Annotated in this window: 113 protein-coding genes, 4 tRNA genes and 1 riboswitch (1 of these 118 only partly in view); of the genes, 102 read left to right on the top strand and 15 right to left on the bottom strand. The window is 69.5% G+C overall.

Annotated elements, in window-relative coordinates:
- The 7 genes from I4J89_RS18280 to I4J89_RS18250 all read left to right on the top strand — a co-directional run.
- A partial coding sequence (locus tag I4J89_RS18280; protein WP_196415163.1) for an integrase core domain-containing protein occupies positions 1-359 on the top strand: 359 nt, incomplete at its 5' end.
- Between the two features lie 361 nt (positions 360-720).
- Positions 721-1,596 carry a zinc metalloprotease HtpX gene (htpX, locus tag I4J89_RS18275; RefSeq protein ID WP_196415162.1) on the top strand — a complete coding sequence of 292 codons (876 nt, stop codon included), beginning with the start codon at positions 721-723 and terminating at the stop codon, positions 1,594-1,596.
- 118 nt (positions 1,597-1,714) lie between these two features.
- Positions 1,715-2,965 carry an MFS transporter gene (locus I4J89_RS18270; RefSeq protein ID WP_196415161.1) on the top strand — a complete coding sequence of 417 codons (1,251 nt, stop codon included), beginning with the start codon at positions 1,715-1,717 and terminating at the stop codon, positions 2,963-2,965.
- Between the two features lie 50 nt (positions 2,966-3,015).
- Positions 3,016-4,020, top strand: coding sequence for an LLM class flavin-dependent oxidoreductase (locus tag I4J89_RS18265; RefSeq protein ID WP_196415160.1), 1,005 nt, complete (start codon positions 3,016-3,018; stop codon positions 4,018-4,020).
- 39 nt (positions 4,021-4,059) lie between these two features.
- On the top strand, positions 4,060-4,899 hold the full coding sequence (locus I4J89_RS18260; protein ID WP_196415159.1) for a GNAT family N-acetyltransferase: 840 nt from the start codon (positions 4,060-4,062) through the stop codon (positions 4,897-4,899).
- Positions 4,899-5,561, top strand: a complete 663-nt coding sequence (locus tag I4J89_RS18255) for an MOSC domain-containing protein (RefSeq protein ID WP_196415158.1) — start codon at positions 4,899-4,901, stop codon at positions 5,559-5,561. The genes I4J89_RS18260 and I4J89_RS18255 overlap by 1 nt, the downstream gene beginning before the upstream one ends.
- 87 nt (positions 5,562-5,648) lie before the next feature.
- A complete protein-coding gene (locus tag I4J89_RS18250) occupies positions 5,649-5,996 on the top strand; it encodes a hypothetical protein (protein ID WP_196415157.1) in 348 nt (115 codons plus the stop codon).
- A gap of 11 nt (positions 5,997-6,007) precedes the next feature.
- On the opposite strand, the gene I4J89_RS18245 is transcribed toward I4J89_RS18250, so the two are convergent.
- Positions 6,008-6,892 (bottom strand): aminoglycoside phosphotransferase family protein, encoded by an 885-nt coding sequence (locus tag I4J89_RS18245; protein WP_309238362.1) that lies wholly within the window; start codon positions 6,890-6,892, stop codon positions 6,008-6,010.
- Positions 6,893-6,928: 36 nt separating this feature from the next.
- Positions 6,929-7,678, bottom strand: a complete 750-nt coding sequence (locus I4J89_RS18240; protein WP_309238361.1) for an ankyrin repeat domain-containing protein — start codon at positions 7,676-7,678, stop codon at positions 6,929-6,931.
- A 37-nt stretch (positions 7,679-7,715) separates the two neighbouring features.
- Between I4J89_RS18240 and I4J89_RS18235 the strand changes: the two genes are divergently transcribed.
- Positions 7,716-8,498, top strand: coding sequence for a Clp protease N-terminal domain-containing protein (locus I4J89_RS18235; RefSeq protein WP_196415155.1), 783 nt, complete (start codon positions 7,716-7,718; stop codon positions 8,496-8,498).
- Positions 8,499-8,531: 33 nt separating this feature from the next.
- Here I4J89_RS18235 and I4J89_RS18230 read toward each other — a convergent pair whose 3' ends face one another.
- A complete protein-coding gene (locus I4J89_RS18230) occupies positions 8,532-8,969 on the bottom strand; it encodes a hypothetical protein (protein WP_196415154.1) in 438 nt (145 codons plus the stop codon).
- A gap of 352 nt (positions 8,970-9,321) precedes the next feature.
- Positions 9,322-9,405 (bottom strand) — tRNA-Tyr (locus I4J89_RS18225).
- A 147-nt stretch (positions 9,406-9,552) separates the two neighbouring features.
- Between I4J89_RS18225 and I4J89_RS18220 the strand changes: the two genes are divergently transcribed.
- From I4J89_RS18220 to I4J89_RS18210, 3 genes are read left to right on the top strand one after another with little or no spacing between them, the layout of a single operon-like run.
- Positions 9,553-10,044, top strand: a complete 492-nt coding sequence (locus I4J89_RS18220; RefSeq protein WP_196415153.1) for a YajQ family cyclic di-GMP-binding protein — start codon at positions 9,553-9,555, stop codon at positions 10,042-10,044.
- A 46-nt stretch (positions 10,045-10,090) separates the two neighbouring features.
- Positions 10,091-10,378, top strand: coding sequence for a hypothetical protein (locus tag I4J89_RS18215; RefSeq protein WP_196415152.1), 288 nt, complete (start codon positions 10,091-10,093; stop codon positions 10,376-10,378).
- Entirely contained in the window at positions 10,375-11,202 is an 828-nt protein-coding gene (locus I4J89_RS18210) for a sulfurtransferase (protein WP_196415151.1), read from the top strand. Before I4J89_RS18215 ends, I4J89_RS18210 begins: the two co-directional genes overlap by 4 nt.
- Here the strand turns inward: I4J89_RS18210 and I4J89_RS18205 are convergent, their stop codons facing one another.
- Positions 11,203-11,538 carry a hypothetical protein gene (locus tag I4J89_RS18205; RefSeq protein ID WP_230859071.1) on the bottom strand — a complete coding sequence of 112 codons (336 nt, stop codon included), beginning with the start codon at positions 11,536-11,538 and terminating at the stop codon, positions 11,203-11,205.
- A 462-nt stretch (positions 11,539-12,000) separates the two neighbouring features.
- Between I4J89_RS18205 and I4J89_RS18200 the strand changes: the two genes are divergently transcribed.
- The 55 genes from I4J89_RS18200 (at position 12,001) to truA (ending at position 53,645) form a co-directional block, all read left to right on the top strand.
- Complete coding sequence (locus I4J89_RS18200; RefSeq protein ID WP_196415150.1) at positions 12,001-14,529, top strand: putative bifunctional diguanylate cyclase/phosphodiesterase; 2,529 nt, start codon at positions 12,001-12,003, stop codon at positions 14,527-14,529.
- A gap of 92 nt (positions 14,530-14,621) precedes the next feature.
- Positions 14,622-14,694: transfer RNA gene (locus I4J89_RS18195), tRNA-Thr, on the top strand.
- A gap of 50 nt (positions 14,695-14,744) precedes the next feature.
- Positions 14,745-14,817: transfer RNA gene (locus tag I4J89_RS18190), tRNA-Met, on the top strand.
- Between the two features lie 104 nt (positions 14,818-14,921).
- On the top strand, positions 14,922-15,089 hold the full coding sequence (gene rpmG / locus I4J89_RS18185; protein ID WP_014440704.1) for a 50S ribosomal protein L33: 168 nt from the start codon (positions 14,922-14,924) through the stop codon (positions 15,087-15,089).
- Positions 15,090-15,160: 71 nt separating this feature from the next.
- Positions 15,161-15,610 carry a MaoC family dehydratase N-terminal domain-containing protein gene (locus tag I4J89_RS18180; protein WP_196415149.1) on the top strand — a complete coding sequence of 150 codons (450 nt, stop codon included), beginning with the start codon at positions 15,161-15,163 and terminating at the stop codon, positions 15,608-15,610.
- Positions 15,610-16,005 carry a MaoC family dehydratase gene (locus I4J89_RS18175; RefSeq protein ID WP_196415148.1) on the top strand — a complete coding sequence of 132 codons (396 nt, stop codon included), beginning with the start codon at positions 15,610-15,612 and terminating at the stop codon, positions 16,003-16,005. The genes I4J89_RS18180 and I4J89_RS18175 overlap by 1 nt, the downstream gene beginning before the upstream one ends.
- A gap of 81 nt (positions 16,006-16,086) precedes the next feature.
- Positions 16,087-16,159: transfer RNA gene (locus I4J89_RS18170), tRNA-Trp, on the top strand.
- Between the two features lie 107 nt (positions 16,160-16,266).
- Complete coding sequence (secE, locus tag I4J89_RS18165) at positions 16,267-16,647, top strand: preprotein translocase subunit SecE (RefSeq protein WP_196415147.1); 381 nt, start codon at positions 16,267-16,269, stop codon at positions 16,645-16,647.
- A gap of 46 nt (positions 16,648-16,693) precedes the next feature.
- Entirely contained in the window at positions 16,694-17,407 is a 714-nt protein-coding gene (nusG, locus tag I4J89_RS18160) for a transcription termination/antitermination protein NusG (RefSeq protein ID WP_196415146.1), read from the top strand.
- A 77-nt stretch (positions 17,408-17,484) separates the two neighbouring features.
- Positions 17,485-18,204, top strand: coding sequence for a 50S ribosomal protein L1 (rplA, locus tag I4J89_RS18155; protein WP_196415145.1), 720 nt, complete (start codon positions 17,485-17,487; stop codon positions 18,202-18,204).
- 74 nt (positions 18,205-18,278) lie between these two features.
- Positions 18,279-19,025 (top strand): ATP-binding cassette domain-containing protein, encoded by a 747-nt coding sequence (locus tag I4J89_RS18150; protein ID WP_196415144.1) that lies wholly within the window; start codon positions 18,279-18,281, stop codon positions 19,023-19,025.
- Positions 19,022-19,720: a hypothetical protein gene (locus tag I4J89_RS18145; protein WP_196415143.1), complete on the top strand. Its 699-nt coding sequence runs from the start codon at positions 19,022-19,024 to the stop codon at positions 19,718-19,720. The genes I4J89_RS18150 and I4J89_RS18145 overlap by 4 nt, the downstream gene beginning before the upstream one ends.
- Positions 19,721-20,006: 286 nt before the next feature.
- Positions 20,007-20,552 (top strand): 50S ribosomal protein L10, encoded by a 546-nt coding sequence (gene rplJ / locus I4J89_RS18140; protein ID WP_196415142.1) that lies wholly within the window; start codon positions 20,007-20,009, stop codon positions 20,550-20,552.
- A gap of 54 nt (positions 20,553-20,606) precedes the next feature.
- Positions 20,607-20,993, top strand: a complete 387-nt coding sequence (gene rplL / locus I4J89_RS18135; protein ID WP_196415141.1) for a 50S ribosomal protein L7/L12 — start codon at positions 20,607-20,609, stop codon at positions 20,991-20,993.
- 573 nt (positions 20,994-21,566) lie between these two features.
- The gene (gene rpoB, locus I4J89_RS18130; protein WP_196415140.1) at positions 21,567-25,007 is read left to right on the top strand and encodes a DNA-directed RNA polymerase subunit beta; all 3,441 of its coding nucleotides are present in this window, start codon (positions 21,567-21,569) and stop codon (positions 25,005-25,007) included.
- 101 nt (positions 25,008-25,108) lie between these two features.
- On the top strand, positions 25,109-28,999 hold the full coding sequence (locus tag I4J89_RS18125) for a DNA-directed RNA polymerase subunit beta' (protein WP_196415139.1): 3,891 nt from the start codon (positions 25,109-25,111) through the stop codon (positions 28,997-28,999).
- A gap of 121 nt (positions 29,000-29,120) precedes the next feature.
- Entirely contained in the window at positions 29,121-29,435 is a 315-nt protein-coding gene (locus tag I4J89_RS18120) for a hypothetical protein (RefSeq protein ID WP_196415192.1), read from the top strand.
- A 66-nt stretch (positions 29,436-29,501) separates the two neighbouring features.
- Entirely contained in the window at positions 29,502-30,056 is a 555-nt protein-coding gene (locus tag I4J89_RS18115; RefSeq protein ID WP_230859070.1) for a hypothetical protein, read from the top strand.
- A gap of 416 nt (positions 30,057-30,472) precedes the next feature.
- On the top strand, positions 30,473-30,847 hold the full coding sequence (rpsL, locus tag I4J89_RS18110) for a 30S ribosomal protein S12 (protein WP_014440718.1): 375 nt from the start codon (positions 30,473-30,475) through the stop codon (positions 30,845-30,847).
- A gap of 1 nt (position 30,848) precedes the next feature.
- Positions 30,849-31,319 (top strand): 30S ribosomal protein S7, encoded by a 471-nt coding sequence (rpsG, locus tag I4J89_RS18105; protein WP_196415138.1) that lies wholly within the window; start codon positions 30,849-30,851, stop codon positions 31,317-31,319.
- 84 nt (positions 31,320-31,403) lie between these two features.
- Entirely contained in the window at positions 31,404-33,500 is a 2,097-nt protein-coding gene (fusA, locus tag I4J89_RS18100) for an elongation factor G (RefSeq protein WP_196415137.1), read from the top strand.
- 128 nt (positions 33,501-33,628) lie between these two features.
- Positions 33,629-34,822, top strand: coding sequence for an elongation factor Tu (tuf, locus tag I4J89_RS18095; protein ID WP_043531101.1), 1,194 nt, complete (start codon positions 33,629-33,631; stop codon positions 34,820-34,822).
- A gap of 383 nt (positions 34,823-35,205) precedes the next feature.
- Positions 35,206-35,514 carry a 30S ribosomal protein S10 gene (rpsJ, locus tag I4J89_RS18090; RefSeq protein WP_007073037.1) on the top strand — a complete coding sequence of 103 codons (309 nt, stop codon included), beginning with the start codon at positions 35,206-35,208 and terminating at the stop codon, positions 35,512-35,514.
- A gap of 10 nt (positions 35,515-35,524) precedes the next feature.
- Positions 35,525-36,175 carry a 50S ribosomal protein L3 gene (gene rplC, locus I4J89_RS18085; protein ID WP_196415136.1) on the top strand — a complete coding sequence of 217 codons (651 nt, stop codon included), beginning with the start codon at positions 35,525-35,527 and terminating at the stop codon, positions 36,173-36,175.
- Positions 36,172-36,819, top strand: a complete 648-nt coding sequence (gene rplD / locus I4J89_RS18080; RefSeq protein ID WP_196415135.1) for a 50S ribosomal protein L4 — start codon at positions 36,172-36,174, stop codon at positions 36,817-36,819. The genes rplC and rplD overlap by 4 nt, the downstream gene beginning before the upstream one ends.
- Positions 36,816-37,118, top strand: coding sequence for a 50S ribosomal protein L23 (gene rplW, locus I4J89_RS18075; protein WP_196415134.1), 303 nt, complete (start codon positions 36,816-36,818; stop codon positions 37,116-37,118). Before rplD ends, rplW begins: the two co-directional genes overlap by 4 nt.
- A gap of 14 nt (positions 37,119-37,132) precedes the next feature.
- A complete protein-coding gene (gene rplB / locus I4J89_RS18070) occupies positions 37,133-37,972 on the top strand; it encodes a 50S ribosomal protein L2 (RefSeq protein ID WP_196415133.1) in 840 nt (279 codons plus the stop codon).
- A 13-nt stretch (positions 37,973-37,985) separates the two neighbouring features.
- Entirely contained in the window at positions 37,986-38,267 is a 282-nt protein-coding gene (gene rpsS, locus I4J89_RS18065) for a 30S ribosomal protein S19 (RefSeq protein ID WP_014687760.1), read from the top strand.
- A 37-nt stretch (positions 38,268-38,304) separates the two neighbouring features.
- On the top strand, positions 38,305-38,748 hold the full coding sequence (gene rplV / locus I4J89_RS18060) for a 50S ribosomal protein L22 (RefSeq protein WP_196415132.1): 444 nt from the start codon (positions 38,305-38,307) through the stop codon (positions 38,746-38,748).
- Positions 38,748-39,605: a 30S ribosomal protein S3 gene (gene rpsC, locus I4J89_RS18055; RefSeq protein ID WP_196415131.1), complete on the top strand. Its 858-nt coding sequence runs from the start codon at positions 38,748-38,750 to the stop codon at positions 39,603-39,605. Before rplV ends, rpsC begins: the two co-directional genes overlap by 1 nt.
- 3 nt (positions 39,606-39,608) lie before the next feature.
- Positions 39,609-40,034 (top strand): 50S ribosomal protein L16, encoded by a 426-nt coding sequence (rplP, locus tag I4J89_RS18050; RefSeq protein WP_014440729.1) that lies wholly within the window; start codon positions 39,609-39,611, stop codon positions 40,032-40,034.
- Positions 40,034-40,267 carry a 50S ribosomal protein L29 gene (gene rpmC, locus I4J89_RS18045; protein WP_014440730.1) on the top strand — a complete coding sequence of 78 codons (234 nt, stop codon included), beginning with the start codon at positions 40,034-40,036 and terminating at the stop codon, positions 40,265-40,267. The genes rplP and rpmC overlap by 1 nt, the downstream gene beginning before the upstream one ends.
- A complete protein-coding gene (gene rpsQ, locus I4J89_RS18040; protein WP_196415130.1) occupies positions 40,264-40,539 on the top strand; it encodes a 30S ribosomal protein S17 in 276 nt (91 codons plus the stop codon). Before rpmC ends, rpsQ begins: the two co-directional genes overlap by 4 nt.
- Positions 40,540-40,633: 94 nt before the next feature.
- Positions 40,634-41,002 carry a 50S ribosomal protein L14 gene (gene rplN / locus I4J89_RS18035; RefSeq protein ID WP_023358185.1) on the top strand — a complete coding sequence of 123 codons (369 nt, stop codon included), beginning with the start codon at positions 40,634-40,636 and terminating at the stop codon, positions 41,000-41,002.
- On the top strand, positions 40,999-41,319 hold the full coding sequence (rplX, locus tag I4J89_RS18030) for a 50S ribosomal protein L24 (RefSeq protein ID WP_196415190.1): 321 nt from the start codon (positions 40,999-41,001) through the stop codon (positions 41,317-41,319). The genes rplN and rplX overlap by 4 nt, the downstream gene beginning before the upstream one ends.
- Entirely contained in the window at positions 41,319-41,888 is a 570-nt protein-coding gene (gene rplE / locus I4J89_RS18025; protein WP_196415129.1) for a 50S ribosomal protein L5, read from the top strand. Before rplX ends, rplE begins: the two co-directional genes overlap by 1 nt.
- A gap of 2 nt (positions 41,889-41,890) precedes the next feature.
- Complete coding sequence (locus I4J89_RS18020; RefSeq protein ID WP_020513598.1) at positions 41,891-42,076, top strand: type Z 30S ribosomal protein S14; 186 nt, start codon at positions 41,891-41,893, stop codon at positions 42,074-42,076.
- 118 nt (positions 42,077-42,194) lie between these two features.
- Positions 42,195-42,602: a 30S ribosomal protein S8 gene (gene rpsH / locus I4J89_RS18015; RefSeq protein WP_014440735.1), complete on the top strand. Its 408-nt coding sequence runs from the start codon at positions 42,195-42,197 to the stop codon at positions 42,600-42,602.
- 14 nt (positions 42,603-42,616) lie between these two features.
- Positions 42,617-43,156, top strand: coding sequence for a 50S ribosomal protein L6 (gene rplF, locus I4J89_RS18010; RefSeq protein WP_196415128.1), 540 nt, complete (start codon positions 42,617-42,619; stop codon positions 43,154-43,156).
- Positions 43,153-43,548 carry a 50S ribosomal protein L18 gene (gene rplR / locus I4J89_RS18005; protein WP_444876223.1) on the top strand — a complete coding sequence of 132 codons (396 nt, stop codon included), beginning with the start codon at positions 43,153-43,155 and terminating at the stop codon, positions 43,546-43,548. Before rplF ends, rplR begins: the two co-directional genes overlap by 4 nt.
- A gap of 13 nt (positions 43,549-43,561) precedes the next feature.
- The gene (gene rpsE / locus I4J89_RS18000; RefSeq protein WP_196415127.1) at positions 43,562-44,185 is read left to right on the top strand and encodes a 30S ribosomal protein S5; all 624 of its coding nucleotides are present in this window, start codon (positions 43,562-43,564) and stop codon (positions 44,183-44,185) included.
- Positions 44,185-44,367: a 50S ribosomal protein L30 gene (gene rpmD / locus I4J89_RS17995; RefSeq protein ID WP_043531070.1), complete on the top strand. Its 183-nt coding sequence runs from the start codon at positions 44,185-44,187 to the stop codon at positions 44,365-44,367. The genes rpsE and rpmD overlap by 1 nt, the downstream gene beginning before the upstream one ends.
- Positions 44,367-44,816, top strand: a complete 450-nt coding sequence (gene rplO / locus I4J89_RS17990; RefSeq protein WP_196415126.1) for a 50S ribosomal protein L15 — start codon at positions 44,367-44,369, stop codon at positions 44,814-44,816. Before rpmD ends, rplO begins: the two co-directional genes overlap by 1 nt.
- Before the next feature lie 515 nt (positions 44,817-45,331).
- A complete protein-coding gene (gene secY / locus I4J89_RS17985) occupies positions 45,332-46,672 on the top strand; it encodes a preprotein translocase subunit SecY (RefSeq protein WP_196415188.1) in 1,341 nt (446 codons plus the stop codon).
- Positions 46,673-46,746: 74 nt separating this feature from the next.
- Positions 46,747-47,400: an adenylate kinase gene (locus I4J89_RS17980; RefSeq protein WP_196415125.1), complete on the top strand. Its 654-nt coding sequence runs from the start codon at positions 46,747-46,749 to the stop codon at positions 47,398-47,400.
- A gap of 1 nt (position 47,401) precedes the next feature.
- On the top strand, positions 47,402-48,232 hold the full coding sequence (gene map / locus I4J89_RS17975) for a type I methionyl aminopeptidase (RefSeq protein WP_196415124.1): 831 nt from the start codon (positions 47,402-47,404) through the stop codon (positions 48,230-48,232).
- Positions 48,233-48,266: 34 nt separating this feature from the next.
- Positions 48,267-48,698 (top strand): DUF1707 SHOCT-like domain-containing protein, encoded by a 432-nt coding sequence (locus I4J89_RS17970; protein WP_230859068.1) that lies wholly within the window; start codon positions 48,267-48,269, stop codon positions 48,696-48,698.
- Positions 48,699-48,934: 236 nt separating this feature from the next.
- Entirely contained in the window at positions 48,935-49,156 is a 222-nt protein-coding gene (infA, locus tag I4J89_RS17965; protein ID WP_007073013.1) for a translation initiation factor IF-1, read from the top strand.
- Between the two features lie 54 nt (positions 49,157-49,210).
- On the top strand, positions 49,211-49,327 hold the full coding sequence (gene rpmJ / locus I4J89_RS17960) for a 50S ribosomal protein L36 (RefSeq protein ID WP_014440745.1): 117 nt from the start codon (positions 49,211-49,213) through the stop codon (positions 49,325-49,327).
- Positions 49,328-49,488: 161 nt separating this feature from the next.
- The gene (gene rpsM, locus I4J89_RS17955; RefSeq protein ID WP_196415123.1) at positions 49,489-49,869 is read left to right on the top strand and encodes a 30S ribosomal protein S13; all 381 of its coding nucleotides are present in this window, start codon (positions 49,489-49,491) and stop codon (positions 49,867-49,869) included.
- A 17-nt stretch (positions 49,870-49,886) separates the two neighbouring features.
- The gene (gene rpsK, locus I4J89_RS17950) at positions 49,887-50,294 is read left to right on the top strand and encodes a 30S ribosomal protein S11 (RefSeq protein ID WP_014440747.1); all 408 of its coding nucleotides are present in this window, start codon (positions 49,887-49,889) and stop codon (positions 50,292-50,294) included.
- 13 nt (positions 50,295-50,307) lie between these two features.
- Positions 50,308-50,934: a 30S ribosomal protein S4 gene (gene rpsD, locus I4J89_RS17945; protein WP_196415122.1), complete on the top strand. Its 627-nt coding sequence runs from the start codon at positions 50,308-50,310 to the stop codon at positions 50,932-50,934.
- An 84-nt stretch (positions 50,935-51,018) separates the two neighbouring features.
- Positions 51,019-52,041, top strand: a complete 1,023-nt coding sequence (locus tag I4J89_RS17940; protein ID WP_093618743.1) for a DNA-directed RNA polymerase subunit alpha — start codon at positions 51,019-51,021, stop codon at positions 52,039-52,041.
- A 37-nt stretch (positions 52,042-52,078) separates the two neighbouring features.
- Positions 52,079-52,651: a 50S ribosomal protein L17 gene (gene rplQ, locus I4J89_RS17935; RefSeq protein ID WP_196415121.1), complete on the top strand. Its 573-nt coding sequence runs from the start codon at positions 52,079-52,081 to the stop codon at positions 52,649-52,651.
- Positions 52,652-52,829: 178 nt separating this feature from the next.
- A complete protein-coding gene (truA, locus tag I4J89_RS17930) occupies positions 52,830-53,645 on the top strand; it encodes a tRNA pseudouridine(38-40) synthase TruA (protein ID WP_196415120.1) in 816 nt (271 codons plus the stop codon).
- A gap of 8 nt (positions 53,646-53,653) precedes the next feature.
- Here truA and I4J89_RS17925 read toward each other — a convergent pair whose 3' ends face one another.
- Entirely contained in the window at positions 53,654-54,400 is a 747-nt protein-coding gene (locus I4J89_RS17925; RefSeq protein WP_196415119.1) for a hypothetical protein, read from the bottom strand.
- Positions 54,401-54,495: 95 nt separating this feature from the next.
- Here I4J89_RS17925 and I4J89_RS17920 point away from each other — a divergent pair, with 95 nt between their 5' ends.
- The 9 genes from I4J89_RS17920 (at position 54,496) to thiC (ending at position 62,465) form a co-directional block, all read left to right on the top strand.
- Positions 54,496-55,113, top strand: a complete 618-nt coding sequence (locus tag I4J89_RS17920; RefSeq protein WP_196415118.1) for a class I SAM-dependent methyltransferase — start codon at positions 54,496-54,498, stop codon at positions 55,111-55,113.
- Positions 55,114-55,140: 27 nt separating this feature from the next.
- Positions 55,141-56,787 carry an ABC-F family ATP-binding cassette domain-containing protein gene (locus I4J89_RS17915; protein WP_196415117.1) on the top strand — a complete coding sequence of 549 codons (1,647 nt, stop codon included), beginning with the start codon at positions 55,141-55,143 and terminating at the stop codon, positions 56,785-56,787.
- 35 nt (positions 56,788-56,822) lie between these two features.
- Positions 56,823-56,933, top strand: a riboswitch (TPP riboswitch).
- Positions 56,927-57,511, top strand: coding sequence for a thiamine phosphate synthase (locus I4J89_RS17910; protein WP_196415116.1), 585 nt, complete (start codon positions 56,927-56,929; stop codon positions 57,509-57,511). Its footprint overlaps the riboswitch before it by 7 nt.
- Positions 57,508-58,548, top strand: a complete 1,041-nt coding sequence (gene thiO, locus I4J89_RS17905) for a glycine oxidase ThiO (RefSeq protein WP_196415115.1) — start codon at positions 57,508-57,510, stop codon at positions 58,546-58,548. Before I4J89_RS17910 ends, thiO begins: the two co-directional genes overlap by 4 nt.
- On the top strand, positions 58,539-58,739 hold the full coding sequence (gene thiS / locus I4J89_RS17900; protein WP_196415114.1) for a sulfur carrier protein ThiS: 201 nt from the start codon (positions 58,539-58,541) through the stop codon (positions 58,737-58,739). The genes thiO and thiS overlap by 10 nt, the downstream gene beginning before the upstream one ends.
- A 2-nt stretch (positions 58,740-58,741) precedes the next feature.
- Complete coding sequence (locus I4J89_RS17895; RefSeq protein WP_196415113.1) at positions 58,742-59,485, top strand: thiazole synthase; 744 nt, start codon at positions 58,742-58,744, stop codon at positions 59,483-59,485.
- Complete coding sequence (locus I4J89_RS17890) at positions 59,479-60,105, top strand: thiamine phosphate synthase (protein ID WP_196415112.1); 627 nt, start codon at positions 59,479-59,481, stop codon at positions 60,103-60,105. The genes I4J89_RS17895 and I4J89_RS17890 overlap by 7 nt, the downstream gene beginning before the upstream one ends.
- Positions 60,102-60,869, top strand: coding sequence for a bifunctional hydroxymethylpyrimidine kinase/phosphomethylpyrimidine kinase (thiD, locus tag I4J89_RS17885; RefSeq protein ID WP_196415111.1), 768 nt, complete (start codon positions 60,102-60,104; stop codon positions 60,867-60,869). Before I4J89_RS17890 ends, thiD begins: the two co-directional genes overlap by 4 nt.
- A gap of 72 nt (positions 60,870-60,941) precedes the next feature.
- A complete protein-coding gene (gene thiC / locus I4J89_RS17880) occupies positions 60,942-62,465 on the top strand; it encodes a phosphomethylpyrimidine synthase ThiC (RefSeq protein WP_196415110.1) in 1,524 nt (507 codons plus the stop codon).
- 51 nt (positions 62,466-62,516) lie between these two features.
- On the opposite strand, the gene I4J89_RS17875 is transcribed toward thiC, so the two are convergent.
- On the bottom strand, positions 62,517-62,936 hold the full coding sequence (locus I4J89_RS17875) for a ribonuclease domain-containing protein (protein WP_196415109.1): 420 nt from the start codon (positions 62,934-62,936) through the stop codon (positions 62,517-62,519).
- 113 nt (positions 62,937-63,049) lie between these two features.
- The gene (locus I4J89_RS17870; RefSeq protein ID WP_196415108.1) at positions 63,050-64,579 is read right to left on the bottom strand and encodes a hypothetical protein; all 1,530 of its coding nucleotides are present in this window, start codon (positions 64,577-64,579) and stop codon (positions 63,050-63,052) included.
- A gap of 528 nt (positions 64,580-65,107) precedes the next feature.
- On the opposite strand from I4J89_RS17870, the gene I4J89_RS17865 reads away from it, so the two are divergent.
- Genes I4J89_RS17865 through I4J89_RS17850 form a run of 4 tightly spaced genes read left to right on the top strand, consistent with a single transcriptional unit; the run spans position 65,108 to position 69,403 of the window.
- Entirely contained in the window at positions 65,108-67,981 is a 2,874-nt protein-coding gene (locus tag I4J89_RS17865) for a sensor histidine kinase (protein ID WP_196415107.1), read from the top strand.
- Positions 67,978-68,385 carry a roadblock/LC7 domain-containing protein gene (locus tag I4J89_RS17860; protein WP_196415106.1) on the top strand — a complete coding sequence of 136 codons (408 nt, stop codon included), beginning with the start codon at positions 67,978-67,980 and terminating at the stop codon, positions 68,383-68,385. The genes I4J89_RS17865 and I4J89_RS17860 overlap by 4 nt, the downstream gene beginning before the upstream one ends.
- Before the next feature lie 42 nt (positions 68,386-68,427).
- Entirely contained in the window at positions 68,428-68,790 is a 363-nt protein-coding gene (locus I4J89_RS17855) for a DUF742 domain-containing protein (RefSeq protein ID WP_196415105.1), read from the top strand.
- Between the two features lie 10 nt (positions 68,791-68,800).
- Positions 68,801-69,403, top strand: a complete 603-nt coding sequence (locus I4J89_RS17850; RefSeq protein WP_196415104.1) for a GTP-binding protein — start codon at positions 68,801-68,803, stop codon at positions 69,401-69,403.
- Positions 69,404-69,510: 107 nt separating this feature from the next.
- Here the strand turns inward: I4J89_RS17850 and I4J89_RS17845 are convergent, their stop codons facing one another.
- Positions 69,511-70,656: a uroporphyrinogen-III synthase gene (locus I4J89_RS17845; protein WP_196415103.1), complete on the bottom strand. Its 1,146-nt coding sequence runs from the start codon at positions 70,654-70,656 to the stop codon at positions 69,511-69,513.
- Positions 70,657-71,228: 572 nt separating this feature from the next.
- On the opposite strand from I4J89_RS17845, the gene rplM reads away from it, so the two are divergent.
- From rplM to glmM, 3 genes are all read left to right on the top strand, one after another.
- The gene (rplM, locus tag I4J89_RS17840) at positions 71,229-71,672 is read left to right on the top strand and encodes a 50S ribosomal protein L13 (protein ID WP_122976267.1); all 444 of its coding nucleotides are present in this window, start codon (positions 71,229-71,231) and stop codon (positions 71,670-71,672) included.
- Positions 71,673-71,692: 20 nt separating this feature from the next.
- Positions 71,693-72,199, top strand: coding sequence for a 30S ribosomal protein S9 (gene rpsI / locus I4J89_RS17835; protein ID WP_196415102.1), 507 nt, complete (start codon positions 71,693-71,695; stop codon positions 72,197-72,199).
- A gap of 113 nt (positions 72,200-72,312) precedes the next feature.
- A complete protein-coding gene (glmM, locus tag I4J89_RS17830) occupies positions 72,313-73,665 on the top strand; it encodes a phosphoglucosamine mutase (RefSeq protein ID WP_196415101.1) in 1,353 nt (450 codons plus the stop codon).
- Here glmM and I4J89_RS17825 read toward each other — a convergent pair whose 3' ends face one another.
- Positions 73,666-74,838: a pyridoxal phosphate-dependent aminotransferase gene (locus I4J89_RS17825; RefSeq protein ID WP_196415100.1), complete on the bottom strand. Its 1,173-nt coding sequence runs from the start codon at positions 74,836-74,838 to the stop codon at positions 73,666-73,668.
- A 10-nt stretch (positions 74,839-74,848) separates the two neighbouring features.
- Positions 74,849-75,610 carry an MmpS family transport accessory protein gene (locus I4J89_RS17820; RefSeq protein WP_196415099.1) on the bottom strand — a complete coding sequence of 254 codons (762 nt, stop codon included), beginning with the start codon at positions 75,608-75,610 and terminating at the stop codon, positions 74,849-74,851.
- A gap of 210 nt (positions 75,611-75,820) precedes the next feature.
- Between I4J89_RS17820 and glmS the strand changes: the two genes are divergently transcribed.
- A complete protein-coding gene (gene glmS / locus I4J89_RS17815) occupies positions 75,821-77,665 on the top strand; it encodes a glutamine--fructose-6-phosphate transaminase (isomerizing) (protein ID WP_230859066.1) in 1,845 nt (614 codons plus the stop codon).
- Here glmS and I4J89_RS17810 read toward each other — a convergent pair.
- Positions 77,652-79,091 carry an alpha/beta hydrolase gene (locus tag I4J89_RS17810; protein ID WP_196415097.1) on the bottom strand — a complete coding sequence of 480 codons (1,440 nt, stop codon included), beginning with the start codon at positions 79,089-79,091 and terminating at the stop codon, positions 77,652-77,654. The genes glmS and I4J89_RS17810 overlap by 14 nt on opposite strands.
- A complete protein-coding gene (locus tag I4J89_RS17805) occupies positions 79,088-79,375 on the bottom strand; it encodes a type VII secretion target (RefSeq protein WP_196415096.1) in 288 nt (95 codons plus the stop codon). The genes I4J89_RS17810 and I4J89_RS17805 overlap by 4 nt, the downstream gene beginning before the upstream one ends.
- A gap of 191 nt (positions 79,376-79,566) precedes the next feature.
- Between I4J89_RS17805 and I4J89_RS17800 the strand changes: the two genes are divergently transcribed.
- The 12 genes from I4J89_RS17800 to I4J89_RS17745 are packed head-to-tail and all read left to right on the top strand — an operon-like array spanning position 79,567 to position 90,734.
- On the top strand, positions 79,567-79,935 hold the full coding sequence (locus tag I4J89_RS17800; RefSeq protein WP_196415095.1) for a holo-ACP synthase: 369 nt from the start codon (positions 79,567-79,569) through the stop codon (positions 79,933-79,935).
- A 17-nt stretch (positions 79,936-79,952) separates the two neighbouring features.
- Positions 79,953-81,404 carry an NAD(P)H-hydrate dehydratase gene (locus tag I4J89_RS17795; RefSeq protein WP_196415094.1) on the top strand — a complete coding sequence of 484 codons (1,452 nt, stop codon included), beginning with the start codon at positions 79,953-79,955 and terminating at the stop codon, positions 81,402-81,404.
- A 45-nt stretch (positions 81,405-81,449) separates the two neighbouring features.
- Positions 81,450-82,568, top strand: a complete 1,119-nt coding sequence (gene alr, locus I4J89_RS17790) for an alanine racemase (protein ID WP_196415093.1) — start codon at positions 81,450-81,452, stop codon at positions 82,566-82,568.
- Positions 82,565-83,632 carry an alpha/beta fold hydrolase gene (locus I4J89_RS17785; RefSeq protein ID WP_196415092.1) on the top strand — a complete coding sequence of 356 codons (1,068 nt, stop codon included), beginning with the start codon at positions 82,565-82,567 and terminating at the stop codon, positions 83,630-83,632. Before alr ends, I4J89_RS17785 begins: the two co-directional genes overlap by 4 nt.
- Positions 83,629-84,078: a tRNA (adenosine(37)-N6)-threonylcarbamoyltransferase complex ATPase subunit type 1 TsaE gene (gene tsaE / locus I4J89_RS17780; protein ID WP_196415091.1), complete on the top strand. Its 450-nt coding sequence runs from the start codon at positions 83,629-83,631 to the stop codon at positions 84,076-84,078. Before I4J89_RS17785 ends, tsaE begins: the two co-directional genes overlap by 4 nt.
- Positions 84,075-84,758 carry a uracil-DNA glycosylase gene (ung, locus tag I4J89_RS17775; RefSeq protein WP_196415090.1) on the top strand — a complete coding sequence of 228 codons (684 nt, stop codon included), beginning with the start codon at positions 84,075-84,077 and terminating at the stop codon, positions 84,756-84,758. The genes tsaE and ung overlap by 4 nt, the downstream gene beginning before the upstream one ends.
- A 10-nt stretch (positions 84,759-84,768) precedes the next feature.
- The gene (gene tsaB, locus I4J89_RS17770) at positions 84,769-85,473 is read left to right on the top strand and encodes a tRNA (adenosine(37)-N6)-threonylcarbamoyltransferase complex dimerization subunit type 1 TsaB (protein ID WP_196415089.1); all 705 of its coding nucleotides are present in this window, start codon (positions 84,769-84,771) and stop codon (positions 85,471-85,473) included.
- Positions 85,473-85,916 (top strand): ribosomal protein S18-alanine N-acetyltransferase, encoded by a 444-nt coding sequence (gene rimI, locus I4J89_RS17765; protein WP_196415088.1) that lies wholly within the window; start codon positions 85,473-85,475, stop codon positions 85,914-85,916. The genes tsaB and rimI overlap by 1 nt, the downstream gene beginning before the upstream one ends.
- A complete protein-coding gene (tsaD, locus tag I4J89_RS17760) occupies positions 85,909-86,961 on the top strand; it encodes a tRNA (adenosine(37)-N6)-threonylcarbamoyltransferase complex transferase subunit TsaD (RefSeq protein WP_196415087.1) in 1,053 nt (350 codons plus the stop codon). Before rimI ends, tsaD begins: the two co-directional genes overlap by 8 nt.
- 8 nt (positions 86,962-86,969) lie before the next feature.
- Positions 86,970-87,224: a hypothetical protein gene (locus I4J89_RS17755; RefSeq protein ID WP_196415086.1), complete on the top strand. Its 255-nt coding sequence runs from the start codon at positions 86,970-86,972 to the stop codon at positions 87,222-87,224.
- 43 nt (positions 87,225-87,267) lie between these two features.
- Positions 87,268-88,953, top strand: coding sequence for an ABC transporter transmembrane domain-containing protein (locus I4J89_RS17750; RefSeq protein ID WP_196415085.1), 1,686 nt, complete (start codon positions 87,268-87,270; stop codon positions 88,951-88,953).
- Positions 88,950-90,734 carry an ABC transporter ATP-binding protein gene (locus tag I4J89_RS17745; protein ID WP_196415084.1) on the top strand — a complete coding sequence of 595 codons (1,785 nt, stop codon included), beginning with the start codon at positions 88,950-88,952 and terminating at the stop codon, positions 90,732-90,734. Before I4J89_RS17750 ends, I4J89_RS17745 begins: the two co-directional genes overlap by 4 nt.
- 41 nt (positions 90,735-90,775) lie before the next feature.
- On the opposite strand, the gene groL is transcribed toward I4J89_RS17745, so the two are convergent.
- Together groL and groES are read right to left on the bottom strand one after the other, a co-directional pair.
- A complete protein-coding gene (gene groL, locus I4J89_RS17740) occupies positions 90,776-92,431 on the bottom strand; it encodes a chaperonin GroEL (protein WP_196415083.1) in 1,656 nt (551 codons plus the stop codon).
- Positions 92,432-92,504: 73 nt separating this feature from the next.
- Positions 92,505-92,813: a co-chaperone GroES gene (gene groES, locus I4J89_RS17735; protein ID WP_014687825.1), complete on the bottom strand. Its 309-nt coding sequence runs from the start codon at positions 92,811-92,813 to the stop codon at positions 92,505-92,507.
- 221 nt (positions 92,814-93,034) lie between these two features.
- On the opposite strand from groES, the gene I4J89_RS17730 reads away from it, so the two are divergent.
- The 7 genes from I4J89_RS17730 to I4J89_RS17700 form a co-directional block, all read left to right on the top strand.
- Complete coding sequence (locus I4J89_RS17730) at positions 93,035-94,219, top strand: class I SAM-dependent methyltransferase (RefSeq protein WP_196415082.1); 1,185 nt, start codon at positions 93,035-93,037, stop codon at positions 94,217-94,219.
- Between the two features lie 52 nt (positions 94,220-94,271).
- Entirely contained in the window at positions 94,272-94,757 is a 486-nt protein-coding gene (gene ybaK / locus I4J89_RS17725) for a Cys-tRNA(Pro) deacylase (RefSeq protein ID WP_196415081.1), read from the top strand.
- A gap of 329 nt (positions 94,758-95,086) precedes the next feature.
- Entirely contained in the window at positions 95,087-96,193 is a 1,107-nt protein-coding gene (locus I4J89_RS17720; RefSeq protein ID WP_196415080.1) for a sugar ABC transporter substrate-binding protein, read from the top strand.
- Between the two features lie 164 nt (positions 96,194-96,357).
- Positions 96,358-97,161 (top strand): ATP-binding cassette domain-containing protein, encoded by an 804-nt coding sequence (locus I4J89_RS17715; RefSeq protein WP_196415079.1) that lies wholly within the window; start codon positions 96,358-96,360, stop codon positions 97,159-97,161.
- Positions 97,158-98,414 carry a sugar ABC transporter permease gene (locus tag I4J89_RS17710; RefSeq protein WP_196415078.1) on the top strand — a complete coding sequence of 419 codons (1,257 nt, stop codon included), beginning with the start codon at positions 97,158-97,160 and terminating at the stop codon, positions 98,412-98,414. The genes I4J89_RS17715 and I4J89_RS17710 overlap by 4 nt, the downstream gene beginning before the upstream one ends.
- A gap of 34 nt (positions 98,415-98,448) precedes the next feature.
- A complete protein-coding gene (locus I4J89_RS17705; RefSeq protein ID WP_196415077.1) occupies positions 98,449-99,627 on the top strand; it encodes an ROK family transcriptional regulator in 1,179 nt (392 codons plus the stop codon).
- A 54-nt stretch (positions 99,628-99,681) separates the two neighbouring features.
- Positions 99,682-99,764 carry the 5' portion of a peptidase M16 family protein gene (locus I4J89_RS17700; RefSeq protein ID WP_196415076.1) on the top strand. Its footprint extends 1,399 nt past the window's final position, so the window shows 83 of its 1,482 coding nt (coding positions 1-83); it begins with the start codon at positions 99,682-99,684; its stop codon lies off the right edge, out of view.

Below are 99,764 nucleotides of genomic sequence, written 5' to 3'. Positions count from 1 at the left end.
CCAGCGTGCTCCGCCGCGCGGTCGCCTGGTTCACCGAACGCGGCGTCACCACCCGCCGTGTGCTGTCCGACAACGGCTCCGCCTACAAATCCCGGCTCTGGGCCACGACCTGCGCCGAGCTCGGCATAACGGTAAAGAAGACCCGCCCTTACCGGCCGCAGACCAACGGCAAGATCGAACGCTTCCACCGCACCCTGGCCGACGGCTGGGCCTTCGCCAAGCACTACACCAGCGAAAAAACCCGCCGCGCTGCCCTACCCGGCTTCCTGCACGACTACAACCACCACCGGCCCCACACCGCGATCGGCAAGCTGGCACCCATCACCCGGTTGAACAACCTGGCTGGACATCACATCTAGCTAGAAACAGCGGCGGGCCGCGGCGGAATTGCCCGCAACAGCGCCCACCTCGTTGCGCGGGCCGCGGGCGGCTCGACCCTTCGGCGGCCCGGCCGGCACCATCCGCGAACGCGGCCGACGGCGTCCCGGAAGCGGCCGCGGTGTTTCCCGGCGGCCGCGCTGGGGCCGCGAGGGAAAGCCTGGCTCGCGCTGGGAGAGCGGGGACGGGCCGGCTTCGGCGGGACGGCCGCGGCGCGTACCTCAAAGGGTTTTCTTCGAACGTCGCCTCCAGTGAACTCACAGCGAGTTCCCGGATGAACACGCAGGTGATCGATGTTCCTTTGGGTGCGGGTCACAAGCCCGCAAGCCGAAGGAGTGAACGTTGCACAGCCATCACAATGGCCTCAAGACAGCCGCTCTGCTGGGTCTGCTCACGAGCCTGATCCTGGCCGTGGGCTACTGGCTGGGCGGCAGCGGCGGCCTGATCCTCGCCGTGATCATCGCGCTGGCGACGAACGCCGTCAGTTACTTCTACTCCGACAAGATCGCCCTGCGGGCGATGCGCGCCCGACCGGTCAGCGAGGCGGAGTTCCCCGAGCTGTACCAGATCGTCCGCGAGCTGGCGGTCGACGCCGGCCAGCCGATGCCCCGCCTCTACGTCTCCCCGTCGATGCAGCCGAACGCGTTCGCGACCGGGCGCAACCCGCAGCACGCCGCGGTCGCGGTGACCGTCGGCATCACCCGCATCCTCAACCTGCGTGAGCTGCGCGGTGTCATCGGCCACGAGCTGTCCCACGTCTACAACCGCGACATCCTGATCTCCAGCGTCGCGGCCGGCCTGGCCGGCATGGTCACGCTCCTCGCCCAGCTGGCGATCTTCCTGCCGTTCGGTGGTTCGGACGACGAGGACAGCCCGAACCCGGCCGGTGCCCTGCTGATGCTGATCCTCGGCCCGCTCGCCGCCTCGATCATCCAGCTGGCGATCAGCCGGAACCGGGAGTTCCAGGCGGACGCCTCCGGCGCCACGCTCACCCGCGATCCGCTCGCGCTGGCCAGCGCCCTGGAAAAGATCCATTACGGTACGCAGCGCGCGCCCCTGCCGGCCGGCGGACAGCTGACCAGCACGGCGCACCTGATGATCGCCAACCCGTTCCGCGGCGGCGGCCTCTCCGCGCTCTTCTCGACGCACCCGCCGATGGCTGAGCGGATCCGCCGCCTGCACGAGCAGGCCTCGCTGACCGCGCAGCGCCTGAACTGACGTCACGCGGCTAGCGGTGAGCCGTGAGCCGCATGACATCGGAACTGTTACCGGAACCTCCGGCGTTAGCATCGGAAGCTGTTTCACTCGTTACCGATCGCGCGCCGGAGGTTCCCCCTTGACCGCATTGCGTCAGTACCTTGGCGTGTGGCAGATGCCGGGCGGGCGGATCCTCCTCGTGGTCGGCGTCCTGGCCCGCCTCGGCATCGGCATGACCCCGCTCGCCCTGCTCCTGCTGGTCGAACAGGCCACCGGGCGATACGCGGCCGCCGGTCTCGCCGGTGGCGTCTACGCGCTCGCCGGTGCGGCCGTGAGCCCGATCGCCGGCCGGCTCGCGGACCGGATCGGGGCGGCGCCCATCCTGCTCGCGACGGCCGTGCTGCACCCGCTGGCGCTCGGCGCTCTGCTGCTGGCCAGCCGCGGCGGAGCCGGCGCCATCGAGTGGATCTTCGCGGCCTCGGCGGTGGCCGGCGCCACGTACCCTCCGCTGACCGCGGCGATCCGCCGAGCCTGGACCGACATGACCGCGGCGGCCAGCGGCCGGCACGGCCTGCGCCAGGCCGCGATGGCCGCCGAAACCTCCCTGTTCGAGCTGGTCTTCGTGCTCGGGCCGCTGCTCGTCGCGGCGTTCATGGTGGCCACCGGTGAGCCGGGCTCGGCCCTGGTCAGCGCCGCGGTGGCGACCCTGGTCGGTACCGCCTGGGTGGCCCGGCTGCCGGTGATGCGGCATCGCGGGGCGCACCCCGACGAGCACACGGCCCGGGGGCTCGGCCCGCTGCGGGTGGGCGGCTTCCCGACTCTGCTGCTCTGTGTCACCGCCCTCGGCGTCGCGTTCGGCGCGGCCGGCGTGATCGTCCCGGCGTACGCGTCACAGCACGGCGGCGGCGACGCCCTCGGTGGTGTCCTGCTCGGTGTCTGGGGGCTGGGCAGCGCCGTCGGCGGCATCTGGTTCGGCACCCGGCGCCCGGCCATGGCCCTGTCCCGCCAGTTCGCCTGGCTGCTGGCCGCGGTGTCGGTGAGCTTCCTGGTGCCGGCGTTCATGCCGAGCCCGCTCTATCTGGGGATGGCCCTGATCCTCGGTGGCGCCACCATCGCGCCCGCGCTGACCGTGGAGAACAGCCTGGTCGGCCGGATCGCCCCGGCCGCCATGCTGAACGAGGCGTACACCTGGATGGTCACCGTCTCGGTGTCGGGCAGCGCCGCCGGTGGTGCGGTGGCCGGCCTGATCGTCGACCAGCCGGGCGGGGTGCCGTGGGCGTTCGCCTTCGCGGCGGGCGTGCTCATGATCGCGGCCGCGATCGCCGCGTTCCCGGAGGGCTCGATGGCCCGCGCCGACCGGCGAGCCACCCTCGCAGCCGAACTGGTGTGACTGTCGCCACAATCGGGATCCGACCTCAGTGAAGGTGGCTTGTACCGGATATGACCGCTCCGAACCGCGTCCCGCTCTCCGTTCTCGACCTCGCCACGGTCCGTGAGGGATACGGCAGCCCCGACGCGCTGCGCGGCACGATCGAGATCGCCAAGACCGCCGACGAGCTCGGGTACGCCCGGTTCTGGGTCGCCGAGCATCACAACATGCCGGCCGTCGCCTCGACCGCGCCACCGGTCCTGATCGGTGCCGTCGCCGCGAACACCCACCGCATCCGGGTCGGTTCCGGCGGCGTGATGCTGCCGAACCACATGCCGTTCGTGGTCGCCGAGCAGTTCGCGCTGCTGGAGGCGCTCTACCCGGACCGGATCGACCTCGGCATCGGCCGGGCCCCGGGCACCGACCAGGCGACCGCCGCCGCGCTGCGGGGCGTCTCGCCGTACCTGACCGTCGAGCAGTTCCCGGAGCACCTGCAGACCCTGCTCGGCCTGCTCGGGAAGGAGCAGACCACACGTCTGCGAGCCACTCCGGCGCCGGAGACGTTCCCCGAGGTGTGGATGCTCGGCTCCTCGACGTACGGGGCGCAGGTCGCGGCCGCTCTCGGGCTGCCGTTCTGCTACGCGTACCACTTCGCGATGAGCTCGGACGTGGACGGCGCCCTCCGCCTCTACCGGGACGGCTTCCGGCCCTCCCCGCGCTACTCCCGCCCGCATGTCATGGTCAGCGCGTCGGCGATCGCCGCGGAGACGACCGAGGAGGCGCAGTTCCTGGCCGGTCCCAGCCGGGTCATGGCGTTGAGCCTGCGTACCGGCCGGCTCGGCCCGATGGTCTCGCCGGAGAGCGCTGCCCGCGCCGACCTGTCCGATCTGGATCGGGCGATGCTCCAGTCACTGCCCGGCACCCAGTACGCCGGAACCGCCGATGAGGTGGTCGCCGGCCTCGACGCCCTGGTGGAACGGACCGGCGCCGACGAGCTGATCCTGGCCGGCGCGGTCTACGACCCGGCGACCCGCCAGGAGAGCCTGGCCCGGATCGCCAAGGCCTGGGGCCTTTAATCGAATGCGGCCACTGTCGTCGATCGCGAGGATGGGGCGATGGGCTGGCAATTGACCACCGACGTGGAGCGGTTCGCCGAGGTCGCGGGTGATTACCTGCGATCGGAACCGGTCCGGCACACCACGTTTCTCACGGTCCTCGATGGGTTGCGCCAGCACGGACCGCATGCGTACGGGGTGAGCGATCCGATCTTCGGCTGGTGGAGCACCTCCACCGGCGAGGTCGGGGGAGTGCTGTCCGGCACCCCGCCGTACCCGATTATGTTCAGCGCGGTGCCGAACGGCGCCGTTCCCGCCGCGGTCAAGGCGCTCGCCGGCCGCCCGCTGACCGGGGTGAACCTGCTTGCCGATGACGTCGACGCGTTCGTGTCCGGCTGGTGCGAGCTGACCGGCGCCACTCCGGTCCCGGGCATGCGGAGCCGCCTCTACCGGCTGGACCGTCTGATCCCGCCGGAGCCCATGCCGCCCGGCGCCGCGCGGCGCGGGACGGTCGCCGACCGCCCGCTGCTGATCGACTGGTTCCGCGCCTTCCACGACGAGATCGGCGAGGAGCTGCCGAGCGTCGAGCAGTTCGTCGACGACCGCCTGTCGTTCGGCGGGGTCACCCTCTGGGCGGAGAACGGAACGCCGACGGCGATGGCGGTCCGGACCCGGACGCAGGCCGGGATGGCCCGCGTCCAGTACGTCTACACCCCGGCCGAGCACCGCCGCCGCGGCTTCGGCGGCGCGGCGACCACGGCCGCCACACAGGCCGCCCTCGACGACGGAGCCACCGAGGTCGTGCTCTTCACCGACCTGGCCAACCCGACCAGCAATGCCCTCTACCAGCGGCTGGGCTACCGGCCGATCGAAGACCGAGCGGTGGTGCATTTCCCGTGATGAGCAGCGGAATCGTCCTGTCCCTCAACGTCGGGGCGTCCGAGTACAACCCGGCCAAGCCGGTGGGCAAGACCGGGATCGGCAAGCGCCCGGTCGACCATCCGGTCGCCGTACGCCCGCCCGGCCCGAAGACCACCGGCCTGCACAGCGGCCTGGTCGGCGACTACATCGGCGACACCAAGCATCACGGCGGCGACGATCAGGCGGTGTACGCGTACGCCACCGAGGACTACAAGTGGTGGGCCGCCGAGCTGGGCCGTGATCTCGCACCCGGCTTGTTCGGCGAGAACCTGACCACCGAGGGCGTGGAGGTGAACGGCGCGGTGATCGGCGAACGCTGGCACATCGGCTCCGGTCTGGTACTCCAGCCCACGTTCGGCCGCATCCCGTGCGCCACCTTCCAGCACCGGATGGGCGAGCGCCGCTGGATCAAACGCTTCGCCGAGACCAACCGGACCGGCGCCTACCTGCGCATCCTGACTCCCGGCGAGGTCCGCGCCGGCGACCGCATCGAGGTCACCGACCGCCCCGCCCATGGCCTGACCATCGCCGAGGCCTTCGGCATCTACATGCACGACCCGGCCCGCCTTGCCCGCCTCCTCGACGCCGACGAACTGCCGCACGACATGCGCGCCGAAATCGAGAAGCGCCTGGCCCGCTAGGCCATCAGGTATTGCATTCGGTACCCGGGTACGGGCTTACCGTCGAACGGACGGCGCCGACGGCGTCGAAGTTCGAGGAGGCTTGGCATGTCCTTCATGGTTCCGGACGCCTGCACGCTGCCCACGGCGGAGCGACCGCTCCGGCTGGCCGAATTCGACGACCTGTTGGCCACCGCCGTCCGCGGGGTCGAACAGGTCGACGCGACACACGCCCGCCTGCACCTGACCGGCCCGGCCGGCTTGGAGGCCCGGGTGCGGGACCTGACCGTACGGGAAGTCGGGTGCTGCTCGTTCTTCACCTTCACCACCACTGCGGAGCGGGTGGCCGGCGGCGAGGCGGTGGTTCTCGATATCGAGGTCCCGGCGGCATACGCCGGCGTACTGGCTTCCCTGGCCCAGCGCGCGAGCGCGGTCTCGGCCGGAACGACACCGTGACCGCTTGGTTGTCAGGCCGGGGCGAGCCGAGCGGCGACCTCACGGAGGACGGGATGGTCGAGCGATTCCTGTACGCAACGAGCGAACAGCCACTGTGTGAGCCGGCCGGCGTCGAGTTCGAGCAGGTCGGCCATCCTGCTGGCTAGGCCGGCCGGGTCGGCCATCAGGCGCTGTTGGCAGTTGAGCAGGTGTTGCACCGCGTCATAGGTGGGATCGCCGAGGTAGGGCTTGGGGTCGATGGCAAGCCAGGGCTCGCGGTCGGCGGCAAGGATGTTCCCGGCGTGCAGATCGGTGCACAACAGCACGCGCCGGTCGGCGGTGGCCGGCAGCGTGCGTAGAAGCCGGATCCCGGCGCGGGCAAGGCCGGGGTCGAGTCGTCCCGGTGTGTCGGCCAGCCGCTCCTGAAATTCGGTGGCCCAGGCGTCACACATGACCTGCAGCGGCCGGAACTGTGCGGGATCACCCTGCGCTCGCCACAGTCGTCTCAGCACGCCGGCGACGATCGGGTCCTGCTGAACCTCGGGTAGCACCTCCCCGAGCGCAGTGCCGGGGCGGCAGCGTTCCAACAGCAGCACAGAGGTGGTGTCGTCGGTGGCGTGGTCGTACAGCCGTACCGTTCCGTCGCCGTCCCAGGCGCGCAGCCCTTCGGCTTCGTGGAGGGCCTCATCGTGCCGCCACGCCACCTTGAGCACCAGTTCCCGGCCTGCGCCGTCGCTGGCCGGGGCGACCCAGGCGCACTGGCCGCCCGGCTGAAAAGGCGGTCCGATCGCCAGCGACCATCGGTCTGCGAACTCGTCAACCAGACGGGGCAGAGTCGCCAGCCAGGCGTCACGTTGCGGTGACCGGTCCGCGCGCACGCTGTCGACCAGGTTCTCCGGCAGGACGAAGCCCGTCACGTCGCCCATGATGCCCCGCGCCGCCGGTAGGTGGCGTTACCGTCCCAGCTCGACCGCGGTCTTCGCGCCGCACGCGCGCAACCACTCGACGACGTCGGTGGCCTCGCTGCGGGTGGCGGCGTCCAACGGCGTCAGGTTCTCCCAGTCCGGGACCCAGTTGAGACCAGCGCCGTGGTCGAGCAAGAACTGTGCGGCCCGCTGTCGGCCGCCGTGGCACGCTCCCCAGAACGCCCCGCTGACCTCGGCCGGAGCCGGCCGACTCGGGCCGGTGAAATAGGCCTCCAGGCGGTCGAGAATTCCCAGGGTCGCGGCGTGCCACAGGGTGGTACGCGCTCCACGTTCGACCAGGCGGCGAGCGGTCTCCCATTGCGCGAACGCCGTCGCATCGTCCAGCGGCGTGCCACCGCCGATGACCGCACCCAGCGCATCGATCTGGGCGCCGGCGTCCAGCAGCGCGTCGAGCACTGCGACGTCGTTACTGCTGGCCGCCCAGTGCAGTGGCGTCTCGCTGTGCGGCCCGGTAAACCGGGCGTCGACCTCCGCACCAGCCTGGACCAGCGCGGCCACCGTGGCGGCTCCGTTCGGATAGTGACCGGGCCAGTCCGTCACCACATGCAGCAGGGTCCGCGACATCCCACCGTCGTGCTCCACGAGCCGAGCCGTGGCCAGACCCGGCTGCTCATCGAGCAGACGCCGCAACGCCGCGACGTCGCCGGCACGAATGGCCTCGACCGCGGTGACCGCCAGCGGGTCCTCGGTGTCGAGCACGAGCACGTCGGGAGTCACTCGCAAACCCTAGCCCCGCAGTCCCGCATCGGCGTTCTTGTCGCATGGCCCTGACCTGCCGGACCGCTTCGCCGACCTCGTCACCGAGGTCCACCACTTCGCCGGCACCGCCAACCCCGGCGGCCTGTTGGCCGCGGCCGCCGCCATCGGCACCCAGCAATTGCTGGCCGGCCTGCTCACCGAGGGCGTAGCCGCAGCCATCCTCGAACGCCTGAGCGTCCACGCCGAGCAGATCCGGGCCGCGTCGCACCGCCTGTTCGGCCCGTACAGCGAGGCACCCGGCGACGACGTCCCACCGATGTCCACCGAAGCGACCTGCGCCATCGACACCGCCGCGCAGAACGCCGCGGGCACCCTCCCACCCGAGATCCGCACGGAACACCTACTAGCCGTCCTGGCGTTGGACCCCGGAAGCCGCGCTCTCAACGAACTACACGTCGACATAGCGGCCCTCGAACGGGAACTGCATTGCTACATCAGCCCCATTCCCGTACGCCCAGCCCGCTGGTGGAAACGCCGGCTGGCCAGCCGCACCTGTTCCTTCTGCGGCCGGGCAACCGAGCCGGACATGCTCGTCACCGACCTGGCGTCGCCATCTGCCACCCGTGCGTCATCCTCGCCGCCGACAGCCTCGCCACGAGGCCAGCTTGCGAACAGACCGCCCAAGCGATGCCGACGTGAGCACAACTCATCGACGCGGCAGGGGACCGCCGATGCGTGTCGCCGGTCGTCGTACTGCTTTCCGCATAGGGCGCCGCGTAAGCGCGGCGCGGGCCGGTCGCGCTCGGCCTGCCGGCGGCCTCCGGCCGGCTGCTCGTGAGCCGGTTGTCCTCGAAGGCTCGCGCGCTGGTGTTCAGCCAGCGGACGAGCTGCGAAGCTGTCGGTGGAGCTGCCCTGCCGTGTTGACGACGACGGAGAATCGGAATACCTGGATTGCCTCGACGTCGAAACTGCCGGTGACGATGGGCGGCGGTGCGTAGGCGTATACCTCGTCGTCGCCCAAGCTCAGGCCCCGCCGATGGAACGCTGCCATGGCCAGCACACCCAATAGGTACTGATCTTGACCCTCTTCTGTCTCCAGCGCGGCGATCAGTTCGGCGCGACTTGCCCATCCTGATACGAGCTCCCCGCCGAACGTGTCAAGGAACCACCATCCGCCATGTTCGTCCTCCAGGAAGATGTTCCCGAACAGTGAGGCGAAGCGGGGCGTCTTGCCATGCAGGTCCAGCCATGACCATGACTCCAGCGCAACGGCGTATTGATCGTCGCTGAATTGCTTGGTGAGCTCCATGCAGAAAGCTGATCATGGGAACGTGCGCCGGTCCAGGGCGGTCGCCGAGCCGCTTCGTGGCTTGCCCCGAACTGTTGTTCGGTGCTCTTCGGGGCCTGCTGCACCGCGGTGGTCGTCCGATCCTGCGCCGAGCGGAGGAGCATGCCCGCTGGTGTCCGTACCCATCTCTATGGGTTGGTCCGTGGCGGCCGGCTTCCCAGTGGACGCGCCGGCAGCGGACGGGTCCGTGTCGGGAATGGGTCACGAAGATTTGACCTGTCCACAACTGCTCGTCAAGACCCGGACTCCGCTAGATCAAACGAAGAAGGCCCCTCCCTGCCGTTCCGGCTGGTGAGGGGCCTGTCTGTCCCAGTGGTGGCGGGTAGAGGATTCGAACCTCTGTAGCTTTCGCGACGGATTTACAGTCCGCTCCCATTGGCCGCTCGGGCAACCCGCCTGGGCAACCACCACGGTCTCCCGCGGCAGCGGACATCAGAATAGCCGTACCGCGGACCGACTCCACAACCGGGTACGGTCGGCATGTCGCGGGGCTCCACCGCCCCGCCGTTCACATCGATTCGAGCCCAGCCGCAGGAGTCTGATCATGGCAGCCAACCCGTCGTTCGACATCGTCAGCAAGGTCGACCGGCAGGAGGTCGACAACGCTTTCCACCAGGCGGAGAAGGAGCTGAGCACCCGGTTCGACTTCCGGGGTACGGGCACCGCTCTCGCCAAGTCGGGAGAGGCGTTCACCATCACCTCGGAGACCGAGGAGCGAGCCACCGCCGCGCTCGACGTCTTCAAGGAGAAGCTGGTGAAGCGGAACATCTCGCTGAAGGCTCTGGACGCGGGGGAGCCGCGCCAGTCCGGCAAGACCTACAAGATCGACCTGAAGGTCGTCGAGGGCATCGAGACCGACAAGGCCAAGGCGATCAGCAAGAAGATCCGCGACGAGGGCCCGAAGGGCGTGCAGGCGCAGATCCAGGGTGACCAGCTGCGCGTCACCGGCAAGAAGCGGGACGACCTGCAGGCTGTGATCGCCCTGCTGAAGCAGGAGGACTTCGGCGTCGCCCTGCAGTTCACCAACTACCGCTGATCCGGATTGCCTCTCGCCCCGGCAGCGCGCGTCGCAGACTGGGGCGATGGGTACCGCGGTACTGGGCGGCCTGCTGGGGCTTGGGCTGGGGGCGTTCGGCGCCCGGATGTTGATCACCGACCGAGCGCCCGCGATCATCGGCCGGTCGTTCCGGACCGTCCGCGAGGCCGGGTGCTACCACCTGCTCTTCGGGCTGGCCTTGCTGATCTTCGTAATGGGCGCCCGGTTGGCCGGCTCGCGGACCGCGCCGGGCACCGCTCTGTTCGCTCTGGTGCTCGTCGGAGTCGCCGTGTCGCGGTTCCGGCCACGGGGGCGCAGGCGCGACGATGAATGAGACAGGAGGTCTCGGTGATCGACCCGGTGGTGGACGAGCAGTGGGTGCGCGCCCAGGGTGACGCGGTCGTGCTGGCCGACGTCCGGTGGTACCTGGACGGCCGGTCGGGCCGGGCGGCGTACCAGAAGGGGCATCTGCCCGGCGCGGTCTTCATCGACCTGGACACCGCACTGGCCCGGCCGGCATCGCCGGCCGAGGGCCGGCATCCGCTTCCGGATCCGGAGACGTTCGCCGAGGCGATGGCCGAGGCCGGCATCGGAGATCAAGATCCGGTCATCGCGTACGACGACGCGGGCGGAGTAGTCGCCGCAAGGCTGGTCTGGCTGCTCCGGGTCATCGGGCACGACGCCGCGCTGCTCGACGGCGGCCTGCAAGCCTTCTCCGGCGAGTTGACCACCGAGGCGCCGGTACGCCCACCGGCCACCTTCACCGCCCGGAACTGGCCGGCCGACCGTCTGGCGTCGCTGGACGAGGCGGCGAACGGTCCCGGTGTGGTGCTGGACGCCCGTGACCACTCCCGTTTCCGGGGTGACGCCGAGCCGGTCGATCCACGGCCGGGCCACATTCCGGGCGCCCGCAACCTGCCCTGCCGGGAGAACGTGGATGCCGACGGCCGGTTCCTCCCGGTCGAGCGGTTGCGCGAGCGGTTCGCCGCGGTCGGCGCCGACGGTACGACCGACGTCATCTCCTATTGCGGTTCCGGTGTGACCGCCTGCCACAACCTGATCGCGCTGGAGCACGCCGGCCTCGGCACCGGCCGGCTCTTCCCCGGCTCGTGGTCGCAGTACAGCCACACCGACCGCCCGGCCGCCGTCGGTGACTGATCAGTCCGGGGTCTCCGGCCATCCTTGATCGTCGGCCCAGCGCTGGTGTGCTTCCCAGGCGGCCTGCTTGCTGGTGCCCAGCGCGGCCCCGATCTGGGTCCAGGAGGCGCCGGCGGCTCGGGCCGCTCGCACCGTGGCCTGCCGGCCGTATCCCGCCTTGCGCATCAGCACCTCGCTGAGCGCCAGCATCTCCAGCGTCTCGTCCCTGGTCAGGGCCGGTTCTTCAGGGCTGGGCCGGACGGCCGCCAGGGCGTCCCGCATGCGGAGTTCGTCGTAACGCTCGGTAGCGCTCTTGAGTGTGTGAAGCCGCTCCAGCTCGTCCGGCGTCGTCACCATCGCCCGCCTTCCGTCAGGCCGTCTTGACGTCAAGATAGCCTGACGATGAGCTGCGAACTAGTCTCACTTCTCTGCTTAAATCGCCCATAAAGCTGTCAATTCTTCAGCGCTGAGGCCGGTCCACGACTCAACCGTTCGGCCAGGATTTGCCGGACCGCCGCCACGACCCGCCGATGAACACTCCCTGTCGCACAACGGGTGTGGCACCATCATGAGACCGTCGTCGAACCGACTTTCCGTCAAGGGAGCTCAACATGTTTGCGAGAAAGCTCAGTCGTCTCGCGGGCTTGGTTCTCGTGGTCGCCGTGGCTTTGGGTGTCGGGGCCACGGGCGCAAGCGCCGCGGAGGCTCCACGTGAGGCCCACGCCGTGACCGTCAAGAAGCTGACGCACGACTGGACCTGAGCCCTCCGTTCCGCGCCGATCGCACCGAGCGGGGTCGTATCGACTGGAAAGGTACGCGATGGCCAAGCCTGCGCCGGTGCGGCGTAACACCGTGCAGCGGGCTTGGCTGATCACCTATCCGCTGGCGCTCTTCGCGCTCTTCAGCACAGTGGGATTCTGGCTCGCGGATCCCCGGTGGTATGAGGAGTGGGCGCCGGCTCTGCTTCTTTTCGCGGTCTATCTTCTCGCCTACCGCACGAGCTTCACCTTCGCTGTCCGGCGCAGTGCGCTGAACGTCGCGATGACCGACGTCCCGCTGGTGCTGGTCCTGTTCTATCTGCCGCCAGTGGCGGCCATTCTGGTGGTTTGCGGCGCCATACTGTTCAACCAGATCCGGTACACCAGCTCGCCCACCAAACAATGGTTCAACCTCTCCAAGTCGGCCGCGGGAATTTGCGCGGCTCTGTTGGTGATGGTCCCGTTCCGTCCGCTGGACGACGTGAACCCGGCCGCCTGGGCCGTGCTGGCCGCCGCCGTCGGGGTGAGCGCGATGGTCGAGTTGCTCAGCTTCGCCGGTGTGATGAGCCTCGTGCAGGGTGTCTCCTCCGGGCGGGAAGCGGCGGTGCGCGGTCTGTCCGCCATCACCATCACCGGCATCAACACGGTTATCGGGCTGGTGGTCCTGGTCGCTCTCGAAGCCACCCGCTGGTCCGTCTTGCTCCTGCTGATCCTGGTCGGCGCCCTGGTCCTGGTGGTGCGGTCGTACGCGGAGTTCTTTCGCCGGCACCGCACCCTGGCGGACGTCTACGAGTTGACCCAGGCGATGCGGGAACAGAGTGCCGAGAGCGGGCTGCCCGACGTGCTGCTGGGCCGGGTCCGGGAGCTGATGCAGTCGGAGTTCGCCACGCTGTGGCTGGCGCCGCAGGGACGCCACCCCGAGGTCCTGCTGACCGCACAGGTCGAGCACCGCGGCTTGCTTGACGTCTCGCCCATCCCCGACGCCGTGCGTGAGATGGCGATCGAGCGAAAGGCCGCTCTCGGGGTCGGTGCTCTGTTCCCCGGCACCGAGGCTCTCCGCGCCGAGCTGAAGCCGGCGAGGGTCAAGGACGTCATCGTGATCCCGCTGCGATCCGGCAAGGCGACCATCGGCACGCTCGAGGTGGTGAACCGGGTCGGCGACAACCGCACGTTCCGCGAGGCCGACGTGCAGGTCCTGGAGACCATCGCGGCGCACGCCGCGGTCGCCGTCGAGAACTCGAGGCTCGTCGACCGGCTCCGCTACGACGCCTACCATGACCGGCTCACCGGCCTGCCCAACCGCCGCCGGATGATCGACGCCCTCGCCGAGTCGATCGCGGTCGAAGCCGAGGAAGACGTCGTCGCCATCATGTTCTTCGACGTGGACGGTCAGCGGAACGTCAACGAGTCGATGGGCCACGCCGCCGGCGACAAACTGCTCGTCGAGGTGGCCCAGCGGCTGGGCGGGATCGCCGATCCGGGCGCCCTGGTCGGCCGGATCGGCGGCGACGAGTTCGTGGTCACCCTGCGGGCCCAGAACATCGAGGCGACCGTCGACATCGCCACCCGGATGCGCGAGCGGCTGCGCGGTCCGATGGCGGTCGGCTCGCTCACCCTGGACGTGGACACCGCGGTCGGCGTCTCCGTCTACCCGGACCACGGCAGCGACCCCGAGACGCTGCTGCAGCGCGCCGAGCTCGCCGCCAACGCCGCCAAGGTCCTGCCGTACGGGGTGCAGCCGTTCCACCCGGCCCTCGAGTCCCGGGCGGTACGCCGTCTCGGTATCGCCGCGGACCTGCGCCGGGCCCTCGACAACGGACAGCTGGAGGTCTACTTCCAGCCCAAGGTGACGCTGGCCGACCGGCACGTGCTGGGCGTCGAGTGCCTGGCCCGCTGGGTGCACCCGGCGCACGGCGAGGTCGCGCCGGAGGATTTCGTGGCGGTCGCCGAGCACACCGGCCAGCTGGCCCGCCTCACCGAGGTGGTGCTCACCGCCGGCCTGCGCCGCTGCCGGGAGTGGGCGGACGCCGACCGGCCGCTCTCCGTCGCGGTCAACCTCTCCGCCCGGACGCTTCTCGACTCCCGCTTTCCGGACCTGGTCGAGGAACTGCTGACCGAGCATCGGGTGGGGCCCGGCCAGCTCACCTTCGAGATCTCCGAGCCGGGCATGCTCAACGACATCGAGCGCGTGCTGCCCACCCTCTACCGCCTCCGCGACCTCGGTGTCCGGCTCAGTGTGGACGACTTCGGCACCGGAGCGTCGTCGCTGGCGTACCTTCGGCAGTGGCCGGTGCACGAGGTGAAGATCGATGACAGCTTCGTGCAGGGGATGGCGACCGACTCGGGAGATCTCGCGATCGTCCGGGCGGTGATCGGCCTGTCCCGTGAGTTCGGCCTCACCGTGGTCGCCGAAGGCGTGGAGAGCGAGCTCACGCTGGAGCTGCTCGAGGAGATGGGTTGTGAGATCGGCCAGGGTTACCTGTTCAGCCGCCCGCTTCCGTACGAGCGTTTGGAGGCTTGGCTGAGCGCTCAAACGGAGCCTGAGTCCACTCCCACAGGTGAGGTCCGCAGGCTCCGCGCAGTGATCTGACCTGCGGTTCAACGGCAAGGGGGGTACTGATTTCACGCCCACGACCCGGCCGTGTAGTCTTACCCGTGCAGCGAGCGAGAGATCGCAAGCGCGCCCCCTTAGCTCAGTCGGCAGAGCGTCTCCATGGTAAGGAGAAGGTCTACGGTTCGATTCCGTAAGGGGGCTCTACCGGGTTCGTTCCCGCCCCTGCCTGGCGCTGGACTTGAGCCTGGCTCGGCGGTGTAGCTCAGATGGCAGAGCAAGCGGCTCATAATCGCTGTGTCGCCGGTTCAAGTCCGGCCACCGCTACTTTCCGTGGACCCCACCCGGGGCACCACTTTGCAGATTGACGGGTCGAGCGTCTACGCTGGTTCGTCGTCAGTTAGAACTCGTTAGCAGGAAGGCACCCCGCCGTGGCCAAGGCGACCGACGTCCGTCCGAAGATCACCCTGGCGTGCACGGAGTGCAAGGACCGGAACTACATCACCAAGAAGAACCGGCGTAACGACCCGGACCGGATTGAGCTGAAGAAGTTCTGCCCGCGCGACGGGAAGCACACCCTGCACCGCGAGACGCGCTGAGCGTACGCAACTAAAGATCTTTCCTGCGCCGCCCGGATTTCGATCCGGGCGGCGCAGAGTAGTTTGTGGGCATGCCTCTGGACCAGTCTTTCGTGGGCCGCAGCTGGCCGCCCACCGAGCCCTACCTCGTCGGCCGCGAAAAGATCCGTGAGTTCGCCCGGGCGATCGGCGCCACCGACGCCGAGTACCACGACCCAGAAGCTGCCCGAGCCCTCGGTTACACCGATGTGGTGGCCCCGCCCACCTTTCCGGTGGCGATCACCATGGCGGCCAGCCGGCAGATCGTCAACGACCCCGCGCTCGGCCTGGACTACAGCCGCGTCGTGCACGGCGACCAGAAGTTCGCGTACGCCCGACCGGTCGTCGCCGGCGACGCCCTGGTCTGTGTGAACACCGTGGATGACATCACCAGCCGGGGCGGCCACGACTTCCTCACCACCCGCACGGACGTGACGACCGAGGCCGGCGAGCCGGTCGTCACCGTGTGGTCGAAGCTGGTCCAGCGCGGCGAGGAGGCGTAATGGGTGACGTTCTGGAGCCGCAGACCTTCCGGGTGACCCGGGCCGACCTGGTCCGTTACGCGGGCGCCTCGGGAGACTTCAACCCGATCCACTGGAGCGACCGGATCGCCAAGAGTGTCGGACTGCCGGGTGTCATCGCCCACGGCATGTTCACCATGGCGCTGGTGGGCCGGGCCGTCACGGCGTGGGCCGGCGCCCCGGACGCGGTCGTCGAGTTCAGCGTGCGGTTCAGCCGCCCGGTTCCGGTGCCGGACACCGACGAGGGCACCGAGGTCGTCGTCACCGCGACGGTGAAGGACGTCACCGAGGACGGACACACTCGGCTGAGCCTGACTGCGACGTGCAACGGCGACAAGGTACTGTCCTTGGCGCAGGCGCTTGTCAGGAAGCGGTAGCCCGGGTTGGGGGAACGCCGGGCGTACCCGTACACTGGTGCGCCGTGGGGTTCTGAGTCGTAATAGGCGCAGGTCCCGCGAAGGGGTGTAGCTCAATTGGCAGAGCAGCGGTCTCCAAAACCGCAGGCTGCAGGTTCAAGTCCTGTCACCCCTGCGCAATCCTCCTCGACGTGCCCGCCCGGTGCGCGGTTCGCACAAACTCCGCGTCCGGTCGAGCGCTGACGGGAACCTCAACACCACCGACGACGGAAGTAGGGCGAAGTGGCCGAGAAGGACCGGCCCGGTGACGACGTCCCGGGCGACGACGAGGTACTCGCCGACGCCGCCGCCGGCGGTGACGTGCCTGATGACGAGGCCGACGACGCGCTCGTGAGCCGTGGCGGCGGGACCGCTGTCGCCGAGCGTACGAAGGACGAGAGCCCGAAGGCCAAGAAGTCCGGCCGGGGTACTGGGGTCTTCGGCCGGATCGGCGGCTTCTTCCGCGAGGTCGTCAGCGAGCTCCGTAAGGTCATCTGGCCGACGCGCCGTGAGCTGCTGACCTACACCAGCGTCGTGATCGTGTTCGTCGTCGTGGTGACGGCCCTCGTGGTGTCTCTGGACTATGCCTTCGGTAAGGGCATTCTCTGGGCGCTCGGCAGCTAGTCCCGCACCCGTCGAACTGAAGAGACTTATCTGGAAGTGAGCGAGCGTGCCTGAGTACGACGACGAGACCGCGCAGTCTGCTGACGAGCAGTCGTCGCCGGACATCGACGAGTCGGTGGAGGCGGCCGACGTTCCGGCCGTGGCCCAGGCGCCCGAGGCTGACGAGGACTACGACCCCGTCAAGGAGCTGCGTCAGAAGCTGCGGTACGCACCCGGCGACTGGTACGTGGTGCACTCCTACGCGGGGTACGAGAACAAGGTCAAGACCAACCTCGAGACCCGGATCACGAGCCTCGACATGGAGGACTTCATCTTCCAGGTCGAGGTCCCGACCCGCGAAGAGGTCGAGGTCAAGAACGGCAAGCGCAACCAGGTGCAGGCCAAGGTCTTCCCCGGTTACATCCTGGTCCGGATGGATCTGACCCCGGAGTCGTACTCGTGTGTGCGTAACACCCCGGGTGTGACCGGCTTCGTGGGCGCCACCGACCGGGTCGACCGGCCGGCCCCGCTCTCGCTTGACGAGGTGCTGAAGTGGCTGGCCCCGGCCGTGCAGGCCGAGGAGAAGAAGACGAAGCCCGAGGTCAAGGTCCTCGACTTCGAGGTCGGCGACTCGGTCACGGTCACCGACGGCGCGTTCGCCTCGCTGCCGGCCTCGATCAGCGAGATCAACGCCGACCAGCAGAAGCTCAAGGTCCTGGTCTCGATCTTCGGCCGGGAGACTCCGGTCGAGCTGAACTTCAACCAGGTCACCAAGATCTGATCGCCGGACAGCCGGCGATTCACGTGGGAGGGGCCGTATTCGGCGGCCCCGCCAACTACCACAGGAGTAATTGAGAAATGGCACAGCGCAGCAAGGGCTACCGCAAGGCGGCCGAGCAGATCGACGCGTCGAAGCTCTACGAGCCGGCCGAGGCGGTCAAGCTCGCCAAGGAGACCAACCCGGTCAAGTTCGACGCCACCGTCGAGGTCGCGATGCGCCTCGGTGTCGACCCGCGTAAGGCCGACCAGATGGTCCGCGGCACCGTCAACCTGCCGCACGGCACCGGTAAGACCGCCCGCGTGATCGTTTTCGCCCAGGGTGCGAAGGCCGAGGAGGCCGTCGCGGCCGGCGCCGACGAGGTCGGCACCGACGAGCTCGTCGCCCGGATCCAGGGTGGCTGGCTGGACTTCGACGCCGCGATCGCGACGCCGGACCAGATGGCCAAGATCGGCCGGATCGCCCGGATCCTCGGCCCGCGTGGCCTCATGCCGAACCCGAAGACCGGCACCGTCACCATGGACGTGACCAAGGCCGTCAACGAGATCAAGGGCGGCAAGATCACCTTCCGGGTGGACAAGCACTCGAACCTGCACGTGATCATCGGCAAGGCGTCCTTCTCGCCGGAGCAGCTGGTGGACAACTACGCCGCCGTGCTCGACGAGATCCTGCGGGCCAAGCCGTCCGCCGCCAAGGGCAAGTACCTGAAGAAGGTCACCATCGCCACCACGATGGGCCCGGGCGTGCCGGTCGACCCGAACGCACAGAAGAACCTGCGCTCCGAGGGCTCCGACGCCTGACGGTCCGGTTCGCGTCAACGTAGAGAGGCCCCCGGGGACAGCCCCGGGGGCCTTCTTTGTGGCAGGCTTCCGCAGTGCGTTTCGATGCGATCTGGTTCCGGTACGCCCGTCGCGCCGGCTGGACCCTGCGGGCGGTGACCGCGGCCGTCGAGCCCGGCCAGACGGTCGTGGTGCTCGGCCCCAACGGCGCCGGCAAGTCCACGCTGTTGCAGGTGGCCGCCGGCGTGCTGCGTCCCACCCGCGGTGCGGTCCGCGACCGCCCGCCCGTGGTCGGCTGGGTTCCGGAGCGCTTCCCGGCCGCGCAGCCGTTCACCACGCTGGGATACCTGCGGGCGATGTCCGCTCTTCGCCGCCTCCCGGAGACCGCCGCCGACCACTGGATCGATCGGCTCGGTCTCACCGGGCACCTGCACACCCCACTCGGTGATCTCTCCAAGGGCACGGCGCAGAAGGTCGGTCTGGCTCAGGCCCTGCTCACCCCACCCGGCCTGCTCGTCCTCGACGAGCCCTGGGAGGGTCTCGACGCCGCTTCCCGCGTGCTGGTACCGCAGATCGTGGCCGAGGTCACCGAGGCCGGGGGAGCCGTCCTGGTCAGCGACCACCGCGGTGAGATCGCCGGTCTTCCCGGCGCCGTCCACTGGACCGTCCGGACCGGTGAGGTGCACCCGGAGCAGCAGGACGGGCCCGTTGCGGCGGACGACGTGATCGTGGAGGTCGCGGTCCGGCGGCACGAGGCCGCCGAAGCGGTGGTCCGGCTGCGTGCCTCCGGTCACCGTGTTCTTGGGGTACGCGAGAACGCCGCCCCCGAGGAGGCCCGATGACAGCCCTGACCCGCATGCGTCTCGCCGGCTTCCTGCGCAGCGGCCGGGCCCTGGCACCCCTGATCACCGCACTGGTGGTCCTCTCCGTCCTCTACGGCGGCGGTTCGTCCCCGGCCGCCTCCGCGTACGGGTACTCGGCCGTGATGCTCTTCCCGGTCCTGGCCTGGCTCACCAAGCTGGTCCTGGACACCGAACCGGACGTCCAGCGCCACCTGGCCCGCCTGACCGTCGGCCCGGTACGCGAGTCCACCGCCGGCCTGCTCGCCGCCCTGGCGCTCGGCGCTGTCGTCTGCGTGCTCGCCATGCTGGCCCCGGTGCCCTTCGGCGGCATCCGTGGGCCTCTTCCCGGCTCCGGCGAGACTGCCCTCGGCACCGGCATCCTGCTCGGCGTCCTGGCCCACATGCTCGCCCTGCTCGGTGCGGTCTCCCTGGGCGCGTTGGCCGGCCGGGCGGTCACCCGGCGGGTGCTCCCGGGTGTGGCGGTCCTGGTGACCGGCTCGGTGCTGGCGATCGTGCTGGGCCTGCGTGGATCCTTCGCGCCCTGGCTGGTGCCGCCGGTGATGGCCACCGCCCGGGAGCTGAGCGCCCGCACGCCCCCGACGGCAGGTACGTTGTTGCTGCTCGGAGGGTGGACAGTCCTCTGGTGCGGTGCCGCCCTGGGCGTCTACGCGGGGTTCCGCCGCCGCCGGTCGTGACCGGCGGGAGAGAGGACGCCCACGCCGATTTGGTTTTCGCTGGCGCGTACGCGTACTGTTGCTTCTCGAAGTTCCACCCATAGACCGCTGGTCGCCGCAACGACCGTCGTAAGACGGACGTCGCGGCCGAAGGTCCCGTAGTGAGCGGGCGACCTGCGCAGGGAGAACGGTTCGTGATTCTGGGCCGCGTCCGCGTGTGCCTGAGTTCGCCCCGTGCCCTGCGCCGGGGCGTTTTGCTTTGTGCGGACCCTCTCGACCAGTGGCTGAGCACTGAGAGAGGAGGGACATGGCGGACAAGCCGGTCCGGGCCGACAAGGCTTCGGCCGTTGCCGAGCTCACGGATCACTTCCGTGCCTCGACGGCCACCGTGTTGACCGAATACCGCGGCCTCACCGTGAAGGAGCTCACCGAGCTCCGTCGCTCGCTGGGCAGCGAGGCGAAGTACGCGGTCGCGAAGAACACGCTCGCGAAGCGTGCGGCGACCGACGCGGGCATCGAGGGTCTCGACGCGCTGTTCACCGGTCCTACCGCGCTCGCCTTCGTGCGGGGCGATGTGGTCGAGGCGGCCAAGGGCCTTCGTGCCTTCGCCAAGGCCCACCCCGTTCTCGTCATCAAGGGCGGTGTCTTCGAGGGCAAGGCTCTCACGGCGGACGAGGTCAACAAGCTCGCTGACCTCGAGTCCCGTGAGGTGCTGCTGGCCAAGCTGGCCGGCGCCATGAAGGGCAACCTGACCAAGGCGGCCGGTCTGTTCCAGGCCCCGCTCGCGCAGGTGGCTCGCCTCGGGGCGGCCCTGCAGGAGAAGCGCGAAAAGGAAGGTTCCGCCGAGGCCTGATCGGCCGCGGAACCACGCACGTTCTAGTTCAAAAGCTACGAAAGGTTGCCAGACATGGCGAAGCTCAGCACCGACGAGCTGCTCGACGCGTTCAAGGAGATGACGCTGATCGAGCTCTCTGAGTTCGTGAAGCAGTTCGAGGAGACCTTCGAGGTCACCGCCGCGGCTCCGGTTGCGATCGCGACCGGCCCGGTTGCCGGTGGCGGTGCCCCCGAGGCCGAGGCCGAGAAGGACTCGTTCGACGTCGTTCTCGAGGGCGACGGCGGCAAGAAGATCCAGGTCATCAAGGTCGTGCGTGAGCTGACCGGCCTGGGCCTCAAGGAGGCCAAGGACGCCGTCGAGGCCGCCCCCAAGGCGATCCTCGAGGGTGTCAACAAGGAGAAGGCCGAGGCCGCCAAGGCCAAGCTCGAGGGCGAAGGCGCCAAGGTCACCCTCAAGTGATCTAACGCTCTACAGCGTTTCTCGTCGATGGCGGCGATCCGATACGGATCGCCGCCATCGGTGTTCCCGCAGGTCATCCGACCGCCCGTGAGCGGGTCGGCAAAGCCTGCCAAAGCTTGCTTTTCATGCGCTAAGGTCCCTTTGGTGCGCCGGGCGGATGACCGTCTCAGTCCGACCCGCGGCACAGCCCTTGACTGAGTGTCCGCTGACAGGCACGCTGACATCAGCAAGTTTCCGCGCTTGCGACAGCCGCGCCGTGGGTAATCGGTCTAACGCCGATCCCTGCGACCGGCACCCGAGAGAGTTGCCGCGTTTCCGAGCGGCCCCGCCATCGGCGTTGACCACAGATGCGCAGGTCAACAGCGGCGGGGACACGTTCCGCGAGCCATCTCAGGGTGTGGGCTGGACAGCGGTTAGCCGAGCGGCTACACTGCTAGTTTGCGCTGCCTTCTGTCTTGATGCCTGTCGGGATATCCATGTGGATAACTTCCCGGGGGCTCATTGGAGTGCACGCAGACCAGTTGCATCAGCAACTCAGCCGCATAGCAGCACCGGTCCTCGGAAGGACGCATCTTGGCAGCTTCCCGCCCTGCGAAGACCAGCCGTACGTCGAGCGCTTACGCACCCCGCCGGGTCTCTTTCGGCCGGATCACCGAGCAGCTAGAGGTCCCCAACCTCCTCGCCCTCCAGACGGACTCCTTCGACTGGCTGGTTGGCAATGAGGCTTGGCAGGCCCGGACGACGGACGACCCGCACGCCCACTCGGGCCTCGCAGAGATCCTCGAAGAGATCAGTCCCATTGAGGACTTCTCCGGCACCATGTCGCTGTCCTTCTCGGCTCCCCGATTCGACGAGGTCAAGGCCTCGATCGAGGAGTGCAAGGAGAAGGATCTGACCTACTGTGCCCCGCTGTTCGTGACCGCGGAGTTCACCAACAACACGACTGGCGAGATCAAGAGCCAGACCGTGTTCATGGGTGACTTCCCGATGATGACCCCCAAGGGGACGTTCGTCATCAACGGCACCGAGCGGGTCGTGGTGAGTCAGCTCGTCCGCTCGCCGGGCGTGTACTTCACCAAGGAGCCGGACAAGACCTCCGACCGCGACCTCACCAGCGTCAAGGTCATCCCCAGCCGGGGTGCCTGGCTGGAGTTCGACATCGACAAGCGCGACACGGTCGGTGTCCGCATCGACCGCAAGCGCCGGCAGGCCGTCACCGTCCTGCTCAAGGCGATCGGTTGGTCGGCGGACCAGATCCGCGAGCGGTTCGGCTGGTCCGAGCTGCTCATGACGACGCTTGAGAAGGACCACATCGCCGGGCAGGACGAGGCCCTGCTAGACATCTACCGCAAGCTGCGCCCCGGCGAGCCCCCCACCCGGGAGAACGCGCAGACCCTGCTCGACAACCTCTTCTTCAACCCGAAGAGGTACGACGTCGCCAAGGTCGGCCGGTACAAGTTCAACAAGAAGCTCGAGATCGACGTCCCGATCGTTCGCGGCACGCTTTCCGAGGAAGACGTCGTCAAGACCGTGGAGTACCTCTGCCGGCTGCACGCCGGTGAGGAGGGCTACGAGGCCGACGACATCGACCACTTCGGCAACCGCCGTCTGCGTACGGTCGGCGAGCTCATCCAGAACCAGGTCCGCGTGGGCCTGTCCCGGATGGAGCGGGTCGTCCGCGAGCGCATGACGACCCAGGACGTCGAGGCGATCACGCCGCAGACCCTGATCAACATCCGCCCGGTGGTGGCGGCGATCAAGGAGTTCTTCGGTACGTCGCAGCTGTCGCAGTTCATGGACCAGACCAACCCGCTGGCGGGCCTGACCCACCGGCGGCGGCTGAGCGCGCTCGGCCCCGGTGGTCTGAGCCGTGAGCGGGCCGGCTTCGAGGTCCGTGACGTGCACCCGTCCCACTACGGCCGGATGTGCCCGATCGAGACCCCGGAAGGCCCGAACATCGGCCTGATCGGCGCGCTCTCCACGTTCGCGCGGGTCAACCCGTTCGGCTTCATCGAGACGCCGTACCGCAAGGTGGAGAACGGTGTCGTCACCGACGAGGTGCACTACCTCACGGCTGACGAGGAAGACCGGTTCATCAAGGCCCAGGCGAACGCGGCGCTCTCGAGCGACAACACGTTCGCCGAGGACCGCGTCCTGGTCCGCCGGAAGGGCGGTGAGGTCGACTACGTGCCTGGCGCGGAGGTCGACTACATGGACGTCTCGCCGCGTCAGATGACCTCGGTCGCGACCGCGATGATCCCGTTCCTCGAGCACGACGACGCCAACCGTGCCCTCATGGGTGCGAACATGCAGCGTCAGGCCGTTCCGCTGGTCAAGGCCGAGTCGCCGCTGGTCGGCACCGGCATGGAGTACCGCGCCGCGGTCGACGCCGGTGACGTTGTCGTCGCCGAGGTCGGCGGTGTGGTCGAGGACCTGTGCGCCGACTACGTGACGGTGCACCAGGACGACGGCCACCGGCGTACCTACCTGCTGCACAAGTTCCGCCGCTCGAACGCCGGCTCCTGCGTCAACCAGAAGCCGATCGTCTTCGAGGGTGACCGGGTCGAGGCCGGCCAGGTCATCGCGGACGGGCCCTGCACCGACGAGGGCGAGATGGCTCTCGGGCGCAACCTGCTCGTGGCGTTCATGTGCTGGGAGGGTCACAACTACGAGGACGCGATCATCCTGTCGCAGCGCCTCGTCCAGCAGGACGTCCTCACCTCGATCCACATCGAGGAGCACGAGGTCGACGCCCGCGACACCAAGCTGGGCCCGGAGGAGATCACCCGCGACATCCCCAACGTCAGCGAGGAAATGCTCGCCGACCTGGACGAGCGGGGCATCATCCGGATCGGCGCCGAGGTCGTACCGGGCGACATCCTGGTCGGCAAGGTCACGCCCAAGGGCGAGACCGAGCTGACCCCGGAGGAGCGGCTGCTGCGCGCGATCTTCGGTGAGAAGGCCCGGGAGGTCCGGGACACCTCGCTGAAGGTTCCGCACGGCGAGACCGGCACCGTCATCGGTGTCCGCACGTTCTCCCGCGAGGACGGCGACGAGCTGCCCCCGGGCGTGAACGAGCTGGTCCGCGTCTACGTGGCTCAGAAGCGGAAGATCCAGGACGGCGACAAGCTCGCCGGCCGGCACGGCAACAAGGGCGTCATCTCCAAGATCCTGCCGGTCGAGGACATGCCGTTCCTGGAGGACGGCACCCCGGTCGACATCGTGCTCAACCCGCTCGGTGTGCCGTCGCGTATGAACATCGGCCAGGTACTGGAGACCCACCTCGGGTGGATCGCCAAGACCGGATGGTCGGTCGACGGCGAGAACGAGGACTGGAAGCGCCAGCTCCGCGCGATCGACGCCCACGAGTCGCCCGCCGACAGCAACGTCGCGACCCCGGTCTTCGACGGTGCCCAGGAAGACGAGATCAAGGGCCTGCTCGAGTCGACGCTGGTCAACCGCGACGGTAAGCGGCTGGTCAACGGCGACGGCAAGGCGCAGCTCTTCGACGGTCGTTCCGGTGAGCCGCTGCCGGACCCGATCTCGGTCGGCTACGTCTACATCCTCAAGCTGAACCACCTGGTCGACGACAAGATCCACGCTCGGTCGACCGGCCCGTACTCGATGATCACGCAGCAGCCGCTGGGTGGTAAGGCGCAGTTCGGTGGCCAGCGGTTCGGCGAGATGGAGTGCTGGGCCATGCAGGCCTACGGGGCGGCATATGCCCTGCAGGAGCTGCTCACCATCAAGTCCGACGACGTCCTGGGCCGAGTGAAGGTCTACGAGGCCATCGTCAAGGGCGAGAACATCCCGGAGCCGGGAATCCCGGAGTCGTTCAAGGTGCTGCTCAAGGAGCTGCAGTCGCTGTGCCTCAACGTTGAGGTGCTGTCCAGCGACGGTGTGGCCCTGGAGATGCGCGAGACCGACGACGAGGTCTTCCGGGCCGCGGAGGAACTCGGCATCGACCTGTCGCGGCGCCCGAACGAGGGCGTCAGCAGCGTCGAAGAGATCTGACGGAGAGCGTCCCCGGCTGTGTTCAGGCGACTGAGCACGGCCGGGGACGCCCCCGCCGGCCTTGAATTCACCCGAGCAACGAAACACGAGGGATAGTCCAAGTGCTCGACGTCAACTTCTTCGACGAGTTGCGCATCGGCCTTGCTACCGCTGACGATATCCGGCAGTGGTCGCACGGCGAGGTCAAGAAGCCCGAGACGATCAACTACCGCACCCTCAAGCCCGAGAAGGACGGACTCTTCTGCGAGAAGATCTTCGGTCCGCAGCGGGACTGGGAGTGCTACTGCGGCAAGTACAAGCGGGTCCGGTTCAAGGGCATCATCTGTGAGCGCTGCGGCGTCGAGGTGACCCGGTCCAAGGTCCGCCGTGAGCGGATGGGCCACATCGAGCTCGCCGCGTCGGTCACGCACATCTGGTACTTCAAGGGTGTGCCGAGCCGGCTCGGCTACCTGCTCGACCTTGCTCCCAAGGACCTCGAGAAGATCATCTACTTCGCCTCGTACGTGGTCACGAGCGTTGACGCCGAGTCGCGTCACCGCGACATGTCCACCATCGAGAACGAGATCTTCGCCGAGAAGCGCCAGGCCGAGAACGGCCGGGACTCCGAGATCGAGAAGCGTGCCGCCAAGCTGGAGCAGGACCTGGCCGAGCTCGAGGCCGAGGGTGCCAAGGCCGACGTACGTCGCAAGGTCAAGGAAGCCGGCGAGCGCGAGATGCGCCAGATCCGGGACAAGGCCCAGCGCGAGATCGACCGCCTCGACGAGGTGCTCGACACCTTCCGCAAGCTGGACAGCAAGCAGCTGGTCACCGACGAGCTGCTCTACCGCGAGCTGCGCGACCGCTTCGGTGAGTACTTCACCGGTGGCATGGGTGCCGAGGCCATCAAGGCCCTGCTCGAGAACATGGACCTGGACGCCGAGGCGGAGAACCTTCGGGAGATCATCCGCACCGGTAAGGGCCAGCGGAAGATCCGGGCGCTCAAGCGGCTCAAGGTCGTCGCGGCGTTCCTGAACACCCGCAACTCCCCGCTCGGCATGGTCCTGGACTGCGTTCCGGTCATCCCGCCGGACCTGCGCCCGATGGTGCAGCTCGACGGTGGCCGCTTCGCCACCTCCGACCTGAACGACCTGTACCGCCGGGTCATCAACCGGAACAACCGTCTCAAGCGACTGATCGACCTGGGCGCGCCCGAGATCATCGTGAACAACGAGAAGCGGATGCTCCAGGAGGCCGTCGACGCGCTGTTCGACAACGGCCGTCGTGGCCGGCCGGTCACCGGTCCGGGTAACCGCCCGCTGAAGTCGCTCTCCGACATGCTCAAGGGCAAGCAGGGCCGCTTCCGGCAGAACCTGCTCGGCAAGCGGGTCGACTACTCCGGCCGATCCGTCATCGTCGTCGGCCCCCGGCTCAAGCTGCACCAGTGCGGCCTGCCGAAGCAGATGGCGCTGGAGCTGTTCAAGCCGTTCGTGATGAAGCGCCTGGTCGACCTGAACCACGCGCAGAACATCAAGTCCGCCAAGCGGATGGTCGAGCGGCAGCGGCCGGTCGTGTGGGACGTGCTGGAAGAGGTCATCAGCGAGCACCCGGTTCTGCTGAACCGTGCTCCGACCCTGCACCGCCTGGGCATCCAGGCCTTCGAGCCCCAGCTGGTCGAGGGCAAGGCGATCCAGATCCACCCGCTCGTCTGCACCGCGTTCAACGCGGACTTCGACGGTGACCAGATGGCGGTGCACGTGCCGCTGTCGGCCGAGGCGCAGGCCGAGGCCCGGATCCTGATGCTCTCGTCGAACAACATCCTCAAGCCGGCCGACGGCAAGCCGGTCACCATGCCCACCCAGGACATGGTCATCGGTCTGTACTACCTGACCCACATGACGCCCGGTGCCAAGGGCGAGGGACGGGTGTTCAGCTCCGACGCCGAGGCGCGGATGGCGTTCGACAACGGTGAGCTGCACCTCCAGGCGCCGGTGAAGATCCGGCTCCGCGAGGTCGTCGGCGTGGACAACGGCGCCAAGGGCCAGCCCTGGGTCGCGCCGGAGGACTGGACCGAGGGTGACTCGGTTCTGATTGAGACCACGCTGGGCCGCGTCATCTTCAACGAGACGCTCCCGCCGGGGTACCGGTACGTCAACTACGAGATCCGCAAGGGTCAGCTGTCGGCGATCGTCAACGACCTCGCCGAGCGCTTCCCGAAGGTCGCCCTGGCCGCGACCCTGGACGCGCTCAAGGAGGCCGGCTTCCACTGGGCCACCTGGTCCGGTGTGACGATCGGCATGGGCGACGTCATCGGCCCGCCGCGCAAGCCGGAGATCCTGGCTCGCTACCAGGTCGAGGCGGACCGCATCGACAAGCAGTACCAGCGTGGTCTGATGACCGCCGAGGAGCGTCGCGGCGAGCTCATCGAGATCTGGACCAAGGCGACCAACGAGATCTCCAAGGAGATGGAGACCGCGCTGCCGCAGGAGAACCCGCTCTGGGTGATGATCAACTCCGGCGCTCGCGGTAACCTCCTCCAGCTCCGGCAGATCGCCGCGATCCGTGGTCTGGTGGCTAACCCCAAGGGTGAGATCATCCCGCGGCCGATCACCTCGTCGTATCGCGAGGGTCTGACCGTGCTGGAGTACTTCATCTCCACGCACGGTGCCCGTAAGGGTCTGGCGGACACCGCCCTGCGTACCGCCGACTCGGGTTACCTGACCCGGCGTCTGGTGGACGTCTCGCAGGACGTCATCATCCGCGAGGAGGACTGCGGCACCGAGCGCGCGATCCCGATGCAGGTGGGCGAGCGGGAGCCGGACGGCACCCTGGTCGTGCACACGCACGCGGAGACCGGCGTCCACGCCCGGACGCTGGCCGACAACATCGACGACGCCGACGGCAACCGTGTGGTGTCGCGTGGTGACGACCTCAACTCGATCCTGGTCGACAAGCTGGTCGCCGCGGGCGTGGAGAACGTCCGGGTGCGCAGCGTGCTGACCTGTGAGTCGAAGCTGGGTGTCTGCGCGGCCTGCTACGGCCGTTCGCTGCCGACCGGCAAGGCGGTCGACATCGGCGAGGCGGTCGGCATCATCGCCGCCCAGTCGATCGGTGAGCCCGGTACGCAGCTGACGATGCGTACCTTCCACACCGGTGGTGTCGCGGGTGAGGACATCACCCAGGGTCTGCCGCGTGTGCAGGAGATCTTCGAGGCCCGGGTTCCGAAGGGTAAGGCGCCCATCGCCGACACCCCCGGACGCATCCGGATCGAGGACGGCGAGCGCTCGCGCAAGATCGTCGTCATCCCGGACGACGGCAGCGACGAGATCGTGTACGACAAGATCTCGAAGCGGGTCAAGCTCCGCGCCCACGACGGCGACCACGTCAACGTCGGCGAGAAGCTCACCGAGGGCACCATCGACCCGCACGAGCTGCTGCGCATCATGGGTCCGCGTGCGGTCCAGGTCCACCTGACCAGTGAGGTCCAGGAGGTCTACCGCTCGCAGGGTGTGCTCATCCACGACAAGCACATCGAGATCATCATTCGCCAGATGCTCAAGCGGGTGACGGTCATCGACTCCGGCGCGACCGAGTTCCTGCCGGGCGTGCTGGTCGACCGGGCGCTCTTCGAGTCGGAGAACCGCCGGCTCGTGGGCGAGGGTGGCGAGCCCGCCGCCGGTCGTCCGGTGCTGATGGGTATCACCAAGGCCTCGCTGGCGACCGACTCCTGGCTCTCGGCGGCCTCCTTCCAGGAGACCACCCGGGTGCTCACCGACGCTGCGATCAACTCGCGCAGCGACTCGCTGGTGGGCCTCAAGGAGAACGTCATCATCGGTAAGCTCATCCCGGCCGGTACCGGTATCTCCAAGTACCGCAACATCCGGGTCGAGCCGACCGAGGAGGCCAAGGCCAAGGTGTACTCGATGACCGGGTACCCGGAGACCGACTACGGCTTCGGGCCGGCCAGCGGGCAGGCTGTGCCGCTGGACGACTTCGACTTCGGGTCGTACCGCTAAGGGTTGCTCTGATGGGGCGGTCGCGCATCGCGCGGCCGCCCCATCGGCGTCTCCCGGCACCCGCCGGGCGCGCTTCTAGAATGGTCGGGTGACGCTTCCAGCGGTGCCTACGCGCCATCCGATGGACCCGGAGCCGGTGCCGGCCACGAAGGCTCGTGCGGTCTTCGCGCTCGGCCTGGTGGGCCTGCTCACCGGTCCCTTCCTGGGCGGCGTGATTCCCGCCACGGTCGCGCTGGTGCTGGCCCGGCAGAGCCACCGGGAGGCGTATGCCGCGGGTGGCTATCTGACCGGCTCGGCGTGGCTACGCCGCGGCCGCCGGCTCGCCTGGGCGGGCCTGGTGCTGGCGCTGACCTCCCTGGTGGTGGCGGTGATCGCCGGTCTGCTGCATCTGGCCACCGTCCCCGGGGGTCAGGACTTCGCGCCCGGCACGGACTGATCACGACCGCCGAACGGCGGCTCGGGCGGGCTGCGCACCGGCTCGTACGGGTGACATGCTCTCGGTATGACCCAGTACCCAGGGGCCGCCTACCCGCCACCCCCGCACCAGCCGGGCGGTCATCCCGGTCAGGTGCCGCCGCACCCACAGTTCGGCCCCCCGCCGCCGTACGGGGCTCACCAGTACCCGGCGCCGCCGATGGTGCCGCCGCCCACCACGGGCTGGGAACTGGAACGCGTCGACGTCGTGGGCGGGACCGAGTTCGGGTTGGCTCAGCTGCGGGTCGCGCCGATCACATCCGGGCTGGCGATCGGCTCGCTGGTCGCGGGCATCGGCACCATCCTGGTGTCCTTGGTGGCCGGTTGTTTCGGCCTGGCCGGGACCACCGAAGACTGGGCGGCACTGGTGACCGGAGCGTTCACTCTGCTCTGCGTGCTGGCCGGCAGTGGGGCGATCACAGCCGGGGTGATCGCGTTGCGCCAGATCCGTCGCTCGGGGCAGACCGGCCAGGTTCGTTTCACCGGGCGGGGCCTGGGCATCGCTGGGATCGTCTGCGGCGGGATCGGCGCGGGAATCGGTCTGCTGGCGTTGCTGTTGGGACTGGTGTTGCAGACGTCCTGATCGAACCCGCCGGAAGGTGGGCCGACAGTGGGATCCGGCACCGCGGCGATGCCGCGCAGGACTACCCGGTACACTGGTATACGGAGATGTCCATCGTGGGAGCCTGGGCTCATTTTGACCTGGGTGCTTGGGGTGGGTACTCTTTCCCCTCGTGCCCGGGCTCGCCCGGGCAACTCGTGCGTGCACCCGAATCGGTAGGTACGACGGGTATTGCGGCACGACGAGATCAGGGTCAGGCCCTGACACAGAACTAGACCCGGTACGCGTGAAGCTTCACGCGTGGCGGGACCGTGAGCCGGACGACACGCCCGACCGCGGGTGCGGGCACCTCCTCCCTGGAGGTGATCCGCACACAGAGGCAGAAACACACGGTGCGGCCGTAAACAGGAAGCGGCCGAAGGGAGCGGAGAAACCCGGTGCCCACGATCCAGCAGCTGGTCCGTAAGGGCCGCCAGGCGAAGACGAGCAAGACGAAGACGCCGGCGCTGAAGGGAAGTCCTCAGCGGCGCGGCGTGTGCACGCGCGTGTACACCACCACCCCCAAGAAGCCGAACTCTGCGCTGCGCAAGGTCGCTCGTGTGAAGCTCAGCAGCCAGATCGAGGTCACGGCGTACATCCCGGGCGTCGGCCACAACCTGCAGGAGCACTCGATCGTGCTCGTGCGTGGCGGTCGTGTTAAGGACCTCCCGGGCGTCCGCTACAAGATCGTCCGCGGTTCGCTGGACACCCAGGGTGTCCGCAACCGCAAGCAGGCACGCAGCCGTTACGGCGCGAAGAAGGAGAAGAGCTGACATGCCGCGTAAGGGACCCGCTCCGCGCCACCCTGTGGTCGCTGACCCGGTGTACAACTCCCCGCTGGTAACTCAGCTGGTCAACAAGATCCTGATCGGCGGCAAGCGTCAGCTCGCCGAGCGCATCGTGTACGGCGCACTGGAGGGCTGCCGCGAGAAGAGCGGCACCGACCCGGTGGTCATCCTCAAGCGCGCGATGGACAACGTGAAGCCGACCCTCGAGGTTCGCAGCCGCCGCGTCGGTGGCGCGACCTACCAGGTGCCGGTCGAGGTCCGTACCCCGCGGCAGACCACTCTCGGCCTGCGCTGGCTGGTCCAGTACTCGAAGGCCCGCCGTGAGAAGACCATGATCGAGCGTCTCCAGAACGAGTTGCTCGACGCCAGCAACGGTCTGGGTGCCGCCGTCAAGCGGCGCGAGGACACTCACAAGATGGCGGAGTCCAACAAGGCCTTCGCGCACTACCGCTGGTAAGACCCTGCTGACGGCCCGGCATTCGCCGGGCCACGGCAGTCGTACCGGTCCACGAGACGACGACGAAGAAAAGTAGGGATGGAAGTGGCCGCCGCAGACGCGCTCGCCAAGGTACGCAACATCGGCATCATGGCGCATATCGACGCTGGTAAGACCACGACGACTGAGCGGATCCTGTTCTACACCGGCATCACGTACAAGATCGGTGAGGTCCACGAGGGCGCCGCCGTCATGGACTGGATGGAGCAGGAGCAGGAACGCGGTATCACCATCACCTCCGCCGCCACCAAGTGCGAGTGGAAGGGTCACACGATCCAGATCATCGACACGCCCGGCCACGTCGACTTCACGGTCGAGGTCGAGCGGTCGCTGCGTGTGCTCGACGGTGCGGTCGCGGTCTACGACGGTGTTGCCGGCGTGGAGCCGCAGACCGAGAACGTCTGGCGGCAGGCGGACAAGTACGACGTCCCCCGGATGTGCTTCGTCAACAAGCTCGACCGGACCGGTGCCGACTTCTTCCGCTGCGTGCAGATGATGATCGACCGGCTGAACGCCACCCCGCTGGTGTTGCAGATCCCGATCGGCCTCGAGGGCGACCACATCGGCGTCGTCGACCTGATCGAGATGCGCGCCCTCACCTGGCGCGGCGAGACCCAGAAGGGTGAGGACTACGCGATCGAGGCCGTTCCGGCCGACCTCGCGGACTCCGCCGCCGAGTGGCGCGAGAAGCTGATCGAGACCCTCGCCGACGTCGACGACTCGGTGATGGAGAAGTACCTCGAGGGCGAGGAGCTCTCGGTCGAGGAGATCCGGGCCGCCATCCGGCGCGCCACGATCGCCAGCAAGGCCAACCCGGTTCTCTGTGGCTCGGCCTTCAAGAACAAGGGCGTGCAGCCCATGCTCGACGCGGTCGTCGAGTTCCTTCCGTCGCCGCTGGACATCCCGGCGATCGAGGGCACCGCGACCGACGGCGAGACCCCGCTGCTGCGTAAGCCGTCGAACGACGAGCCCTTCTCGGCGCTGGCCTTCAAGATCCAGACCGACAAGCACCTCGGCAAGCTGACGTACGTCCGGGTCTACTCCGGCACGCTCGAGACCGGTACCCAGGTGATCAACTCCACCAAGGACCGTAAAGAGCGAATCGGCAAGATCTACCAGATGCACGCGAACAAGCGTGAGGAGCGCAACACCGCGCAGGCCGGCGACATCATCGCCGTCCAGGGTCTGAAGCAGACCACCACCGGTGACACGCTCTGCGACCCGGCCAAGCCGGTCATCCTGGAGTCGATGACGTTCCCGGAGCCGGTCATCCAGGTCGCCATCGAGCCGAAGACCAAGTCGGACCAGGAGAAGCTGGGCACCGCGATCCAGCGCCTGGCCGAGGAGGACCCGACCTTCCGCGTCTTCAACGACGAGGAGACCGGTCAGACGATCATCGCCGGCATGGGCGAGCTCCACCTGGACATCCTGGTGGACCGCATGCGCCGCGAGTTCAGCGTCGAAGCGAACATCGGCAAGCCGCAGGTGGCGTACCGCGAGACCATCCGCGGCACGGTGGACAAGATCGACTACGTCCACAAGAAGCAGACCGGTGGCTCCGGCCAGTACGCGAAGGTCATCGTCAAGGTCGAGCCGCTGCCGCTCGACGCCGACGGCCCGACCTACGAGTTCGTCAACGCCGTGACCGGTGGCCGTATCCCCAAGGAATTCATCCCCTCGGTGGACGCGGGTGCGCAGGACTCGCTGCAGTACGGCGTGCTTGCCGGCTACCCGCTGGTCGGTGTGAAGTTCACGCTCCTGGACGGGCAGTACCACGAGGTCGACTCGTCCGAGATGGCGTTCAAGATCGCCGGCTCCATGGCGATGAAGGAAGCGGCCCGCAGGGCCGACCCGGCTCTCCTCGAGCCGATGATGGCCGTTGAGGTCACCACCCCTGAGGACAACATGGGTGACGTCATCGGCGACCTCAACTCCCGCCGCGGCATGATCCAGTCGATGGAGGAGCGTCACGGCGCTCGCGTCGTGAAGGCTCTGGTGCCGCTCTCGGAGATGTTCGGCTACGTCGGCGACCTGCGGTCGAAGACTGCCGGCCGGGCTAGCTACAGCATGCAGTTCGACTCCTACGCCGAGGTTCCCGCGAACGTGGCGAAGGAGATCATCGCTAAGGCTACGGGCGCTTAATCCCCGCCGGACGCGTTGAGGCACGTGCGGCCCGTCGAGGGCCGCACGTGCACGAGCAGTCGACAGAGTCCTGAGCGCCTTATCGGCGTGCCGGGCGAAAAGAAGAATCAGTCCACAGGAGGACACCAGTGGCGAAGGCGAAGTTCGAGCGGACTAAGCCGCACGTCAACATCGGCACCATTGGTCACATCGACCACGGTAAGACGACGCTGACTGCGGCCATCACGAAGGTCCTGCACGACGAGTTCCCCGAGCTGAACCCGTACACCCCGTTCGACGAGATCGACAAGGCGCCGGAGGAGAAGGCCCGCGGCATCACGATCTCGATCGCGCACGTCGAGTACCAGACCGCGGCGCGTCACTACGCGCACGTGGACTGCCCCGGCCACGCCGACTACATCAAGAACATGATCACCGGTGCCGCTCAGATGGACGGCGCGATCCTGGTCGTGGCCGCCACCGACGGCCCGATGCCGCAGACCAAGGAGCACGTGCTCCTGGCCCGCCAGGTCGGCGTTCCGTACATCGTCGTCGCCCTGAACAAGAGCGACATGGTCGAGGACGAGGAGCTCCTGGAGCTCGTCGAGCTCGAGGTCCGCGAGCTGCTCAGCACCTACGAGTTCCCGGGCGACGACCTGCCGGTCGTCCGCGTCTCGGCGCTCAAGGCGCTCGAGGGCGACCCGGAGTGGACCGGCAAGCTCCTCGAGCTGATGAACGCGGTCGACACCGCGATCCCGCAGCCCGAGCGTGAGACCGAGAAGCCGTTCCTCATGCCGATCGAGGACGTCTTCACGATCACCGGTCGTGGCACCGTGGTGACCGGTCGCGCCGAGCGTGGCATCCTCAAGCCGAACGAGGAGGTCGAGATCGTCGGTATCCGCGAGAAGTCGACCAAGACCGTTTGCACCGGCATCGAGATGTTCCGCAAGCTGCTCGACGAGGCCCGCGCGGGTGAGAACGTCGGTCTGCTGCTCCGCGGCATCAAGCGCGAGGACGTCGAGCGCGGCATGGTCGTCGTGAAGCCGGGCACCACGACTCCCCACACGGAGTTCGAGGGCCAGGTCTACATCCTCTCGAAGGAGGAGGGTGGCCGGCACACCCCGTTCTTCCAGAACTACCGGCCGCAGTTCTACTTCCGCACCACGGACGTCACCGGCGTCGTCACGCTGCCCGAGGGCACCGAGATGGTCATGCCCGGCGACTCCACCTCCATGTCCGTGAAGCTGATCCAGCCGATCGCCATGGAGCAGGGCCTGAAGTTCGCGATCCGTGAGGGTGGCCGCACCGTCGGCGCCGGAACGGTCACGAAGATCAACAAGTGATTGATGGTCGCTCACGACTGTGTCGTGAGCGACCATCGGTGACCCGATTAGCGTTGCTGGAGACAATCCGGCATACTAGTCAGGTTGCGTCCGCGCGGGGTGGGTAGCTGGCTCGGGTTAAACCGGCTCTGTCAGGTACCCACCCTCGCCGGGTGTCCGGGTGTGTTCCTTTGCCGCCCGGCGCCCCAGATCCTCGCGATCGACTCGCTTCAGGTGCTGAGTTCAAGTGCCGGGAGCGGGATCAGAGTGCCCAGCATTCTGAGACAAGGCGCGACACGCCCGACCGCGGGGGTCGGACAACGCAGGATCAACGGTCCTGCGGGCATGCGGAGGCCACCCGCTTCCGCACGTAGCGGCATCGAGAGAAGGAAACAGAAGCCACCATGGCGGGACAGAAGATCCGCATCCGGCTCAAGGCCTATGACCACGAGGTCGTCGACTCCTCGGCGCGGAAGATCGTCGAGACGGTGACGCGTACCGGGGCGCAGGTCGCGGGCCCGGTGCCGCTGCCCACGGAGATCAACCGTTTCTGCGTGATCCGTTCGCCGCACAAGTACAAGGACTCGCGCGAGCACTTCGAGATGCGCACGCACAAGCGTCTGATCGACATCATCGACCCGACTCCGAAGACGGTCGACTCGCTCATGCGCCTCGACCTGCCGGCTGGCGTCGACATCGAGATCAAGCTGTAGGGACCGGACAATGGACAGGCAAGTAAAGGGGATCCTGGGCGCCAAGCTCGGCATGACCCAGGTCTGGGACAACAACAAGGTCGTCCCGGTAACCGTGGTGCAGGCCGGCCCTTGCGTCGTGACCCAGGTCCGTACCGATGAGAAGGACGGCTACTCCGCGGTCCAGCTGGCGTACGGTGCGATCGACCCGCGCAAGGTGAACAAGCCGGAGAGCGGCCAGTTCGCCAAGGCCGGTGTTTCGCCGCGGCGCCACCTCGTGGAGCTGCGCACCACCGACGCCGGCGAGTACGAGCTCGGCCAGGAAGTCACCGTCGAGGCGTTCGCGGCGGGCACGCCGATCGACGTCACCGGTAAGACCAAGGGCAAGGGCTACGCCGGTGTCATGAAGCGGCACGGCTTCCACGGTCTGCGCGCCAGCCACGGTGTCGAGCGCAAGCACCGCTCGCCCGGTTCGATCGGCGCCTGCGCGACCCCGGGTCGTGTCTTCAAGGGCGTCAAGATGGCCGGTCGCATGGGTGGCAAGCGCTTCACCGTGCAGAACCTGGTCATCCAGGCGGTCGACGCTGAGCGCAACCTGATCCTGGTCAGGGGTGCGGTGCCCGGTCCCAAGGGCGCGCTGATCCTGGTCCGTTCCGCGGCTAAGAAGGGCGGTGCCAAGTGAGCTCGGTTGACGTGATCAACGCCGAGGGCAACAAGGCCGGCTCGGTCGAGCTGCCCGGCAACGTCTTCGACGTCCAGGCGAACATCCCGCTGATGCACCAGGTCGTCGTGGCGCAGCTGGCCGCGGCCCGGCAGGGTACGCACAAGGCGAAGAGCCGCGGCGAGGTCGCCGGCGGCGGCAAGAAGCCGTACAAGCAGAAGGGCACCGGTCGCGCCCGTCAGGGCTCGATCCGCGCGCCGCAGTTCACCGGTGGTGGCGTCGTGCACGGTCCCGTGCCGCGTGACTACAGCCAGCGGACCCCGAAGAAGATGAAGGCCGCCGCGCTGCGTGGCGCCCTCTCCGACCGGGCCCGGGACGGCCGCGTGTTCGTGGTCGAGTCCTTCGTCAGCGGCGAGAAGCCGTCGACCAAGGCCGCCGTCGCGACGCTGCGCAAGGTCGCCCAGACCACCAAGGTTCTCGTCGTTCTGGACAGCCAGGACGAGCTGAACTGGGTGTCGCTGCGTAACGAGCCGACCGTGCACCTCATCGAGGCCGGCCAGCTGAACACCTATGACGTGCTGGTCGCCGACGAGGTGGTCTTCACGAAGGTCGCGCTCGACGAGTTCCTGGGCGGGTCCGAGAAGTCCGAGGAGGGCGACAAGTGAGCACGATCGCCGACCCGCGCGACATCATCGTCGCCCCGGTGGTCTCCGAGAAGAGCTACAGCGTTCTCGACCAGAACTGGTACACGTTCGAGGTCAACCCGGACGCCAACAAGACGCAGATCAAGATCGCGATCCAGCAGATCTTCAACGTCCGCGTGCTGAGCGTGAACACCGCCAACCGCGAGGGCAAGCGCAAGCGCACCCGGAGTGGCTGGGGCCAGCGCAAGGCCACCAAGCGCGCCATGGTGAAGCTGGCCGACGGTGACCGTATCGAGGCCTTCGGCGGCCCGGTCAGCTAAGGGGTTTGTGAATCATGGCAATCCGTAAGTACAAGCCGACCACGCCGGGCCGTCGCGGCTCGAGCGTCGCCGACTTCGCCGAGATCACCCGGTCGACGCCGGAGAAGTCTCTGCTGGTTCCGCTGCCCAAGAAGGGTGGTCGCAACGTCCACGGCCGCATCACCACGCGGCACCAGGGCGGCGGCCACAAGCGGCAGTACCGGCTGATCGACTTCAAGCGCAACGACAAGGACGGCGTGCCGGCCAAGGTCGCTCACATCGAGTACGACCCGAACCGTACGTCCCGTATCGCTCTGCTGCACTACGTCGACGGCGAGAAGCGCTACATCCTCGCGCCGAAGGACCTGAAGCAGGGCGACCGCGTCGAGTCGGGCGTGGGCGCGGACATCAAGCCCGGTAACAACCTGCCCCTGCGCAACATCCCGGTCGGTACGACGATCCACGGTGTGGAGCTTCGTCCCGGTGGCGGGGCCAAGCTGGCCCGCTCGGCAGGCGTGGGTATCCAGCTGCTCGGCCGCGAGGGTGCGTACGCCACGCTGCGTATGCCCTCCGGTGAGATCCGTCGCGTCGACATCCGCTGCCGCGCGACGGTCGGCGAGATCGGCAACGCCGAGCAGTCGAACATCAACTGGGGTAAGGCCGGCCGTATGCGGTGGAAGGGCAAGCGCCCGACCGTCCGTGGTGTCGCCATGAACCCTGTCGACCACCCGCACGGTGGTGGTGAGGGTAAGACCTCCGGTGGTCGTCACCCGGTCAACCCGGCTGGTAAGCCGGAGGGCCGTACCCGCCGCAAGGGCCAGGAGAGCGACAAGCTGATCGTTCGCCGCCGCTACGCCACCCGCAAGCGCGGGTAACGGGAGTTAAAAGATGCCTCGCAGCCTGAAGAAGGGCCCGTTCGTCGACGACCACCTGCTCAAGAAGGTGGAAGTCCAGAACGAGAAGAACTCGAAGAACGTCATCAAGACCTGGTCGCGGCGCTCGACGATCATTCCCGACATGCTCGGGCACACGATCGCCGTGCACGACGGGCGCAAGCACGTCCCGGTGTTCGTCACCGAAGCCATGGTCGGGCACAAGCTCGGCGAGTTCGCTCTGACCCGTACGTTCAAGGGTCACGAGAAGGACGACCGCAAGAGCCGTCGTCGCTAAGCAGATACACGGATTAGAGGATCAAGGAGCTACAGCGATGCCAGTCAAGGGCGACGCTCCGGTGCTTCCGGGCGCGCGGGCGGTTGCGCGGCACGTGCGCATCTCGCCGAGCAAGGCGCGCCGGGTGATCAACCTCGTCCGCGGTCTGCCCGCGAAGGAGGCGCTCACCGTCCTGCAGTTCGCGCCGCAGGCCGCCAGCGAGCAGGTTTACAAGGTGCTCGCCAGCGCCATCGCGAACGCGGAGAACAACGAGCGGCTCGACCCCGACGCCCTCCTCGTCAGCGAGGCGTTCGTCGACGAGGGTCCGACGCTGAAGCGGTTCCGTCCGCGGGCGCAGGGCCGCGCGTACCGGATCCGCAAGCGCACCTGTCACATCACGATTGCGGTCGAGGCGGTCCAGACGGCCCGCCCGGCGAAGAAGGCAGCCGCCAAGAAGGCGGCGCCGAAGGCCGAGTCCCAGAGCACGGAGGGTGCCGAGTAATGGGTCAGAAGGTTCACCCCACCGGGTTCCGTCTCGGCATTTCCACCGACTGGCGGAGCCGCTGGTTCGCGGACAAGCTCTACAAGGACTACATCGGCGAGGACGTCAAGATCCGCCGGATGATGTCCAAGGGCCTCGAGCGTGCCGGCATCTCCAAGGTGGACATCGAGCGGACCCGTGACCGGGTACGCGTCGACATCCACACCGCCCGGCCGGGCATCGTCATCGGTCGTAAGGGTGCGGAGGCGGACCGAATCCGCGGCGAGCTCGAGAAGCTCACCGGCAAGCAGGTTCAGCTGAACATCCTCGAGGTGAAGAGCCCCGAGTCGGACGCGCAGCTGGTGGCGCAGGGCGTCGCCGAGCAGCTGTCCAGCCGGGTCAGCTTCCGTCGTGCGATGCGCAAGGCGATGCAGTCGGCCATGAAGAACCCGATCTGCAAGGGCATCCGGGTGCAGGTCTCCGGCCGTCTCGGCGGCGCGGAGATGAGCCGCACGGAGTTCTACCGTGAGGGTCGCGTTCCGCTGCACACGCTGCGGGCGAACATCGAGTACGGCTTCTTCGAGGCCCGTACCACGTTCGGCCGGATCGGCGTGAAGGTCTGGATCTACAAGGGCGACGCCGTTCCGGGTCGTGAGGCCGTCGCCGAGGCGCCCGCGCGTCCGCGCCGGGACCGGGCTGACCGTCCCGAGCGTCCGCGTCGTGGCCGTTCCGGTTCGTCCGGTACGACCGCGGGTGGCACCGAGGCCGGCCGGGCTGCTGCGCAGTCCCGGGGTGGCGACACTCCGGCCGGCGAGAACCTCAACGACGCCGCGGTCGCCGCGGCTCCGGCTCCGGCCGAAACGCAGCAGGAGGGCTGACACATGCTGATGCCGCGTAAGCCCCCGAAGGGCTTCCGCAAGCCGCACCACCCGGACCGCAGTGGCGCGTCCAAGGGCGGCAACCGGGTTGTCTTCGGTGAGTTCGGTATCCAGGCGTTGGAGCCCGCGTACGTGACCAACCGGCAGATCGAGTCGGCGCGTATCGCGATGACCCGCCACATCAAGCGTGGTGGCAAGGTCTGGATCTCGATCTTCCCGGACCAGGCGCTGACCAAGAAGCCGGCCGAAACCCGCATGGGTTCCGGTAAGGGTTCTCCCGAGTGGTGGGTGGCGAACGTCAAGCCGGGACGCATTCTCTTCGAGATGTCGTTCCCGAACGAGACGGTCGCGCGTGAGGCGATGCGCCGCGCGATCCACAAGCTCCCGATGAAGTGCCGCATCGTGACGCGCGAAGTGGGTGAAAGCTGATGGCAGCGGGCGTTAAGGCAGCCGAGCTCCGCGAACTCTCCGAAGAGGAGCTGGTTTCGCGGCTGCGGGAGGCCAAGGCGGAGCTGTTCAACCTTCGTGTGCAGCGCGCGACCGGGCAGCTCGACAATCACCGTCGACTGCAGGTCGTCCGCAAGGACATCGCGAAGATCTACACGATCATGCGTGAGCGTGAGCTTGGGCTCTCGGTTGCGCCGGATGAGGTGACGGCATGAGTGAGAACACCAGCACCACACCGCGCGCACAGCGCAAGGTGCGTGACGGTCTCGTGGTCAGCGACAAGATGGACAAGACCGTCGTTGTCGAGGTCGAGGACCGCGTCAAGCACGCGCTGTACGGCAAGGTCATCCGTCGTACGCGCAAGCTGAAGGTGCACGACGAGCAGAACGCTGCCGGGGTTGGCGACCGGGTTTCGATCATGGAGACTCGTCCGCTCTCCGCCACCAAGCGGTGGCGCATCGTGGAGATCCTCGAAAAGGCCAAGTGAGTGCGCTGGGCCGGCTTCGGCCGGCCCAGTGGACCATCGTTCCGCCAAGCTTCGGACAGTCTGCCCGGAGAACTGGCAGACATAGGAGACAGACGTGATCCAGCAGGAGTCGCGACTGCGCGTCGCCGACAACACGGGTGCCCGGGAGATCCTGTGCATCCGGGTGCTCGGCGGCTCCGGTCGCCGTTACGCGAGCATCGGCGACGTCATCGTGGCCACGGTCAAGGACGCCATCCCCGGTGCCGGTGTGAAGAAGGGTGACGTCGTCAAGGCGGTCATCGTCCGCACCGCCAAGGAGAGGCGGCGTCCGGACGGCTCGTACATCCGTTTCGACGAGAACGCCGCCGTCATCATCAAGGACGGCGGGGACCCCCGCGGAACCCGCATCTTCGGCCCGGTCGGGCGCGAGCTGCGCGACAAGCGGTTCATGAAGATCATCAGCCTGGCGCCGGAGGTGCTCTGACCGTGAAGATCAAGAAGGGCGACACGGTCGTCGTCATCGCCGGCAAGGACAAGGGTGCCAAGGGCAAGGTCATCGCGGCCTTCCCGCGGCAGGACAAAGTCCTGGTCGAGGGCGTCAACCGCGTCAAGAAGCACGAACGCATCCGCACCACTCAGCGTGGTTCGAAGACCGGCGGCATCGTGACCCAGGAAGCCCCCGTTCACATCTCGAACGTGCAGGTGCTGGACGACCAGGGCAAGCCGACGCGGATCGGCTACCGGATCGACGAGAACGGCAACAAGGTTCGCATCGCGCGTACGACCGGTAAGGAACTCTGATGACTGCCGCCACCGAGACCAAGACGCTGCCGCGCCTCAAGGTCAAGTACCGTTCCGAGGTCATTCCGGCGATCCAGGAGCAGTTCAAGTACGCCAACCCCATGCAGACGCCCGGCCTGGTCAAGGTCGTCGTCAACATGGGTGTCGGCGAGGCTGCCCGTGACGCCAAGCTGATCGACGGCGCGGTCCGCGACCTCACCACGATCACCGGTCAGAAGCCGCTGGTTCGCCGGGCGACCAAGTCGATCGCGCAGTTCAAGCTGCGCGAGGGCATGCCGATCGGCGCGAAGGTCACCCTCCGCGGTGACCGGATGTGGGAGTTCCTGGACCGGCTGCTCTCGATCGCGCTGCCGCGTATCCGTGACTTCCGCGGCCTGGACAGCCGGAAGCTGGACGGCCACGGCAACTACACCTTCGGCCTGACCGAGCAGTCGGTGTTCCACGAGATCGATCAGGACAAGATCGATCGTCCGCGGGGCATGGACATCACGGTGGTCACCACCGCCACGACTGACGACGAGGGCCGGGCGCTGCTTAAGCTCCTGGGCTTCCCGTTCAAGGAGAACTGAGCATGGCGAAGAAGGCCCTGATCCTGAAGGCTGCGGCGAAGCCGAAGTTCGCTGTGCGCGCCTACACCCGCTGCCAGAAGTGCGGTCGCCCGCACTCGGTGTACCGCAAGTTCGGCCTCTGCCGGGTCTGCGTGCGGGACATGGCCCACCGCGGTGAGCTGCCCGGCGTGTCCAAGGCCTCCTGGTAACCCCAATCCAACCGCCCCGCACCGCCCTGGAGCGGATCCGAGGGGCTGGTCTGAAATACCGCTTCGCCGTAGGCCTGGTCCTACCGGGAACCCCGGCGAGAAAGGTTGACGAATACCCATGACGATGACGGACCCGATCGCAGACATGCTGACGCGTCTGCGCAACGCCAACCAGGCGTACCACGACAAGGTGACGATGCCCTACTCGAAGATCAAGGCGAACATCGCCGAGGTCCTCAAGGCTGAGGGTTACATCGCCTCGTGGACGTCTGAGGAGCCCGAGGAGGGCGCGGTCGGCAAGCGTCTGGTCGTTGAGCTCAAGTACGGCCAGAACCGCGAGCGCAGCCTCGCCGGCATCAAGCGCGTGTCGAAGCCGGGCCTGCGGGTTTACGCCAAGTCCGACGAGCTTCCTCGCGTGCTCGGCGGCCTCGGTGTCGCGATCATTTCGACGTCCCAGGGACTGCTGACCGACAAGCAGGCCCGCAAGCGGAGCGTTGGCGGGGAAGTCCTCGCCTTCGTCTGGTAACTGGAGACTTTGACATGTCGCGAATCGGACGTAAGTCGATCCCGGTCCCGGCCGGAGTCGACGTCACCATCACGGGGCAGACCGTCAAGGTCAAGGGCCCCAAGGGCGAACTGTCGCACACCGTCGCTGAGCCGATCACGGTCTCGCAGGACGGTGGCGAACTGGTCGTCAACCGCCCCAACGACGAGCGCCGGGCCAAGGAACTGCACGGCCTCTCTCGTACCCTGGTCGCCAACATGATCATCGGCGTGACCGAGGGCTACAAGAAGGTGCTCGAGATCAACGGCACCGGCTACCGCGTCACCGCGAAGGGCAAGGACCTGGAGTTCGCTCTCGGCTTCTCGCACCCGGTGAACGTCGTGCCGCCGGCGGGCATCACCTTCTCGGTGGAGCGGCCGACCCAGTTCACTGTCACCGGTATCGACAAGCAACTGGTCGGCGAGGTCGCCGCGAACATTCGCAAGATCCGCCCGCCGGAGCCCTACAAGGGCAAGGGCGTGAAGTACCAGGGCGAGGTCATCCGCCGCAAGGCTGGAAAGGCAGGTAAGAAGTGACCGCCACGCTGCTCAAGCGCCGCAACGGCGGCGGCGTCGCCGCCAAGCGTGCCGTCGGCAAGGCGCGTCGGCACTTCCGGGTCCGCAAGAACGTCCGTGGTACGGCCGAGCGTCCGCGCCTGGTCGTCACCCGATCCACGCGGCACATCACCGCGCAGATCATCGACGATCTCAAGGGCCACACCCTGGCTTCGGCCTCCACGCTGGACGCCTCGATCCGGGGCACCGAGGGCGACAAGAGCGCTCTGGCCGGCAAGGTCGGTGCGCTGGTCGCCGAGCGGGCCAAGACCGCGGGCATTTCCAAGGTGGTCTTCGACCGCGGTGGCAACAAGTACGCGGGCCGGATCGCCGCGCTTGCGGACGCCGCCCGCGAAGCCGGACTCGAGTTCTAGGAGGGATTGACCAATGCCTGGTCAGCAGCGCCGAGGCGGCGGGTCCGGCGGTAACACCGAAGGTGGCAACCGCAGGGACAACCGCCGTGAGGGCGGCCGCGGCAACGCGCCCGTCGAGAAGACCCCGCACCTCGAGCGGGTTGTCGCGATCAACCGGGTCGCCAAGGTCGTCAAGGGTGGTCGTCGCTTCAGCTTCACCGCCCTGGTGATCGTCGGCGACGGTGACGGCACCGTCGGCATCGGCTACGGAAAGGCCAAGGAGGTGCCCGCGGCCATCGCCAAGGGCGTCGAGGAGGCCAAGAAGCACTTCTTCAAGGTGCCGCGGATCGGTGCGACCATTCCGCACCCGATCACCGGCGAGGCTGCCGCGGGTGTCGTCCTGCTCAAGCCGGCTTCCGCTGGTACCGGTGTCATCGCCGGTGGCCCGGTGCGTGCCGTGCTGGAGTGCGCCGGTATCCACGACATCCTGTCGAAGAGCCTCGGCTCGTCGAACCCGATCAACATCGTGCACGCGACGGTGGCCGCGCTGAAGGGCCTCGAGTCGCCGGAGGACGTCGCGAAGCGTCGTGGCCTGCCGGTCGAGGACGTGGCGCCGGCGGCCATGCTGGCGGCGCGTGCGGAAGCGGCGGTGCACTGATGGCGCGCTTGAAGGTCACCCAGATCCGGTCCGGTATCGGCCGTAAGCAGAACCAGCGGGACTCCCTGCGGTCGCTCGGCTTGAAGCGGATCAACGATGTGGTGGTCAAGGAGGACCGTCCCGAGATTCGGGGCATGATCTTCGCCGTGAACCACCTCGTCACTGTCGAGGAGGTCGAGTAATGGCGATCAAGGTCCACCACCTGCGCCCGGCGCCGGGCGCCAAGACCGCGAAGACCCGCGTGGGTCGCGGTGAGGGCTCCAAGGGCAAGACCGCCGGTCGCGGTACCAAGGGCACCGGGGCTCGCAAGAACGTCTCGGCGGCGTTCGAGGGTGGGCAGATGCCCCTCCACATGCGCCTGCCGAAGATGAAGGGCCTGCGGAACAAGCCCCGCAACAAGGTCGTCTTCCAGGTGGTCAACCTGGACCGGCTCGCTGATCTGTTCCCGAACGGCGGCGAGGTCGGCCCGGCGGAGCTGGCTGAGGCCGGCGCTGTCCGCAAGGGCCAGCCGGTCAAGGTGCTGGGCTCCGGCGAGCTGGGCGGCGTGTCGCTGACCATCTCGGCGCACGCGTTCAGCGAGTCCGCCAAGGAGAAGATCGCGGCTGCTGGTGGCTCTGTCACCGAGCTGTAAGGCGTAAGCGGTCGAAGGCCGCGGCACCGGGTGATCCCGGGGCCGCGGCCTTCGTCGTACCGGCCGGACGGATGAAAACCGGGACGGGGACACGCAAACGGCCCTGTACGCCGCGTGAGGCCACGATTCCGCCCCGGACTGGGTACACCGGCCGGGCGAAGTCAGCGGCGGCCAGTGGCCCGTACACGGGCTCCCGCGCCGGGTTCGCGAGCGGCCGAATGACATCGAGTGACCGGGGTCTGTCCGCGCGTACCGTATTGTGGGAGCCGGCTCGGACGCGGGGTGACCGGGCTCAGTGGAGCGCGGCTTGCCGATCGTGGCGTAAGCAGACGGTTCAACCACGAAGCCGGACAGTTGTGTTGTACTGGGGCATCGGCCGGTGCGATGCCGGTGGTTGCGCCCTCGGCCTTGCTGATACAGTGCTCCGCTGGCGGCCTATATGGCTGCCCAATGATGTGTGCCCGAACTTCGGGGATACCGCAACCCAGAGTGTGGCGACCACGCAGGAGGATCAGTTGTTGTCCGCCTTCTCGAGCGCGCTTCGGACGCCTGACCTGCGGAAGAAGCTACTCTTCACGGTAGCGATTATTGGCATCTACCGGCTCGGTGCCACCTTGCCGAGCCCGGGTGTGTCCTACTCGAACGTTCAGAACTGTCTGAAGCTCACCGAGTCAGCGGGCAACGGCGTACTGAACCTGTTGAACCTGTTCTCCGGTGGCGCGCTTCTTCAGCTCTCCGTCTTCGCGCTGGGCATCATGCCGTACATCACGGCGTCGATCATCCTGCAGCTGCTGACGGTCGTGATTCCCCGGCTGGAGCAGCTCCGCAAGGAGGGCCAGTCCGGACAGGCCAAGATCACGCAGTACACCCGGTACCTGACGCTCGGCCTCGCCGTTCTGCAGGCGTCCGCGTTCGTCGCGCTGGCCCGTACCGGGCAGCTCTTCGGCAACATGTGCGACCAGGACAACCCGGCCTACCAGATCATCCCGGAGAACACCGGGCTGCCGATGTGGCTGACCCTGACCGTCCTGGTGATGACGATGACCGCCGGCACCGGCGTGGTCATGTGGCTGGGCGAGCTGATCACCGACCGTGGCGTCGGCAACGGCATGTCCGTCCTGATCTTCACCTCGATCGCGGCCCGCCTCCCCGGCGAGGGCTGGAGCATCAAGGAGTCGAGCGGCACCGGCAAGTTCCTGCTCGTCATCGCCCTGGTGCTGGTCATCATCGCGCTGGTCGTCTTCATCGAGCAGGCACAGCGCCGCATCCCGGTGCAGTACGCGAAGCGGATGATCGGCCGGCGGATGTACGGCGGCACGTCCACCTACATCCCGCTGAAGGTGAACCAGGCGGGTGTCGTACCGGTCATCTTCGGTTCCTCGCTGCTCTACCTGCCGCAGCTGTACCTGCAGTTCTTCGACCAGAACAACCTCAAGTCCTACCAGATCTGGATCCAGAACAACCTCGTGGATCCGACCAGCCCGATCTACATCGGCCTGTACTTCCTGCTGATCATCTTCTTCACGTACTTCTACGTGTCGATCACGTTCAACCCGACCGAGGTCGCGGAGAACATGAAGAAGTACGGTGGGTTCGTTCCGGGTATCCGCCCGGGCAAGCCGACCGCCGACTACCTGGACTTCATCCTCAGCCGGATCACCCTGCCGGGTTCGCTGTACCTGGCTCTGATCTCGGTTCTGCCGAACTTCTTCTTCATCTGGCTCAACCAGGACCAGTACATGAACTTCCCGTTCGGTGGTGTCGCCGTGCTGATCATGGTTGGTGTGGGTCTGGAGACGGTGAAGCAGATCGAGAGCCAGCTCATGCAGCGGAACTACGAAGGGTTCCTCCGCTAGTGGGTACGCGGGGCCGGAGGGCTCTGGCGTCGACGGTGGGCGTGGTTTCTCGTGACCGAAGCGAGGAGATGTAGGTGCGGCTGGTACTGGTGGGCCCTCCGGGGGCCGGCAAGGGGACCCAGGCTGAGTTCATCGCCGCCCACCTGGCCGTACCGAAGATCTCGACCGGGGACATCTTCCGGGCCAACGTCTCGCAGGGCACGCCGCTCGGTGTCGAAGCCAAGCGGTACATGGACGCCGGGCAGCTCGTACCGGACGAGGTGACCATCAACATGGTGCGCGACCGGCTCGCCGAGCCGGACGCCAGCGATGGTTTCCTGCTCGACGGGTTCCCGCGTACCGTGCCGCAGGCTTCGGCGCTGGACAAGCTCCTGGCCGACCTGGGCACCGCGTTGGACCTCGTGATGGAGCTGGTGGTCGACGACGACGAGGTGATCCGGCGGCTCTCCGGCCGCCGGACCTGCCGCGGTTGCGGCAAGATCTGGCACGTCGAGTTCGATCCGACCAGCAAAGAGAACATCTGCGACCGCTGCGGCAGTGACCTGTTCCAGCGGGACGACGACAAGGCCGAGACCATCGCGAACCGGCTCGTCGAGTACGCGGACAAGACCGCGCCGCTTGTCGACTTCTACGGCGCTCAGGGCAAGCTGGTGGGCATCGACGCGACCGGCCCGGTGGAGGACGTCACGGTGCGCGCGATCGACGCTCTGCGGTCCTACGGCGGCTGAAATGGCTCGTCAGCAGGACATCCAGATCAAGACACCGGAACAGATCGACAAGATGCGAGCCGCCGGGCTGGTGGTGGCGGCCGCACTCGACGCGATGCGGGACGCGGTGGCGCCCGGTGTGTCGACCGCGGACCTGGACGCGATCGCGGAGAAGGTGATCCGGGACGCCGGTGCGGTGCCCTCGTTCAAGGGCTACCACGGCTTCCCGGCCTCGATCTGCGCCTCGGTGAACGAGCAGGTGGTGCACGGCATCCCGAGCACCGAGCAGATTCTGCGCGAGGGCGACCTGATCTCGCTGGACTGCGGCGCGATCCTGGACGGCTGGCACGGCGACTCGGCGATCACCGTGGGCGTGGGTGAGACCGACCCGGCGCTGCTGCGCATGGCCGAGATCGCCGAGGACGCCATGTGGGCCGGGATCGCCGCCGCCGCACGCGGGGCGGCCAACGGCCGGGGCCGGCTCACCGACATCTCGTTCAACATCGAGAAGGTGATCCGCAAGGGCGGCCGGTACGGGATCGTGGACGGCTACGGCGGCCACGGCATCGGTACCGAGATGCACCAGGACCCGCACGTGCTGAACCACGGGAAGCCGGGCCGCGGTGTGAAGGTGGTCCCCGGCATGGCGCTCGCCATCGAGCCGATGATCACCATGGGCTCGCCGCGGACGGTGGAGCTCGATGACGGGTGGACCGTGGTGACCCGGGACGGCTCCCGGGCCGCCCACGTGGAGCACACCATGGCGCTGCTGGACGACGGGGTGTGGGTGACCACCGCACCGGACGGCGGCCGGGCCCGGCTCGGCGATCTGGTCACGGCACGCCAGCCGTAGCCTCTGATGGTGCGTGGCTGCCATGCTGGGACGCATGGGGCACGAAGGCATGCGCGCCGGCGACAGTGACCGACAGGACGTCGCGGACAAGCTGAAGATCGCGCTGAACGAGGGCCGTCTGGACCTGAACGAGTACGACGAACGGGTCCAGAAGGCGTACGCGGCCAGGACGTACGGGGACCTGGACGGCCTGCTCGACGACCTGCCCGGCACGATCCCGGTGCAGCGGGCCCAGGTGCAGCCGCATCACCCGCCGACTCCGGTGCAGCAGCCGCACGCGGTGTCCCGCGGCGGCCGGCCGGGTGTGGCGCCGGCGTTCGGCGCGTTCCTGCTCTGCACCCTGATCTGGGCGATCACCAGCTGGACCTCTGGTGAGGCTCACTACTTCTGGCCGGCCTGGGTGCTGATCCCGGTGGTCATTGCGCTGTTGGCGCACTTCTCGGACAAGGGCAAGCGCCACCAGTAAGGCGATATCGTCTGATATGTCGGCCACAGACACGCCCGACTCCGGGTTACGGAACCCTCGGTTTGGCGTCGCTGTGGCGGGCGCGTAGACTGGCTTGCTGGCGCGCAGCGTCCACTCCTTCATGTCCTCAAGCGCTTCGAGGACCGGGGGAGCCGCGGCTGGTCCGAGCTGATTTTCAGCTCGGGTAAGACGTTGCGAAGCCTGCCCCACGAACCCGATGTCAGGTAGCGGAGGACATGCCAAAGAAAGACGGAGCCATCGAGATCGAAGGCCGAGTGATCGAGCCCCTGCCGAACGCAATGTTCCGCGTTGAGCTCGCTAATGGTCACAAGGTCCTGGCACACATCTCCGGCAAGATGCGGCAGCACTACATCCGCATCCTTCCCGAGGACAGGGTCGTCGTCGAGCTCTCGCCGTACGACCTGACCCGTGGGCGCATCGTCTACCGCTACAAGTAGTCACCAGGGGTCGCGGGTTTCCACATCCCGTCTGACTGAGAGTTAAGGCAAACCGTGAAGGTCAAGCCGAGCGTCAAGCGGATCTGCAACAACTGCCGGGTCATCCGGCGGCACGGCCGGGTCATGGTCATCTGCAGCACCGACCCGCGCCACAAGCAGCGCCAGGGCTGACACAGCCTCGACGCAGGATCCGCACCACCGAACAAGCTCGTCCCAGCCGCGAAGCATTCGCATGAGCGGCCATACCCCCGGTCGGAGGCCGGGGCCCGCCCGGGCAGGCGGGATGGGACTGGCACAGACCTCCGTGAGACACCTGAGGAGTACGCCCACTTATGGCTCGACTCGTCGGCGTGGATCTTCCCCGCGAAAAGCGGATGGAGATCGCGCTCACCTACATCTTCGGCATCGGTCGCACCCGTGCCGTCGAGGCACTGACTGCTACCGCGATTGACCTGAACAAGCGCGCCAAGGACCTCAGTGAAGAGGAGCTGGTTCAGCTCCGGAACTACATCGAGGCCAACTTCAAGGTTGAGGGCGACCTGCGCCGCGAGGTCGCTGCGGACATCCGCCGCAAGGTTGAGATCGGTTGCTACGCCGGTATCCGCCACCGCAAGGGCCTGCCCGTGCGTGGACAGCGGACCCGGACCAACGCTCGTACCCGCAAGGGCCCGAAGCGCACGGTCGCCGGTAAGAAGAAGCCCGGTCGGAAGTAATAGGAGCGCACTGACTTATGCCACCGAAGGCACGCGCTGGGGCCGCCGTAAAGAAGGTCCGGCGCAAGGAACGCAAGAACGTCGCCCACGGGCAGGCGCACATCAAGAGCACCTTCAACAACACCATCGTGTCGATCACCGACCCGACCGGTGCTGTGATCTCCTGGGCCTCGTCCGGCCAGGTCGGCTTCAAGGGCTCCCGCAAGTCGACCCCGTTCGCCGCGCAGCTCGCTGCCGAGGCGGCCGCCCGTCGTGCCATGGAGCACGGCATGCGCAAGGTCGACGTTTTCGTGAAGGGTCCGGGCTCCGGCCGGGAGACCGCCATTCGTTCGCTGCAGGCCGCCGGCCTCGAGGTCGGGCAGATCTCCGACGTCACGCCGCAGCCGCACAACGGTTGCCGTCCGCCGAAGCGTCGCCGGGTCTGAGGGAGATCTAGAGATGGCTCGTTACACAGGTGCGGACTGCAAGCGCTGCCGCCGCGAAAAGATGAAGCTCTTCCTGAAGGGCAGCAAGTGCGACGGGCCGAAGTGCCCGTTCGAGTCGCGTCCCTTCCCGCCCGGCCAGCACGGCCGCGGTCGGACCAAGGAGACCGAGTACCTGCTCCAGCACCGCGAGAAGCAGAAGGCCCGCCGCGTCTACGGCGTGCTCGAGAAGCAGTTCCGCGGTTACTACGAGGAGGCTGTCACCAAGCCCGGCAAGACCGGTGAGGTGCTGCTGCAGATCCTCGAGTCGCGTCTCGACAACGTGGTCTACCGGGCCGGCTACGCCGCTTCCCGGGACGCCGCCCGGCAGCTGGTCAAGCACGGCCACTTCCTGGTCAACGGCACCAAGGTCGACATCCCGTCGTACCGGGTGAAGGAGCACGACATCGTCACGCTCCGCGAGAAGTCGAAGGAGCTCACGCCCTTCGTCGTCGCGCAGGCCCAGGCCGGTTCCCGGCCGGTGCCGGCGTGGCTCGAGCCCATCCCGAGCGAGATGAAGATCCTGATCCACTCGCTCCCGGCCCGCGCTGTCATCGACACGCAGGTCCAGGAGCAGCTGATCGTCGAGCTCTACTCGAAGTAGCAAGTTGCCCGGCGCTTTGGAAAAGGCGCCGGGCAAACCCGACGGCCATCAAATAGCGGTTGGCCTGACAGAAAGAAGAACAGCGTGCTCATCAGCCAGCGGCCGACCCTCTCGGAGGAGTCGCTCAGCGAGACCCGCTCCCGGTTCACCATCGAGCCCCTGGAGCCGGGCTTCGGCTACACCCTCGGTAACTCGCTTCGCCGGACCCTGCTCTCGTCCATCCCGGGCGCGGCGGTGACCAGCATCAAGATCGACGGCGTGCTGCACGAGTTCACCACGATCCCCGGTGTCAAGGAGGACGTGGTCGAGCTGGTCATGAACGTCAAGGAACTGACCGTCAGCTCGGAGCACGACGAGCCGGTCAGCATGTACCTGCGCAAGCAGGGCCCGGGCGACGTGACCGCCGGAGACATCCAGCCGCCGGCCGGTGTCTCGGTGCACAACCCGGATCTGAAGCTGGCGACGCTGAACAGCAAGGGCCGGCTCGACATGGAGCTGACCGTCGAGCGGGGTCGTGGCTACGTCACGGCCGCGCAGAACAAGAACGCGGGCGCGGAGATCGGCCGGATCCCGGTCGACTCGATCTACTCGCCGGTTCTGAAGGTCACCTACCGGGTCGAGGCGACCCGTGTCGAGCAGCGCACCGACTTCGACCGTCTGATCATCGACGTCGAGTCGAAGGCGTCCATCTCGCCGCGGACCGCGCTCGCGTCGGCTGGTTCCACCCTGGTCGAGCTCTTCGGGCTCTGCCGGGAGCTGGACGAGACCGCCGAGGGCATCGACATCGGCCCGTCGCCGCAGGACGCGCAGCTCGCTGCCGACCTGGCCCTTCCGATCGAGGAGCTGGACCTCACCGTCCGGTCGTACAACTGCCTCAAGCGCGAGGGCATCAATAGCGTGGGCGAGTTGATAGGGCGTACGGAGGCTGACCTTCTGGACATCCGGAACTTCGGCCAGAAGTCGATCGACGAGGTCAAGATGAAGCTCGCCGGAATGGGCCTCGGTCTGAAGGACAGCGCGCCGTCCTTCGACCCGGCGCACGTCGTGGACTCGTTCGGCGACGTGGACTACGACACCGACGACTACCGCGAGACCGAGCAGCTGTAAGCTCGGCTGCCGCGCGATAACCAAGGAGCATCCGAAAATGCCCACGCCCACCAAGGGTGCCCGCCTCGGCGGCAGCCCGGCACACGAGAAGCTCATCCTGGCCAACCTGGCCACCGAGCTCTTCCGGCACGGGAAGATCAAGACCACCGAGTCGAAGGCCAGGCGGCTGCGCCCGCTGGCTGAGCAGCTCGTCACGAAGGCCAAGCGCGGTGACCTGCACGCCCGTCGTCGCGTCCTGACCGTCGTGAAGGACAAGGACGTCGTGTACGCCCTGTTCGAGCAGATCGCTCCGCGGTACAGCAACCGCCCCGGCGGTTACACCCGGATCACCAAGATCGGCCCGCGCAAGGGTGACGCCGCTCCGATGGCCGTCATCGAGCTGGTCGAGGAGCTGCAGGTCGCGGCCACCACCGGCCCGTCGAAGGAGGCCCGCAAGGCCGCCGCGCAGCAGGCCAAGGTCGAGGCGCTGGCCCCCGAGGACGAGGCGCCGAAGGCCGCCGACACCGAGGACGTGGACCAGGACTCCGAGGCGCCGGTGAGCGCCTCCGGTGACAAGGGCGCCGAGGGTGACCAGGCCGAGGGCGACGACGACGCCACCGCCAAGGCCTGATTCAGCTAGGTTCGGCCCGGCATCCTCCTCGGAGGTGCCGGGCCTTTCCTTTGCGGCGCGGGCTTTGCCGCGGTGCCGGCTTTCCAAGATCAAAATCATTTGAGGTACGGGTTCGGCAGAGTCCCCGGATTTCCGGGACGGCCGGCAACGTGGCCGAGGCCGAGGAGCACGCTGCGGGATGACCGATTCGATCCGGCTACGACTGGACGTGTCGTATGACGGCGCCGACTTCTCGGGCTGGGCGGCACAGCCCGCTCGGCGTACGGTCGCCGGGGTTCTGACCGAGGCACTCGGCCGGCTCGTCGGCGCTGAGACGCCGCTGGGCTTGACCGTGGCCGGGCGTACCGATGCCGGGGTGCATGCGACCGGTCAGGTCTGCCACATCGAGTTACCCGCCGAGCGTTACGCCGAGCTCGAAGGATCGCTGCTGCGCCGCCTCGCGGCGCTGATGCCGCCGGACGCGCGCGTCCGCGCCGTAACTGTGGTGCCCGCCACCTTCGACGCCCGGTTCTCGGCGACCTTCCGCCGATACGAATACCGCGTCTCGGACGACCCGTGGGGGCCGGAACCGCTGCGCCGCCACGACACCCTCGGCTGGCTGCGCCCGCTCGACCTGGACCGGCTGAACGCCGCCGCGGCCGGGCTGGTCGGGGAGCACGACTTCGCCGCGTTCTGCAAGCGCAAGGAGCACGCCACCACGATCCGGGCGATCACCCGGCTGGACTGGCGTCGCGACCCGGACCGGATCTGCGTCGCCACCGTTCAGGCGGACGCCTTCTGCCAGGCTATGGTCCGCAGCCTGGTGGGCGCGATGCTGACGGTCGGCGACGGGCGCCGGCAGCCGGACTGGCCGGCCCGGCTGCTGACGATGCGGGAACGCTCCAGCGAGGTGACGGTCGCCCCGGCGCACGGGCTCACGCTGGTCGCGGTCGGCTATCCCGAGGAGACCGAGTACGCCGTCCGGGCCGAGGCCACCCGACGCCTGCGAGCCTGACCAGCGCCTCAGCCGGCGCGGTGCGCCAGGACCGACCCGCCGAAGTGGGTGTCCAGCAGATCCTGGGTGATGCGCTGGACCCGCGGGTCGTCGCCGGGCACCAGTTCGCCGCCCGGACCGGTGATCACGCAGTACATCAGGTAGTGGCCGCGGGTACGCCAGCCGACCGGAGCGCCCGCGCCGGTCTCCTCCCCGGCCATCCCGGCGAATCCGCCGTCGCCCGACTCGACCAGGGACCGGAGCAGGTCCGCGACGGCCACGGCACCCGTCGTGTCGGACAGGCTCAGGACGCCGGCGGTGATCCGGAAGTCGGCGTAGGGGACCGCCAGGGCGGCGCGAATCGCCTGCGAGCACCCGTACCGCTGCAATGTCGGGCGCAAGGTCCCGGTGGCCGCGACCGTGCAGTCGGCCGAGAGGTCGGTGCGTTTCACCTGGAAGGCCGCGGAGCCGGCGGGGAAGACGTCGGCCGCGGTCAGCGGCCCGGTGTCGGCCGCGGCGAGAGACCCGCGGCGTTCGTCGGCGACGATGAGCACACCCAGCATCACGCAGATGCCGAGCACGATGAGGCCGGCCAGGCCTCGGGTGAGCAGGTGGGCGGTCTTGGTGGGGTCTCGCCGGGCGTGCCGTTGCGGACGGGTCCGGACCCCTGCGTGGTAGCGATGCTGACCGATGGGACCCGGAGGCCTCACCAGCAGGGCGAGGCCGCCGGCCGGGGTGGCGCGGTGGGCGGAGCGCGTTGGGGTGGCGTACCGCATGGGCCCAAGCTAGGCGCGCACGCTGATCTATTAACGCACAGCTTGTCCGGCACCCCGCCGGGTGACCCGTCACCCGGCGGCGGGAGACTTGCCGGGTGACCGCCGACCATTACTTCACCGCCGAGCCGGACACGCCGTTCCGGCGCGGCGAGATTGAGTTCAGCGTCGCCGGCCGGGACTACCGGCTGGCCGTGGCGTCCGGGGTGTTCTCGGCCGGGCGCCTGGACCCGGGTACGGCCGTGCTCCTGCGCAAGGGCGGCCTGCCCGGCGCCGACGCCGAGGGCACCCTGCTCGACCTCGGCTGCGGATATGGGCCGATCGCCTGCGTGCTGGCGAGCGAGGCGCCGAAGACCACGGTCTACGCCGTCGACGTGAACTCCCGCGCCCGGGAGCTGACCGCGGAGAACGCCGCCACGCTCGGCCTGAGCGATCGGATCCGGGTCGCCGCGCCGGACGAGGTGCCGGACCACGTGACCTTCACGGAGATCTGGAGCAACCCGCCCACCCACGTCGGCAAGACCGAACTGCGCGCGTTGATGGAGCGCTGGCTGCCGCGGCTGGCGCCGGGCGGAACCGCGTGGCTGGTGATCAACCGGAATCTCGGTGGTGACTCGCTGCACACATGGCTTGAGGGTCTCGGCTGGACGGTGACGCGTACCGCCAGTCAGAAGGGGTTCCGGGTGCTCCGGGTCACCCGAAAATCGGCTGACTAGGGCGCGGCCGGCGGGGAGGATGCCGGCATGGGTTACGTGGATGTCGCCGGTGCCGGCTTCGTGCTCCCGGACGGCCGGGAGCTCTTCGCCGACGTGTCGTTCCGGGTCGGCGAGGGGGCCAAGGTGGCGCTCGTCGGGCCGAACGGGGCCGGCAAGACCACGCTGATGCGGATGGTGGCGGGGGACATCCCGACCCAGGTGGGAACCGTGGCGCGATCCGGTGGGCTCGGCGTCATGCGGCAGTTCATCGGGATGATCGGCGACGACCGTACCCTTGAGGATCTTGCTTTGTCCCTGGTCGCGCCCACGCTCCGCGGGGCAGGCGAGCGACTGCGCGCGGCGGCCGCGGCCCTGGACGAGACCGAGAAGACCCAGATCGCGTACGCGAACGCGCTTGCCCACTGGGGCGAGACGGGCGGGTACGAGGCGGAGGTGCTCTTCGACACGGTGACCGTCTCGATCCTCGGCAAGCCGTGGGAGGAGGCGAAGAGCCGGGTCGTGCGTACGCTCTCCGGCGGTGAGCAGAAGCGGTTCGCGCTGGACCTGCTGCTCCGCGGCACCGACGAGGTGCTGCTCCTCGACGAGCCGGACAACTTCCTGGACGTGCCGGCCAAACGCTGGCTGGAGCAACGGCTGCGGGAGTCGTCGAAGTCGGTGCTCTACGTGTCGCACGATCGGGAGCTGCTCGCGCAGACCGCGGACCGGGTGGTCGCGGTGGAGGGCGGCAGCGCGTGGACGCATCCGGGTGGCTTCGCGTCGTGGCATGAGGCGCGGGGGCATCGGCACGACCGGATGGAGGAGAACCGGCGCCGCTGGGACGAGGAGCACGAGAAGCTCAAGGAACTCGTCTTCACGCTGAAGAACAAGGCCGCCTACAACGACGGCCTGGCCTCGCGGTATCAGGCGGCGCAGACCCGGTTGCGCAAGTTCGAGGAGGCCGGGCCGCCGCCGCTGCCGCCGAAGGATCAGGCGGTGCGGATGAATCTGCGCGGCGGGCGTACCGGTAAGCGGGCGGTGATGTGTGAGGGCCTCGAGCTGGAGAACCTGACATTCCCGTTCGACCTGGAGATCTGGTACGGCGACCGGGTGGCCGTGCTGGGCGCCAACGGCACCGGCAAGTCGCACTTCCTGCGGCTGCTCGCGGCCGGCGGCAGCGAGCCGGACCTGGAGCACAAACCGGTCGACGGCGCCCCGCTGGCGCATGTGGCGCACGAGGGCCGGGCCCGGCTCGGCGCCCGGGTCCGCCCCGGGCACTTCTCGCAGACCCACGACCGGCCGGAACTGATGCAGAAGACCCTGGTCGAGATCCTGTGGCGCGGCGACGAGCACCGGTCCGGAATGGACCGGGCCGGCGCCATGAAGGCGTTGAACCGGTACGAGCTTGCCGCCCAGGGCGATCAGCGGTTCGGGACCCTCTCCGGTGGACAGCAGGCCCGGTTCCTGGTGCTGCTCCTGGAGCTATCCGGTGCGACGGTGCTGCTGCTCGACGAGCCGACCGACAACCTGGACCTGGCCTCGGCCGAGGCGCTCGAAGAGGGGTTGAAGGCGTTCGACGGCACGGTGATAGCCGTCACCCACGACCGCTGGTTCACCCGGTCCTTCGACCGCTTCGTGCTGTTCAGGAGCGACGGCGAGGTCGTGGAGACGCCCGAACCGGTCTGGGACGTTCGCTAGCTTTTCTCGTCACGGACCGGTTAGGGTCCGGTTACAACAAACCCCACGGGAGCCCGGGCACCGGGCTGAGAGGGGGGCTGATGCGGCCCCCGACCGTCGAACCTGATCCGGGTAATGCCGGCGCAGGGAGGAGTGCTTCATGCACAGGTCTTTCCCTCGGATCCACGTCATAACCGACTCGATCGACGTGGTTCGCGGTGTCGCCGGCCTGGATGACGTCGCCGTCCAGATCAGAGTGAAGAGCAATGACGCGCAGGCCTATGCGCTGACCGTCGCGGCGGTCGGCGTCTGCCGGTCGGCCGGGACGATGGTGCTGGTCAACGACCGGGTCGGCGTCGCGCTGGCGGCCGGTGCGGACGGGGTCCACCTGGGCGCCGACGACCTACCGGTGGCGGCCGCCCGCCGGGTGCTCGGGCCGCGTGTGATCGTCGGAGCCACCTGCCGGACCCCGGCTGCGGCGCGCGCGGCGGTCGCTGACGGCGCCAGTTACCTCGGGGTCGGTCCGGCGTTCCAGACAACCACGAAGGACGGGCTGCCACCGCCGCTCGGGCCGGCCGCGATCGCGGCCGTGGCCGAGGCGGTTCCGGGCACGCCGGTCCTGGCGATCGGTGGCATCACCGCGGAACGGGTGCCGCTGCTCGCGGTGCACGGTGTCGCGGCGGTCGCCGCCTTCGCGGTGGACCCGAAGGGAGCGGTTGCGGAGTTCCTGGCGGCGCTGCCATGAGCGGCGATGGCGGTCCGCGCGTCGCTGTGGTCGGGGGCGGGATCATCGGGCTCGCCGTGGCGGCCGAGCTGGCGGGCCGGGGCGCGGACGTGACCGTCTTCGACCCGGAGCCGGACGGCCGCGACGGGGCCTGGCACGTGGCGGCCGGGATGCTCGCGCCCGGTGGCGAGTCGGCCTTCGAGTATCCGCACCTCACGCGGCTGCTGGAGGCGTCGAACGAATTGTGGCCCTGGTATGCGGCGGCACTCGGTGACGTCGGCTACGACGATGCCGGGACTCTCGGCGTCGCGCTCACGGCCGACGATGTCGCCGACTCGGTGCGGGAGTGGAAGCACCAGAAGCTCACCCCGCTGCCCGGCTCGCAACTGCGGGACCGGGAACCGGCGCTGTCGCCGCGGGTCCGGGCCGGGGTGTACGCGCCGGCCGAGCGGCAGGTCGATCCCCGCAAGGTGGTCGCCGCGCTGCGAACCTCGCTGGCCGGTCGCATCGTGCCGAAACGGATCGATTCGCTCTCTGATGTGGACGCCGACATCACCGTGGTCGCGGCCGGATGCGGCACGGCCGCGCTCACCGGACTGCCGATCCGGCCGGTGAAGGGCCAGGTGCTGCGGCTGCGCGGCGAACCCGGACTGATCCGGCACGTGATACACGGGATCGCTGACGGCAGGGCCGTCTATCTGGTCCCGCGTGCGGACGGTGAGGTCGTGGTCGGCGCCACCCAGGAGGAGCGGAGCGACCGGGCGATCACCGTCGGCGGCGTGCACGACCTGCTACGGGCCGCCCTCGACCTGGTGCCCGGACTGGCCGAACACGAGATCACCGAGGTCACCGTGGGACACCGGCCCGGTACCCCGGACAACGCGCCGATCCTCGGATACCTGGACCACACCCGCCGCACCGTGGTGGCCGCCGGCCATCACCGCAACGGCGTTCTGCTCGCGCCGATCACCGCGCGACTCATCGCCGACCTGGTCCTCACCGGGTCGGCCGGCAATGTGCTGGACGACTTCGCCCCCAGGAGGTTCGGATGCGCCTGACGATCAACGGCCGGACGGAGAGCCGGCCCGACACGTGCTCGGTCGCGACCCTGGTCGCCGAGCTCATCGCGGCCCAGCGCGGCGTGGCGGTCGCGGTGAACGGAACCGTGGTGCCCCGCTCGACGTGGGGCGAGGTGGACCTGGCCGACGGCGACAAGGTGGAAGTGCTCACCGCGGCCCAGGGAGGTTGACGATGTTCCTGCCGGAGAACGGCCTGATCCTCGGGACCGGCGGCGCGAACAGCCTCGCCGCTCTGGAGGAGGCCATCCGGGCGTCCGAGACGACGCTGGTCACGGTGGCGTTGCGGCGGGTCGAGGCGGCCGGACCGGGGCTGCTGCCGATGCTGGAGCGGCTCGGCGTACGGGTGCTGCCGAACACCGCGGGCTGCTACACGGCCGGGGACGCGGTGAAGACCGCGTTGATGGCCCGGGAGGCGTTCGAGACCGACCTGATCAAGCTCGAGGTGATCGGCGACGAGCGGACCCTGCTGCCGGACGGCGTGGAGCTGCTGCGGGCCGCGGAGATGCTGGTGGCGGACGGGTTCACGGTCCTGCCGTACACGACGGACGACCCGATCCTGGCCCGCCGCCTGGCCGACGCGGGATGCGCCGCGGTGATGCCGGCCGGCTCGCCGATCGGGTCCGGGCTGGGCATCTCCAACCCGCACCACATCGAGCTGATCCGGCAGAACGTGGACGTACCGGTGGTCCTCGACGCCGGCATCGGTACCGCCTCGGACGCGGCGCTCGCCATGGAACTCGGCTGTGACGCGGTGCTGATCGCCAGCGCGATCACCCGGGCCGAGGACCCGGCGGCGATGGCCGCCGCGATGCGGCACGCGGTGGCCGCCGGCCGACTGGCCCGCGCCGCGGGGCGCATCCCGCGCCGCTTCCACGCCATGGCGTCCACACCGGACGAAGGGATCCCGGTGTGGTGACGCCGGCCGGGCTCGTCGTGCTCACCGATCGGCGGTCCGCCGCCGGGCCACTGGACGAGGTGGTCCAGCAGGCGGTTCGCGGCGGCGCCGCATGGATCATTCTGCGAGAGCGCGATCTTCCGTACGCGGAACGCGCCGCCCTCGCCCAGCGGCTGAGGTCACTCCTTCCGCCGGGGCGGCTGATCGTGGCCGGACCCGATCCGCTGGGCGGCACCGCCGTGCACCTCGCCGCCGCCGATCCGCTGCCGGCCGGGATCCCGCTGGTGGGGCGTTCGTGGCACGGCGTCGAGGAGGTGTCGGGAGTGGACTACGTGACGTTGTCGCCGATCTTCCCGACCAGTTCCAAGCCGGGGTACGGGCCGGCTCTCGGGGTCACGGGGGCCGCCGAGACGCGCGCGCCCGTGCCCTGGCTCGCCCTCGGCGGCGTCGACTCGGCATCGCGAGCCGCCTCGTGTGCGGGTGCCGGCGCCGCCGGGATCGCGGTGATGGGTGCGGTGATGCGAGCCGCGGATCCGGAGGGAATGGCGCGGGAGCTGGCGGCCGCGTTCGCCGGTGGCCGGGCCGATCGTTCGGCTGATCCGCAACCGGCCCGGGTGCGAGTGGAGGGGAGTGTGCGATGAATCCGCCGGTGGTGTTGACGATCGCGGGGTCGGATTCCGGTGGTGGTGCCGGGATCCAGGCGGATCTGAAGACGTTCGCGGCGCTGGGCGCCTTCGGGACCTCGGTGATCACCGCGATCACGGCGCAGAACACGCTCGGTGTGACCGCGATCCATCCGGTGCCGGCCGAGATCGTGGCGGCGCAGCTCGACGCGGTGCTGTCCGACCTGCCGGTGGCGGCCGTGAAGATCGGGATGATCTCGGATCCGGACGTGGCGAAGGTGATCGCCGAGCGGGCGGACGCGCTGCCCAACCTGGTCGTCGACCCGGTTCTGGTGGCCACCGCCGGGAGCCGTCTCGGAGAGGTCGCGGTGGTTGGCGTGCTCAGCGCGTACCCCTGCGTCTTGACACCGAACCGGCATGAAGCCGGCGCCCTCCTGGGCAGGCCGGTCGAGACGGCCGAGGAAATGATCTCGGCGGCAGCCGAGCTCGCGGCGCTGGGGCCGCGCGCGGTCGTGGTGACCGGGAGTGAGCTGGCGCTCGATGTTCTGCATCTCGACGGAGAGACCACTCTGCTGCCGGGCGAGCCGGTACCGACGGTGAACAACCACGGTTCCGGCTGCACGTTCTCGTCGGCGATCGCGGTACGCCTGGCCGCGGGCGATCCGGTGCCGGCGGCGGTCGCCGCGGCCAAGGACTACGTCCGGCGCGGGCTGCGCGGCGGCAGCACCTGGAAGTTGGGGCAGGGGCCCGGTCCGCTGGACCACTTCGGCTGGTCCGCCTGACCTTCTGAGCCCCGGCGGGGCGGTTCTTCGCGGCCGTTCGTCGCCGGTTTTATCCTAGTTTGGGGAGGTATCGTGAGGCGCAAGGTCTACGTGGAAGGACCCCGTCCGGACATCCGGGTGCCGTTCACCGAGGTGGTGCTGACCGGCGACAACCCGCCGGTGCGGCTCTACGACACGTCCGGTCCCGGCAGCGATCCCTCGGTCGGGCTACCGGAGATCCGGAAACCGTGGCGGACCGGGCGGACCCAGCTCGCCTCGGCGCGGGCCGGGATCATCACCCCCGAGATGGAGTTCGTCGCCGCCCGGGAGGGCGTCCCCGCCTCGCTCGTCCGCGACGAGATCGCGGCGGGGCGGGCCGTGCTGCCGGCCAACGTGAACCACCCGGAGTCCGAGCCGATGATTATCGGGTCGAAGTTCCTGGTGAAGGTCAACGCGAACATCGGCACGTCGGCGGTCACCTCGTCGGTCGCCGAAGAGGTGGAGAAGCTGACCTGGGCGACCCGATGGGGTGCGGACACCGTGATGGACCTGTCGACCGGTCCGCGGATCCACGAGACCCGGGAGGCGATCGTCCGGAACTCGCCGGTGCCGATCGGAACGGTGCCGATCTACCAGGCCCTGGAGAAGGTCAACGGTGACCCGCTCAAGCTGACCTGGGAGCTGTTCCGGGAGACCGTCATCGAACAGGCCGAGCAGGGCGTCGACTACATGACGATCCACGCCGGGGTGCTGCTCGCCTATGTCCCGCTCGCTGCCGAGCGGGTCACCGGGATCGTCTCGCGCGGTGGGTCGATCATGGCGGCCTGGTGTCTTGCCGAGCACCGGGAGAACTTCCTCTACACCCACTTCCGGGAGCTGTGCGAGATCTTCCGGGAGTACGACATCACGTTCTCGCTCGGTGACGGGCTGCGGCCGGGTTCGATCGCGGACGCCAACGACGAGGCGCAGTTCGCCGAGCTGCGTACGTTGGGTGAGCTGACACACATCGCGTGGGAGTACGACGTTCAGGTCATGGTCGAAGGGCCGGGGCACGTCCCGATGCACAAGATCAAGGAGAACGTGGATCTCCAGGTCGAGCTGTGCGGCGGTGCGCCGTTCTACACCCTGGGGCCGCTGGCCACCGACATCGCGCCGGCCTACGACCACATCACGTCGGCGATCGGGGCGGCGATGATCGGCTGGTTCGGCACGGCGATGCTCTGCTACGTGACGCCGAAGGAGCATCTCGGCCTGCCGAACAAGGAGGACGTCAAGGCCGGGATGATCGCGTACAAGATCGCGGCGCACGCGGCCGACCTGGCCAAGGGGCACCCGGGCGCACAGGAGTGGGACGACGCGCTGTCGCGGGCGCGGTTCGACTTCCGCTGGGAGGACCAGTTCGAGCTGGCGCTCGACCCGGAGACCGCGCGGTCGTACCACGATGAGACGCTGCCGGCGGCGCCGGCCAAGACGGCGCACTTCTGCTCGATGTGCGGGCCGAAGTTCTGCTCCATGAAGATCAGCCATGAACTGCGGGCGGCGGGGATGAAGGCCAAGTCTTCCGAGTTCGTGGACGCGGGCGGGCGGGTCTACCTGCCGGTGACGCCGAGCGCCTGATCACGCTGTCCTGATGGCGCGGCGGCCGTCTGTCGACGGCCGCCGCGTTCCTCAGAGCCGGTAGAAGGTCACGTAGTGATCAGGCGTGAAGTAGGCGACCCGGGTGCTGCGATTGACCACGATCCGGTACGCGTCGCGGGCCGCGCCCCGATTGCGGGAGTAGACGTCGTACTCGCCGTAGGTGGCCGACGGCAGCTGACCCTCGCGGTTGTAGAAACGGCCGCCGGTGTAGTTGTAGTTGCCGTACGGCCAGGCGTACCAACCGGCGCTGGTCGGCCAGCCGAGCGAGGCCCAGCCGTTGTAGGCGGTGCGGGCCGCGGCACAACGGCTGATGGTGCAGCTGTTGTGGACGGCGGCCTGTGCCGCGTCGGTGTGCGTGGGCGCCACCACCGCTGGGGCGACCAGCGCGGTGCCGGAGAGGGCGAATACCAGGGCCAAGCCGGAGAGAAGCCGGCCGATTCGGGACAGCATGATCGGACTCCGATGCCATCGAGGGGGAAGACCCGGACATCGATCATCGTCATCGGCCGTGCGGCTGCGCGGTACCTCCCGGTCCGGTCATTCCACCGGCGTTCAGCGAGTCTTCAGTTGCTGCCCAGGCCGTTCACCCAGTTGACGTATTCGGAGTCCCGGCCGGTCTTCGGTGCGGCCGGCGGGATGATCGCGTCGGGGACCAGCGGCGTGCGCTGCGTGGGCGCGGTAGCCCGGGGGTGTTCGGCGGTGTCGATGCCGGTGCGGGGGCCGGGCTGGGCGGCGGCGAACCCGTCGAACGACGGGGTGGGCGCGGCGGGCGTCGGCGCGGCCGGCGTGGGCTCCGGGTCGGGGCGGCGGGTACGCCAACCGCGGCGCAGGCTCGCCACCGGTCCACTACTCCGGTTCTGCTGGCCGGAGAAGCGCGGTTCGGCAGCCTCCGGGGAGGACTGGGACGCGGGATAGACGGTCCCGGCCGAGGGCTGGTTCACCGGGGCGGCCTGGCCGAACGGCGTACCGGTGCCGGTGGTGAACGGTGAGGTGGCCGCGTTGGCCGGCGTGCTGTTGGCCAGGTCCGCCAGCGGGTGCGGCCGGTCCGGCGCGGCGAAGACGCCGGTGTCGGAGGGGCGGAGCTGAGCGTCCGGACGCTTCGCCGCCGCCGCGGCGACCGCGGCGATCGCCGACTTCGTCGGCACGTTCTTCCGCTGGGGCAGCGGCGGGCGGCCGGCGGTGGGCTCGGGTGTCGAGCCGGACGGGGCGTCGCCGGGCTTGCCCGGCTGCTCGGCGGGCTTGCCCTCGGGGGCACCGCGCAGGATCGCGGCGAGGACCGAGCCGAGCACGCCGGCGCCGCTCGCGGTCATCGCCGCCCAGTACGGGGTGAGGCTGAGCCCGGTCGCCGAGCCGGGGCCGGCGATCAGGTAGGCGACCGTCAGCACGGCCGGACCGGCCAGCCCGGTGAGGGCGACGGCGAGCGTGGACATCTGCCGGCCGCGGGCGATCCAGCCGAGCACCAGGCCGGCGAGCAGGGCGAGGACCGGCATGGTGAGGAACGGGGTGCGCTCGGCGATCGCCGGCGGGATCAGGCTGCCGTCGAGCACGCCGAGGCGTACCGCGGTGGGCGTGCGACCGGGCAGCAGGGACGGCGCCACCGAGACGAGCGCGACGACCCAGATCAGTACGGTCAGCGTGGCCAGGTTCCACCGGGCCACCGCCTTCGCCGCGGCGGCCCAGGCGACGAAGATGCCCGCCGCGGCGCCGAGGCCGGCGCAGATCCCGATCACCAGCACCGGCTGGACGCCGTCGACCTGGGCGGACCGGGCCGGTTGCATGGTGAGCGGTAGCACCGCCAGCGCGCCGAGACCGGCGGCGAGACCCATCGCGAGGGCTCCGCCGGGGCCGACCGGTTGCGGGCGCCACCTGGGCCGGAAACCGGTGCCGATGATCGCGGCGACGGCGGCGGCGGTCATCGTGATCCAGGCGACCCAGGCGAGCTGTGACGTCCATTGATCACGGAGTGTGACGTCGAGGTCCTGGTCGAGTCGCACCATGCCGAGGCCGTAGGCGATGCCGAGCTGACCCGCTCCCACCACCGCTGCCGCGATGGAAGTCGTGGCCAACAGCTTCACCCAGCTCCGAAATGCCATGCCGGGCACGGTACGGAATGTCCGGCGCGACGCGCCAGTCCGGTACCCCGTTCTTAAGACAGCCTAAAGTCGCGATCTCGAATTCTCGATACGCAGAGTGATTTGTGGGCGACGTACGGAACATTTGCCAGGGCGACTGTCCGCAGTGGACACTAAGCGGCACGGACAGCGAGTCCGTCGTCTCCGGGCAATCCTTGCGAACGTGAGACCCCTTGAAAGCCGAGGTAGCGAGACGGAAGTCTCACATAGTGGTTGGAATCGTGATGGTGTTCGGTAACCGCGACATCACGGACGGTTGCGGGTGACGCATTCGCGCACGTCAACCTCGGGGGTGCTGTCGAGATCAGCGCCCGCGCGTGGTTATCACCTGGACAGCGATGGTGTTTCCGGGAGGATCCAGGCTTCCCAAACGCACCGGCGTTCTGGTGAAATCGCCGCCGTGCCGAAAACGGCGCGGGCTTTGCTGCGGGCACTGGACGGGGCCGGACCGCAGCCTCCGGCGAGCCGGCTGACCGTGAAGGAGATGTCGTGAGCACGGGATCCTCGACCCTGGCTGCGCGACGTGGTGGCTTCCCGCGCCTACGGGACGCGCGGATCCGTGCCAAGCTGGCCGGCCTGTTGTTCCTGCCCCTGGCCGCGGTGGTCGGGCTGGCCGCCGTACGGCTGGTCGACGTCGGTGAGCGGGCGAGTGACGCGGGCCAGGTCGCCGACCTCGCCGAGCTGGGATCCGACCTGTCCAACCTGACCCGGTTGGTGCACGACGAGCGGATGGCGGCGCTGGCGTACCTGGGGTCACCGGACACGGCGGCCACCGGGTTCCGGGAGGCGGTCAAGTCGGTGGACGCGCAGGTGCGGGTCTTCCGTACCAGCCGGGCGGAGATCACCGAGGTGCCGTCCCGGGTCGACGACCGGCTGGCCGGGATCGATCGGGAACTGACCGCGCTGGCCGAGACCCGCGCCGGCATCAACGAGCGGAACGGCCTCGCCGCGACGGACGTCGCCGAGCGGTACAGCAAGACCCTCGCCGGCCTGGGCGGGTACGAGGCGACGTTGAGTCAGATCGCCGAGCCCGGCGACGTGGCGGACCACCTGCGCGCGGTCGCCGCGTTCACCAAGGCCGAGGCGGCCGCGGCGGAGCAGGCGGCGGAGACGTACGTGGCACGGGTGACCGGCGACGCCGGCGCTGAACGGCAGCGGGCCCTGATCGCCCTGCAGGCGGTCCGGGCGGACGCGCTCACCGACTTCCGTTCGATCGCCCGTCCCCAGCAGGTCGCCCTGGTCGACTCGGCCTTCGGCGACGAGACGCTGACCGAGGCTGACGGCCTCGTGGCCCGGCTCACCGGACCGGCCGCCGCCTCGCCGGCCGACATCACCGCCCTCTTCACGGACGTCATCGAGCTGTTCCGCGGTGTGGAGCGGCAACTCGAAGCGCAGGCGGTGACCGCCGCGGAGGACGGCAGCACGAGCAGCTCCCAGCGCGCCACGCTGGAGTTCGTGGTGGTGCTGCTGATCCTGATCGCGGCCCTTGCCATGGCGTTCTACCTGGGCCGATCGCTGCACCTGTCGGTCCGGCGGCTGCGCGAGGGTGCCCTCGCGGTGGCCAACCGCGACCTGCCCGACGCCGTGCACCGGCTGCAGGACGCCGAGAACCTCGGCGACGGCGGTGTCGACCGGATCGTCGCGCAGACCCGGGACCCGATCCCGGTCACCGAATCCGACGAGTTCGGCCAGGTCGCCGAGGCGTTCAACATGGTGCACCGGGAGGCGATCCGGGTCGCGGCCGAGCAGGCCGCGTTGCGTACGAGCGTGTCGACGATGTTCCTGAGCCTGGCCCGGCGCAGTCAGTCCCTGGTCGACCGGATGATCGGCGAACTCGACCAGATCGAGCGCCTGGAGGAGGACCCGAAGCGGCTGGCCCGCCTCTTCGAACTCGATCACCTGGCCACCCGGATGCGCCGTAACGACGAGAACCTGCTGGTCCTGGCCGGTGCCGAGGTGGGCGCACCGCGGCGGGAGGACGCGCTGCTGATCGACGCGCTCCGGGCCGCGCAGTCGGAGGTGGAGCTCTACCACCGGATCGAGTTCGGCACGGCCGACACCGACGTCCTGGTCGCCGCGGCCGCCGTCAACGACGTGGTCCGCCTGATCGCCGAGCTGCTCGACAACGCCACCCGGTTCTCCCCGCCGAACACCGTGGTGGTCGCGCACGGAGGTCGCTCCGGTGACCACGCGATGGTCCAGGTGGAGGACCGCGGACTCGGCATCTCCGCCGACCAGATGGAGCTGATCAACCGGCGGCTCGCCGAGCCTGCCCAGGTGGACGTCTCGGCGTTCCGGCTGATGGGCTTCGCGGTGATCGCGCGCCTCGCCGCCCGGCACGGTATCGGCGTCGAGCTGCGGCCGGGGTACGACGGCGGCACCATCGCCGAGGTGCGGATCCCGGCCGACATCGTGGTCATGCCGGGTGCCCCGCCCGCGCCGGTACGGGCGGCGAGCTGGACCCGGCCGGGACCGCCGCCGCAGATCGCCACCGGCGCACCGCGGATTCCGGAGCCACGGCCGCCGATCCGGTCCGCGCCGGCAGAGGCTCCGGCACGACCGCCGATCCGCCCGCTGCTGCAACCGGTCGCTCCGCCGGCCGATCTGGACCTCCGCCCGACGCCGGATCGGCCGCCGCTGCCGAGCCGGAGCCCGAAGCCGGTGGAGACGCCGGACCGGGCGCCGCTGGCGGCTCGGAGCCCGAGCCCGGTCGAGACGCCGTTGCCGACCCGGAGCCCGATGCCGGTGGAGACACCGGCCGGAGTCACGGCGCCGGGCTGGGGAGCGGCGATGGCCGCGCTGCCGTCGCTGCCGGAGGTGCCGCCGCAGGCCGTACCGATTCAGGTGGAGATGCAGCACAGCTGGTTCGAGGGCGGAGACACTCCGGCCGATCAGTGGGGCATGCCGACGGCGGGTTACGCGCCGCCGCCCGATCGGGCTCCGGCCGTGTCGGTGTCCGCCGTGCCGGCGTCGAGTCCACCGGTCGCGCAGCGCTCCCCAGCTCCGCCTCCGCCCCCGGCGCCGGCTCCGGCGGCCGGCGAGCACAATGGAGTGCCGAAGCCACGTACCTCCAATGAGGATCGCTGGCGGACGGCGGCTGACGAAGGCTGGAACCGGGCGATGGCCGCGGCCGCGCCCCGGGACGGCGGAATCACACGATCCGGGCTACCGAAGCGGGTCCCGCAGGCGCAACTCGTACCCGGCGGGGTGCAGTCGCCGCAGCGGGCGCAGAACCGTCGCAGCCCTGACGAGGTGCGCGGACTGCTGTCCGCGTACCACCGAGGGGTGCAACGGGGGCGGACGGACGGCGTTGCCGATACCGCCGCCGCGGCACCACGGTTTCCTAAGGAGAGCGAACAGTGACCAGGCCCCCCACCATGCATGACATGGGCTGGCTGCTCAGCAACTTCGCCGACAGCGTCGCCGGAATCGCGCATGTCATCGCGGTCTCGGCGGACGGCATCCTGCTGGCCTCGTCCCGGGATCTGCCAGGCGACCGTGCGGACCAGCTCGCCGCCATCACCTCCGGCGTGGTCAGTCTCACCGACGGCGCGTCACGGATGTTCAGCGCGGGAAAGGTGCAACAGACCATCATCGAAATGGACAGCGGCTATCTTTTCCTGATGTCCATCAGCGACGGTTCCTCGATGGCCGTGCTGGCGGCGCGCAGTTGCGACGTCGGCCAGGTCGGCTACGAGATGGCGCTGCTGGTGGAACGCGTCGGCGCGGCGTTGTCGCCGGCGGCACGCGAGGCCGTCAGCCACTAGGCGCCGGGGCCCAAACCCCGGCGGAGACGAGGTGACCGCGACATGACAGAGCCGCATGATCCCCGGGGCAACCTGGTGCGGCCGTACGCGGTCACGCGCGGCCGGACCGAACCGATCAGAGACATCCCGATCGAGGCGGTTCTGATCGCCAGTTCGGCCGCCGTGCAGGAAGCACGGTTCGCCGGACACGACAAGTACCGCATCGCCGTGCTGTGTGAGCCGAAGCCCCAATCGCTCGCCGAACTCGCGGCACTCACCCGATTACCGCTGGGGGTGACTCGGGTGCTCGTCGCCGACATGGTCGCCGATGGGCTGTTACAGCTGCACAGTGCCGCTCCCCGGACGGGTTTCACGGAGCGGATGGATCTGCTGGGAAGGGTGTTGAGTGGACTTCGCAAGCTCTGAACCGGTCGGGATGCGTACGGGGACGCATCCCATGGAGATCACCTCCGCGAAGATCGTCGTTGCCGGCGGCTTCGGTGTGGGCAAGACGACGCTTGTCGGTGCGGTCTCCGAGATCGAACCGCTGACGACCGAGGCTGTGATGACCGCGGCCGGTGCCGGAATCGACGACTCGTCGAAGGTGCCGGGCAAGGGCAGCACCACGGTCGCGATGGACTTCGGCCGGATCACCATGGCCGACGACCTGATCCTGTATCTGTTCGGCACGCCAGGACAGACTCGCTTCTGGTTCATGTGGGACGAGCTCATCCGGGGCGCGGTCGGTGCGGCGGTGCTCGTCGACACCCGGCGGCTCACCGACGCGTTCGCCCCGCTGGACTACTTCGAGAACCGGCACCTGCCATATCTGGTGGCGGTGAACTGCTTCGACAGCGCACCACGCTACGAGCCGGAGGAGGTCCGCGAGGCGCTCGCCATCCCGGCCCGGGTGCCGCTGATGATGTGCGACGCGCGGCACCGCGATTCGGTGAAGGCGGTCCTGATCGGTGTGGTCGAGCACGCGATGGCGACGTTGGTGGCCGAGCACGAGAAGGGCCACCCGACCCCGGTCGGCTGAGGCCGGCCGGCGTTGTGCATGGGCCCGGCGGGCGCGGTGGGGCGGTGAGCGGGCTGGTGGTCGCGCGGCTTGGCGGGACTGGTGTGACGCGTACCGAAAATTGGTTTTCAGGTAGGTATGCGGTAGCCGCGTTTGACCACCGTTTGCACGACGCCAGGTAGCGCCAGGCCGGCGCGCAGCCGGGCCACCGCCATCTCGACGGCGTGCTCGTCGGCGCCGCGGGGGAGGGCCTGGAGCAGTGCGGCGCGGGAGAGGACCCGGCCCGGTGATCCGGCGAGGGCTCGCAGCACCGCCATCGGAGCCGGCGCCAGCGGGCGCAGCTCGCCGTCGACGATCGCGGCATGGCCGCGCAGGGTGATCGAGTGGCCGGAGACCTGCAGGGTGACGGCGCGTTTGGGCAGCTCGTCCACGAGGGTGCGGACCAGCGCGCTGAGCCGGGCCCGGCTGGGCATGGAGACCGGTACGTCGTAGCGGCGCAACGGCGCCGCGGTGACCGGACCCACACAGGCCGCGAGCACGTCGCTGCGGAGGGCGTCGAGAAGCGCGTCGGTGCCCGTGCCGGCGGCGCGCAGTACGGCCTGGACGGCGGCCGCTGAGGTGAACGTCACCGCGTCCACCAGCTTGCCGATGATCAGATCGACGAGCCGGTGCAGCGGCGCCGGATCGGTCGGAGGCGCCCAGCGGTAGACCGGGACCTCGATCACCCGGGCGCCGGCGATCTGGAGCGCCTCGGAGTACTCCGGCTGGCTCTCTCCGTGCAGCTGCATCGCCACGGTGAGGCCGGCGACACCGCGGGCGGTCAGGTGTTCGACGACCTCCTCGTATCCCTCGCCCTCGGGTGACCAGTGATCGTGCAGGCCCGCGGTGCGGACCGCGGCCCGGGCCTTCGGACCGCGGGCGATCAGGTACGCGCGGGACAGCACCGCCCGCAGCGGTTCCCCCAGCCCCCAGCCCTCGGCCGCCTCCAGCCAGCCGCGCATGCCGATGCCGGTGTTGGCCAGCACGATGTCGGGCGGAGTGTCGATGCAGCCGCGGGTGGCGGCACGCAGCTCGGCGTCGTCGGAGATCGGAACGATGCGAAGTGCCGGAGCCAGCACCACCCGTGCGCCACGCGCCTCGAGCAGGGTGGCCAGCTCGTCCTTGCGGCGGTCGGCGGTCACGCCGATGGTGTAGCCGGAGAGGGCGGCCGCCGGTTCCGCCAGGGCGGCCTCGGACAGCACGGCCCGGCGCGCACCCCGGGTCCGGTCCGTCATCCGATCCCCGGGCCGAGAAGTCGCGGCGTGGCCGAACGGTCCACCGAAGGGCACGCTCGAAGCCCGCCGTCCTCGGCGTCGACCCGCTCCCACGTCACGCCTGCGTTCTTCGCCGTGCCTCCGTCCGGGGCACGCCGCGACTCCTCCTCACCGAACCGGCGAGCCGGTCCGGCGGACACCGTCAGGTCCGTCCTCAACCCTGACGGTGGTCTCTCCATGGTGCGCCAGCGGGGGCGGCATCGGCTAATCCCGGGCCGCGTCGCTGTAACGTTCGCACCGTTGGACATGCACCGAAGCGTGCCGGGGGTGAATTTCGGCCGGGCGTCCCTTTTGTTTCGAGCCTGCTAAGAGCCATCGAGAGTGACTTGTCCGACCCGCCTCGGGCGTGTCTCGAGCGCGGAGTATGCTGGCGGTGTTTGGGGTCCCGCCCTAGACCGAGCTGTTTTGACCACGCGCCGCGCGGCCGGGTATTGTTGCCTGCTGTTGTGCGACAGCTGCGAGCACTCCCCTCGGGGCGACGCTCGATGCGACCAGCGCGCGCCCCCAGACCGACGACGAGACAAGGTAATTCTGTGCGTACGTACAGCCCGAAGCCGGGTGAGATCGAGCGTCAGTGGCACATTATCGACGCTTCTGACGTCGTTCTGGGTCGGCTGGCCACCCACACCGCCACCCTTCTGCGTGGCAAGCACAAGCCGACGTTCGCCCCGCACGTCGACACCGGCGACTTCGTGGTGATCATCAACGCGGGCAAGGTCGCTCTGACCGGCAACAAGCGGCAGACCAAGGTCGCCTACCGCCACTCGGGCTACCCGGGCGGTCTCAAGCAGGTCGGCTACGAGGAGCTGCTGTCCAAGCGCCCCGAGAAGGCGATCGAGCTGGCCGTCAAGGGCATGCTCCCGCACAACAAGCTTGCGCGGCAGATCATCAAGAAGCTGAAGGTGTACCCGGGCGCCGAGCACCCGCACGCCGCTCAGCAGCCGCAGCCGTTCGAAATCAAGCAGATCGCGCAGTGAGCGCGGGAGAAGGCAGCAGCATGACCGACATCGTCGAGCCCGAGGTCGTCGAGACCGTCGAGACTGTCGAGGAGCCCGCTGAGACGGTTGTCGTCGTCGAGGCGCCCGCGCCGGCCCCGGTCCGCGCCCCGCGTCCCGGTGACCGTCCCGTTCAGACCGTCGGCCGCCGCAAGGAGGCCATCGTCCGGGTGCGCCTCATCCCCGGCACCGGCAAGATCACCTGCAACGGGCGCGACCTCGAGAACTACTTCCCGAGCAAGGTGCACCAGCAGCTCATCCGTGAGCCGCTCGTCACCGCCGAGCGCGCCGAGCAGTTCGACGTGGTCGCCAACCTGCGTGGCGGCGGCATCACCGGCCAGGCCGGTGCGCTGCGCCTCGGCATCGCCCGGGCGCTCATCTCGCACGAGCCGGACGACCGCCCCGCCCTGAAGAAGGCCGGCTTCCTGACCCGTGACGCCCGGGTCAAGGAGAGCAAGAAGTACGGTCTCAAGAAGGCCCGTAAGGCTCCGCAGTACTCGAAGCGCTGATTTTTGCGCCGCTTCTGACCGACGGTCGAGTGCACCTCCAAGTTCCGGGGGCGTGCTCGGCCGTCGCCGTTTTCCTCCCTCCCACCTAGCCGTTCCGGCGAAAGGAAGCCGCCATGGGGCGACTCTTCGGCACTGACGGCGTTCGCGGCCTCGCGAACGGCGAACTGCTCACTCCCGAACTGGCCCTGCAGGTCGCGGTCGCGGCCGCGCGGGTCCTGGTCGAGGCCGACAGCAGCCACCAGCCGCTCGCCATCGTGGGGCGTGACCCCCGGGCCAGCGGCGAGATGCTGGAGGCCGCGGTCGTCGCGGGGCTGACCAGTGCCGGGGCCAACGTCGTGCGGGTGGGTGTGCTGCCCACGCCGGCGGTCGCGTACCTCGTCGGGCAGACCAACGCCGACCTCGGCGTGATGCTCTCCGCCTCGCACAACCCCATGCCGGACAACGGCATCAAGCTCTTCGCCGCGGGTGGCACGAAGCTGCCCGACGAGCTGGAGGAGCGGATCGAGCGGGCCGTCGAGGACGGGCACGGGCTGATCGGCCGTCCGACCGGCGCCGGGATCGGCCGCGTGCACGACCTGCTGGACGGTGCGGAGCACTACATCAAGCATCTGGTCGACTCGATCCCGCACCGCCTGGAGGGGATCAAGGTCGTCGTGGACTGCGCGAACGGGGCGGCCAGCGAGGCCGGGCCGATCGCGTACCGGGAGGCCGGCGCCGAGGTCATCGCGATCCACGCCGAGCCGGACGGGCTCAACATCAATGAGGAGTGCGGCTCCACGCACCTCGACAAGGTGCGCGACGCCGTCCTGCGTGAGGGTGCCGACCTCGGTCTCGCTCACGACGGTGACGCCGACCGCTGCCTGGCGGTCACCGCCGCCGGCGAGGTCGTCGACGGCGACCAGATCATGGCGATCCTGGCACTGGCCATGCGCGACGCCGGCACGCTCACCGACGACACGCTTGTCGCCACGGTGATGAGCAACCTCGGGCTGCGGATCGCGATGAAGCAGGCCGGCGTCCGGCTGATCGAGACCAAGGTCGGCGACCGGTACGTGCTGGAGGAGCTGCAGAACGACGGGCTGGCCCTCGGCGGCGAGCAGAGCGGGCACATCGTGATGCCGGCCTTCGCCACCACCGGCGACGGCGTGCTGACCGGCCTGCACCTGATGGCGCAGGTGGCGGCGAGCGGCAAGTCGCTGGCCGACCTGGCCGCCGTGGTGCACAAGCTGCCGCAGGTCCTGATCAACGTGCGGGTCGGCGACCGGGACGCCGGTGCGGCCGCACCGACCGTGCAGGCCGCGGTCGCCCTGGCCGAGAACGAGCTGGGCGAGACCGGCCGGGTGCTGCTGCGCCCGTCGGGCACCGAGCCGCTGGTCCGCGTGATGGTCGAGGCCGCCACCGAGGAGCAGGCGCGCGGCGTGGCCGAGCGGATCGCCGCCGAGGTCCGGGCGGCGAGCCCGGCCTGATCAGTTCAGCGTCTTGAGTCGCCGCACTGCCTCGTCGATCACCTCGGCGCGCTTGCAGAAGGCGAATCGGATGAGGTGCCGGCCCGCGTCCTGATGGTCGTAGAAGACCTGGGTCGGCACCGCCACGACGCCGCAGCGCTCCGGTAGCCACCGGCAGAACTCGATGCCGTCCGTGCCGCCGAGCGGCCGGATGTCGACGGTCACGAAGTAGGTGCCCTCGGACGGCAGGACGGTCAGACCGGCGTCGGTCAGCCCGGACACGAGCCGGTCCCGGCGCTCCTGGAGACCGGCCGTGAAACCGGTGAAGTAGGAGTCCGGCAGGCCCAGTGCCACGGCCACCGCCGGCTGCAGCGGCGACGCGTTCACGAAGGTCAGGAACTGTTTGACCCGCAGCATCGCGGACACCAGGCGGGCCGGTCCGGTGGCCCAGCCGACCTTCCAGCCGGTGCAGGAGAAGGTCTTGCCCGCGGAGGAGATGCGCAGCGTGCGTTCCCGCATGCCGGGTAGGCCCGCCAGCGGGATGTGCGTTTCGGCGGCGTCGGAGAAGACCAGGTGCTCGTACACCTCGTCGGTGACGGCGTACGCGTCGTGCTGCTGGCAGAGCTCGGCGATCAGGGTCAACTCGGCGCGGGTGAACACCTTGCCGGTCGGGTTGTGCGGGGTGTTCAGAAGCACCAGCCGGGTACGCGGGCCGAACGCCGCCCGCAGTTCGCCCTCGTCGAACTCGTACCGCCCGGTGGGGCCGGGACGCAGCGTTACCGGGCGGCGGACCGCCCCGGCCAGCGTGATCGAGGCCGCATAGGAGTCGTAGTACGGCTCGAAGCAGACCACCTCGTCGCCGGCCTCACAGAGGGCCAGGATCGTGGCGGCGATCGCCTCGGTGGCGCCTGCGGTCACCGCAACCTCGGCGTCCGGATCCCGGCCCAGTCCCCAGAATCGCTGCTCGTGCGCCGCGATCGCGGTGCGCAGCGCGGGAATGCCGGCGAGCGGCGGGTACTGGTTGGCGCCGGACGCCAGCGCCTCGGCGGCTGCGGCGAGCATCTCGGCCGGGCCGTCCGTGTCCGGGAATCCCTGGCCGAGATTGACCGCCCCGGTACGCACGGCGAGCGCCGACATCTCGGTGAAGATCGTGGTGCCGAACGGTCGCATCCGCTCCACCAGAGGGTCGGTCACCGTGCTCCTCCTATTTGAAGACCAGCTTGTTGCAGGTGGTGGTGGCCCAGCCGCCCTCGGCTTTCTGGGTGGCCACCTCCTCCTTGTCGACCGTGGCGGTGCAGGAGATGGAGCCGGCGTCGCCGGTGGTACGCGACGCGGTGACCGAGACGAACGAGGCGCCCTTCATCTCGGTGGTGACCTTCCACGGAAGGTCGACGTTCTCGACCACCTTGGGTGTGGTTCCGAGCTGTTCGGTGTAGATGATGTTCGCCGGTCCGTCCCCGGTCACCTCGTACGTCACGGTGATTTCCGCGCCCTCCCCTAGACCGGGCACAGCGGGCAGGTCGGTCGGAAGAGTAGGAAAGTCCGTGGGCAGCGACGGGTTCAGGTAGGGGTCCACCGCGTCGCGCGCGTCGTCCGTGGCCTCCTGGACCTCCTGGGTGGCCCGTTGCACCAGCAGCACGCCGGACGTGATCACGCCGCCGCAGAGCAGCAGGGAGACGGCGACGATGACCGCGATCAGCGGCTTGTTGCTCTTCCGTGGAGGCGGCGGCGCGCTGGAGCCGGGGTGATCCGGGTAGGCCGGTGGCAGGTATCCGGTCGGCGGGTGCCCGCCGTAGCCGGGCGGCGGAGGCGGCTGACCGTAGTCCGGCGTGTAGCCCGGCGGGGCATAGTTGACCGGGGGAAACTGCGAGGTCGGCGGGTATTCGGGCACCGGCTCGTAGGGCGGCGGAGTGGCCTGCCCGGGTGTGAACTCCGGCGGCCGGGGTGGCTGGTGCGGCTCGCTCATCTTTCCTCCGGGGTGGGGCGCCGTAGCCGACGGTACGCCAGGACCGCACATCGACAGTCACCCACCCGTACGGGTCAAGCGGGCATGAGCTATCGTTCCGATCACATGCCATGCTTGAAAGAGCACTTCTCGAGCATGACGATTGAGCGAAAGTCAGCTACGCTGCCCGGCATGTGTGGGATCGTGGGTTACGTAGGCAATCGTCCGGCGTTGAGCATCGTTCTCGATGGGCTCCGGCGACTCGAGTACCGCGGGTATGACTCCGCGGGTGTCGCCATCCTCGACGGCGACGTCGTCCAGACCGAGAAGCGGGCCGGGAAGCTCGCCAACCTGGAGAAGGCGCTCGCCGAGCGCTCCGGCGACGGCATCGCGGCCGGTGTGGCCGGCATCGGGCACACCCGGTGGGCCACCCACGGCGGCCCGACCGACCGCAACGCCCACCCGCACCTCTCGGCCGACGGCCGGGTCGCGGTGATCCACAACGGCATCATCGAGAACTTCGCGAAGCTGCGTGCCGAGCTCGAGGCGTCCGGCATCGAGTTCCGCAGCGACACCGACACCGAGTGCGCGGCCCACCTGCTCGCCGCCGAGATGCGCTCGCTGCGCGAGTCCGGCGCCGAGAGCGGCCCGGCACTGCTCGCCGAGGGCATGCGCCGCACGGTCCGCCGGCTGGAGGGCGCTTTCACCCTGCTGGCGGTCGACGTCGAGGTGCCCGGCGCGGTGGTCGCCGCCCGGCGCAACTCGCCGCTGGTCGTGGGCCGCGGCGACGGGGAGAACTTCCTGGCAAGCGACGTCTCGGCGTTCATCGAGCACACCCGTGAGGCGATCGAGCTGGGCCAGGACCAGGTCGTGCTGATCACCCCGGCCGGCATCGAGATCACCGACTTCGACGGCGCTCCGGCCACCGGCACCGACTTCCACATCGACTGGGACGCCTCGGCCGCCGAGAAGGGTGGCTACGACTACTTCATGCTCAAGGAGATCGCCGAGCAGCCGCAGGCCATCGCGGACACGCTGCTCGGCCGGCTCTCCGAGCGTGGCGAGATCATCCTGGACGAGGTCCGCCTCACCGACCAGGACCTGCGCGACGTCGACAAGGTCTTCATCGTCGCCTGCGGCACCTCCTACAACGCCGCCATGGTCGCCAAGTACGCGATCGAGCACTGGGTGCGCATCCCGTGCGAGGTGGAGCTGGCCAGCGAGTTCCGTTACCGGGACCCGATCCTGGACCGGTCCACGCTGGTGATCGCGATCAGCCAGTCCGGCGAGACCATGGACACCCTGATGGCGCTGCGGCACGCCAAGGAGCAGAAGGCCCGGGTGCTGGCGATCTGCAACACCAACGGCTCGACCATCCCGCGTGAGTCGGACGCCGTCCTCTACACCCACGGCGGCCCGGAGATCGCGGTCGCCTCCACCAAGGCGTTCCTCACCCAGCTCGTCGCCTGTTACCTGATCGGCCTGCACCTGGCCCAGATCCGCGGCGTCATGTACGCCGACGAGGTCGCCGCCGTGGTGTCGCGCCTGCGCCGGACCCCGGACAACCTGCGTGAGCTGCTCAACGGCATGGAGGACGTCCGGGCGCTGGCCCGGGACCTGAAGACCGCGTCGACGGTCCTGTTCATCGGCCGGCACGTCGGCTTCCCGGTGGCCCTGGAAGGCGCGCTGAAGCTCAAGGAGCTGGCGTACATGCACGCCGAGGGCTTCGCCGCCGGTGAGCTCAAGCACGGCCCGATCGCGCTGATCGACGAGGGCACCCCGGTGGTCTGCGTGGTGCCGTCGCCGGCCGGTCGCGGTGTCATCCGGGACAAGGTGGTCTCCAACATCCAGGAGGTGCGTGCCCGTGGCGCCCGCACCATCGTGATCGCGGAGGAGGGTGACGAGGACGTTCGCGCGTACGCCGACCACCTGATCTCGGTGCCGCACACGCCCACCCTGCTCGCCCCGCTGATGACCACGGTCCCGCTGCAGATCCTGGCGTGCGAGATCGCGGCGGCCCGCGGGCACGACGTGGACCAGCCGCGGAACCTGGCCAAGTCGGTCACCGTCGAGTAACCGGCTCTTCGCCGAGGGTGAGGGCGGCCAGCGCGTCGAGCGCCGGCCGCCCTTCGTCCCAGTAGCCGAGGTGCCCGGCGTCCGCCTGGCTCCGGAAGACCCGGGCGCCGAAGCCGGGCTCACTCGGGTTCTCCCCGAACCACAGCTCGCCCGCCCAGGGCCGGACCGCCAGGTACTGGATCGGGTCGGTGAGCGAGGTCGACGACCACACCCGGTCGGCCGGCACGGTCAGCTCGGCGGCCGAGTCGGCGCCGACGCCGGGCGACCCGACGAAGACGACCCGGTCCGCGTCGAGGGGACCGGCGGCCGCCTCGCCGACGACCAGCGAGCCGTAGCTGTGCCCGAGCACGGTCTGCTCCGATCGTGGACCGTCGTGGGTCGCCCGCAGCCCGTCCTGGAACCGGCGGAGCTCGGTGGCGCCGTCCCGGGCCTGGCGGTCCGAGAAGGCCTCGTGCAGGAAGTCCGGCGCGTCGTAGTCCAGCCACAGCACCGCGCTCGGCGACTCGGCCGGGTCCAGCTCGGCGGTGCGAACCGCGACTCGCTCGGCCCGGGTCAGCTCGCCGCCGAGCGAGGCCAGGTCGGAGGTCATGCCCGGCACGTGGGTGAGCACGTGGCCGGCTCGGTCCGGGTCGCCGAGTGCGACCACGGCCCGCCCGTCTGCCGCGGTGTCCAGTCCCAGCAGGTATGCCCGTGGCCCGGTGCCGTCGTCCAGCCGGGCGCTCAGCTCGGCCAGTTCGTGGCTCCGGTCCCGGTCCAGGTCGGCTCGGTGCTGCTCCAACAGCAACCGGTTGGCCAGGTCGCGGTCGGCAGCCGGGATCCCGTCGGTGGACGCCACCGATCCGGGCTCGGTGGCGAGCACCCAGTTTCGTTCCGCCGGGGTCAGTGCGGCCCACCAGCGCGTTATCTCGGCCGGGGTGGCGGTGCAGTCCGGGCGTACCGGATCGTCCGGTGGCGTGGCCTGGTCGCTGAGGCCGTGCAACCTGGCCGCGGCTGTTTCGTCGGCTTGCTCGGCGATCGCGATCGCGGCCGCGAGGTCGGCCGCGACCGCCCGTGCGTCAGCGGTGGAGCCGGCGGGGCGGTGCACCTCGCCCCGATCGTCGATGATCAGGCCGGCCTGGTCGGCCATGCTGCGGGCCTGGTCGAGCAAGGCCCGGGCCCGGCCGACCGCCGCGGCGAACTCGCTGAGCGCCTGGTCGGCCCGCCAGCAGAACAGCCGGAAGAGAGCCAGCCGCCGCCGGAACCCGTCGAGCCGGGTGACCGCGGCATCCGCGGCCCCACCGGACCAGATCTCGCGCAACCGTGCGACGGCCGGCCCGAACTCGGCGCGCAGCGCCCCGGCGAGGGCGGCCCACCGGCGCCAGGCCAGCGCGACGGCCCGCCAGCGGGCTGGATCGGTGACTCTGAGTCGTGCGTAGACGGCGCTCATCGGGTCGGCCGCAGCCGGGCGGCAGCGCGGGCGTCGGCCTCCTCGTAGGCCTCGGCGACCTCGCGAACCCCGCGGGCAGTCGCCTCGACGTCGCCGGCGAGCCGGTCCACCAGCTGCCGGGCGGCGGTCGTCGCGAGATCGGAGGCGCCGGTGGTAGCCCAGCGCGGAGTGGGGTCGGGAACGGGCGCGGCGCCGGCCGCACCGCGCACTCGATCCGCGGTGCTGTCCAGCGCCGCGGCGGCACGGCGCATGGCGTCGGTGTCGGCCTCGAAATCAGGGTTCATCGGCTGCCTCCAGGAGACGACGGGATGCGCCGAAGTTAGAGGGCCGGACGGGCGCCGTGGCGGGGCTGTGGACGGCCGGTCCCGGCTGCGGGCGGGAGGCGTCCACAGGCGTTGCGGGGGCCTCGGCCGAGCTGTTAGGGCCGGGGGTTGACCTTGGGAAAGTTGCCCGGGCCCCGGTTAGGGTGACCGGTGTGATCGTGTCTGTCGGCATTGATGTCGTCCTGGTGGAACGCTTCGCCCGGGCTCTGGACCGGACGCCGCTGCTCGGGGACCGTCTGTTCACCGAGGCCGAGCGGCTCACCGGCTCGGGGAACCCGCGCTCGGCGGAGTCGCTCGCCGGCCGGTTCGCGGCCAAGGAGGCCGTCGCCAAGGCACTCGGCGCCCCGGTCGGCCTGCGCTGGCACGACTGCGAGATCGTCACCGATCCGGACGGACGGCCGTGGTTGACCGTTTCCGGTACGGTCGCCGCGGCGGCGACCCAGCTGGGTATCAACCGATGGCACCTGTCGCTGTCACACGACGGCGGCATCGCCTCCGCGATGGTGGTCGCCGAGGCCTGAGCGAAACGGAGAGCAGCATGCGGCGGGCGTGGCGGGTCGCGGATGTACGGGCGGCCGAGAAGACGCTGATGTCCCAGCTCCCGGACGGGACGCTGATGCAGCGGGCCGCCGCGGGCCTGGCCCGGCGCTGCGCGCTGCTGCTGGACCAGAGCGGCGGGGTCTACGGCGCCCAGGTGCTGCTGCTGGTCGGCAGCGGCGACAACGGAGGCGACACGCTCTACGCCGGAGCCGCACTGGCCCGGCGCGGCGCCCAGGTGCGTGCGCTGCTGCTCACCCCGGAGCGGGTTCATCTGGCCGGCCTGGCCGCGCTGCGCGCGGCCGGCGGCTTCACCACACGCGACCTGCCGGTGCGATCCGACCTGGTACTGGACGGGATCGTCGGCATCGGGGCGAGCGGCGGCCTGCGAGCGCCGGCCGCGGCCATCGTGCGTGCCCTGCCGGAACTTCGCGGGCGTACGGGCGAACGCGCGCTCGTCGTCGCCGTCGACGTGCCGAGCGGGGTGGCGGTGGACACCGGAGACGTCCCCGGTGAGGCGGTGACCGCCGACGTCACGGTGACGTTCGGCTGCCTCAAGCCGGCGCACGTGGTGGGCCCGGCCGCGGTCCGCTGCGGTCTCGTCGATCTCGTCGACATCGGTCTCGAGCCGGTGCTGGTCACCGACCCCGCGGTACGCGTACCCGAGGCGGCGGACCTGGCCGCGTGGTGGCCCCGCCCCGGAGCGACCTCGGACAAGTACACCCGGGGCGTGGTCGGTCTGGCGACCGGCTCGGCCGGTTATCCCGGGGCCGCCCTGCTCTCCAGTTCCGGTGCGCTGGCCGGCCCGGCCGGGATGGTCCGCTACGCGGGGAGCGCCCACCGGGAGGTGGTCCGCGCGCACCCGTCCGTGGTGGTCGCCTCCCGGGTCGCCGAGGCGGGCCGGGTGCAGGCCTGGGTCTGCGGTTCCGGGCTGGGCACCGGCGACGACGCGCGTACCGAGTTGCGCAGTGTCCTCGCCACCTCGCTGCCGGTGCTGCTCGACGCGGACGCCATCACCCTGCTGGTCGGCGGCGAGCACGCCGAGGACCTGCGCCGGGACGCCCCGCTGGTGCTCACCCCGCACGACGGCGAGTTCAAGCGGCTCGCCGGCGAGGCGCCGGGCGCCGACCGGGCCGGTGCGGCGGCCCGGCTGGCCGCGTGGACCAATGCGGTGGTGCTGCTCAAGGGCGACCGGACGATCGTGGCCACTCCGGGCGGCGAGATCTGGGCGAACCCGACCGGGACCCCGGCGCTGGCCACCGCCGGCACCGGCGATGTGCTGGCCGGCCTGCTGGGATCGCTGCTCGCCGCCGGTCTGCCGCCCGTGCGTGCGGCCGTGATGGCGGCGTACGTGCACGGCCTGGCCGGGCGGCGGGCGGCCCTGGACGGGCCGGTGACCGCCCCGGACGTGGCGTCCGCGCTGCGGCCGGTGCTGGCCGATCTGCTGGGGTGACCGGGCCGGACCGGGATTGTCATACGCCTCAGTAGGGTGGAAGGCATGTGGCAGGCCGAAGTCCGCGTCGATCTGGACGCCATCCGGGACAACGTCGCCAACCTGCGTGCCCGCACCTCGGCCGAGGTGCTGGTGGCGGTCAAGGCGGACGGATATGGGCATGGCATGGTGCCGTCGGCCCGGGCGGCGCTCGCCGGTGGTGCCACCTGGCTCGGCGTGGCCACCCTCGACGAGGCGCTGACCCTGCGCCGGGCCGGCATCGACGCGCCGGTGCTGGCCTGGCTGCTCAGCCCGGGGCTGCCCCTGCACACCGCTGTCACCGCCGGTGTCGACCTGAGCGCGGCCACCCCGGCGCTGGTGGACGAGCTGGTCACCGCCGGGCGCCGGGCCGGGCGGCCGGCCCGGGTGCACCTCAAGCTCGACACCGGCCTGGCCCGTGGTGGCGCCGCCCGGGACGAGTGGCCGGCCTTGCTGGAGACCGCGGCCAAGGCGCAGGCCGGTGGGGACGTCGAGGTGGTCGGGGTGTGGAGCCACTTCGCCTGCGCCGATGAGCCGGGGCACGAGTCGGTGGACCGGCAGCTGGCCGCGTTCACCGAGGGCCTCGCGCTCGCCGAGCGATACGAGATCCGGCCGCGCTATCGGCACCTCGCCAACTCGGCCGCCACGCTGATCCGCCCCGACGCCCACTTCGACCTGGTCCGCGTCGGCATCGCGGCGTACGGGTTGTCGCCCGTCGCCGGGGAGACCTTCGGCCTGCGGCCGGCGATGACCGCCCGCGCACGGGTCATGCTCACCAAACGGGTCCCGGCCGGGCAGGGCGTCTCCTACGGGCTCACCTACGTCACCACCCGCGAGACCACGCTGGCCGTGATCCCGCTCGGCTACGGCGACGGGGTGCCCCGGCACGCGTCCAGCACGGGACCGGTGCGGATCGGCGGCACGGTGGCCCGCATCGCCGGCCGGGTCTGCATGGACCAGGTGGTGGTCGACGTCGGCGACGAGCCGGTGATGGCCGGCGATGTCGCCACCCTGTTCGGACCGGGCACCGACGGTGAGCCGACCGCCGACGACTGGGCCGCCGCCACCGGGACGATCAACTACGAGATCGTCACACGGTTCGGAAGCAGCCGGGTGCCCCGGCACTACGACGGGGAGCTCGCGTGAAACGATCGCGTGCCGCCAAACGGGCGGGCATCTTCGGGGCCGCGGTCGGTGTCGCCGCGGCCGGTCTGGCCACGGCGTTCGCTGTCGAGCGGGCGCTGGTGCGCAAGTCGGTCAAGGCACCCGGCGATCCCTATGTCGAGGAGCCGTTCGGCGACCAGCCCTTCGACCGGGAGCTGACGGTCACCGAGGCGGACGGCACCGACCTGCACGTCGAGATCGTCGAGCCGGCGGCACCGAGCGATCGGCCCACCATCGTCTTCGTGCACGGCTTCGCCCTGGACATGGGCACCTTCTACTTCCAGCGCAAAGCGCTCGCCGAGCGGGCCGAGCAGCGGCTGGTCTTCTACGACCAGCCGGGACACGGTCGCTCCGGCAAATTGCAGTCGGGCACCTACGACATCGCGGCACTGGGCCGGTCGCTCGCCGCGGTGCTGGAGGCGACCGTCCCTGACGGGCACATCATCCTGGTCGGCCACTCGATGGGCGGGATGACCATCATGGCCTTCGCCGAGCAGTACCCGGAGTGGTTCGGCAACCGGGTGACCGGCGTGGTGCTGATGTCCACCTCGGCCGGGCTCTTCGACAAGGCCCGGCTCGGCCTGACCACCGTGGTGGCCCGGGTCAGCGCGCCGTTCTTCCCGCTCTGGGACAAGGCGGCCCAGCTCGGCGGCGGCACCATCGACCGGGCCCGGGTGGCGTCGTCCGACCTGGCCTGGCTGCTCACCCGGAGGTACGGGTTCGGTGAGGCCAAGCCCAGTGCGTCGTTGGTCACCTTCGTGGAGAGCATGAACTCCCGGACGTCGGTGGAGACCCTCACGAAATACCTGCAGACCCTCTACACCCACAACCGCATCCCGGCGCTGTCGGCACTGCGCGGGGTGCCGGTGCTGGTCGTGGTGGGCGATCGCGACTACCTGACCCCGGTCACCCACTCCGAGGAGATCCTCAAGCACCTGCCCGAGGCCGAGCTGTTGAAGGTGGAGAACAGCGGTCACGTGGTGATGCTGGAGAAAGCCGAGCAGGTCAACGCCGCTCTGATCCCCTTCCTGGAGAAGATCTCGTGAAGCTGAGGACCGTCGACGACACCCGTGAGTTCGGCCGGCGGCTGGCCGGCGTGCTCCGGGCCGGCGATCTGGTGCTGCTCACCGGTCCGCTCGGCGCCGGCAAGACCGCCCTGGTGCAGGGCATCGGTGCCGGGCTGGGTGTGCAGGGGCCGATCACGTCGCCGACCTTCGTGATCGCCCGGGTGCACCGCGGTCCGGTGCCGCTGGTGCACGCGGACGCGTACCGGTTGGGGGAGCGCCCGGACCCGCGCGCCGAGATCGACGACTTGGACCTGGACGCCTCCGCCGAGGACGCGGTGACCGTCGTCGAGTGGGGCGCCGGTCTGGTGGAGCAGCTCAACGATGTGTACCTGCAGGTCCGCATGGACCGGCTGGACGACGACACCCGTGTGATCGACCTCGTGCCGCACGGCGGCGACTGGGCACACCGACTGGAGATGATGTGAACCTGACCGAGCTGCTGCCGGCCGAGTGGCGCGCCGAGCTGAGCACCCACCTCGACGAGAGCGCGACGGCCGCGCTCGGCGAGTTCGTCGCCGCGGAGTACGCGAGCCAGACGATCTATCCGCCGGTGGAGGACCTGTTCGCGGCGTACCGGTTGTGCCTTCCGGCGCAGACTCGGGTGCTGATCCTCGGCCAGGACCCGTACCACGGGCCGGGGCAGGCGCACGGGCTGAGCTTCAGCGTGCGTGACGGCGTCCGTAAGCCGCCGTCGCTGGGCAATGTGTTCAAGGAGCTCGCCGAGGACGTCAACATCGCCAAGCCGGTGAGCGGCGACCTGACCGGCTGGGCGCGGCAGGGCGTGCTGCTGCTCAACGCGGTGCTGACCGTGCGTGCGGGCAAGGCCGGCTCGCACGGTGGCAAGGGCTGGGAGGCGTTCACCGACGCCACCATCCGGGCGCTGAACGAGCGCGAGGAGCGGATCGTGTTCCTGCTGTGGGGCAGCTACGCGCGGAAGAAGGCGGCGCTGGTCACCAACCCGGCGCACGTCGTGCTGGAGGCGGGACACCCGAGCCCGCTGAACCGGGCCGGGTTCCTCGGGAGCCGGCCGTTCAGCGCGGCCAACAAGGCCCTGGCGGACGGTGGGCGGCCGGTCATCGACTGGGACCCGCGGGCCACGGTCTAGGGTCGGCGCTGTGCTGGTTCTCGCTTTGGACACCGCTACGCCCGCGTCGACGGCGGCGCTGGTCGAGGTGACCGCCGACGGGCTGTTCGGCGTCGCCGAGCGGCGTACCGTCGACCCGCGTGCGCACGGGGAGAAGCTCGCGCCGGAGATCGCGGCGGTCCTCGGCGACGCCGGGGCGCGCCCGCGTGATCTGGCCGCGATCGTGGCCGGGGTCGGCCCGGGGCCGTTCACCGGCCTCCGGGTCGGGCTGGCCACCGCGGCGAGCATGGGGCAGGCGCTGGGCATCCCGACCTACGGGGTGTGCTCGCTGGACGCGCTCGGCCGGGCGGCCGGACCGGGCCGGGTGCTGATCGCCACCGATGCGCGCCGGCGCGAGGTCTACTTCGCGACGTACACGGATGGCGAGCGCGTGTTCGGCCCGGAGGTGGCGCGGCCGGCCGACGTGGCGGCGCTGATCACGACCGCGGGCGGGCACGCTCCGTCCGCTGCGTTGACCGGGCTGGTGGAGAAGGCGGCCGGAGAGGGCGCCTTGAAGTACGGGGACGTGTTCGGCGTACCGGTGGAGGAACATCTGTTGCATCCGCCCGGCGCCGCCCTCGTCGCGATCGCGGCCGCGCGGATTCGCGAGGCCGCGCCGAGCGAGCCGCTCACGCCGCTCTACCTGCGCCGGCCGGACGCGGTCGAGCCGGCCGCGCGCAAGCCGGTGCTGACCTGATGCTTGTCGAACGCTTCCGCTGGTGGCACATCGAAGAGATCCTCCCGCTGGAGGAGGATCTCTTCGGGCCGGAGAAGTGGTCCGCCGCGATGTTCTGGAACGAGCTCGCGCAACGCCACTTCTATCGTGTCGCGGTGGACGAGCCGGGCGGGCCGGTGCTCGGGTACGCCGGTCTGTCGGTTGTGGACCGCCACGAGTCCTGGGTGCAGAACATCGCGGTCCGCCGGGACGCCCAGCGCCGGGGGATCGGGCGGCTCCTGCTCGACGACCTCCTCGCCGAGGCGGCGCGGCGCGGGGTGCGCAAGACGCTGCTCGAGGTGGCGGTGGACAACGCCCCGGCGCAGAAGCTCTACGCGAGCTACGACTTCGAGCCCGTCGGGATCCGGCGCGGCTATTACCAACCCAGTAACACCGATGCTCTGGTGATGATGCGCGATGCCTGACGAACCCCTGGTCCTCGGGATCGAGACCTCCTGCGACGAGACCGGTGTCGGCATCGTGCGCGGACACACCCTGCTCGCCGACGCACTGGCGTCCAGTGTGGACCAGCACGCCCGCTTCGGCGGGGTGGTGCCCGAGGTGGCCAGCCGGGCGCACCTGGAGGCGCTGGTCCCGACCATGCAGCGGGCGCTCGACGAGGCCGGGATCACCCTCGCCGACGTCGACGCGATCGCGGTCACCAGCGGGCCCGGCCTGGCGGGTGCGCTGCTGGTCGGGGTGGCGGCCGCCAAGGGGTACGCGCTCGCCGCCGAGAAACCGATCTACGGGGTCAACCACCTGGCGGCACACGTGGCGGTGGACACTTTGGAGCACGGTCCGCTGCCCGAGCCCGCGGTGGCGATGCTGGTCTCCGGCGGGCACTCCTCGCTGTTGCTCGTCGACGACCTGACCGCGGGCGTCACGCCGCTCGGCGCGACGATCGACGACGCGGCCGGCGAGGCGTTCGACAAGGTGGCCCGCCTCCTGGGGCTCGGCTTCCCGGGCGGACCGATCATCGACCGGTCGGCCCGCGACGGCGATCCGGCCTCGATCGCCTTCCCGCGTGGGCTCACCGCTGCGAAGGATCTCGCCGCGCACCGGTTCGACTTCTCGTTCTCCGGTCTGAAGACCGCAGTCGCCCGCTGGGTGGAGAGCCGGGAACGGGCCGGGGAGCCGGTTCCGGTGGCGGACGTGTCGGCGAGCTTTCAGGAGGCCGTCTGCGACGTGCTCACCGCGAAGGCGATCGACGCGTGCCGGACCAGTGGGGTGAAGACGCTGGTGATCGGTGGTGGGGTGGCGGCCAACTCGCGGCTGCGGGTGCTCGCCGAGGAGCGTGCGGCCAAACACGGGATCGCGGTGCGCGTACCCCGTCCGCAGCTCTGCACCGACAACGGCGCGATGGTCGCGGCACTCGGCTCGCATCTCGTCGCGGCCGGCGTCGCGCCGAGCCGCCTCGATCTGCCGGCGGACTCCGCGATGGGTTTGACCGCGGTCAGCGTGCCGGGGTAGGAAGCATCATGATCGCTCGGATGTGGGAGGTGCGGGCCTCGCGCAGCGGCTTCGACGAGCTGCTGGCCTGGGTCTGCGACACGGCAGTGCCTGGGTTGGAGGTACTGCCACAACATGTGTCGAGTGACGTCTATTCGTCCACGGATCATCGCATCGTCGTCATCACCAAATGGCGAAACACTCCGCAAAGCCTGCCTACACCACCGGAAAAGCTGGTAGCACGCGCTCCGCACGTCTGGGATTTCACGCCCGTCGATCGCTGACCGGTCGCAGTCCGCGCACCTCGGCCTTACCGTCGGTGGCCTGATGCGAAGATTGCCCGAGCCGGATCCCGGCCTGCCCGACTCTCGGTCCGCCCTGCGTTACCTGTTCTGGTTGGTCCGGCGATCCCGCTTGACGGTGGCGGCTGCGGCGCTCCTCGCGATCCTCTGGATGGGGTGTCAGGCGCTGGCTCCGGCGGTGGTCGGGTTCGCCGTCGACGCGGCCGCGGAGGGTGCCGGGCGGACCCTGCTCGGCTGGGTGTCGGTCCTGCTCGGCGTCGGCGCGGTGCAGGCCGTAGCGGGTATCTCCCGGCACCGTTTCGCGGTGGTGAACTGGCTGGGCGCCGCGTTCCGGACCGTACAGGTGGTGGTGCGTCAGGCGAACCGTCTCGGCTCCACATTGCCCCGGCGGCTCGACGCCGGTGAGGTCGTGGCGATCGGCACCTCGGACATCACACACATCGGTGCGGCCGTCGACGTCGTGTCCCGGGGCGTCGGTGCGCTGTTCGCGGTTGTCACGGTCACCGTCGTGCTGCTCCGGACGTCGGTTCCGCTCGGTCTCATCGTCGTGGTCGGCGTACCGATGCTGATGCTGGTGGTGGGCCTGCTGATCCGGCCGCTGCACCGGCGCCAGCAGGCGTACCGGGTGCGACAGGGACGGCTGACCGGCCGTGCCGCCGACCTGGTCTCTGGTCTGCGGGTGCTGCGCGGCGTCGGCGGTGAGGCGCTGATGGCGAGCCGCTACTGCAAGGAGTCGCAGGAGTTGCGGACCGCCGGGGTGCACACGGCGCGGGTGGAGGCGCTGCTGGAGGCCACCCAGGTGCTGCTCCAGGGGCTACTGCTGGTGCTGGTCACGCTGCTGGGGGCGCGGTTCGCCGCGTCCGGGCAGATCACGGTGGGCCAGTTCGTGTCGTTCTACGCGTACGCGGCGTTTCTGGTGGCGCCGCTGCGGCAACTCACCGACGCGATCGACAAGGTGACCCGGGGCCACGTCTCGGCCCGCCGCGTGGTGGCGATGCTCGGGGTGCGGAGCGATCTGCCCGACCCGGCGTCGCCGGTTGCCCTGACCGGGGGCGACCTGGCCGACCCGGAGTCGGGAGTGCTGATCCCGATGAGCCGGTTCACCGCCATCGTCGCGGCCGAACCGGCGGACGCGGCCCGCATCGCCGACCGGCTGGGCAGGTATGCGGACGGCGCCACGCTCGGCGGCGTACCGCTGGCCGACGCGGCTCTGTCGGCCGTGCGGGACCGGATCCTGGTCGCCGACAACGAGGCGCGGCTCTTCTCCGGCCGGTTGCGCGCCGATCTGGACCCGTACGACCGGGGCACCCTGTCGGCGGCGTTGGAGGCGGCGGCCGCGACCGACATCGTCGAGGAGTTGCCGGAAGGGGTGAAGAGCCTCGTCGACGAGCGGGGCCGGTCCTTCTCCGGCGGGCAGCAGCAACGGCTGCGCCTGGCCCGGGCCCTGATCGCCGAACCGGAGATCCTGATCCTGGTCGAGCCCACCAACGCAGTCGACGCGCACACGGAGGCCCGGATCGCCTCCGGGCTGCGTACCGCGCGGGCCGGGCGTGCGACGGTGGTCTGTACGTCGAGCCCGCTGGTGCTGAGCCAGGTAGATCACGTCTGCTACGTCGAGTCCGGTCGGTTGGTGGCCGCCGGATCCCACCGGGAACTGCTCCGGTCCCACCCGCGGTACGCCCGGACGGTGTTGCGTGAGGACCAGCCGTGAGCCGCTCCCTGCCGGTGGCGGACGGCACACAGGTCCGGCGGTACGCGCGTGACCTGGTCCGCCGCTACCCGGGCCTGTTCCGGGCCACGGTCGGCCTGCACGTCGCCGCGGCGCTGGCCACCCTGGCCGGGCCCCGGCTCCTCGGCAACCTGGTGGAGGCGGTACGCGCCGGCGCCGCCGTCCGGGCACTGGACCGGCTCACCATCACCATCGCCGGGTTCGTGCTGTTGCAGGGAATCCTGACCCGGTTCGCCTATCTGGCGTCGGCTCGGCTGGGTGAGCGGATCCTGGCCCGGCTGCGCGAGGAGTTCCTGTGCCGGGTGCTCACCCTGCCGCTGGCCACAGTGGAATCGGCCGGCACCGGTGACCTGCTTACCCGTACCACCCGGGACGTGGACGCGTTGTCGAAGTGCGTGCGGTTCGCGGTGCCGGAGACGATGATCGCGCTGATCACCCTGGTCCTGGTGGTCGTCGCGCTGCTGCTGGTCAGCCCGCTGTTCGCGGTGCCGCTGCTGATCGGGGTGCCGATCATGGTGGTGGGTACGCGGTGGTATCTGCGGCGGGCGCCGGCCGCCTACCTGAGGCAGAACGCGGCGTACTCGGACGTGACCGAGGGGCTGACCGAGACGGTGGAGGGGGCACGGACCGTCGAGGCGCTGGGACGGCAGCAGCAGCGCATCGACCGTACCGATGCCGACCTGCGCAGATCCTGGCTGGCCGAGCGGTACACCCTCTTTTTGCGCACCGTCTGGTGGCCGATGATCGAGATCAGCTACGTCCTGCCGGTGGCGGTCACCCTCCTCTACGGCGGCTGGCTCAACCTGCGTGGCCTGGTGACGCTGGGCCAGCTGACCTCTGCGGTGATCTACGTTCAGCTGCTTGTCGATCCGCTGGACCGGCTCTCCGGCTGGCTCGACGAACTGGAGGTGGGTGCGGCCTCGCTGGCCCGGCTGATCGGCGTGGCCGCGGTGGTGACACCGATGCCGGCGACCGCCCTTGAGCCGTCCGGCGGCCGCATCGAGGTGCGCGGTGTCCGCTTCGCCTACCAGGCCGACCGAGAGGTGCTGCACGGCATCGACCTGACCCTGGAGCCGGGCGAGCGGCTGGCCGTGGTCGGTGTCTCCGGCGCCGGCAAGTCCACTCTGGGCCGTCTGCTGGCCGGGGTGCACCAGCCCACCGAGGGCAGCGTCACGGTGGGTGGGGTCTCGTTGGCGGAGCTGCCGCCCGAACGGCTGCGCGCCGAGGTAGCGCTGGTCACCCAGGAACACCATGTCTTCATCGGCACGCTGCGCGACAACGTCGCGATGGCACGACCGGGCGTGCCGGAGGGCGAGGTACGCGCGGCGCTGGCGGCCGTGCACGCACAGATCTGGGTGGATCGTCTGCCGTACGGGCTGGACACCATGGTCGGCACCGGCGGGGTCCAGCTGTCCCCGGCACAGGCCCAGCAGGTCGCGCTGGCCCGGCTGATCCTCGCCGACCCGCACACGCTGGTGCTGGACGAGGCCACCGCCCTGCTGGATCCGCGGGCGGCCCGGGACCTGGAACGGTCCCTGGCGGCGGTGGTCCGCGGCCGGACCGTGGTGGCGATCGCGCACCGGCTCTTCTCGGCGCACGACGCGGACCGGGTGGCGGTGATCGAGGACGGCCGGATCGTCGAGCTGGGGCCGCACGATCAGCTGGTGGCGGCGGGTGGGGCGTACGCGGCGCTGTGGCGTTCCTGGCGGGGCGGCGCGGAGGCCGGCGACGGTGATCGGGCCGCGGCGCCCATAGCGCACTGAAGGGCGCGTCCGGACGGACGCGCCCTTCACCTAGCAGCTGATCAGAAGCCCGGGCCGTGCTGGTGGCCGTGGCCACCGTGGCTGTGCCCGTGACCGTGCCCACCGGCCGCGGCCGGGGCCGGCTCGGCCGGCTTCTCGACCACGAGGCTCTCGGTGGTGAGCAGCAGCCCGGCGATCGAGACGGCGTTGGAGACCGCGTTGCGGGTCACCTTGACCGGGTCGATGATGCCGGCCGCGGTCAGGTCGACGTACTCGTCGGTGGCCGCGTTGAGGCCGTGACCCCAGCCGAGCTCGTTGACCTTGCCCACCACGACGTAGCCGTCGTGGCCGGCGTTCTGCGCGATCCAGCGCAGCGGCTCCACCAGCGCCTTGCGGACGATGCTGACACCGATCGCTTCCTCGCCGGTCAGCCCGAGGCCGCCGTCGAGGTCCTTGGCGACCTGGGCGAGTGCGGCGCCGCCGCCGGGGACGGTGCCCTCCTCGACCGCCGCCTTGGTCGCCGCGATGGCGTCCTCGATGCGGTGCTTGCGCTCCTTCATCTCGACCTCGGTCGCGGCACCGACCTTGATCACCGCGACGCCGCCGGAGAGCTTGGCCAGCCGCTCCGAGAGCTTCTCGCGGTCCCAGTCGGAGTCCGACGCCTCGATCTCCTTGCGGATCTGCGAGACCCGGTCGGCGACCTCGGAGGTGTTACCGCCACCGTCGACGATGGTGGTGTTCTCCTTGTCGACGACGATGCGCCGGGCGCTGCCCAGCGACTCGATGCCGACCTGGTCCAGCTTGTAGCCGAGCTCGGGGGCGATCAGCTCTCCGCCGGTGGCGATCGCCAGGTCCTGCAGGATCGCCTTGCGGCGGTCGCCGAACCCGGGCGCCTTCACCGCGGCGACCTTGATGGTCTTGCGCAGCGAGTTGACGACCAGGGTGGAAAGCGCCTGGCCCTCGACGTCCTCCGCCACGATCAGCAGCGGCTTGCCGGTCTGGAGCACCTTCTCCAGGACCGGGAGCAGCTCCTCGATGCTGGAGATCTTCTGCGTGGTGAGGAGGATGTGCGCGTCCTCCAGCACCGCCTCCTGCGCCTCGGCGTCGGTCACGAAGTTCGGCGAGATGAAGCCCTTGTCGAACTGGAGACCCTCGGTGACCTCGAGCTCGGTCAGCAGAGCCGAGCCCTCCTCGACGGTGATCACGCCGTCGCGGCCGACCCGGTCCATCGCCTCGGCGATCAGCTCACCGATGGTGGCGTCCTGCGCCGAGATGGTGGCCACGTTGGCGATCGCCTGGTGGTCGGCGACCTCGACGGCCTTGGCCAGCAGCGCCTTGGAGACGGCCTCGGCGGCCTGGTCCATGCCGCGCTTGAGACCGATCGGGTTGGCACCCGCGGTCACGTTGCGCAGACCCTCGCGGACCAGCGCCTGGGCGAGCACGGTCGCGGTGGTGGTCCCGTCGCCGGCGACGTCGTTGGTCTTGGTCGCCACCTCCTTGACGAGCTGGGCGCCAAGGTTCTCGTACGGGTCGGTGAGCTCGATCTCCTTGGCGATGGTGACGCCGTCGTTGGTGATCGTGGGCGCGCCGAACTTCTTGTCCAGGACGACGTTGCGCCCGCGCGGGCCGAGAGTGACCTTGACCGTGTCGGCGAGCGTGTTGACGCCGTGCTCCAGCAGGTGCCGGGCGTCGTCAGAGAAGCTGAGAATCTTCGCCATGTATTGGTCCCTTCACGCACCGACGCCCTGCCCCGACACGTCGGAACAGGGCGTCTGCGCAGTCAGTTAGGTCTTACTTCTCGATGACCGCGAGGACGTCGCGGGCGGAGAGCACCAGGTACTCCTCGCCGGCGTACTTGACCTCGGTGCCGCCGTACTTCGAGTAAAGGACCACGTCGCCGACCTTGACATCGAGCGGAACGCGGTTGCCCTTGTCGTCGATCCGGCCGGGGCCGACAGCGAGGACGGTGCCCTCCTGCGGCTTCTCCTTCGCGGTGTCGGGAATCACGATGCCCGACGCCGTGGTGGTCTCGGCCTCGTTCGCCTGGACCACGATGCGGTCCTCGAGCGGCTTGATCGCAACCTTGGTCGCGGTAGTCACGGGCATACCCTCCTGGGTACAGGTTTCGCCGGCCATGAGCCAGCCGGTCTGAATGCCTCATGCCACCGGGCGGGGCCGTCGTCGCGGGTGCCGGTCCGCCTGGTGCCTAGCCGCACGGACGGGCCGGGCGGCTGGCACCCTCATGTTGAGAGTGCTAACCGGAGACTATTCCGGAACTAGCACTCCGTCAACCAGAGTGCCAACCTGTCACGCCAGGGAGAATGCCTGGTGTGACATGTGAGCCGTTGTCGTCGTTGCAGACCCCGGAAGGGGCGGAAGCCCTGGCCGTGGCGGCCGAGATCGGCGACGGTGAGCCGCTCGCCGCGGCCTCGGCCATGCGGGCCCGGGGCATCGGCGCGGAGCTCGCCGCAGCCGCCTTGACCCAGGCTAGTTTGCGTCGGCGCGCGGCGATGAAGTTCGGGCCGGACGCGACCCGGATGTTCTTCACCCGGGCCGGGTTGGAACAGGCGACGCGAGCCGTGGTCGCGGACCGGCGGGCGGCCCGCCTCGCCGCCGCGGGGGTGCGGACCCTTGCCGATCTGGGCTGCGGGCTGGGCTCCGACGCGCTGGCGGCGGCCCGGCACGGCATCCGGGTGTACGCCGTGGACGCCGATCCGCCGACCGCGGCGATGGCCGCCGCGAACGCCGAGGTGGCCGGTCTGGCCGACCTGATCACGGTGGAGTGCGCCGACGCCACCTCGGTGGAGGTGGAACGCTACGACGCGGTCTTCGCCGATCCGGCGCGCCGGCAGGCCGGCCGGGGCCGGGTGTTCGATCCGAAGGCGTACTCGCCGCCCTGGGACTTCGTGATCGGGCTGGCCCGCCGGGTGCCGCGGACCGTGCTCAAGCTCGCACCCGGCATCGACCACGATCTGCTGCCGGAGGGCGCCGAGGGCGAGTGGGTCAGCGTGGGCGGTGACCTCGTCGAGGCGGCGTTCTGGTGCGGCCCGCTGGCGTCCGCGCCCCGGCGCGCCACGCTGCTCGGCGGGCACACCGCCGAACTGGTCGGCTCCGGTGTCGAGGCGGCCCCGGTCGGGCCGGTCGGGGCCTGGATCTACGACCCCGATCCGGCGGTGGTCCGCTCGCATCTGGTCGCCGAGTTCGCCGCGACGATCGGCGGACGGCTGGCCGACCCGGCGATCGCGTACGTCTACACCGACGACCCGGTGGACACCCCGTACGCCCGGCGGCTCGGCGTCACCGACGTGCTCCCGTTCTCGCTGAAGCGGCTGCGGGCCCTGTTGCGGGAGCGTGGTGTCGGCCGGCTGGAGATCCGCAAGCGCGGCTCGGCCCTGGTGCCGGACCAGTTGCGCAAGGATCTGAAGTTGTCCGGCCCGAACGGGGCGGGTCTGGTGCTGACCCGGGTGGACGGGGCACCGCTCGCGCTTCTGACAACAACGTCGTAACAGGTCGTAAACGGACCCGCGTGATGTTCGGGCGCGGGAGTAGCGTGCGCCCATGGCAAAGAAAGCGGCCGGTACGCCGGCCACCGTCTTGCTGACCGCGGAGCGGGTTCCGCACATCCTGCATCCGTACGACGTGTCCCCGGACGCGCCGAACTATGGCGCTCTGGTGGCCGAGGCCCTCGAGGTCGAGCCGGAGCGGCTGTTCAAGACCCTGATCGCCGACGTCGACGGGCGGCTGGTGGTGGGGGTCGTGCCGGTCACCGGCGACCTGGACCTGAAGGCGCTGGCGGCGGCCGCCGGAGGCAAGCGCGCCGTGCTGGCCGATCGGGTCGCGGCCGAGCGCAGCAGCGGCTACGTGCGTGGCGGGATCAGCCCGCTGGGTCAGCGCAAGCGGCTGCCAACGGTGATCGACGACTCGGCGCCGGACCTCGACGTGATGTACGTCTCCGCCGGCCGCCGCGGGCTCCAGGTCTCGCTCGCTCCGGATGACCTGATCCGTCTGACCGGTGCGGTGGTCGCCCCGATCCGGGGATCGTAGTTAAGGGCACGGAAAGGTCTGTTCTTAGGAGATCGGGCCACTTGCGGCCCGGATATTACCTAGCGTTACCTTGTGCAGCTTCTGGAGGGACATTCCCGGCGCTTTGTGGGCCCCTTCGGCACTGGCGTGTTGCCGGATTGTTATCCCTCGTTACGAGATAGACCGTGGTTACGGCTTGTGTTGTCGGCCACGATGGGAATACGTTGCCGGGCACAACAAACCGGTTCCTGATCCATCGGCGTCACCAGGGAAGCGGGAACTCCCAGGCAACGCAACCCTGACAAATCCGAACCAAGGCCCCGGATTTACCCCCCGAAAGGACATAAGGAATGCGTAAGGGACTGTTCGCCCTTGCCGCGGTCGGCCTCGTGGCCACCGGAAGCATGGCCGCATGCGGCGACAACAGCGGCGACACCGACAGCGGCAGCGGAGACAAGGCCGCCTCGGCGGGCAAGGTCGGCGTGATCCTGCCCGACACCAAGAGCTCCGCCCGCTGGGCGACCGCCGACCTGAAGTACCTCACCGAGGCGTTCAAGGCGGCCGGTGTCGAGGCCGACATCCAGAACGCGCAGGGTGACAAGACCCAGTTCCAGACGATCGCTGAGGGCATGATCACCAGCGGCGTCAAGGTCCTGGTGATCGTCAACCTGGACTCCGGCACCGGTAAGGCCGTGCTGGACAAGGCGAAGGCCTCCGGCATCGCCACGATCGACTACGACCGCCTCACCCTGAACGGTGGCGCCGACTACTACGTGTCGTTCGACAACGTGGCGGTTGGCAAGCTCCAGGGCGAGGGTCTGGCCACCTGCCTGGCCGAGAAGAAGTACACCAAGCCGGTCGTGGCCCAGCTGCACGGCGCGCCCACCGACAACAACGCCACCCTGTTCAAGGAGGGCTACCAGTCGGTGCTGGACCCGAAGTTCCAGGCCGGCGAGTTCGTGAAGGGCCCGGAGGACGCGGTTCCGGACTGGGACAACGCGCAGGGCGGCACGCTCTTCGAGCAGCAGCTGACCTCCAACAAGGAGATCAAGGGTGTGCTGGCCGCGAACGACGGTCTCGGCAACGCCGCCATCCAGGTGCTGAAGAAGAACAAGCTGAACGGCCAGGTCCCGGTGACCGGTCAGGACGCCACCGTGCAGGGTCTGCAGAACATCCTCACCGGTGACCAGTGCATGACGGTCTACAAGGCCATCAAGAAGGAGGCCGACGCGGCCGCCGAGCTGGCGATCGCGCTGGCCAAGCAGCAGCCGCCGACCACCGCCACCGACACGGTGAAGGACCCGGAGTCGGGCAAGGACGTCAAGTCCGTCCTGCTCGAGCCGCAGTCGATCACCAAGGCGAACGTGAAGGACGTCGTCGCGGACGGCTTCGTCACCAAGGAGGAGCTCTGCACCGCCGACTTCGCCAAGGCTTGCACGGACGCCGGCATCAGCTGATCTCTCAGCTGACTGTCAGCCCGATCCGTAACGGCTGAGGACGGCGCCGCCCACGCTCGCGTGGGCGGCGCCGGAGTCGGTTGCAACACCTCCCGCACGCGGCTAGCCACGATGAAGTGGTGCGGCCTCGACGAAACCGGTCACCGAACGAAGGAGAACCATCCGTGGCCGCGACACCCCTTCTGGAGCTGCGCGGGATCGACAAGAGTTTCGGTCCTGTCCAGGTCCTGCACGACGTCGGACTCAGCGTCTACCCGGGCGAGGTCACCGCCCTGGTCGGCGACAACGGCGCCGGTAAGTCCACGCTGGTCAAGTGCATCAGCGGTATCTACAACATCGACGCGGGCACGGTGACCTTCGAGGGCAAGGAGGTCGCGGTCCACAGCCCCCGTGACGCCTCCGCACTCGGCATCGAGGTCGTCTACCAGGACCTCGCCCTCTGCGACAACCTGGACATCGTCCAGAACATGTTCCTCGGCCGGGAGAAGAAGAACGGCATCGTCCTGGACGAGGACACCATGGAGGAGATGGCCGGGGAGACCCTGCGCAGCCTCTCGGTGCGTACCGTCAAGTCGCTGCGCCAGCTCGTCTCCAGCCTCTCCGGCGGCCAGCGGCAGACCGTGGCGATCGCCAAGTCGGTGCTCTGGAACAGCAAGGTCGTCATCCTGGACGAGCCGACCGCCGCGCTGGGCGTGGCGCAGACCGCCCAGGTGCTCGAACTGGTCCGCCGCCTGGCCGACAACGGCCTCGGCGTGGTGCTGATCTCGCACAACATGAACGACGTGTTCGCGGTCTCGGACCGGATCGCGGCGCTCTACCTCGGCCGGATGGCCGCCCAGGTGAAGGCGTCCGACGTGACCCACTCCCAGATCGTCGAGCTGATCACCGGCGGGCGCAGCGGCAATCTCGGCCTGCCGCCCGAGAAGCCTTCCGACTTCATCGACATCACGCCGGGAGACGTCCAGTGACCACCACTACCACGACCACGGCGGGCGGGATCCAGGCCGTCAAGCCGACGGTGTCCAGCCACGTCCGGGACTACTGGGCCCGGGTCCGCGGTGGCGATCTCGGCACCCTCCCGGCCGTCCTGGGACTTCTCGTCCTCACGCTCATCTTCAGTGTCGCCCGCCCGGACACGTTCCTCAGCGCGCTCAACTTCGCCAACCTGTTCAACCAGGGTGCCCAGGTGGTCTTCATCGCCATGGGCCTGGTCTTCGTGCTGCTGCTCGGCGAGATCGACCTCTCCGCGGGCTTCGCCAGCGGCGTGTGCGGTGCGATCATGGCGATCCTGCTCACCGACGAGGGCATGGCCTGGTACGTGGCCGTCCCGGCGGCCCTGCTCACCGGCATCGTCATCGGTCTGGTGCTCGGCGTGCTGGTGGCCAAGCTCGGCATCCCGTCGTTCGTCGTGACGCTGGCGGCCTTCCTCGGCTTCCAGGGCATCCTGCTCACCCTCCTCGAGGGTGGCAAGAACATCTCGATCACCGACGAGTTCGTCCGCTCGCTGAACAACGACAGCATGTCGGTGCTGTGGAGCTGGGTCTTCACGATCGTCTGCATCGTCGGCTTCGCGTTCGTGCAGCTCAACCGGTACCGCCGGCGCGCGAGCAAGAACCTCATCACCGACCCGCTGGGCATCGTCCTGATGCGCATCGGTGGCCTCGCGGTGCTGTTCATCGCGGCCACCGCGGTGCTCACCCAGGAGCGGGCGATCAACGCGGCGATCACCTCGCTCAAGGGCGTCCCGATCGTCGTACCGATCATCGCGGCGTTCCTGGTGATCTGGACGTTCGTGCTCGGCCGCACCACGTACGGCCGGCATGTCTACGCGGTCGGCGGCAACACCGAGGCGGCCCGCCGCGCCGGTATCCCGGTCGACCGGATCCGCATCTCGGTCTTCGTGATCTGCTCGTTCATGGCGGCCATCGGCGGCATCCTGGTGGTCAGCCGGGCCAGCTCGGTCGACCCCAACACCGGCGGCAGCAACATCCTGCTGTACTCGGTCGGTGCGGCGGTCATCGGTGGCACCAGCCTCTTCGGTGGCAAGGGCAAGGTGATCAACGCGGTGATCGGTGGCGCGGTGATCGCGGTGATCGACAACGGCATGGGCCTGATGGGCTTCTCGCCGGGTACCCGTTACATCGTGACCGGCCTCATCCTGCTCACCGCGGCAAGCGTCGACGCCCTGGCGCGACGCCGAGCCTCCGCAACGGGAAACTGATGCGCGGAACTCCCGGGCCGGGGACGGGACGCTGATGCGTGCCGGCCCCAGCCAGGAAGAGGTACGCCGGCACAACCTCGGGACGCTCCTGCGCTATGTGCACATGCACGGCGCGACCTCCCGGGCGGAGCTCACCAACCGGCTCGGCCTCAACCGCAGCACCATCGGGGCCCTCACCGCCGAACTGATCAGCGCAGGGCTGGTCACCGAGGCGGTGCCACGGGAGACCGGCCGGGCCGGACGACCTTCGCTGGTCGTCCGGCCCGAGTCGGGCAAGGTTTACGCGTACGCGCTCAGCATCGAGGTGGACCGGCTGCGTGCGGCGCGGGTCGGGCTCGGCGGGCAGATCCTGGAGCAGTACGAGACCGAACGTCCGCCCGGGATGAGCGCCGACGACGCGGTGCAGCCGCTCGCCGGGTTCGTCCGGACCATGCGTGCCACGATGGGCGACGACGCCAAGTGCGTCGGCAGCGGCCTGGCGGTGGCCGGCATGGTGCGCCGCGAGGACGGCATGGTCCGCCTCGCGCCGACCATCGGCTGGGTCGAGGAGCCGGTCGGCGCGGCACTGCGCGCCGAGCTGGGTGAGTCCGGCCGGCTCACGGTGGGCAATCACGCCGACGTCTGCGCTCTCGCCGAGCACGCCCGCGGGGCGGCGGTGAACTGCGACAACGTCCTCTTCCTCTATGGCGACGTGGGTGTCGGCGCGGGAATCGTGGCCGGTGGGCGCCGGGTGATCGGCCACGGCGGGTACGGCGGCGAGGTCGGCCACATGGTGGTCAATCCGTACGGGCGGCCGTGCTCCTGCGGCTCGCGCGGATGCTGGGAGACCGAGATCGGTGAACACGCGCTGCTCCGGCTCGCCGGACGGGCGGACCACACCGGCCGGGACGCGGTGCTCGAGGTGGTGGACGCCGCGATGCGCGGTGACAGCCAGGCCCAGCACGCGCTGCGGCAGGTCGGCGACTGGCTCGGGTTCGGCGTCGGCAACCTCGTCAACATCTTCAACCCGGAAGTCGTGATCTTCGGCGGCACCCTGCGCGACGTCTACCTCGGCGCTGCCGCCCAGGTCCGCAGCCGGCTCAACGCGGTCGGGCTGCCGGCCTGCCGCGAGCACGTCCGGCTGCGTACCCCGGAACTCGGTACGGACGCCGCGCTGATCGGCGCCGCCGAGCTGGCCTTCGAGCACCTGCTGGACGACCCGCTGCTGTCCTGATCCCCGGTTCCCCCGCGAGCCGCGGTCCACAACGGAAGATCTATGCTGCCCGCCATGATCAGGCAGCTCGAGGTGGACGGTGTGCCCGCGCTGCTCGCGCCGGTCAGCGGGCCGATGCACGCCGGTCTGGTCTTCCG

It is taken from the genome of Actinoplanes aureus (assembly GCF_015704865.1).
GTDB classification, from domain to species: Bacteria; Actinomycetota; Actinomycetes; order Mycobacteriales; family Micromonosporaceae; genus Actinoplanes; species Actinoplanes aureus.
Note: the sequence above shows the minus strand (reverse complement) of the source record. Positions and strands in the feature narration are given on the sequence as shown.

What these genes read in the sequence shown, in the direction of transcription:
- thiO (WP_196415115.1), top strand. Translation starts at nt 57,508, where the DNA reads ATGAGCGGCGATGGCGGTCCGCGCGTCGCTGTGGTCGGGGGCGGGATC.
- I4J89_RS17820 (WP_196415099.1), bottom strand. Translation starts at nt 75,610, where the DNA reads ATGAGCGAGCCGCACCAGCCACCCCGGCCGCCGGAGTTCACACCCGGG.
- I4J89_RS18210 (WP_196415151.1), top strand. Translation starts at nt 10,375, where the DNA reads ATGAGACAGGAGGTCTCGGTGATCGACCCGGTGGTGGACGAGCAGTGG.
- rplF (WP_196415128.1), top strand. Translation starts at nt 42,617, where the DNA reads ATGTCGCGAATCGGACGTAAGTCGATCCCGGTCCCGGCCGGAGTCGAC.
- I4J89_RS18175 (WP_196415148.1), top strand. Translation starts at nt 15,610, where the DNA reads ATGGGTGACGTTCTGGAGCCGCAGACCTTCCGGGTGACCCGGGCCGAC.
- rpsI (WP_196415102.1), top strand. Translation starts at nt 71,693, where the DNA reads ATGACCGACATCGTCGAGCCCGAGGTCGTCGAGACCGTCGAGACTGTC.
- I4J89_RS17870 (WP_196415108.1), bottom strand. Translation starts at nt 64,579, where the DNA reads ATGGCATTTCGGAGCTGGGTGAAGCTGTTGGCCACGACTTCCATCGCG.
- I4J89_RS17855 (WP_196415105.1), top strand. Translation starts at nt 68,428, where the DNA reads ATGACAGAGCCGCATGATCCCCGGGGCAACCTGGTGCGGCCGTACGCG.
- I4J89_RS18180 (WP_196415149.1), top strand. Translation starts at nt 15,161, where the DNA reads ATGCCTCTGGACCAGTCTTTCGTGGGCCGCAGCTGGCCGCCCACCGAG.
- I4J89_RS18250 (WP_196415157.1), top strand. Translation starts at nt 5,649, where the DNA reads ATGTCCTTCATGGTTCCGGACGCCTGCACGCTGCCCACGGCGGAGCGA.
- I4J89_RS17925 (WP_196415119.1), bottom strand. Translation starts at nt 54,400, where the DNA reads ATGCGGTACGCCACCCCAACGCGCTCCGCCCACCGCGCCACCCCGGCC.
- infA (WP_007073013.1), top strand. Translation starts at nt 48,935, where the DNA reads ATGCCAAAGAAAGACGGAGCCATCGAGATCGAAGGCCGAGTGATCGAG.
- rplL (WP_196415141.1), top strand. Translation starts at nt 20,607, where the DNA reads ATGGCGAAGCTCAGCACCGACGAGCTGCTCGACGCGTTCAAGGAGATG.
- thiS (WP_196415114.1), top strand. Translation starts at nt 58,539, where the DNA reads ATGCGCCTGACGATCAACGGCCGGACGGAGAGCCGGCCCGACACGTGC.
- I4J89_RS18265 (WP_196415160.1), top strand. Translation starts at nt 3,016, where the DNA reads ATGACCGCTCCGAACCGCGTCCCGCTCTCCGTTCTCGACCTCGCCACG.
- I4J89_RS17720 (WP_196415080.1), top strand. Translation starts at nt 95,087, where the DNA reads ATGCGTAAGGGACTGTTCGCCCTTGCCGCGGTCGGCCTCGTGGCCACC.
- I4J89_RS17875 (WP_196415109.1), bottom strand. Translation starts at nt 62,936, where the DNA reads ATGCTGTCCCGAATCGGCCGGCTTCTCTCCGGCTTGGCCCTGGTATTC.
- I4J89_RS17705 (WP_196415077.1), top strand. Translation starts at nt 98,449, where the DNA reads ATGCGTGCCGGCCCCAGCCAGGAAGAGGTACGCCGGCACAACCTCGGG.
- I4J89_RS18200 (WP_196415150.1), top strand. Translation starts at nt 12,001, where the DNA reads ATGGCCAAGCCTGCGCCGGTGCGGCGTAACACCGTGCAGCGGGCTTGG.
- I4J89_RS17750 (WP_196415085.1), top strand. Translation starts at nt 87,268, where the DNA reads ATGCGAAGATTGCCCGAGCCGGATCCCGGCCTGCCCGACTCTCGGTCC.
- rpsG (WP_196415138.1), top strand. Translation starts at nt 30,849, where the DNA reads ATGCCGCGTAAGGGACCCGCTCCGCGCCACCCTGTGGTCGCTGACCCG.
- rplA (WP_196415145.1), top strand. Translation starts at nt 17,485, where the DNA reads ATGGCACAGCGCAGCAAGGGCTACCGCAAGGCGGCCGAGCAGATCGAC.
- I4J89_RS18020 (WP_020513598.1), top strand. Translation starts at nt 41,891, where the DNA reads ATGGCGAAGAAGGCCCTGATCCTGAAGGCTGCGGCGAAGCCGAAGTTC.
- groL (WP_196415083.1), bottom strand. Translation starts at nt 92,431, where the DNA reads ATGGCGAAGATTCTCAGCTTCTCTGACGACGCCCGGCACCTGCTGGAG.
- I4J89_RS18260 (WP_196415159.1), top strand. Translation starts at nt 4,060, where the DNA reads ATGGGCTGGCAATTGACCACCGACGTGGAGCGGTTCGCCGAGGTCGCG.
- rplJ (WP_196415142.1), top strand. Translation starts at nt 20,007, where the DNA reads ATGGCGGACAAGCCGGTCCGGGCCGACAAGGCTTCGGCCGTTGCCGAG.
- rplQ (WP_196415121.1), top strand. Translation starts at nt 52,079, where the DNA reads ATGCCCACGCCCACCAAGGGTGCCCGCCTCGGCGGCAGCCCGGCACAC.
- rplV (WP_196415132.1), top strand. Translation starts at nt 38,305, where the DNA reads ATGCCAGTCAAGGGCGACGCTCCGGTGCTTCCGGGCGCGCGGGCGGTT.
- I4J89_RS18115 (WP_230859070.1), top strand. Translation starts at nt 29,502, where the DNA reads ATGACCCAGTACCCAGGGGCCGCCTACCCGCCACCCCCGCACCAGCCG.
- I4J89_RS17730 (WP_196415082.1), top strand. Translation starts at nt 93,035, where the DNA reads ATGCCTGGTGTGACATGTGAGCCGTTGTCGTCGTTGCAGACCCCGGAA.
- I4J89_RS17795 (WP_196415094.1), top strand. Translation starts at nt 79,953, where the DNA reads ATGCGGCGGGCGTGGCGGGTCGCGGATGTACGGGCGGCCGAGAAGACG.
- I4J89_RS18205 (WP_230859071.1), bottom strand. Translation starts at nt 11,538, where the DNA reads ATGGTGACGACGCCGGACGAGCTGGAGCGGCTTCACACACTCAAGAGC.
- I4J89_RS17755 (WP_196415086.1), top strand. Translation starts at nt 86,970, where the DNA reads ATGATCGCTCGGATGTGGGAGGTGCGGGCCTCGCGCAGCGGCTTCGAC.
- rpsH (WP_014440735.1), top strand. Translation starts at nt 42,195, where the DNA reads ATGACGATGACGGACCCGATCGCAGACATGCTGACGCGTCTGCGCAAC.
- rpsM (WP_196415123.1), top strand. Translation starts at nt 49,489, where the DNA reads ATGGCTCGACTCGTCGGCGTGGATCTTCCCCGCGAAAAGCGGATGGAG.
- I4J89_RS18145 (WP_196415143.1), top strand. Translation starts at nt 19,022, where the DNA reads ATGACAGCCCTGACCCGCATGCGTCTCGCCGGCTTCCTGCGCAGCGGC.
- I4J89_RS18215 (WP_196415152.1), top strand. Translation starts at nt 10,091, where the DNA reads ATGGGTACCGCGGTACTGGGCGGCCTGCTGGGGCTTGGGCTGGGGGCG.
- rpsC (WP_196415131.1), top strand. Translation starts at nt 38,748, where the DNA reads ATGGGTCAGAAGGTTCACCCCACCGGGTTCCGTCTCGGCATTTCCACC.
- rplP (WP_014440729.1), top strand. Translation starts at nt 39,609, where the DNA reads ATGCTGATGCCGCGTAAGCCCCCGAAGGGCTTCCGCAAGCCGCACCAC.
- I4J89_RS17805 (WP_196415096.1), bottom strand. Translation starts at nt 79,375, where the DNA reads ATGAACCCTGATTTCGAGGCCGACACCGACGCCATGCGCCGTGCCGCC.
- rpsJ (WP_007073037.1), top strand. Translation starts at nt 35,206, where the DNA reads ATGGCGGGACAGAAGATCCGCATCCGGCTCAAGGCCTATGACCACGAG.
- rpsQ (WP_196415130.1), top strand. Translation starts at nt 40,264, where the DNA reads ATGAGTGAGAACACCAGCACCACACCGCGCGCACAGCGCAAGGTGCGT.
- thiD (WP_196415111.1), top strand. Translation starts at nt 60,102, where the DNA reads ATGAATCCGCCGGTGGTGTTGACGATCGCGGGGTCGGATTCCGGTGGT.
- I4J89_RS17915 (WP_196415117.1), top strand. Translation starts at nt 55,141, where the DNA reads ATGGGTTACGTGGATGTCGCCGGTGCCGGCTTCGTGCTCCCGGACGGC.
- truA (WP_196415120.1), top strand. Translation starts at nt 52,830, where the DNA reads ATGACCGATTCGATCCGGCTACGACTGGACGTGTCGTATGACGGCGCC.
- I4J89_RS17895 (WP_196415113.1), top strand. Translation starts at nt 58,742, where the DNA reads ATGTTCCTGCCGGAGAACGGCCTGATCCTCGGGACCGGCGGCGCGAAC.
- I4J89_RS18220 (WP_196415153.1), top strand. Translation starts at nt 9,553, where the DNA reads ATGGCAGCCAACCCGTCGTTCGACATCGTCAGCAAGGTCGACCGGCAG.
- rplE (WP_196415129.1), top strand. Translation starts at nt 41,319, where the DNA reads ATGACTGCCGCCACCGAGACCAAGACGCTGCCGCGCCTCAAGGTCAAG.
- rpsK (WP_014440747.1), top strand. Translation starts at nt 49,887, where the DNA reads ATGCCACCGAAGGCACGCGCTGGGGCCGCCGTAAAGAAGGTCCGGCGC.
- rplC (WP_196415136.1), top strand. Translation starts at nt 35,525, where the DNA reads ATGGACAGGCAAGTAAAGGGGATCCTGGGCGCCAAGCTCGGCATGACC.
- I4J89_RS18120 (WP_196415192.1), top strand. Translation starts at nt 29,121, where the DNA reads ATGGACCCGGAGCCGGTGCCGGCCACGAAGGCTCGTGCGGTCTTCGCG.
- I4J89_RS17970 (WP_230859068.1), top strand. Translation starts at nt 48,267, where the DNA reads ATGGGGCACGAAGGCATGCGCGCCGGCGACAGTGACCGACAGGACGTC.
- rpsD (WP_196415122.1), top strand. Translation starts at nt 50,308, where the DNA reads ATGGCTCGTTACACAGGTGCGGACTGCAAGCGCTGCCGCCGCGAAAAG.
- rpmC (WP_014440730.1), top strand. Translation starts at nt 40,034, where the DNA reads ATGGCAGCGGGCGTTAAGGCAGCCGAGCTCCGCGAACTCTCCGAAGAG.
- I4J89_RS17850 (WP_196415104.1), top strand. Translation starts at nt 68,801, where the DNA reads ATGCGTACGGGGACGCATCCCATGGAGATCACCTCCGCGAAGATCGTC.
- I4J89_RS17810 (WP_196415097.1), bottom strand. Translation starts at nt 79,091, where the DNA reads ATGAGCGCCGTCTACGCACGACTCAGAGTCACCGATCCAGCCCGCTGG.
- glmM (WP_196415101.1), top strand. Translation starts at nt 72,313, where the DNA reads ATGGGGCGACTCTTCGGCACTGACGGCGTTCGCGGCCTCGCGAACGGC.
- rpsE (WP_196415127.1), top strand. Translation starts at nt 43,562, where the DNA reads ATGCCTGGTCAGCAGCGCCGAGGCGGCGGGTCCGGCGGTAACACCGAA.
- alr (WP_196415093.1), top strand. Translation starts at nt 81,450, where the DNA reads ATGTGGCAGGCCGAAGTCCGCGTCGATCTGGACGCCATCCGGGACAAC.
- I4J89_RS17910 (WP_196415116.1), top strand. Translation starts at nt 56,927, where the DNA reads ATGCACAGGTCTTTCCCTCGGATCCACGTCATAACCGACTCGATCGAC.
- ybaK (WP_196415081.1), top strand. Translation starts at nt 94,272, where the DNA reads ATGGCAAAGAAAGCGGCCGGTACGCCGGCCACCGTCTTGCTGACCGCG.
- map (WP_196415124.1), top strand. Translation starts at nt 47,402, where the DNA reads ATGGCTCGTCAGCAGGACATCCAGATCAAGACACCGGAACAGATCGAC.
- rplB (WP_196415133.1), top strand. Translation starts at nt 37,133, where the DNA reads ATGGCAATCCGTAAGTACAAGCCGACCACGCCGGGCCGTCGCGGCTCG.
- I4J89_RS17845 (WP_196415103.1), bottom strand. Translation starts at nt 70,656, where the DNA reads ATGACGGACCGGACCCGGGGTGCGCGCCGGGCCGTGCTGTCCGAGGCC.
- rpmD (WP_043531070.1), top strand. Translation starts at nt 44,185, where the DNA reads ATGGCGCGCTTGAAGGTCACCCAGATCCGGTCCGGTATCGGCCGTAAG.
- rimI (WP_196415088.1), top strand. Translation starts at nt 85,473, where the DNA reads ATGCTTGTCGAACGCTTCCGCTGGTGGCACATCGAAGAGATCCTCCCG.
- I4J89_RS18255 (WP_196415158.1), top strand. Translation starts at nt 4,899, where the DNA reads ATGAGCAGCGGAATCGTCCTGTCCCTCAACGTCGGGGCGTCCGAGTAC.
- I4J89_RS18230 (WP_196415154.1), bottom strand. Translation starts at nt 8,969, where the DNA reads ATGGAGCTCACCAAGCAATTCAGCGACGATCAATACGCCGTTGCGCTG.
- rplO (WP_196415126.1), top strand. Translation starts at nt 44,367, where the DNA reads ATGGCGATCAAGGTCCACCACCTGCGCCCGGCGCCGGGCGCCAAGACC.
- tsaD (WP_196415087.1), top strand. Translation starts at nt 85,909, where the DNA reads ATGCCTGACGAACCCCTGGTCCTCGGGATCGAGACCTCCTGCGACGAG.
- rpsS (WP_014687760.1), top strand. Translation starts at nt 37,986, where the DNA reads ATGCCTCGCAGCCTGAAGAAGGGCCCGTTCGTCGACGACCACCTGCTC.